102 protein-coding genes and 4 pseudogenes are annotated in these 112,839 nt (G+C 69.2%); 43 read left to right on the top strand and 63 right to left on the bottom strand.

Going from position 1 to position 112,839, the window contains the following annotated elements; all coding sequences use genetic code 11:
• The coding region (locus tag ACFWHU_RS32330) for a tetratricopeptide repeat protein (protein WP_387229262.1) at positions 1–1,184 on the top strand (1,184 nt) is incomplete at its 5' end.
• 349 nt (positions 1,185–1,533) lie between these two features.
• Here ACFWHU_RS32330 and ACFWHU_RS32325 read toward each other — a convergent pair.
• Positions 1,534–1,968 (bottom strand): hypothetical protein, encoded by a 435-nt coding sequence (locus ACFWHU_RS32325; RefSeq protein WP_387229261.1) that lies wholly within the window; start codon positions 1,966–1,968, stop codon positions 1,534–1,536.
• An 836-nt stretch (positions 1,969–2,804) separates the two neighbouring features.
• Between ACFWHU_RS32325 and ACFWHU_RS32320 the strand changes: the two genes are divergently transcribed.
• Positions 2,805–5,729, top strand: coding sequence for a tetratricopeptide repeat protein (locus ACFWHU_RS32320; protein ID WP_387229259.1), 2,925 nt, complete (start codon positions 2,805–2,807; stop codon positions 5,727–5,729).
• A gap of 870 nt (positions 5,730–6,599) precedes the next feature.
• Here ACFWHU_RS32320 and ACFWHU_RS32315 read toward each other — a convergent pair.
• The 23 genes from ACFWHU_RS32315 to ACFWHU_RS32205 all read right to left on the bottom strand — a co-directional run bounded on the left by ACFWHU_RS32315 (position 6,600) and on the right by ACFWHU_RS32205 (position 22,430).
• Entirely contained in the window at positions 6,600–7,628 is a 1,029-nt protein-coding gene (locus ACFWHU_RS32315) for a ParB/RepB/Spo0J family partition protein (RefSeq protein WP_387229257.1), read from the bottom strand.
• Positions 7,625–8,857, bottom strand: coding sequence for a ParA family protein (locus ACFWHU_RS32310; protein ID WP_387229255.1), 1,233 nt, complete (start codon positions 8,855–8,857; stop codon positions 7,625–7,627). The genes ACFWHU_RS32315 and ACFWHU_RS32310 overlap by 4 nt, the downstream gene beginning before the upstream one ends.
• Before the next feature lie 522 nt (positions 8,858–9,379).
• Positions 9,380–9,862, bottom strand: coding sequence for a DUF1643 domain-containing protein (locus tag ACFWHU_RS32305; protein WP_387229253.1), 483 nt, complete (start codon positions 9,860–9,862; stop codon positions 9,380–9,382).
• Complete coding sequence (locus ACFWHU_RS32300) at positions 9,859–10,593, bottom strand: hypothetical protein (RefSeq protein ID WP_387229251.1); 735 nt, start codon at positions 10,591–10,593, stop codon at positions 9,859–9,861. Before ACFWHU_RS32300 ends, ACFWHU_RS32305 begins: the two co-directional genes overlap by 4 nt.
• Positions 10,594–10,675: 82 nt before the next feature.
• A complete protein-coding gene (gene dnaN, locus ACFWHU_RS32295) occupies positions 10,676–11,791 on the bottom strand; it encodes a DNA polymerase III subunit beta (protein ID WP_387229249.1) in 1,116 nt (371 codons plus the stop codon).
• Positions 11,792–11,956: 165 nt separating this feature from the next.
• Entirely contained in the window at positions 11,957–12,370 is a 414-nt protein-coding gene (locus ACFWHU_RS32290) for a hypothetical protein (RefSeq protein WP_387229247.1), read from the bottom strand.
• 105 nt (positions 12,371–12,475) lie between these two features.
• On the bottom strand, positions 12,476–12,961 hold the full coding sequence (locus tag ACFWHU_RS32285; protein ID WP_387229245.1) for a hypothetical protein: 486 nt from the start codon (positions 12,959–12,961) through the stop codon (positions 12,476–12,478).
• 5 nt (positions 12,962–12,966) lie between these two features.
• A complete protein-coding gene (locus tag ACFWHU_RS32280) occupies positions 12,967–13,335 on the bottom strand; it encodes a hypothetical protein (RefSeq protein ID WP_387229242.1) in 369 nt (122 codons plus the stop codon).
• Between the two features lie 153 nt (positions 13,336–13,488).
• Complete coding sequence (locus ACFWHU_RS32275; protein WP_387229240.1) at positions 13,489–13,701, bottom strand: hypothetical protein; 213 nt, start codon at positions 13,699–13,701, stop codon at positions 13,489–13,491.
• The gene (locus ACFWHU_RS32270) at positions 13,698–14,141 is read right to left on the bottom strand and encodes a hypothetical protein (RefSeq protein WP_387229237.1); all 444 of its coding nucleotides are present in this window, start codon (positions 14,139–14,141) and stop codon (positions 13,698–13,700) included. The genes ACFWHU_RS32275 and ACFWHU_RS32270 overlap by 4 nt, the downstream gene beginning before the upstream one ends.
• On the bottom strand, positions 14,138–14,824 hold the full coding sequence (locus tag ACFWHU_RS32265) for a GGDEF domain-containing protein (protein ID WP_387229235.1): 687 nt from the start codon (positions 14,822–14,824) through the stop codon (positions 14,138–14,140). The genes ACFWHU_RS32270 and ACFWHU_RS32265 overlap by 4 nt, the downstream gene beginning before the upstream one ends.
• 86 nt (positions 14,825–14,910) lie before the next feature.
• The gene (locus ACFWHU_RS32260) at positions 14,911–15,396 is read right to left on the bottom strand and encodes a hypothetical protein (RefSeq protein WP_387229233.1); all 486 of its coding nucleotides are present in this window, start codon (positions 15,394–15,396) and stop codon (positions 14,911–14,913) included.
• A 105-nt stretch (positions 15,397–15,501) separates the two neighbouring features.
• A complete protein-coding gene (locus tag ACFWHU_RS32255) occupies positions 15,502–15,672 on the bottom strand; it encodes a hypothetical protein (protein WP_387229230.1) in 171 nt (56 codons plus the stop codon).
• An 89-nt stretch (positions 15,673–15,761) separates the two neighbouring features.
• A complete protein-coding gene (locus ACFWHU_RS32250) occupies positions 15,762–16,598 on the bottom strand; it encodes a hypothetical protein (protein ID WP_387229227.1) in 837 nt (278 codons plus the stop codon).
• A gap of 98 nt (positions 16,599–16,696) precedes the next feature.
• Positions 16,697–16,972, bottom strand: coding sequence for a hypothetical protein (locus ACFWHU_RS32245; protein WP_387229225.1), 276 nt, complete (start codon positions 16,970–16,972; stop codon positions 16,697–16,699).
• Complete coding sequence (locus tag ACFWHU_RS32240) at positions 16,969–17,964, bottom strand: AAA family ATPase (RefSeq protein ID WP_387229222.1); 996 nt, start codon at positions 17,962–17,964, stop codon at positions 16,969–16,971. Before ACFWHU_RS32240 ends, ACFWHU_RS32245 begins: the two co-directional genes overlap by 4 nt.
• Complete coding sequence (locus ACFWHU_RS32235; protein WP_387229220.1) at positions 17,961–18,293, bottom strand: hypothetical protein; 333 nt, start codon at positions 18,291–18,293, stop codon at positions 17,961–17,963. The genes ACFWHU_RS32240 and ACFWHU_RS32235 overlap by 4 nt, the downstream gene beginning before the upstream one ends.
• Positions 18,294–18,307: 14 nt before the next feature.
• The gene (locus tag ACFWHU_RS32230; protein ID WP_387229218.1) at positions 18,308–18,814 is read right to left on the bottom strand and encodes a hypothetical protein; all 507 of its coding nucleotides are present in this window, start codon (positions 18,812–18,814) and stop codon (positions 18,308–18,310) included.
• A gap of 147 nt (positions 18,815–18,961) precedes the next feature.
• Complete coding sequence (locus ACFWHU_RS32225; protein ID WP_387229216.1) at positions 18,962–19,402, bottom strand: ATPase; 441 nt, start codon at positions 19,400–19,402, stop codon at positions 18,962–18,964.
• Between the two features lie 93 nt (positions 19,403–19,495).
• Entirely contained in the window at positions 19,496–20,371 is an 876-nt protein-coding gene (locus ACFWHU_RS32220) for a DUF6919 domain-containing protein (RefSeq protein WP_387229213.1), read from the bottom strand.
• Positions 20,372–20,446: 75 nt separating this feature from the next.
• Positions 20,447–20,749 carry an RRQRL motif-containing zinc-binding protein gene (locus ACFWHU_RS32215; protein WP_387229311.1) on the bottom strand — a complete coding sequence of 101 codons (303 nt, stop codon included), beginning with the start codon at positions 20,747–20,749 and terminating at the stop codon, positions 20,447–20,449.
• 366 nt (positions 20,750–21,115) lie between these two features.
• Positions 21,116–21,553 (bottom strand): NUDIX domain-containing protein, encoded by a 438-nt coding sequence (locus tag ACFWHU_RS32210; protein ID WP_387229211.1) that lies wholly within the window; start codon positions 21,551–21,553, stop codon positions 21,116–21,118.
• A gap of 106 nt (positions 21,554–21,659) precedes the next feature.
• The gene (locus tag ACFWHU_RS32205; RefSeq protein WP_387229208.1) at positions 21,660–22,430 is read right to left on the bottom strand and encodes a hypothetical protein; all 771 of its coding nucleotides are present in this window, start codon (positions 22,428–22,430) and stop codon (positions 21,660–21,662) included.
• 44 nt (positions 22,431–22,474) lie between these two features.
• On the opposite strand from ACFWHU_RS32205, the gene ACFWHU_RS32200 reads away from it, so the two are divergent.
• Positions 22,475–22,747: a hypothetical protein gene (locus ACFWHU_RS32200; RefSeq protein ID WP_387229205.1), complete on the top strand. Its 273-nt coding sequence runs from the start codon at positions 22,475–22,477 to the stop codon at positions 22,745–22,747.
• Between the two features lie 27 nt (positions 22,748–22,774).
• On the opposite strand, the gene ACFWHU_RS32195 is transcribed toward ACFWHU_RS32200, so the two are convergent.
• The 9 genes from ACFWHU_RS32195 to ACFWHU_RS32155 all read right to left on the bottom strand — a co-directional run bounded on the left by ACFWHU_RS32195 (position 22,775) and on the right by ACFWHU_RS32155 (position 32,335).
• Positions 22,775–23,311 carry a hypothetical protein gene (locus tag ACFWHU_RS32195; protein ID WP_387229202.1) on the bottom strand — a complete coding sequence of 179 codons (537 nt, stop codon included), beginning with the start codon at positions 23,309–23,311 and terminating at the stop codon, positions 22,775–22,777.
• Positions 23,312–23,397: 86 nt separating this feature from the next.
• Positions 23,398–23,658 (bottom strand): hypothetical protein, encoded by a 261-nt coding sequence (locus ACFWHU_RS32190; protein ID WP_387229199.1) that lies wholly within the window; start codon positions 23,656–23,658, stop codon positions 23,398–23,400.
• Positions 23,637–25,910 (bottom strand): winged helix-turn-helix domain-containing protein, encoded by a 2,274-nt coding sequence (locus tag ACFWHU_RS32185; protein ID WP_387229197.1) that lies wholly within the window; start codon positions 25,908–25,910, stop codon positions 23,637–23,639. Before ACFWHU_RS32185 ends, ACFWHU_RS32190 begins: the two co-directional genes overlap by 22 nt.
• A gap of 115 nt (positions 25,911–26,025) precedes the next feature.
• Positions 26,026–26,499, bottom strand: a complete 474-nt coding sequence (locus ACFWHU_RS32180; RefSeq protein WP_387229195.1) for a conjugal transfer protein TraB — start codon at positions 26,497–26,499, stop codon at positions 26,026–26,028.
• Between the two features lie 12 nt (positions 26,500–26,511).
• A complete protein-coding gene (locus ACFWHU_RS32175) occupies positions 26,512–29,070 on the bottom strand; it encodes a hypothetical protein (RefSeq protein WP_387229193.1) in 2,559 nt (852 codons plus the stop codon).
• Between the two features lie 123 nt (positions 29,071–29,193).
• Positions 29,194–29,397, bottom strand: coding sequence for a hypothetical protein (locus tag ACFWHU_RS32170; protein WP_387229191.1), 204 nt, complete (start codon positions 29,395–29,397; stop codon positions 29,194–29,196).
• The gene (locus ACFWHU_RS32165) at positions 29,394–29,942 is read right to left on the bottom strand and encodes a hypothetical protein (RefSeq protein ID WP_387229189.1); all 549 of its coding nucleotides are present in this window, start codon (positions 29,940–29,942) and stop codon (positions 29,394–29,396) included. The genes ACFWHU_RS32170 and ACFWHU_RS32165 overlap by 4 nt, the downstream gene beginning before the upstream one ends.
• 137 nt (positions 29,943–30,079) lie before the next feature.
• Positions 30,080–31,849, bottom strand: a complete 1,770-nt coding sequence (locus ACFWHU_RS32160) for a DUF2637 domain-containing protein (RefSeq protein WP_387229187.1) — start codon at positions 31,847–31,849, stop codon at positions 30,080–30,082.
• A 267-nt stretch (positions 31,850–32,116) separates the two neighbouring features.
• A complete protein-coding gene (locus ACFWHU_RS32155) occupies positions 32,117–32,335 on the bottom strand; it encodes a DUF5999 family protein (RefSeq protein WP_387229185.1) in 219 nt (72 codons plus the stop codon).
• Here ACFWHU_RS32155 and ACFWHU_RS32150 point away from each other — a divergent pair.
• Positions 32,324–33,049, top strand: coding sequence for a nucleotidyltransferase domain-containing protein (locus ACFWHU_RS32150; protein WP_387229183.1), 726 nt, complete (start codon positions 32,324–32,326; stop codon positions 33,047–33,049). The genes ACFWHU_RS32155 and ACFWHU_RS32150 overlap by 12 nt on opposite strands.
• A 47-nt stretch (positions 33,050–33,096) precedes the next feature.
• On the opposite strand, the gene ACFWHU_RS32145 is transcribed toward ACFWHU_RS32150, so the two are convergent.
• The 8 genes from ACFWHU_RS32145 to ACFWHU_RS32110 all read right to left on the bottom strand — a co-directional run bounded on the left by ACFWHU_RS32145 (position 33,097) and on the right by ACFWHU_RS32110 (position 40,014).
• Positions 33,097–35,556, bottom strand: coding sequence for a tyrosine-type recombinase/integrase (locus tag ACFWHU_RS32145; RefSeq protein WP_387229181.1), 2,460 nt, complete (start codon positions 35,554–35,556; stop codon positions 33,097–33,099).
• Positions 35,549–36,751: a tyrosine-type recombinase/integrase gene (locus ACFWHU_RS32140; protein WP_387229178.1), complete on the bottom strand. Its 1,203-nt coding sequence runs from the start codon at positions 36,749–36,751 to the stop codon at positions 35,549–35,551. Before ACFWHU_RS32140 ends, ACFWHU_RS32145 begins: the two co-directional genes overlap by 8 nt.
• Complete coding sequence (locus ACFWHU_RS32135; RefSeq protein ID WP_387229176.1) at positions 36,748–36,963, bottom strand: DUF5999 family protein; 216 nt, start codon at positions 36,961–36,963, stop codon at positions 36,748–36,750. Before ACFWHU_RS32135 ends, ACFWHU_RS32140 begins: the two co-directional genes overlap by 4 nt.
• Positions 36,964–37,071: 108 nt before the next feature.
• Positions 37,072–37,371, bottom strand: coding sequence for a WhiB family transcriptional regulator (locus ACFWHU_RS32130; protein ID WP_387229174.1), 300 nt, complete (start codon positions 37,369–37,371; stop codon positions 37,072–37,074).
• Between the two features lie 166 nt (positions 37,372–37,537).
• Positions 37,538–37,720: a hypothetical protein gene (locus tag ACFWHU_RS32125; RefSeq protein WP_387229172.1), complete on the bottom strand. Its 183-nt coding sequence runs from the start codon at positions 37,718–37,720 to the stop codon at positions 37,538–37,540.
• A gap of 504 nt (positions 37,721–38,224) precedes the next feature.
• Positions 38,225–38,581, bottom strand: a complete 357-nt coding sequence (locus ACFWHU_RS32120) for a hypothetical protein (protein ID WP_387229171.1) — start codon at positions 38,579–38,581, stop codon at positions 38,225–38,227.
• A 149-nt stretch (positions 38,582–38,730) separates the two neighbouring features.
• Entirely contained in the window at positions 38,731–39,096 is a 366-nt protein-coding gene (locus ACFWHU_RS32115; RefSeq protein ID WP_387229169.1) for a hypothetical protein, read from the bottom strand.
• 117 nt (positions 39,097–39,213) lie between these two features.
• Complete coding sequence (locus ACFWHU_RS32110; protein ID WP_387229167.1) at positions 39,214–40,014, bottom strand: hypothetical protein; 801 nt, start codon at positions 40,012–40,014, stop codon at positions 39,214–39,216.
• Between the two features lie 391 nt (positions 40,015–40,405).
• Here ACFWHU_RS32110 and ACFWHU_RS32105 point away from each other — a divergent pair, with 391 nt between their 5' ends.
• The 4 genes from ACFWHU_RS32105 (at position 40,406) to ACFWHU_RS32090 (ending at position 43,901) form a co-directional block, all read left to right on the top strand.
• On the top strand, positions 40,406–41,194 hold the full coding sequence (locus tag ACFWHU_RS32105; RefSeq protein ID WP_387229165.1) for a GntR family transcriptional regulator: 789 nt from the start codon (positions 40,406–40,408) through the stop codon (positions 41,192–41,194).
• A gap of 123 nt (positions 41,195–41,317) precedes the next feature.
• On the top strand, positions 41,318–42,754 hold the full coding sequence (locus ACFWHU_RS32100; RefSeq protein WP_387229163.1) for a helix-turn-helix domain-containing protein: 1,437 nt from the start codon (positions 41,318–41,320) through the stop codon (positions 42,752–42,754).
• A complete protein-coding gene (locus ACFWHU_RS32095) occupies positions 42,754–43,434 on the top strand; it encodes a RibD family protein (protein ID WP_387229161.1) in 681 nt (226 codons plus the stop codon). Before ACFWHU_RS32100 ends, ACFWHU_RS32095 begins: the two co-directional genes overlap by 1 nt.
• Positions 43,434–43,901 (top strand): deaminase, encoded by a 468-nt coding sequence (locus tag ACFWHU_RS32090; RefSeq protein ID WP_387229159.1) that lies wholly within the window; start codon positions 43,434–43,436, stop codon positions 43,899–43,901. Before ACFWHU_RS32095 ends, ACFWHU_RS32090 begins: the two co-directional genes overlap by 1 nt.
• Before the next feature lie 153 nt (positions 43,902–44,054).
• Here ACFWHU_RS32090 and ACFWHU_RS32085 read toward each other — a convergent pair whose 3' ends face one another.
• A complete protein-coding gene (locus tag ACFWHU_RS32085; protein ID WP_387229156.1) occupies positions 44,055–44,705 on the bottom strand; it encodes a hypothetical protein in 651 nt (216 codons plus the stop codon).
• 1,233 nt (positions 44,706–45,938) lie between these two features.
• Here ACFWHU_RS32085 and ACFWHU_RS32080 point away from each other — a divergent pair.
• Together ACFWHU_RS32080 and ACFWHU_RS32075 are read left to right on the top strand one after the other, a co-directional pair.
• Positions 45,939–47,663, top strand: coding sequence for a hypothetical protein (locus ACFWHU_RS32080; RefSeq protein ID WP_387229154.1), 1,725 nt, complete (start codon positions 45,939–45,941; stop codon positions 47,661–47,663).
• 265 nt (positions 47,664–47,928) lie between these two features.
• Entirely contained in the window at positions 47,929–48,684 is a 756-nt protein-coding gene (locus ACFWHU_RS32075; protein ID WP_387229152.1) for a DUF5131 family protein, read from the top strand.
• Here the strand turns inward: ACFWHU_RS32075 and ACFWHU_RS32070 are convergent.
• From ACFWHU_RS32070 to ACFWHU_RS32040, 7 genes are all read right to left on the bottom strand, one after another.
• A complete protein-coding gene (locus ACFWHU_RS32070) occupies positions 48,671–49,774 on the bottom strand; it encodes a three-Cys-motif partner protein TcmP (RefSeq protein WP_387229150.1) in 1,104 nt (367 codons plus the stop codon). The genes ACFWHU_RS32075 and ACFWHU_RS32070 overlap by 14 nt on opposite strands.
• Positions 49,775–50,077: 303 nt before the next feature.
• A complete protein-coding gene (locus tag ACFWHU_RS32065; protein ID WP_387229147.1) occupies positions 50,078–50,746 on the bottom strand; it encodes a hypothetical protein in 669 nt (222 codons plus the stop codon).
• A gap of 263 nt (positions 50,747–51,009) precedes the next feature.
• Positions 51,010–51,207, bottom strand: a complete 198-nt coding sequence (locus ACFWHU_RS32060) for a hypothetical protein (RefSeq protein ID WP_387229145.1) — start codon at positions 51,205–51,207, stop codon at positions 51,010–51,012.
• Positions 51,208–51,752: 545 nt separating this feature from the next.
• The gene (locus ACFWHU_RS32055; RefSeq protein ID WP_387229143.1) at positions 51,753–52,979 is read right to left on the bottom strand and encodes a hypothetical protein; all 1,227 of its coding nucleotides are present in this window, start codon (positions 52,977–52,979) and stop codon (positions 51,753–51,755) included.
• A gap of 446 nt (positions 52,980–53,425) precedes the next feature.
• Positions 53,426–54,598: a hypothetical protein gene (locus ACFWHU_RS32050; protein WP_387229141.1), complete on the bottom strand. Its 1,173-nt coding sequence runs from the start codon at positions 54,596–54,598 to the stop codon at positions 53,426–53,428.
• Positions 54,599–54,884: 286 nt separating this feature from the next.
• Complete coding sequence (locus tag ACFWHU_RS32045; protein ID WP_387229138.1) at positions 54,885–55,280, bottom strand: DUF6415 family natural product biosynthesis protein; 396 nt, start codon at positions 55,278–55,280, stop codon at positions 54,885–54,887.
• Entirely contained in the window at positions 55,277–55,717 is a 441-nt protein-coding gene (locus tag ACFWHU_RS32040; protein WP_387229137.1) for a hypothetical protein, read from the bottom strand. The genes ACFWHU_RS32045 and ACFWHU_RS32040 overlap by 4 nt, the downstream gene beginning before the upstream one ends.
• A gap of 199 nt (positions 55,718–55,916) precedes the next feature.
• Here ACFWHU_RS32040 and ACFWHU_RS32035 point away from each other — a divergent pair, with 199 nt between their 5' ends.
• From ACFWHU_RS32035 to ACFWHU_RS32015, 5 genes are all read left to right on the top strand, one after another.
• Entirely contained in the window at positions 55,917–57,194 is a 1,278-nt protein-coding gene (locus ACFWHU_RS32035; protein WP_387229135.1) for a hypothetical protein, read from the top strand.
• Between the two features lie 11 nt (positions 57,195–57,205).
• On the top strand, positions 57,206–57,784 hold the full coding sequence (locus ACFWHU_RS32030; RefSeq protein ID WP_387229133.1) for a GNAT family N-acetyltransferase: 579 nt from the start codon (positions 57,206–57,208) through the stop codon (positions 57,782–57,784).
• A 602-nt stretch (positions 57,785–58,386) separates the two neighbouring features.
• A complete protein-coding gene (locus ACFWHU_RS32025; RefSeq protein ID WP_387229131.1) occupies positions 58,387–58,548 on the top strand; it encodes a hypothetical protein in 162 nt (53 codons plus the stop codon).
• Between the two features lie 837 nt (positions 58,549–59,385).
• Entirely contained in the window at positions 59,386–59,898 is a 513-nt protein-coding gene (locus ACFWHU_RS32020) for an Ig-like domain-containing protein (protein WP_385799982.1), read from the top strand.
• Positions 59,899–59,995: 97 nt separating this feature from the next.
• Positions 59,996–60,232 (top strand): hypothetical protein, encoded by a 237-nt coding sequence (locus tag ACFWHU_RS32015; RefSeq protein WP_387229129.1) that lies wholly within the window; start codon positions 59,996–59,998, stop codon positions 60,230–60,232.
• A gap of 329 nt (positions 60,233–60,561) precedes the next feature.
• On the opposite strand, the gene ACFWHU_RS32010 is transcribed toward ACFWHU_RS32015, so the two are convergent.
• From ACFWHU_RS32010 to ACFWHU_RS31985, 6 genes are all read right to left on the bottom strand, one after another.
• The gene (locus tag ACFWHU_RS32010) at positions 60,562–60,960 is read right to left on the bottom strand and encodes a DUF6221 family protein (RefSeq protein WP_387229127.1); all 399 of its coding nucleotides are present in this window, start codon (positions 60,958–60,960) and stop codon (positions 60,562–60,564) included.
• A gap of 663 nt (positions 60,961–61,623) precedes the next feature.
• Positions 61,624–62,367 carry an IPT/TIG domain-containing protein gene (locus ACFWHU_RS32005; RefSeq protein ID WP_387229125.1) on the bottom strand — a complete coding sequence of 248 codons (744 nt, stop codon included), beginning with the start codon at positions 62,365–62,367 and terminating at the stop codon, positions 61,624–61,626.
• 120 nt (positions 62,368–62,487) lie between these two features.
• Positions 62,488–63,039: a hypothetical protein gene (locus tag ACFWHU_RS32000; protein WP_387229123.1), complete on the bottom strand. Its 552-nt coding sequence runs from the start codon at positions 63,037–63,039 to the stop codon at positions 62,488–62,490.
• Between the two features lie 709 nt (positions 63,040–63,748).
• Positions 63,749–64,153, bottom strand: coding sequence for a DUF6009 family protein (locus tag ACFWHU_RS31995; protein WP_387229120.1), 405 nt, complete (start codon positions 64,151–64,153; stop codon positions 63,749–63,751).
• Positions 64,150–65,670, bottom strand: coding sequence for a phage/plasmid primase, P4 family (locus ACFWHU_RS31990; protein ID WP_387229117.1), 1,521 nt, complete (start codon positions 65,668–65,670; stop codon positions 64,150–64,152). Before ACFWHU_RS31990 ends, ACFWHU_RS31995 begins: the two co-directional genes overlap by 4 nt.
• Positions 65,667–66,788: a bifunctional DNA primase/polymerase gene (locus ACFWHU_RS31985; protein WP_387229115.1), complete on the bottom strand. Its 1,122-nt coding sequence runs from the start codon at positions 66,786–66,788 to the stop codon at positions 65,667–65,669. Before ACFWHU_RS31985 ends, ACFWHU_RS31990 begins: the two co-directional genes overlap by 4 nt.
• 1,874 nt (positions 66,789–68,662) lie before the next feature.
• Between ACFWHU_RS31985 and ACFWHU_RS31980 the strand changes: the two genes are divergently transcribed.
• Positions 68,663–69,166, top strand: a complete 504-nt coding sequence (locus tag ACFWHU_RS31980; RefSeq protein ID WP_387229113.1) for an ATP-binding protein — start codon at positions 68,663–68,665, stop codon at positions 69,164–69,166.
• A gap of 575 nt (positions 69,167–69,741) precedes the next feature.
• On the opposite strand, the gene ACFWHU_RS31975 is transcribed toward ACFWHU_RS31980, so the two are convergent.
• The gene (locus tag ACFWHU_RS31975; RefSeq protein ID WP_387229110.1) at positions 69,742–70,326 is read right to left on the bottom strand and encodes an IPT/TIG domain-containing protein; all 585 of its coding nucleotides are present in this window, start codon (positions 70,324–70,326) and stop codon (positions 69,742–69,744) included.
• A 1,446-nt stretch (positions 70,327–71,772) separates the two neighbouring features.
• Here ACFWHU_RS31975 and ACFWHU_RS31970 point away from each other — a divergent pair.
• The 8 genes from ACFWHU_RS31970 to ACFWHU_RS31935 all read left to right on the top strand — a co-directional run bounded on the left by ACFWHU_RS31970 (position 71,773) and on the right by ACFWHU_RS31935 (position 87,061).
• Positions 71,773–71,982, top strand: a complete 210-nt coding sequence (locus ACFWHU_RS31970; RefSeq protein WP_387229108.1) for a DUF5988 family protein — start codon at positions 71,773–71,775, stop codon at positions 71,980–71,982.
• A 130-nt stretch (positions 71,983–72,112) separates the two neighbouring features.
• A complete protein-coding gene (locus ACFWHU_RS31965) occupies positions 72,113–73,447 on the top strand; it encodes a beta-ketoacyl synthase N-terminal-like domain-containing protein (RefSeq protein WP_387229105.1) in 1,335 nt (444 codons plus the stop codon).
• A gap of 141 nt (positions 73,448–73,588) precedes the next feature.
• Positions 73,589–79,951 (top strand): SDR family NAD(P)-dependent oxidoreductase, encoded by a 6,363-nt coding sequence (locus ACFWHU_RS31960; RefSeq protein WP_387229103.1) that lies wholly within the window; start codon positions 73,589–73,591, stop codon positions 79,949–79,951.
• 1,071 nt (positions 79,952–81,022) lie between these two features.
• Positions 81,023–81,520 carry a hypothetical protein gene (locus ACFWHU_RS31955; RefSeq protein ID WP_387229101.1) on the top strand — a complete coding sequence of 166 codons (498 nt, stop codon included), beginning with the start codon at positions 81,023–81,025 and terminating at the stop codon, positions 81,518–81,520.
• A 214-nt stretch (positions 81,521–81,734) separates the two neighbouring features.
• On the top strand, positions 81,735–84,032 hold the full coding sequence (tap, locus tag ACFWHU_RS31950; RefSeq protein ID WP_387229099.1) for a telomere-associated protein Tap: 2,298 nt from the start codon (positions 81,735–81,737) through the stop codon (positions 84,030–84,032).
• Positions 84,033–84,035: 3 nt separating this feature from the next.
• The gene (gene tpg / locus ACFWHU_RS31945) at positions 84,036–84,593 is read left to right on the top strand and encodes a telomere-protecting terminal protein Tpg (protein WP_387229097.1); all 558 of its coding nucleotides are present in this window, start codon (positions 84,036–84,038) and stop codon (positions 84,591–84,593) included.
• Positions 84,594–85,021: 428 nt separating this feature from the next.
• Entirely contained in the window at positions 85,022–86,185 is a 1,164-nt protein-coding gene (locus ACFWHU_RS31940; RefSeq protein WP_387229095.1) for an RCC1 domain-containing protein, read from the top strand.
• 513 nt (positions 86,186–86,698) lie between these two features.
• A complete protein-coding gene (locus tag ACFWHU_RS31935) occupies positions 86,699–87,061 on the top strand; it encodes a hypothetical protein (protein ID WP_387229093.1) in 363 nt (120 codons plus the stop codon).
• A gap of 68 nt (positions 87,062–87,129) precedes the next feature.
• Here ACFWHU_RS31935 and ACFWHU_RS31930 read toward each other — a convergent pair whose 3' ends face one another.
• Positions 87,130–87,519, bottom strand: a complete 390-nt coding sequence (locus ACFWHU_RS31930; protein WP_387229091.1) for an ArsR/SmtB family transcription factor — start codon at positions 87,517–87,519, stop codon at positions 87,130–87,132.
• 95 nt (positions 87,520–87,614) lie between these two features.
• Here ACFWHU_RS31930 and ACFWHU_RS31925 point away from each other — a divergent pair, with 95 nt between their 5' ends.
• The 7 genes and pseudogenes from ACFWHU_RS31925 to ACFWHU_RS31895 all read left to right on the top strand — a co-directional run bounded on the left by ACFWHU_RS31925 (position 87,615) and on the right by ACFWHU_RS31895 (position 93,850).
• A complete protein-coding gene (locus ACFWHU_RS31925; protein ID WP_387229089.1) occupies positions 87,615–89,606 on the top strand; it encodes a heavy metal translocating P-type ATPase in 1,992 nt (663 codons plus the stop codon).
• A pseudogene (locus ACFWHU_RS31920) lies at positions 89,603–90,005 on the top strand ((2Fe-2S) ferredoxin domain-containing protein). The gene ACFWHU_RS31925 and the pseudogene ACFWHU_RS31920 overlap by 4 nt, the downstream one beginning before the upstream one ends.
• A gap of 1,143 nt (positions 90,006–91,148) precedes the next feature.
• Positions 91,149–91,370 carry a hypothetical protein gene (locus ACFWHU_RS31915; RefSeq protein ID WP_387229087.1) on the top strand — a complete coding sequence of 74 codons (222 nt, stop codon included), beginning with the start codon at positions 91,149–91,151 and terminating at the stop codon, positions 91,368–91,370.
• Positions 91,367–92,341: a helix-turn-helix domain-containing protein gene (locus tag ACFWHU_RS31910; RefSeq protein ID WP_387229085.1), complete on the top strand. Its 975-nt coding sequence runs from the start codon at positions 91,367–91,369 to the stop codon at positions 92,339–92,341. Before ACFWHU_RS31915 ends, ACFWHU_RS31910 begins: the two co-directional genes overlap by 4 nt.
• Complete coding sequence (locus ACFWHU_RS31905) at positions 92,338–93,138, top strand: hypothetical protein (protein WP_387229083.1); 801 nt, start codon at positions 92,338–92,340, stop codon at positions 93,136–93,138. Before ACFWHU_RS31910 ends, ACFWHU_RS31905 begins: the two co-directional genes overlap by 4 nt.
• Positions 93,139–93,222: 84 nt before the next feature.
• Positions 93,223–93,303: pseudogene (locus tag ACFWHU_RS31900) on the top strand (XRE family transcriptional regulator); the annotation flags it as partial.
• 19 nt (positions 93,304–93,322) lie between these two features.
• Entirely contained in the window at positions 93,323–93,850 is a 528-nt protein-coding gene (locus tag ACFWHU_RS31895) for a hypothetical protein (RefSeq protein ID WP_387229319.1), read from the top strand.
• Positions 93,851–94,732: 882 nt separating this feature from the next.
• Here the strand turns inward: ACFWHU_RS31895 and ACFWHU_RS31890 are convergent.
• Positions 94,733–95,422, bottom strand: coding sequence for an AbiV family abortive infection protein (locus tag ACFWHU_RS31890; protein WP_387229081.1), 690 nt, complete (start codon positions 95,420–95,422; stop codon positions 94,733–94,735).
• A 20-nt stretch (positions 95,423–95,442) separates the two neighbouring features.
• On the opposite strand from ACFWHU_RS31890, the gene tpg (ACFWHU_RS31885) reads away from it, so the two are divergent.
• From tpg (ACFWHU_RS31885) to ACFWHU_RS31870, 4 genes are all read left to right on the top strand, one after another.
• On the top strand, positions 95,443–95,844 hold the full coding sequence (gene tpg, locus ACFWHU_RS31885) for a telomere-protecting terminal protein Tpg (RefSeq protein ID WP_387229309.1): 402 nt from the start codon (positions 95,443–95,445) through the stop codon (positions 95,842–95,844).
• A 410-nt stretch (positions 95,845–96,254) separates the two neighbouring features.
• The gene (locus ACFWHU_RS31880; RefSeq protein ID WP_387229078.1) at positions 96,255–98,336 is read left to right on the top strand and encodes a pentapeptide repeat-containing protein; all 2,082 of its coding nucleotides are present in this window, start codon (positions 96,255–96,257) and stop codon (positions 98,334–98,336) included.
• A 217-nt stretch (positions 98,337–98,553) separates the two neighbouring features.
• Complete coding sequence (locus tag ACFWHU_RS31875) at positions 98,554–98,784, top strand: hypothetical protein (RefSeq protein WP_387229076.1); 231 nt, start codon at positions 98,554–98,556, stop codon at positions 98,782–98,784.
• Positions 98,774–99,031 carry a hypothetical protein gene (locus ACFWHU_RS31870; protein WP_387229074.1) on the top strand — a complete coding sequence of 86 codons (258 nt, stop codon included), beginning with the start codon at positions 98,774–98,776 and terminating at the stop codon, positions 99,029–99,031. Before ACFWHU_RS31875 ends, ACFWHU_RS31870 begins: the two co-directional genes overlap by 11 nt.
• 51 nt (positions 99,032–99,082) lie before the next feature.
• Here ACFWHU_RS31870 and ACFWHU_RS31865 read toward each other — a convergent pair whose 3' ends face one another.
• The 4 genes from ACFWHU_RS31865 to ACFWHU_RS31850 all read right to left on the bottom strand — a co-directional run bounded on the left by ACFWHU_RS31865 (position 99,083) and on the right by ACFWHU_RS31850 (position 102,920).
• Complete coding sequence (locus ACFWHU_RS31865; protein ID WP_387229307.1) at positions 99,083–99,280, bottom strand: hypothetical protein; 198 nt, start codon at positions 99,278–99,280, stop codon at positions 99,083–99,085.
• Positions 99,281–99,837: 557 nt separating this feature from the next.
• Positions 99,838–100,224, bottom strand: coding sequence for a DUF6009 family protein (locus ACFWHU_RS31860; protein WP_387229072.1), 387 nt, complete (start codon positions 100,222–100,224; stop codon positions 99,838–99,840).
• A gap of 123 nt (positions 100,225–100,347) precedes the next feature.
• Complete coding sequence (locus ACFWHU_RS31855; protein ID WP_387229070.1) at positions 100,348–101,907, bottom strand: phage/plasmid primase, P4 family; 1,560 nt, start codon at positions 101,905–101,907, stop codon at positions 100,348–100,350.
• Positions 101,904–102,920: a bifunctional DNA primase/polymerase gene (locus tag ACFWHU_RS31850; RefSeq protein WP_387229305.1), complete on the bottom strand. Its 1,017-nt coding sequence runs from the start codon at positions 102,918–102,920 to the stop codon at positions 101,904–101,906. The genes ACFWHU_RS31855 and ACFWHU_RS31850 overlap by 4 nt, the downstream gene beginning before the upstream one ends.
• Before the next feature lie 2,143 nt (positions 102,921–105,063).
• Here ACFWHU_RS31850 and ACFWHU_RS31845 point away from each other — a divergent pair.
• On the top strand, positions 105,064–105,939 hold the full coding sequence (locus tag ACFWHU_RS31845; RefSeq protein ID WP_387229067.1) for an endonuclease/exonuclease/phosphatase family protein: 876 nt from the start codon (positions 105,064–105,066) through the stop codon (positions 105,937–105,939).
• A 247-nt stretch (positions 105,940–106,186) separates the two neighbouring features.
• Positions 106,187–106,570, top strand: a pseudogene (locus ACFWHU_RS31840) (hypothetical protein); the annotation flags it as partial.
• A gap of 503 nt (positions 106,571–107,073) precedes the next feature.
• On the opposite strand, the pseudogene ACFWHU_RS31835 reads toward ACFWHU_RS31840, so the two are convergent.
• Positions 107,074–107,649 (bottom strand): annotated as a pseudogene (locus tag ACFWHU_RS31835) (helicase); the annotation flags it as partial.
• A 31-nt stretch (positions 107,650–107,680) separates the two neighbouring features.
• Between ACFWHU_RS31835 and ACFWHU_RS31830 the strand changes: the two are divergent.
• From ACFWHU_RS31830 to ACFWHU_RS31805, 6 genes are all read left to right on the top strand, one after another.
• Positions 107,681–108,388, top strand: coding sequence for a DnaB-like helicase C-terminal domain-containing protein (locus ACFWHU_RS31830; protein ID WP_387229303.1), 708 nt, complete (start codon positions 107,681–107,683; stop codon positions 108,386–108,388).
• A 128-nt stretch (positions 108,389–108,516) separates the two neighbouring features.
• Positions 108,517–108,963, top strand: a complete 447-nt coding sequence (locus tag ACFWHU_RS31825) for a hypothetical protein (protein ID WP_387229064.1) — start codon at positions 108,517–108,519, stop codon at positions 108,961–108,963.
• Positions 108,964–109,591: 628 nt separating this feature from the next.
• On the top strand, positions 109,592–110,245 hold the full coding sequence (locus ACFWHU_RS31820) for a GIY-YIG nuclease family protein (RefSeq protein ID WP_387229062.1): 654 nt from the start codon (positions 109,592–109,594) through the stop codon (positions 110,243–110,245).
• A gap of 356 nt (positions 110,246–110,601) precedes the next feature.
• Positions 110,602–111,006 (top strand): hypothetical protein, encoded by a 405-nt coding sequence (locus ACFWHU_RS31815; protein ID WP_387229060.1) that lies wholly within the window; start codon positions 110,602–110,604, stop codon positions 111,004–111,006.
• 648 nt (positions 111,007–111,654) lie between these two features.
• Positions 111,655–111,912: a hypothetical protein gene (locus ACFWHU_RS31810; RefSeq protein WP_387229058.1), complete on the top strand. Its 258-nt coding sequence runs from the start codon at positions 111,655–111,657 to the stop codon at positions 111,910–111,912.
• Between the two features lie 490 nt (positions 111,913–112,402).
• Positions 112,403–112,681 (top strand): hypothetical protein, encoded by a 279-nt coding sequence (locus ACFWHU_RS31805; RefSeq protein ID WP_387229056.1) that lies wholly within the window; start codon positions 112,403–112,405, stop codon positions 112,679–112,681.
• Positions 112,682–112,839: the final 158 nt, after the last annotated feature.

Genomic DNA, 112,839 nt, shown 5'->3' with positions numbered 1-112,839 from the left:
GCGCCGTCGAACTCAACCCCCAAGCCGCGTGGGCCATCGCAGGCCGCGGCCAGGCCTACCGGGTCATGGGGCGCTACGACGACGCCCTCACCGACCACAACCGCGCCGTCGAACTCAACCCCCAAGCCGCGTGGGCCATCGCAGGCCGCGGCCAGGCCTACCGGGTCATGGGGCGCTACGACGACGCCCTCACCGACTTCAACCACGCAATCAACCTCAACCCCACCTACACGTGGGCCATCGCCAACCGCGGCCATACCTACCAGCTCATGGGGCGCCACAACGAAGCCCTCACTGACCTCAACCACGCAATCGACCTCAACCCCCAAGCCAACTGGGCCATCATTATCCGCGGCCATACCTACCAGCTCATGGGGCGCTACGACGACTCACTCACCGACCTCAACCACGCCATCCAACTCAACCCCACCGACGCGTGGGCCATCGCCAACCGCGGCCATACCTACCAGCTCATGGGGCGCCACAACGAAGCCCTCACCGACTTCAACCACGCAATCGACCTCAACCCCCAAGCCGACTGGGGCATCGCAGGCCGCGGCCAGGCCTACCGGTCTCTTGGCCGCTACGACGACGCCCTCACCGACCACAACCACGCCATCCAACTCAACCCCACCTACGCGTGGGCCATCGCAGGCCGCGGCCATACCTACCAGCTCATGGGCCGCTACGACGACTCACTCACCGACTTCAACCACGCCATCCAACTCAACCCCACCGACGCGTGGGCCATCGCAGGCCGCGGCCATACCTACCAGCTCATGGGGCGCCACAACGAAGCCCTCACCGACCTCAACCACGCCATCGAAATCGATCCGCTGAATGGTTGGGCCCTCTACGAGAGAGCCGTATCCCAACGCTGTTCAGGAAGCGGCGACGGCGACAGCGACCTGGCGAGGGCTGTCGAACTCTTTACAGAAGATGCCGAGAAGGCTGATGGTCACGGTGCGACTGGCCGGGGGAATCTCGTCGTTGCCTTCTGCGCCATGACCCGCTGGGCTGATGCAGAGCACGCTCTTTCCGTGTTCCTGGAGTCCCTACCTTCACGCAGCAACATTCTTGATGTGATCACTGATCTTGACCAGTTGCAGCTGATGACAGCTTCGGACCGCGAGCCAGTACACCGCTTTCGGGAGCGGCTTCAGCAAGCATCTAGCGGGACATGAGCTGTGAACTCCCGTCAACAGCGTGGCGTGCTGCGGTGACTTACGCACGGACCTCCGGCCACCCCATGCCGCGACTTGTCCCAGACGGCATGTACGGGATGCGGGGCGATGCAGCCGCCACCACAGCGGACCTTGCACACGCCGCCTTCGCTGCCTGGCATATCGAGCGCACCGACATCCAGAAGTGCCCCAACTGCCGGCCGCAGGCCTGCCGAGCGAACTCCGAGAACGGCATTCGGTGTGACTGTTGGAGATCGTAAGCGGAGGCGGTCTGTGAGGACGGCGCCGGTATTCCGGCCCGGCCACCAGGAAGCGCCGGACGCGCCGCTCATGCGGGAGGGTCCGTGCTTTACCGGGCAGCCCGGTCGCGGGCCCGCTCGGCGCGCAGCCGTTCGGGGTATCGGTCGCTCCGGGAGCTCGTGACGTCGCGCTCCAGGCGGACGAAGCGGCTCTCTGCACTGGACCGTGAGGCCAGGCCGAGAGCGCCGGCGATCTGTCTCCAGGAGGCCCCGCGGACGCGGGCGGCCCTGGTGAGGTCGCGCTCCAGAGCGTCGAGAGTAGCCCGGGCCTCATCGAGCTGGGTCAGCGCGGCAAGGGCGTCCTCTGCCGACGCGTCAGGCAGCTCCCGGTTCTCGTGCACGCTGTGGCCGTCGGTGGCGGCGCACACGGCGTGCATCACGCGGACCGGGTCCAGGGAGCGGCTCCCGTCGCCGTACCGCTCCAGCAGCAGGGCCTCGGCGGCCAGGAGCATCTGCCCCCGGCCAGGATCGTTCGTCGTCGCCATAGCGGGCACAATGCCACCTCCGACGTACCGTCCGCGAATCGCGGACGGTGCGGAATTCGGCGCAGGTGCAGGATCAACTGGGCGGCGGGGGCAGGGCCTGACTGGCCAAGCCCTACGTCACCGCAATCGCACGGTCGATCACCTCGCCCACCGTGCGCAGCGCCGCTGCTCAAGTTGCGACGGTCAGCCCTCACTATGAACTCTCGTTGCGGGCCCGGCGCTGCCCGCTGGTGCGGCTGCTCGCGCTCCTGCGGCTGCGGGCCGGCCTGGTCGCCTGGTCGCCTGGTCGGGGGCGCCGTGTCACAGGGACCGGTCTGATAGCCGTCGCTACCCGACCACTGGCCGCCGCGTTATCGGAAGAGTCCTGACGTGTGTGACTCCGAACTCCCGCCCGCGAGGCGACTTACGTATGTGGCGAATCGGTCCCGCCCTCCCTCTTGGTGAAGCTGGCCTTCGGTGTCGTCGCCGGGGCCGGTGCCCCACTCCCCCATGTAGCGACGCTGCTACCGGGCGGCCGGCGGCGGCCACTGTGGGGCCGCTCGCTGCTGTGCTCAGCGTGGTCCCGGAACGAAGACTCCCTCGATATGACTGATTCCTGGCACCGCCCTTCGTTCACACGGCAGGCTTGTACGCAGGGGGGGTGAGCTGTGGTGGCGCAGCGAGGTGTGGGGCGGTCGCGTGGCGAGTTGATCCGTGCGCGGGCACGTGAGGGGTTCGTCGGACGGCATGTGCAGCGTTCGGCATTCGCGGAGAATCTGGCGCGATCTCCGGAGTCAGATGACGTGGACTTTTTGTTCCATGTACGAGGTGTGGGAGGGGTAGGGAAGTCGTCGCTGGTGCGTCACTGGCAGGGCACGGCCCAGGCGCGCGGGGCGCTGACGGCGATTGTCGACGAGGTTGAGGTACGGGGCGTAGTCGAGGCGATGGAGGCCATCGCGGCGCAACTGGGACGACGGGGCGGCGAGTTGAAGGCGTTCGCCGGGGCCGTGGAGCGGTATCGCAATGAGCGGGATGCCCGGCGAGCCGCGCCTGCGCAGGCTGATGATTCGGAAGAATCGGAGGACGGTTCCGGCGAGGCGTCGACGGCGAGCCGTGTGATCGCTCAGGCCGCGCTCGGTGGAGCGGCTCTGCTGCCGGGGGTGAGTGTCCTTGCGGGGATGGCAAGCCCCGAGATCGCGGCCCAGGGGCTGGACCGGCTACGTACCGGGTTCCGGGAGCGGGGTCGGCGCGATCCTCTTTCGGAGGAGCCGGTCAAAGCCCTCAGTACCGTGTTTGTCCAGGAACTGGCGGGCCTGGCCGAGGAGCACACATGGCTGGTGCTGTTCTTCGACACCTGGGAGCAGACAGGCCGTTACCTCGACACGTGGATACGGGATCTGCTCCTGGACGCCTGCGGACCGATGCCAGCCAATGTGCTGGTGGTGCTAGCCGGGCAGAACGAGCTCGGCGAGCGCGAATGGGCCGAACTGCGGGGACAGATCACGGACGTGCCGCTGGATGTGTTCACTGAGCAGGAAGCCCGCGCGCTGCTCGCCGCTCGCGGTGTCAGCGGCGACGAATCCAAGATTCAGGAGATCCTTCACCTGTCGATGGGGCTGCCGCTGCTCGTGGACACCCTCGCCCACATCGACCCGGGATCTTCCGACGACCCGACGGATGCCGGACACTCGGTCGACGTGGCCGTGGCCCGGTTCGTCCGCTGGATTCCTGACCCCGACGAACAAGCAACGGTCCTGTCATGTGCCCTGCCGGTCCAGCTCAACGAGGACATATTCCACGTCGTCGTCCCTGACACAGCGGCCGGACGCTACGGATGGCTGTGCCAGCAGCCCTTCGTAACCGGCCACGGCACCCACCGCCAGTACCACGACGTCGTGCGCACCAGCATGCTCCGCTACCTGCAGACTCGTTCCCCGCTCGTGTGGGCCGAACGTCATACCCAGCTCGCCGACGCCTACGCGGCCTGGCGTGCCACGACAGAGGAGAACCTCAAGGGGCGGAAAAGGTGGGCCGATCTCGACTGGCGTACCCACCGCGGCAGCGAGACCTACCACCGCCTGTGCGCAGACCCAAGACGTCACCTCACGTCCGCGCTGGAAGACACGGTGCACGCTGCCAGCGAGGACCTGAGTGTCCTTCGACGCTGGATCGACATCCTCGCCCGGGTCGGCCGCGACACCGGCCATCCCCTTCTCACTCAGTGGAGTGAACGCCTCACCAGTGCCGTTGCCGGCGCCCAGCCCTTTCTCGATACATTGCTGGTTCTGCTGACCGCACCGGACCTCACCGCGAGGGTCCGCGCCCAAGCGCACACCCATCGGGGATGGCACCTCCACCTCGCCGACCGGGACAGCGAAGCCATCACCGCGTACGGGCAAGCCCTCAACGCTGATCCTGATTTCACCCTGGCCTTTATCAGACGCGGGATAACTCACAGGTCGCTCGGGCGCTTCGACGAAGCTCTCGCCGATTCCAACCGTGCCATCGAAATCAGCCCGGACGCAGGGGCCGTCGCCAACCGCGGGGAGACGTGCCGGCTGATGGGCCGGTACGACGAAGCCCTCGCCGACTTCAACCGCGCTATCGAACTAGTCCCCAACTACCGCTGGGCCTTGACCAGCCGCAGCCAGACGTACCGGGCGATGGGCCGATACGACGACGCACTCACCGACCTCAACCGCGCCGCCGAACTCGATCCGACCGCTGCGTGGATCAGCGTGGGCCGCGGCCAGACGTACCGGCTGATGGGCCGATACGACGACGCACTCACCGACTTCAACCGCGCTATCGAACTCGATCCGACCGCTGCGTGGATCATCGCGGGCCGCGGCCGGATCTACCAGCTGATGGGCCGATACGACGACGCACTCACCGACCTCAACCGCGCCATCGAACTCGATCCGACCGCTACGTGGATCATCGCGGGCCGCGGCGGAACCTACCGGAGGATGGGCCGATACGACGACGCACTCACCGACCTCAACCACATCATCGAACTCGATCCCCAGGCCGACTGGGCCATCGCCAACTGCGGGGAGACGTACCGGCTGATGGGCCGATACGACGACGCACTCACCGACTTCAACCGCGCCATCGAACTCAACCCTCTGAGTGGTTGGGCCATCGCAAGCCGCGGGGAGACGTACCGGGCGATGGGCCGATACGACGACGCACTCACCGACCTCAACCGCGCCATCGAACTCGATCCGACCGCTGCGTGGATCAGCGTGGGCCGCGGCCGGATCTACCAGCTGATAGGCCGATACGACGACGCACTCACCGACCTCAACCGCGCCATCGAACTCAACCCTGAATACGCGTGGGCCATCACCGGCCGCGGCCAGACCTACCGACTCATGGGCCGGTACAACGACGCACTCACCGACCTCAACCACATCATCGAACTCAACCCTCTGAGTGGTTGGGCCTTCTACGAGAGAGCTCTGACCCATCGCTGTTCAGGACGCAGCAACGGTGGCAGCGACTTGGCACGGGCTGTCGAGCTTTTTACAGAAGACGCCGAGGAAGCTGACAGCCAGGGTGCGAACGGTCGGGGGAATCTGGTTGTTGCGTACTGCGCCATGACCCACTGGGCTGATGCAGAGCGCGCTCTTACCGTGTTCCTGGAGCCCATGCCTCCACACAGCAACATTCTTGAGTTGATCACTGATCTCGATCAGTTGCTGCTGACGACATCTTCGGGCTGCGAGCCGGTGCTTCGCTACCGGGAGCGGCTTCTGCAAGCACTGGATGGCGTTTGAGCTGTGAACTCCTGTCAGCTGTCCGTCGTTTCACGGCCGGAGACCACAAGCGGTTGCTTGGGATGTCTTGGAGCAGTTCGATGAGCGCTACTCCCCTTCGGCGAGAATCAGTGCGCTGGCTTTTCAGAGTCGACGCGGCGTAGTCACGGGGTCTTCGGCAGTCCCCCCGTCAAGCGAGAGCGAGTGGGTGCTGGCCCTTTGGCTGTGGACCAGCACCTCCGCCACTGGCGATGCGCCCCGCTCTTCCCTTTGTTCGGCGTCCACCTTCTGCCGGACCAGGTCGGCAACTTGGCCGCCGTCGTGCCACGGCATCTTGATGACCCGCTTCTGCGCGGGGCGGACTGGGCCATGCCGAATCGTTTGGATGCCTTCTTCTGGGATCCGTAGAACTTGACGAGGGTTAAAGCCCCTGGGCTAGTTCGAGGGCTCCGGTTCTCCCGCGTCGATCGCTTACGGTCCGGGCTCCGCCACAGAAGCGACCGGGGTTCTCGTCAATCGGCTCGTTGGACCGCACAGCAGACACCGAATACGCACCCGATGCTGGCAGTGAGGCCGGCCGGGTGGGTATCCGCGGGAGGGACGCTGTACTTGGCGAGCTGTAGCGGCATCATCGCGTCGATGGGCGCCGCCGAGCTTGCCGTCGGGGACTCGGGCGTCTGTCGCCGCCCGGTCATTCCGAGGGCGCCCATTATTACGCCGTAATGATCCGGGTCGCTGGCGTCGACTGCCTTGGTGGACCGCCTCGGCTCATTACGGCGTAATAATCCGCTGGGGGAGAGGGGTTGGCCCCCGGGGGCCCGCGCTGTAATCGGGCGCCTGGGTCGGAGGACTGGAGCCGCTGACCCGGGGGCGGGGGAGTGGGAGGGGAACCTATGCCCACTCGGGGTCTGCCGCGATGAGTTGTCGCAGAATCTGCCGGTTCTCCACCGTCATGTGCTCAGCCATCATGTCCTTCACCACGGCCGGGTCGTTCCAGGTTTCGGCGGTGATGGTGACAGGCTCAGCGGGTCGTTCAGGCGCCGACTCCCCAGGACTCGGCCGGGACTCCGAGGTCTGTGCAGCCGGTGGCGCGTTCGTGGTTCGCTGGTCGTCAGACGGCTTCGCGGTCTGCTGGTTGGGCACTGCTGGAGACGCGCGCTTCTTCTTCGCTGCCCTGTCCACAGTGCGTCGCTTCTTCGCTTCTTCCTCTTCGGTTTGTTCCTCCTTCAGCCTTTTCAGGTGCTCGTTCTGCTCCTCGGGCTTCTTGTTACCAACCCGCCTAAGTAGCTCGGCTGACTCCTTCCCTGATACCAGCGCTTCCTTGAGTTCTGGAGTCAAGCCGAGGAGGGCGAGGCGTTGGGCCACCCATCCCTGCGATCGGTGGAGACGAGCGGCGAGAGCCGCCTGGGTGCCATGCTTTTTGAGGAGTTGCTTGAGAACCTCGGCCTCGTCGAGGTGGTCGAGATCGTTGCGGTGGATGTTCGCGACCAGTGCGGATTCGAGGACTTCGTCCGAGTCCGCGCCGAGGTCGTCATCGAGCATCACCTTGACTTCTTCTATGCCAGCTTCTCGCGCGGCGGCGAGACGGGAGTTGCCGTCGATGGCGACGTACTTGGTGCCCTTTTCCAGGTCTCCTTCCTTGCCGGGATGGGCTTCGAGGTACGAGAAGCGGCTCATGATGCTGATCGCGGTTTTCTGCCCGTGATCGCGCATGCTGCCGGCGAGGTCGGCGAGGTCGCCGAGTGAGGACCTCGGGTTGGCCGGGTTGAGGCTGATGAGGTTGACGGGCAGTTTGACGGGCGGCGGCGCTCCCTCAGTGGGGGCAGCCGCTGCCGCGTTGATCGCTGCCCGGCGGGGGCTGATGTTCTGCGCTCTGGCGAACGACGAACCACTGCCAAGAGCGGATGCTTTGTTGCTCATGCGATCTCCCGTGCCAGTGCGCGCATGCCGACGGCTTGGTCGCAACGTGGCGAGTAGGCCAGGAGGGGGCGCTTCACGCGCACGGCCTCCTTCTGTTCCTTCAGATCACCGATGACGCCGATGACTCGCGGATTCTGTATGGCCATCCAGTTCGAGAGGGACGAGGTGGCGATGTATCCCCGGCGGGCGTCGTAGTGGTTGACGATGATGCCGAGGTAGTCGAGTTCGAGATTCATGTCGTCGCGCAGGTCCTGGATCTGCGAGGTGAGGAGGTCGTAGGCGTCTGCGGAGCTGTCCTCGGCTTGGACGATGATGAGGGCTCCGGAGTTGCCGGTGACCTCGTCTGGGCGGCGGCGGCCGTAGTAGGCGGCGGCGTCCATGCTGAGTCCGAGGCTGGGTGGGCAGTCGACGATGATGACGTCGTAGTCGGCTTCGATGGGTGCGAGGGCACGTTCGAGGGCGGCTTCCCGGGCGCGGACTCCGGAGAGTTTGACGTCGAGGAGGAAGGCGTCCGTACAGGCCGGCAGGAGGTCGAGACGGTCGCCGAAGCGTTCGTCCTCGATGTGCACGATGAGGTCGCGCAGTTTGCCTTTCGCCTCACCTGCCATGTGCTTGGTGAGGCTGTCGCCGTCGATGGCGAGAGGTAGGTGCCCGAGTTGTTGCGTGAGGTGGCACTGGGGGTCGAAGTCCACGAGCAGGACCCTGAGGCCTAGTCCGGGAAGGTCCTGGAGTTCCGGTTCTGCGTGGTCGTCCTCGAGTAGAGCGGCGTAGTACTTGGACACACGGACGGCATGGAGTTGATCAGGGTTCTCAGCGAAGGCTTCTCCGACGCCGGCAGCGGTGGCGGTCTTCCCCACGCCTCCCTTCTGGTTGCAGACGATCAGGCGTCGAACGGTGTGCGGCCGGACGGTGCCGGGGGCGGGGTTTCGCTCAAGCCACACCAGAACCGACTGGGAGAGGCCTTGAACGATGGAGACGCCGCGAGCGACGCAGTCGGCACGGAACGCCTCCCATTGACCGTTGGGGAGGAAGGTAGCGAAGGACTTGGCTCCGGCCGTGTCGACTTGATCCAGGTTGGAGCCGAGTCCACGCCAGTCTGTGATGCCTGCTTCGACCGCGTGCTGGATATCGATGCCGTGCTGGGCGGTTCGCACCTTGAGGGCTTGCTGCAATCCGGATGGCAGCTTGGAGACGACCTTTTCTCGGTCGCCAGCTGTGGGCGATGTCATGGCAGGCACATTACTAACTCTGCCGACCGACGCACGCTTTGACACGTTAGTTTTTTGCGACGGTGTTGGAGAGGGCCATCCGCACGCCGAACCTCAGAGCGCCTGTACGCCGCTCTGAGGTCCTGAATCCTCGTTCGACATCGCGCCATACCGGAGAGTCCGAGGCGGGGCTTCTAGGGTGCGTTTCTGTGCGTCGCTTTTCATGTAGTTCAGCACTTAAGGTCAGTATCGCCGTAGTTGATGACGCCTAGGTTTGCCAGCTGTCAGCCTGTCGCTACGACACTGCCGCCGTGGCGCGTGGAGAAGCGGCTCGGATCGGCCAGTGGTGCGGCAGGCACTGCCGGGCCACGCTGGGCGGGGCGAGGCGTGGAACATTGACTTCACCGACCACGCGGGTGCCCAAGTGGACGCACCACATCCCGGTGTTCTGCGACTGACAGACCGATCTGCGGCAGAACGCAAAAGAGCCCCGCATCTCCCTGGCTCAGGGAGGTGCGGGGCTCTTGGATTCTCGGACGCCGGTCAGGGCGCGGCCCAGGGGGTGGGCGTGAGGCTGGCGTGGAGGTACAGCGGGTGCTTGGGCTGGCCAGCTTTCGTGACGGCGAGTGCGGTGAGACGCTCCATGCCGGGCAGGGCCAGGACCTCGGTGATATGGGCTGTGGCAGCGGACGCACCCCAGGCGCCTACCAGGGGTGCGTTCGTCTCTTGTGCTGCCGATGCCGCGGCGCTGAGGTGCTCGTCGTTGTCCGGGCCGACCGGGTCGGGCGCGAGCCAGAGGTCGGCGCGTTGTGTGGCGCGCCAGGCGTAGAGGTTGACGACGGTGAGGCTTCCGCAGTCCCAGGCGCGGGCGAAGGTGATGCAGCGCCGGATCGTCGGGTCGTCCTGGGTGCCGTCGGCGGTGCTCGGGTTGAGCATGACGAACACGGCGGTCGGGCCGGGGCCCCAGGTGCGGGTGAGGCGGTACCGGTATCGGCCGCAGTCGGATATCAGCGCGGTGCGGATCATTGGGAGGTCTCCCGCTCGGGGACCTTCTCTGCGCTCTCGCGGGCTTGCCTCTGGCCGATCTCGTGGTTCCGGTCCTGGAGTTGCTCCAGGGCGATGGAGTCGGTGGCGAGCGTGACCAGCAGTCCCCGGAGGTGCTGTTCGCCGGCAAGGAAGCCGCCGTGGAAACGGCACAGGTCGTTCGCCTCCATGCAGGCGGCGCAGTCCTCCCAGTCGGTGCTGTTGTAGGGGGCGGTCTCCGGGCCGTTGTCGCCGCGTTGGCCGGGTTCGGCCGGAACCTGGGTGAGGTCGTCGGTCTGGAACAGGTCCATGCGCCATGTCGGCGGCAACCCGGTCAGATGATCGGCGAGGGCAGCGGCGACGGACGGGTAGTTGTCGAACAGCGACGCCCACAAGCGCTGCGCGATATCGGCCGGCGTGCCGTCGGGAGTGACGGCGTCAGCCCCGCGGGTGTAGGAGCGGATGCGCTCGCGGCGCTCTTCCCAGCCGGAGGTGTCGATCCCGAGCGAGCCGGCTTCTTTCAGCGCCTCGTCCTCGGTGATGCCGATGTACTCCGGCCGGAGGTAGCTGTCGGCCAGCTCCTCGGCTTCGGCGGAACTGTGCCGGTCCAGCTCGGCCAGTGCCCGGTCCGCGAGGGACGCGAGCAGTTGGTAGCGGAAGTCCGCGTTGCCGTAGGCGGTCGACAGCAGTTGCCGGCGGATCCGTAGCAGGGCGGGGGAGGGGGAGGTGGGCATCGGTGCCTCCTGGTCGCTGGTGAAGGGCTGGAGCGGGGCGCCGCGCCCTCCGGTCGGGGGACGCGGCACGAGGGGCAGGGGGTCAGTTGGTGAGCCGGATCGGCATGAGCAGGTAGCGCAGTGCGCGGTCGTTGGTGCCGGCACCGCGTAGGACGGCGGGCTTGGTGGGGGAGGTGAACTGGAACTGGAACTGCTCGGTGCCGAGGGCGGTGAGGCCGTCCAGGAGGAAGGTGGGGTTGAACGCCACGGTCAGTTCGTCGCCGTCGAGGCTGGTGTCGACGTTGTCGAGGGCCTGGGCGTCGTCGCTGGTCCCGGCCTCCAGGCGGAGGCTGTTGTCGGCGAAGTGCAGCCGGAGCGGGGAGTCCTTGGTGGCGACCAGGGAGACGCGTTTGACGGCGGCCGTCAGTGCGGCGGTGTCCACCGTGGCGGTGTACGCGAACGCGGTGGGGAAGAGCTTGGTGTAGTCGGGGAATTCACCGCCCATGGCGCGGATGGTGGTGGCGCTGTGGTCGCCGGAGAGGCTGAGGATGCCGTGCCCGCCGGGCAGGGACAGGTCGACCGCCGGGTCGTCGGCGGCGGCCTTCGCCGCGTCGAGCAGGGGCTTGGCGGGGATCAGTGCGCTGTCGAGGGGCAGGTCGGGGGAGAGGTCTTTGACCTCCAGGGTGCGGACGGCGAACCGGTAGCGGTCGGTTGAGGACAGCGTCAGCGTGCGGGCGCCGCTGTCGATGACCAGGGAGATGCCGGTCAGGACGGGCACGGAGTCGTCCCGGCTGACGGCGGTGGCGACCTGCGTGACCGCTTCGGCGAATGCACCACCGGACAGCGTGCCGGACGGGTCGCCGGGCTCGGGAAGTGCCGGGTACTCCTCCAGCGGCAGCATGGGCAGGGTGAAGCGGGCGGACCCGGCGTTGAGGATGAGACGGGGCCCTTCGACGGTGAGCTGCACGTCGCCCCTCACGACACCGGCGATGTCGGCAAGAAGGCGTCCCGAGACCAGGGCACGGCCGGGTTCGCTGACGACCGCCGGGACCGCGGCGTCGGCCGACACCTCGTAGTCGAAGCCACTCACCCGCAACTGGTCGGTGCCGGCGGTGAGAAGGAGACCAGCAAGCACGGGCGCCGGGGGCCGGACGGGGAGGCTGCGGGCGGCGTAGCTGACGGCGGCGGCCAGGTCCGGGTGGTCGATGCGGAGTTTCACGGTGTGTCCTCGTCTGCCGGCGTGCGGCGTCGATGGCGTCGCGGTGGTGGGCGGGTGGCAGCCGGGGCGGCCGGGCTCGTGGCCGGCGGCCGCCCCGGGCCGAACAGGGATGTAGCGGCCCGCCCCTGAGTGGGGCGGGCCGCTACATGGAGAAGGCTCGGTGGTTCAGGTGGTGGGCTTCATGCGGAGCTCGCCCAATGCGATGCCGACCGAGGCGCAGGAGCCGGAGCAGAACGTGCGGGGCGGGACGGTGGAGCCCTGGACATGGACGCGGACCCAGCCGAGGCGCTGGACGGTACGCCCGGCGCATTCCTGCCCGCACCCCTCGGTCGGGCACTCGCCCGGCGGGAGAATCGGGCGCCCGGGCTGCGATCCGGTGCCGCCGTGCGCGTACTGGCCGCCGTGCCACTGCTTCTGCTTCTCGCTGCGGCCGATGACCGGCCTGCTCTTGCGCTGGTGCTCCCGCACCGCGGCGAGGCAGCCGCACTCTTCGGTCGCCTTGATCTTGCGGTAGGTGTGCTGCCGGTATCCGCGCATCGAGCCGTGCTCGATTCCAGCTTCCTGTCCGATGACGCTCACTGCGTCCTGCCTTCCGTATTGATGGTGGGTGGGTGCTGCTCGTGGTGCCGCTGGTCACGAAGTGCGCTCGTTCTCGCGCACGCGGGGCCGGCGCGACAGCGGGTGTCAGGTCTCGCCGGCGGCTTGGCGCTGCTCAAACTGGGCGATCAGATCGCTCAGTTCCCCCGGGTCGGCGGCGACGCCCACCCAGGTGCCGGTCTCCGTCCACACCGGCACGTCGCCGCCGGAGTCCGGGTCGTGCCAGCAGATGTACGGCCCGTACCGCTCCATGACGGCGGTGCCAACGGTCGCTGGGGTGCCTATGAGCGGGGCGCTCGCGAGGACTTCGACGGCGGTGACGACCAGCCACAACGGCTCGTCAGACCTGCGGGGCAGCCGCAGGTGGCCGGTGACGCGCAAATGGTCACCAGGGACCAGGTCGTGGAGTACGGCGTGTGCCATGACCGGGTCAGTGACGCTGCACGGCAGGATCATCTCGTCAGCCATCTCGTCCGTGGGGGAGACGGTGAGGCGGAAGCGGGCCGCGGCCCCGTGCGGGCCGGGCACTGTCTCTTCGTCGAGGTAGCCGTCCAGGACTATCGAATCGGTCATGGTGCTCACCTCCGGCCGGTGGTGTCGGGGCGGGCCCAGCACCACTGGTCCAGCTCGTAGGCGTTCAGGGCGTACAGCGGGATCGTGTGCCGCTGCCCGTGCTCGTCCTCCACGCCAAGCTGGTCGATGTCCCGCCGGATGATGAGAAGAAGTCCGGGGGCGGGGTCGGTGATCTCGGGGCGCAGGGCCCATGCCTGGCCGGGCTCGGCAAGCAGGAACGGGTCGCCCGCCAGGACGCCTTCGCAGACGAGCTGGTACGCGACAGATTCCGGGAGCAGGTCCTGGACCATGAGGTCGCGGACCAGGCTGTTGATGAACTGGGCGGCGTGCTCGGGGCCTATGAGGCGGTCCAGGGGGACTACGGAGGGCTGCATGGTGAAGGGCTCCTTGAACATGCGAAAGTGAGGGAGCCCCCGGGGGTGTCCGGCTGGCGACATGGCCAGTGACGGAGCGGACCGCCCCGGGGCGTTGCCGTGCCCGGAGCCGCCCCGGTCGTACAGGGGCGATGTCACCGGGCGCGGGGAAGGTCAGGCGTGGTCGCCGGCCCCGTTGCGGCTCTTGGGCTGGACGTCGGAGGCGAACCTGCCGAGGCGGGCCTCGGTCGCGTTTCGGGTGATCCAGTCCTCCGCGCACGCCTTGTGTACGGGCTCGCTGTGGTGGGAGCGCATCGGCGTGGGACCGCCGGGAGACGGAACGCAGCCCGTCTCGAACAGCGGCGCCTTGACGCGCTTGCGGGTCAAGGCCGCAGGTGGGGCAACTGCTGAAGGACCCGGGCGACCAGGTCCTCGGTGGGCTTCCACGGTCCGAGCTGACCGCGTGCGGGGATCGGCAGGGCGAGCTCTTGGACGTCCTCGAGGACCAGGTGCCACGCACCGTGCTGCGCCCAGGGTGTGCAGGGCGGGGAGTCGTCCGGGTCCTGGTGGCAGTCGGTGAGCCGGGCGACACCGAGCACGGCGCCGGTGACCAGTTCGCGGCCGCGGATCGTGCGGGCGACCAGCGGCAGTCGCAGCGCGGGCCGGTCGATGCTCTGGCCCGCGTGCAACAGGACCCAGGACCGCCAGGACCAGTGCTGCGGACGATTCTCGATCGTCTTGGCCCCGGCCGTGATGGCAGTGGTCCACGGCTGTTTGATGGTGATGCTGCGGATCCAGTCGCCGCCCTTGAGTTCGGCGGCGCTCACGCGGCGCGCGCCGGGGTGTGCGTGCCTCGGCGGCCGGCGCGGCGGCCGTTGACCGTCTTCGCGTAGGCGTCGGCCCGCGTCGCGAAGTACGGGAACGTCGCCTCGCCCTCCTTGACCTTGTACATCGCTTTGTCCGCGCCGCGCAGGATCCGGCCCATGGTCTCGCCGGACAGGTCCGCTGCGCGGGCGATGCCGATCGAGACGTCCAGGCGCAGTGCCTGTCCCTCGTACTGGAGCGGCTGCTGCAGCTCCTCGCGCAGCGCTGTGATCTCCGCGAGGGCGGTCGACGGCGGGAACACGGCGCAGACGGCGAATTCGTCGCCGCCCAGCCGGGCCACGAGCGCCGTACGGCTGGAGCTCCAGCGGGCGAGGCGGTGGCCCATGGTCTGGATGACGGCGTCGCCCGCGGCGTGCCCGTAGGTGTCGTTGACGCCCTTGAAGTCGACCCCGTCCAGCATCAGGACATGCAGGGCGTCCCGGCGGCGGGTTCGCAGGACCCGCTCGCCGTACGCGATGAACTCCGGTCGGAGCGGCAAGCCGGAGAGCTGGTCCTTGCGGGCTTCGGCCAGGCGCCGGTGGAGCGTCAGGGCGTGGACGGTCCAGCCGGTGAGCGGAACCGCGAGGGTCGTGATGAGGAGCGCGCGCTGCCCGGAGCGGGCCTGTAAGCGCAGGGCGGAGTCCATACTGGTGTCTCCCTCTCGTCTCGTACGGGATTGGGTGACCCGGGGCAGCCGTCGTCGGCCGCCAAGCAGCGCGGCTGTCCCGGGGATTACTTGTGCGTCTGGGCGAGCAGGTCGATGACGCTGTCGCACTCGCCGCTTCCCGGCTCGTGCGTGACGTGGCCGCCGGTGGGGCGCAGGCCGGTGAGGATCTTCAGCAGGTCGTCCTCGTTCTCCAGCTCGTACGGGACGTAGCCGCGGCCGCAGGAGCAGGGCACGATCAGCGTGAGAACGTCGCGGTCTTCGTCGGTCTCCCGGCCGTGCGTGTGGTGCAGCCACAGCCCGCCGTGCAGCCACGCGACTGCGGACGAACCCAACCGCAGGTTCTTCACCGCAGGGTGGCCGGTCCAGTCGTCCTGGTCCAGGGCCCGGTCCAGGGTGTCGGCGTACTGGGTGTAGAGGTGGTGGCCCGCCGCGAGCTCGGCGGCATCGCGCTGTTCGGCCTCGTCGGCGGTGTCGATTTCGCCGACGATCGCGAACAGGCGGGCCAGCGGTGAACCGTCAGCTGCGGCGACGGGTTCCAGGGTCTCGGTCACAGATTCCTCCGTGGTGTGCCGGGGGGCGGGCCTGTCTGCCCGGTCCTCCGCGCTGCCCCAACCACTCGCGCGGCGAGGGTTGGGGCAGCACAGGGGGCCGTCAGATCAGGCGTGCCGGTCGTTGCCGAACCGGTCCGTCATCAGCCGCAGGAGCGCGTCGAGTTGTCCTGCGAAGGTGGCGCGCTCGCCCGGCAGCATCTCGCCGACGATCTCCTGGTCCCCATTGAGGACCGCAAACAGGGCGGCGGTCTCCCCGAAGGCATTGATCGGTGACATGAAATGGGTCTTCTCTGGTTGGCGTACGGCGGAACACCGCGACCGCCCCGGCCTCCGTCGTACGGGAGCCGGGGCGGCACGGAGAACCGTCAGGCCAGGGCCAGGGCCAGGGCCGGGGCGGGGGCGGGGGCGGGGGCGGGGGTGTCGAGCCCGGCACCGAGCAGTAGCGCCCGCACCGACTGCTCGTACTCGCCGTTGCGGATGCGGTCGAACATGAGCTGACCGGCGACCAGGCAGCGGGCGCGCAGCTGGATCATCGCGACGGCGTGCGGGGCGGCGCCGGCGGCGGTGGCGGCGGTGGCGGCCTGGGCGGCGGCGGCCCCGGCGAGCTCGTTGGCCGCCTGGAGCGCGGCCTCGCGCCGGGAGTACTGTGCCCGGCAGAATGCCCAGCCGGTCAGTGCCCGGGTGCGGTCCACCCGCTTCTCCCACGTCGTGTACGTGCGGCGGGTGCCCTCGGGGTCGGCGGCCCACTCGGTGGCCCACTGCCGGGCGAGGTCGGGCAGTTGGGCGATCGCGGCCAGGGTCTGCGCGCCGCGGTGCCCGAACGCCTTCCAGGCGTCGGTCTCTTCGACGACGCGGATCTGGTGGGACATCAGCCAGTACGGGGAGTAGTGGCCGCGCCAGTTGCCGGTCTCACCGAGCGGCTCCACGATCCACAGCCGGATGGGCCAGCCGTCCTCGATGCGCTCCAGGATCTCGCCGGGCCGCGTGTACATGTGGAAGTACGAGAACGGCTTGTCGGTGTACCACTTCTGGCCCGGGCTGGGGTGGTCGACGACCTGGCCGATGTGGTCTGCGAGGTTGACCGTCGGGACGGTCTCGCCGTGCTCGCGGGCGTACCGGGCGAGGTAGTTGTCGGTGGGCGGGACGGTGCCGTCGGGCCGTGTCGCGATGTAGTGGACAACCGGCCGGGTGCTGCGTGCCATGCGTTCCTCCACGAGGGGTGTCAGCGGCTGGGGCCGCTCGTAACTGGACGGTGATGTCGAGCTGGGCGGGAGCAGGTGCGGTCCGGGAGCGGCGGGGCTCACCGGCCGTCTTCGGTCTGGTGCTGCTGGTCGGCGACGACCAGGAGCTCTGCGACGAGGTCCGGCGCGGACAGGGCGATGCGCAGGATGGAGACGAAGCCGTCGCGCTCGATGGGGTTGAGCCGGTCCCAAACGGCGTGTGCGTCGCCGTGGACGCCGACGGCCTTGAGGTAGTCGGCTTCGGTGGTTGCGGTGTGCTGGGCGCCGCACCGGCCGCAACTGAAGACGGCCTGGTCCCAGCCGCACGACGCGTCGGTGTTGGGTGTTCCGGTCATGCGCGGACCGCGTCCATGACCTGTGCTTCGAGGTCGGCGCGCTCTTCGGGGTCGTCGACCTCGTCGTCGTCCTGGTCGTGGTCGGCGGCCTCCTGGTCGATGTCGTCGACGCTGCCGTGGACGGTGCAGACGATGTCCGGGTCGCTGTCCATGGCGCCGGTCAGGGCGCGATGCAGGTCGGTGACCGAGTAGACCGGCGCCCACGCCGGGTCGGCGCAGTCGTCGTCGAAGGGGCAGGGCAGGCGTACGTCGAAGCCGAAGTCGCCCTCGCCGTCGACATCGTCACGGAAGGCGAGGGTGAGGTACTGCTGTCCGAGACGGACCTGCGCGACCCGGTCCCGGCCGGTCACCAGGTTCGAGCCGGGCCTCCACTGCCACAGCGGCAGAATCTCGGGGCCGAAGAACCTACGCGGCAGCAGCAGATCGCCCAAGCCTGTGTTGCCGTCGCGACCGAGGTCGGCCTCGCGTACCGCGGACAGGCGGCGAAGTAACGGCTCCAGCCGGTAGAGGCTGTCGGAGAAGACGATCTCGGGGAAGCCTTCGGCCTTGAGGGCCCGGTGCGAGTTGACCATGTCCTTGCGCTGCTGGATGACCACGTCCTCCGGCACCGTGCGGTTGGCCGGCCTCGGTCCCTGCCGCTCGATGCAGACGCTGCCGGGCGTAGCGACCATGACCGCGATGGGGAGCATGCCGTGCCGCTTGGCGGCGGCGACCAGCGGCTCCCTGGCGGACCTGGTGACGTTGGTCGCGTCGATGACCGTGAACAGACGCCGACGCATCCGCGCCTCCAGGAGCAGGTGCAGAGCGGCAACCGCGTCACCGGTCGCTTCCTGGTCGCCCCCGTCGTCGCTGACCGCCTCGCGCAGCGCGTCCAGGGACAGCACCTGGGAGGCGGGCCAGGTGGCCGCGATCGTGGACTTCCCAGCGCCGGAGGGGCCGATGAGGACCACCAGGCTGTGCTCGGGCATCTCGGGGTAGATCAGCGCGGTCATGCGGAATCTCCTTGCGGGTGAAGGGCGCAGGCAGCCCAGATGAGGCGCTGCCCGGCGTCGTCGTTGATCAGCGCGGCGGCTTCGTGCAGCGGGCACGAGGCGTCGCCGTCGCGGTCGGGCTCGATGTGCTCGGCCCGTCGCGCGGCAGTGGTGAGCAGCTGCGCGAGCATGCTGATCAGACCGCCGGGCGGGTCGGCTTCGTCGCACAGCTCGCGGAGGACCCCGGCGAGCTCCTCCTGGTCGATGTCGTCGGCGGTGAGGTCGTCCTGGATCTGCTGGAGAGCGAGCTGGGCGATCCCGGCGGAGGCACGTACGCGCTCCAGACGCATACGGGACCGGCTGTTCACCGTGCGGTGGCCCTGGTGGTGGCGACCAGCGCGGCCACGGCTTCCCAGCCCTCGTGCCACGCCTGGTCGAGCGCGTAGGCGCCGTTCATGCCGTGGTCCGCCAGGCGGTAGAGCTTGCTCTTGCCGGTCTTCGTCGCGAGGGTCTCCAGGACCCCGCCGGGGACGCGGCGGTCAGCGATGTAGTGGGTGATGCCCGAGACGGCGAGCGCGGCCGCGGCGGCGCCGGGGTGCAGCCGGATCCCGAGGACACGCGCGCCGATCCCGACGACGGCGGCCTGCGTGGCGGTGTAGGTCAGGCAGTGCCATGCGCACGCCTTGATCCCGTCAGCGGTGCCGTGCGCGACAGGCTCCTCATCGGCGTTGCCAGTGGGCGTGTAGACGGGCTTGGCGTCGGTCGCGCCCTTGACGCGGGCGCAGTGGTCGTTCTGGACCCAGTGGTCGCCGATGTTGGAGGCGGCGCGGCCCAAACCGAGGACGGCGGCGAAGATGGCGGGACGATGCATGCTGGAGTTCTCCTGATCTCACACGTGGGTGATGGGGATGCCGGGGGCGGCCGGCCTCATGTGCCGATGCTGCGGCCGCCCCTGGACATGTCGTCGGCCCCGGCCATCTGGCCGGGGCCGCACTGTGATGTGTGTCAGATGTCTTCGTCAGCGGTCGACGACGGGGCGGTGCAGATCGCGGTGGATGACACTGCTGCTGACGCCGTGCTCGCGCAGCGCGGCAGCGAGTTCGAGAGCGACGCTGCCCGCGCGATGTCTGCCTCCGGCGCATCCCGTGGCGACCGTGACCGGGTGCCGGTGGGCGCTGGGGCCGGACCGGTAGGCGAGAACGGCGCCGGTGAGCATCGCGACCAGGTCGGTGATGCCCGGGGTGTTGCGCACGGCCGTACGAACCGCGTCATCGAGCGCGGTGAGCTGGCGCAGTGCCGGGTCGACGTGCGGGTCTCGGAAGTGCCGGCGAAGGTCGACCACCAGGTCGACGGGCAGCGGACCGCCGTTGCCGTCGAGGAGCGGGCCGTGCAGGTAGCCGAAGGAGACGATCTGCACGGCCGTACGGGTCGGTTGTACCGGGGTGTGGTCGTTGGCCATCGCTGGTGGGGGCCTTTCGTCGTGTGTGTGGGGACGGCGGGTCGTCGTCGGGGCGTTTCGTGGAGGCCGCCGGGGACGGACCGCGGCCGCGCATCAGCCCCCGTCCGTGCTGTGTCTCCAGCCGTGCCCGTTCGCGCACTTGAAGGTGTGGTTGGACAGCAGTTGGTAGTCGCCGCGGTCGTCCCAGGCGTGCGTGCCCTCCACCGGGGGCTGACCGCACCGCCAGCACGCTTCCTGGCGCGCCAGTTCGTACGACGCCAGTGAGCGGGGCTCCGTCGACCGCGACACCCGCGGCGGCACCGAACGCGCCGGCTTCGGGGCCAGGCACGCGGCCACATGACTCACCGGGGCCGGTCGCGACGGGAGAGCGGTACTGCCGCCGTACGCGCCGTCATTCCCGGCCGTGAGCGAGCCGAGGACGTGCCACAGGCGCTCGCCGCCGGCCCCGTATTCCGGCGCGATGACCGCGAGGCTGACGGCGGTGTAGAGGTCGGCGAACGCGGCCGGGCTGATGTGCGGCCACTGGACGTGCATGTCGCGGTAGCCGAGGTGGTGGCCGAACCGGGTGATCGGCTCACCGGCGCAGGTGGTGACGACAACCGGGTCCTCGTAACACCCGAGCACAGGGTCGTTCGTCACGGTGATGAGCCCGGCCTCGTCGGCCACGTCCAGGAGCCGCTCGTACAAGCCGCAGTCGCTGATGTATCCCTCCACCGCGGCGCGCTGCTCCCACCACTGGCCGTCGACACCGGGCCCGGCCTGGCCGGGCTGCGAGGCGACCGTGACGAATCCGCCGCGGTTCAGGGCGGCGAGCGTGGGGACCAGGTGGGCCGTCTCCTCATCGGGGCCGTAACGCGGGGCGTATCCGGGCCAGGACCGAATCGTGCCCTCCAGCCACAGGGCCATCGGCTCCCCGAGGCCGGCGACGCTCTGCGGCGCCCGCCACCGTCGCCGGTCGCGCAGGCTCATCCATGGCAGTTTCAACGGGTCCTCCAAAGGGGTTGGGCAGCGGCGTATAACGCCGCGCGAGGTGGTGACATGCGGTCAGGCAGCCAGCCGGTGCGCGGCCGACGACGGGGGAGTGGTGTAAGTGGTCGGGTCCGCCGGGGTTCCGTCGTGGCACTCCAGGCAGGTGCCGATCTTCTTGAGCGGCAGGCAGAACTCGTACCGCCGACCGCATTTGGGGTTGGGGCACGTCTGGCGTGCGGCCATCGCGCGGTCCAGCGCCCATTCCTGGGCGAGCGTCGGCGTTCGCTTCGGCTTCGCCAGATCGACGCTGCGCAGGAAGGCGCGGGTGGGGTGGGTGCACGACCATTGCGGCGTGTAGGAGCACGCCTTGCAGCGCAGGATCGCAACCGGGCCGTGGCCGCCGGCTCAGGTTGCTGTCCCGCAGTTGCCGCCGGGTGACCAGGCCGTCGGGGACGGTGCCGCGGTCGTACTCCGGCAGGCCCCCGGCGCCGCGCGGCACCCGCGCTACCGGCTCGCGGCGGCGTCTCTTCCGTATGCGGGGCATCACCGGCTCCAAGCGGAAGGGAGCCGGACGGGACGATGGGGGTAGCGGGGCCCGGGACGGACAGGGCGCGGGCGGCCGATCCGGCGGCGCGGTCGGGGAATGAGCACGAGCAGTCCTCCATGCGATGATCACGGGCAACAGCAGTGCCCCACCGATGAACAGCCCGGTGGGGCACAGCTGTACGGGGCCGGAGGGGCGGGTCAGGCCTTGTCGCGCCCCGCTTGGGCGTCGGAGAGGATCCGGGCGTGGTCGAACGCGAGGTCCGGGAGCGCGTCCAGGGGCCACCAGCGGGCGTCGGCGGCGTCGTCCCCGGCAGCAAGCGGGACGGGCGTTGGCAGGGTGGCCGTGTAGGCGATGGTGACGACCCGGCCGCGGGGGTCGCGGCCCGGTGCGTGGTAGGGGCCGACCTGCCGGAGGTCAGCGGTGGAGACCGAGATGCCGGTCTCTTCCTCCAGCTCACGCGCCGCGGCTTTCAGAATCTCTTCGCCGACGTTCACGTATCCACCCGGCAAAGCCCAGCAGCCCGCGAACGGGTCCCAGCCCCGCTCGATCAGCAGGACGTGCCCGGCAGCGAACAAGACGACGTCGGCGGTGAGGTGGATCGTCTCGTCAACGATGTCGGTGTCGGTGTCGGTCATGGTGATCCCTTTTCGGTCGGTGGCATGGGAGTAGGCCGGTCGGCCTGTCCGGTCCTCGCCCTGCCCGTGTTCGGGTGGGGCCAGGACCAGGCGGGGCGACCGGAGGTCAGTTCCGGAAGGGGCAGCAGGTGTGCGGACGGTCGTCGGCGGGCGCGGCCGGGACCGGGTGGACGTGGATCGCGGGCTGGACGGTGACCTTCGCCGGGCGCCCGGCGGCGACGCGGTGGCGCAGGGTCAGGCCGCGCATCGCGAACGCGGAGAGGAACGTCCAGGCGAGGAGGGTGAGTCCGGTGGCGACGGGGCGGCCGGTGTCCGGGGTGGCCGTCCAGACCATGAACACGGTGGCCGCGCCGTGGGTGGTCCACATCGCCCGGACGCCGTTGTTCCGCGAGAGGTAGCCGAGGACCAGGCCGACGATGCCGGTGAGCAGCCACAGCGTGTAGACGGTGGAGTCGCTGATCGGCAGGCCGCTCGAGTGGGCCGCGAGGTACGAGCGGACCGGCTGGTCGATGACGGCGAACACCCCGTCGGAGGTGTCGGCGCCCATCTGCACCGTGGGTGCGGCGTTGAGCAGTTGGTGCAGCGCGTCCAGGAGAGCGGCGCCGGCGGCCTTCGCCAGGAGCACGGTGAAGGAGAGACCGGCGACCGCGAGAACGGTCTTGATCCAGTCGGCCATGTGGCGCCAGCCGTCGTCGGGCGCGCTGAGGACGTCCTCCCACATGGTGTGCAGGAGCCCGTCCTCTTCCCAAGCGGTGTCCCACCAGGCGCGCAGCGCGGCGAACCGCGGCTCCTTCGGCTCCGTCGGCTTCTGCGGGAGGGGCGCGGGCAGGTGGGCGGGTTCCTGGCGGGTGGGGCCGGGGGTGTTGTCGGACTGCACGAAGCAACTCCTTGTTGTTGATGAGGTGTTCACGGAGCGTGCGGATGGGTCAGGCTGTGAGCGACGGCCTGAGGGAAGAAGAGGGGGCGGCTGCGATGGGGTGGTTCACCCGCGATGAGCCGGAGGCGATCGTCTTCGACGAGGTCATCGACACCGACGGGACGATCTGGCCCGCGTTCACCGACGACGACGGCGTGCTGTGGATCGACGTGGAAGAGGACGTCGAAGTCGTCGTGAACCGGGCGATCGTGGATGGGCAGGTCCGGGATGCCGAGGTCGACGACCACGGACGGATCTGGATCGACTACGACGACTGAACCCGCACCGCAGGCCATGCGGTGCGGTCAGATGCCGCGGGCGTCGGCCAGGATCGCGGCCTGCTCCAGCATGCGCAGCGGCGTACGGCCGGTGCCGAAGGCGTCGTTGAACGCGGGCACGGACTCCACCTCGCCGAACTGGCGGCGGATGGTCTCCGTGAGGACGTCCAGGGCGCCCGCTTCGAGGGCGGTGTTACCGGCCGCTTCGGTGTGGAGCGCGCCGAACAGGCAGACGGCGCCCTGCTCGTCACGCATGGTCCTGGTGCACCATCCGTCCCGGCTGATCCGCAGGTACGCGCGGTGGAGCAGGGCCGCCACCGGGGTGGTGTACGGGTCGGGCGCCGGCGGGGCGTCGGGGGTGATGGGGGTGGTGAGGACGTCGGCCAGGTCGACCGGGTCGGTGGGGATGTGGGCGCTGTTCACGTCGTACGCGAGGGCGGCGTCGGCCAGGCGCACGGTCATGGCCGCGTCGGCCAGGGCGAGCCGGGTTTCGAGGTCGGCGGTGGTGCCGGTCGTGGGTGTGGTCGGTGTGGTGCGGCCCTGGGTGGTGGTGGGTGCGGTCATGAGCGCGGGCTCCTGGTGAGCGCTGTGCCCTCCGCGCCGTGGTGGCGGGGAGGGCACAGCGAGGGGCGGGGGTTACTGGCGGCCGGTCAGCCGAGGGAGGCCAGCCAGCCGGCGATGGACTCGATGCCGCTGGTGATGCCGGGCGCGATTCCGGTGGAGGCCAGGGAGAATCCGAACAGGGCGGTGACGAGGCCGGGCACGATCCGCTGGTAGCCGGTGTGAACAAGGAAACCGACGATGACGCCGGTGAGCAGGACGAGAGAGACCGACAGAACCACGAGCAACTCCTTCACGGTGGGATGGAACGGGTGGGCGGGTGTGACGGTCAGCTGTCGCTGCGCTGCCACACGCCGCGCTTGACCGTCTTGGCAAGGCCCTTGGCCTTGAGCTGCGAGCAGGCGTTGCTGACGCTGGAGGGCTCGAAGGCGGGCAGGGCCTCGCGCAGCTGCTTGAGGGCCATGGGACCGTCGGTGAGCAGTTCGAGGATCTGGTCCTGGAGGCCGGGCTCTTCCCCGATGTCGGGACCGCTGTTGCCGAACGGGATCCCGAAGGGCGACTGCGGCGGGGCGGGTGCCTCACCGCTGTCGCCGTCCGTGGCGGCCGGCGGGGCGGCCATCGGCTGGCTGCCGGGAGCGTCGGAGAACGCCTGGGCGAGGGTGTCGCAGTCGGCGTACGGGTTGGTGTGCCTGACCCCGTAGATCGCGGCCCCGGCCTGCGCGGCCTGGGCCTCGCCGTCGGTGAGGCCGTTCGCCGGTTCGTCGCCGTACAGAGCGATGAGGTCGGGGTAGACGCCGTCGACCTTCTCCGCGAAGAACGTGCGCATGAACTTGGCCCGGCCGTCGAGGAACATGTACGCCATGCCCGCGGTGGACTCGCCGTCTTCGTCGTCCTTGCCGGAGAACAGGGCTTCGATCTGCCCGTTCTCGTAGATCCGGGCGGGGATGTTCTCCATCTGGAAGCCGGCCGGGGCGATGCCGTCCAGGCCCATCTCCCTGGTGGAGGAGGAGGCGGTGCGCATGAGGAACAGCGCGCCGACCTTGCCCTGCTGGCGGATCGCGTCGTCGTCGCCCAGGTCTTTGAGGTGCAGGGACTGGACGGCGAGCCGGATGCCGATGCCGACTTTGCGGCCGGTCTTCTGGATGTCGGCGATCATGTACGCGGCTGCTTTGCGCATCGCTTCGTCCGGGTGGGACAGCAGCCGGTTGATCTCGTCGAGCGTGATGTTGATGAGCGGCCACGGCCTGCCGAGCGCGAAGTCGCCGCGCCCCATCTCGTTGGACAGACGCTCGCGGTATTTCATGACCGCGTGCGCGGCCGTGAGCATCAGGAGCGTCTCCACGGGGCCCTTGGCGAACCAGTCGACCCGGCCCTCCGCCTCGGGCAACGACATGCCGCCCTGGACGTCGCCGACCCAGGACACGACGCCGGAGCGCTTCTCCGCGGCGAGGATCAGGTTCTGCAGCACGCTCTTGCCCGCGCCGGTGACGCCGGCGGTGATACCGCGCAGCGCGCCCTGCCCGGGGTCCCACAGCCGCATCCGGGCGGGTTTGCCGTCGTGGCAGATCCCGATGGTGATACGGCCCTTGGCGTCCATCGTCAGGTCGTCGACGGTGGCCTTGCGGACCTTCATCAGCGGGTTCGTCTTGTAGACGGAGACGACACCCTGGCGGATGCCGTCCGTTTCGATGACGAGGCGCGACGGGTCGTCGATGCCGAACGCGGAGCAGATCGCGGTGTGCGGCAGGCGGATCTCCTTCCCCGGAGGGGAGGCGACCAGGAGCACGATCCGGTGCGGCTCGGACCGGTGGTCGATCAGGTCGACACCCGGTGCGGCGCCGCCCGTTGCGGAGACCGCCGTCTCCCACAGGCCTCGCAGCCCTTCGGCGGCGCGCTCGGTGTCCTCGGTGGTGGGGCGGGCGATCAGCCGCATCCGGCCGGGCCCGGACCCGGGCACGGGGCGGATCTTCACGGTGCCGACGGGGAAGTCGAACGCGGCAGCCAGCTGGACCTCGTTGAACGTCGGGACGGGCCTTCCGGCCTGGGCGACGACGACGGCCTCGAAGTCGGGCCGGTCGGCCCGGAACGGGGCGATGGACACCAGGCGGGTGCCGTCGCCGGTGGCCTGCGCCCACTTCGCGGCGAGGAACTGCTCGTACGACAGCGGCTCCGAGCCGTCCTGGTACTCGGTGAGCTGAAGGACCAGACCGGCGCTGCGGGTGAGCGGCGCCATCCATCCCATCAACCCGGCCCACGCGGCCGGGGTGACGACCTCCCACCAGTTGAAGCCCGGCGTCACCAGGCTCGTGATGTAGGTGCCGGCGGCCGTCAGGAACGGGATCGCCCGCTGCGCCCGGGTCAGAACGGCCATGCCCTGGTCGGGGTCCTTCGTCTTGGCGTACAGCCAGGCGAAGGTGCCCGCCGCGAGACCGGCGCTGCCCGCGTAGGAGAAGAACCCGTCGTCGAGCTGCGGGCCGATGGCCATCCCGGCGGCGGCGAGGGCGTAGGAGGTGCGTTCGGCCAGGACGCGCCGGTGGATGACGTGGCCGGGGACGTGCTTGGTGGTGTCGGCGGCCGGCGCCGCCTGGTCGATGGTGCTCAACACAGCCTCCTTCAGGGGCGAGAAGCGTGGGCGGGGTAGCGGCTGGGGCCGCACCCCGGTGTACGGGTGCGGCCCCAGCCGATGATCGGAACGGGTTCGGAACGGGTTGGGTGGGTCAGCGGCGGCGTCCGGTGCGCTGGTAGAAGCCGGGCTTGGCCTGCTGGACGCCGGAGCCGTTCACCGCCTCGTACACGCCCCGGTACTCCTGGTCGTGCGCGGAGTTGAAGCCGCGGGCGTCGGATTCGACGGTGTCGGCGGTATCCGTCATCTCGCCGGAGGCTTCCGCGACCCTCGTGAGGGCGGCGGAGGCGTCCAGGATCATCGCGGTGAACTGCGGCTCGACTTCGGCCGCGTCGCACATCTCCGACAGGCGCGCGGCCTTGGCGGCGTTGCGGCCCATGTGCGCCCGGAGCAGGTGCATGCCCTCTTTGAGGATGAGAGCGGCCGACGCGAGAGCGGCGGTCCGGAAGGACAGGGCAAGGAAGCCGTTGTCGCTGCTGGCGCCGCTGCCCATGCCCGGGATCGCGGGGAGGTTGTCGCTGCTCGAGCCAGCGTCCCCGCCGGGGATGGCGGGCAAGTTGTCGCTCATGGGACCCCCTTCTCAGTTCTCGTTGTGGATGCGAGCGGACGGGACCAGGAGACCGGCGTCCTCGGTGGCCTGCTGGACGGGCCGGTAGGCGTCGAACATCGCGTTCTCCGCCATCTCGCAGAGTTCCGCCGCCTCCAGCGACCTGGTGGACATCTCGTCGGCCTTGCGGGCCAGGAGCTCCATCGACTCCGCCAGGCGCGCCATCGCGGCGCCGGTCAGGCGTCCGAGGATGTTGTGCTTCGCGCGCAGGTCGGCGGCGAGTTCGTCGAGCTTGTGCCGGATCTGCCGCGCCTTCACGGAGAGCTTCCGGCACGTCTCGTGCGCCTTGAACGAGTCCTGGGTGAGCTCCTCCAGGACGTCGAGCGTGTCGTCGAGCGTGATCTCGGTGGCGTGCTCCGAGGACATCCCCGACACACCGCCGCTGGCGTACGCCGCCACCGCGTTTCGCGCGTCTCCCATGCTGTTTCCCTTCGTGCTCGTACGGGCGGCGGGCACACCCGCGCCGGACTTCGGAGGGACGGGCGGTGTGGAGCCGGCCCGTTCGACCGTGATCTGACCAGCCGGATCGGACACCGCCGTCGCGGCGCCCATCGCCTCGAACGGCGACAGGCGCGGATCGCCGGTGCCCGGCACCGTGCCCCCACCCGGCGCACCGGTTGCCGGAGCCCCGGCGGGTGCCCTGTTCGGCGCGACCGGAGCGGGCGGCCCGGCGGGTGCCGGGGGCGGGGCGGTGGGCCTGGGCGGCATCGGCCTCGCGGGCGCCCCGGCCGGGACCGGAGGGACCCGCTTCCGGGCGCGTTTGCGGGCCCGTGCCTTCGCCCTGGACCAGGCGCTGGTGCGCACCGGCGCCTTCGCGGCCGGGCCCGTGGGGCCGGTCGCGGCGGGGCCGGACGGCTTGGTCCCCGGTGCCGTGGGCTTGGGCTTGGTCTTCGGGCCGGTCTTCTTCTTCGGCTTCTTGACCTTCGCCTTCGTCATGACCGGCGGCGACAGCTTCTTCCGGCGGCGCTTGAGCCGCTTCTCAGCGGTCTCGTGCACCGCGTCGCCCAGCGTGGTGCGCCCGCGCGCGGCGGACTTCATCGCCCCGAGGACCTTGCGGTCGTACTCGCGCTGGAAGCGCCGGCACTTGCGGCAGCGGCAGCCGTACTTGTCCGTCGCCGCGAACGTGCCGTGGGCGATGCCCGGGGTGAGCGTGATCTTCTTTCCCTTGCGGGACTTGCCCCCCGGTGCCTTGGGCACCGCGCCCGCTGTCCCGCTCCCACCCTTGCCTGAACGGGACTTGTCCTTCTTCCCGCTCTTGCCCGGACCGGTGCCGCCGGGCGTGGTGGGGCCGGAACCGGCACTGTTCGGACTCTTCTTGGGCTTCGGGCCCGTGCCGGGCGTGGTGGTACCGGGCTTCTTGCGCAGGATCCCGGCCGGGCCGGTCGTCCCGCGCGGGGACTTCTTCGGCCCTCCGCTCCCCGGGCCCTTGCCGGTCCCGGTGCCCTTGGAGCCGGACGTCCCGGCGCCGGTGCCCGTGTCCTTGCCGGGGCTCTTGCTGCCGGGGCCGGTCTTGCCGGTGCCCGCACCGCCGGCCGGTCCGCGCTTTTTCAAGGGCCCGCCGGACGATCCGCCGGAACCGGTGCCGCCGGGCACGCGTTTGCGGTTCGTACCCGGACCACCCGACCCGGAGGAGCCGGCCCCGCCGCCGGGGGAGCGCTTCCTCGCGCCGCCACCGCCGTTGTTGCCCGGGCCCTTCCCTCCGCCCGATCCTCCGGAGCCACCGGAGGCGCCGGGGTCGCGGTTCTTCTTCAGGCTCGGGCCGCCGCCCTGCGAGCTGCGTTTCAGCGGGGTGATGCCGGAGCTGTTCTTGCCGGGCGAGGGGGAGCGGCGGCCGCCGCCCGAACCGGAGCCCGAACCGCCGCCGCGATTGCCGCGGGAGCCGCCGCCGGCGCCACTGGGCGACCTGGTCGTCGACCCGCCGCGCCCCCGGCCTCCCGAGCCGCTGAAAAGCCCGCCACCGCCGCGTCCGGACCTGCCCGGACCATTTCCTGACAAGCCGCCAGAGGACCGCTGGAGCGACTTGCGGGCCCATTCATGGCCGGGCTGCACCTGCTTCTTCGAGCCGCCCCCGGAAGGGCCTGACTTGCCGGTGCTCGCGGTCTTCGCGACCGCTTCACGCTGCTCCCGGCTGGCCCGGTTCGCCGCCGCGGCGGAATGGATCCCGCGCATGGCCGCCACCGAGACCGCGAGGACCGCGGCGAGCGACAGTGCCCCCAGGCGCGGCGCGCCCGGCTGCGCGGCAGCGGACCGGAAGGCCGCCGGGACCGCCTGAGCGGGAGCCGCGGGGGGCGCGGAACCGGCCGGGAACGGGGCCCCGAGTCCGGGGTCGGGCAGGGCCGCGATCGCGTCCAAAGGGGCGGTCCGGATCGCGGGTGCAAACGCTTCGGGAGGGTCCGCAGAGGCGTCGGCGGGGGTGGCGAACGGCACGGTGGCCGGGGCCGGATCGGGCGTCTCCGGGGGAGGTTCGGCGGGGGCGGTGAAGCCCACGCGGGGGAAGTGGATCAAGTTGGTGGGGCCGTCGTCGTCGGCCATGACGTCTCCCTCTCGGAGTTGACAGACGGTCACCACATAGGGCACCCTCGCGCGCGCACGACACGCGCGCGCCTTGGGGTGCTCCAGGCGGTGAGGAGGAGGCGGTGAAGAAGAAGAACTTCGTCACCCTCCGTTGTTCTTGTAGAAGTCGTGCAGCGTGGCGGTGAGCGCGCGCCACAGGTCCGGCTTGCCGTCACGCTGCGCCTGGCGGGCCAGGGTCCGGCACGCGTCGTACCAGACCCCGGCCCGCTCCTGATCGCTCGTGGCCTCCGCGATCCGCGCGTTCCAGTGCTTCGCGCGGTTTTGCGTCTGCCGAGGCGTCGTCAACGCGCTTCTCCCCTCGGGAAGTAGTCGTTGATCGTGCGGTTCGGGGCCTGCTCACCGCCGGCCGTCATCGGCCACTCGTTGAACGGGCTGCCCGCGTCCAGGTACTCCGCGGGGCGGGCCTGCGGAACACCCGGCGCGCCCGCCTGCGGGTCGTGCAGTGCGTGCACGCTGTTGGTCAGCGAGTTCGCGACTGCCGCACCGGTGGCGGCCCGCCGGCCCTGCTTGCGCTCCAGCTTCTTGGCCTCCGCCTTGGCCCTGCGCGCGGGGAGCTCCAGGACCTCGTTGACGTACTTCGCGTACAGGGCCTCAGCCGCGCTCGCGGCCTCCTCCGACGCCTTCTGCATGGCCTTGACCTGCCGCGACACCTTCCAGGCGCGCAGCTTCTTGGCCATCCAGCGGTCACCCTGGATCGGGGTCTGCTCCAGGCGCCGGCGCACGATGTCGGCGATCTGCCCGTACTGCTGGGCGTCCTTGACGTGCTGATCGCGAACGGTTGCGGTGAAGGCCCGCAGGCCCTCGTCCGTGAACAGTGAGTTGATATCCATGAGCTGCGGTTTCTCCTTCTCGGGGCGGGGCGATCTGGCAGGGTCGGGGGTGGCGTTTCGGCGCCTTCACCGCGTCCCCGAGGCGCTGACTTCGTCTCGGGGGCCGGTGGAACCGTCGAAACAGCTCTTTGTGCAGGTCACGACTCCAGGCGGTAGCCGTCGGCGATCAGCACGACGGCCTCCTGGCGGTACTTCGAGGCGGTGTCCGTGGACGACACCTCGCACTTGCGCTGGACGTCGGCGATCGTGATCCGCTCGCACAGCTCGTGGTGGATGTCTTCGTGCGCCAGACCGTCGGGCACGAGGCCGGCCGCGAGCGCCATGCGGGCGACCTTGCGGATCGCCCGCTCGCGGGAGCTGAGCTTCGCGGTGTCCTCGATTTCGACCGCGCGCCGCTCGATTTCGGCAGCGGCCAGCCGCGTTTCGGCTGCGACCCGGTCCGCTTCGGCCGCGTCCTTCTTGGCGCGCGCGATGTCGGCGAGAGCCACATCCTGGAGGCGGTCCTCCTCCGCCCTGCGGCGGTTGGTTTCGGCAGTGGCGCGGCGCGTTTCGGCAGCGTCCTTCTCCGTTTCGGCAGCGACCCGATCCGCTTCGGCAGCACGCTGCCGGGCTTCGGCGATCTCCGCCGTCTCGACGGCCTGTGCCTCCGCCGCGGCGACCCGGTCGGCCTCCGCAGCGTCCTTCCGCTTCTGCGCCGCCTGCCGCTCCAACTCGGCTTTTCGGAGGTCCGCTTCGGCCGCCGTCTCGCGCTCCTGGGCTTCCTTGCGCCCGGCCTCGGCCTCACGGGCGCGGGCTTCGGCGACCAGGGCCGTCTCCAGCGCCTTCTCCTCCAGCTCGGCCGCCCGCTCAGCCGCGCCGACCTGCGCACGGGCGTGAGCGCGGGCCTGACCGGTCTGGCCGTCGACCTCCGCGCGCACCGCCTCGACGCTGCCCTTGGCGCGCAGGCGTTCGGCTTCGGACTTCGCCTGGGCGACCTCGCTGCGGGTTTCCGCGTCCAGGCGCCGACGCTCCGCGTCCTCGGCACGCTCCTGAGCTGCCTGGTCCTGCTCAGCGGGCATGGCCAGGGCCTCTTCGACGGTGTAGCCGTAGGGGGCCATCTTCGTCGGCAGCAGCTCGTCTTCGGTGGGGCCATTGTCGGTGCCCTTGTACTTACGCTTGAGCCACTGCTCGTAGGCGAGGAGTTGCTGGTCGCGGCGGGTCATCTCCGGGTAGGAGGTAACTCCCCACAGCCGCATCCGGCGGAAGATCCGTGCCGTCGCCACGGGAGCGAGCACCCACCGGAGCCACGGGATCGACTCACGTTCGTCCTGCTCAGGGCGGACGATGCGGTCGATCGCGGTGCGGCCCAGCTCCACCACCATGATGAACAGGACCGGCACGACGCCGTGGGCGCCGGCGGCAACGTAGTCCAGCAGCTCCCATCCCCGGCCCTTCGGGGCGCCGGACGCGGCGTTGAGGACGACCGTCGCGCCGGTCAGCAGCCACACGGGGTAGCGAATCCAGCTGATGGGGCGCTTGAGCCAGGCCATCAGCAGGTCGACCGCGATCATCACCATGATGCCGACGTCGACGCCGACCGCGAACAGCTGGCCCTTGCCCAGGCTCGCGAAGCGGAGCTCCTCGAACGCGAAGACCGCGACATGCTCGAAGGACAGGTACAGGCCGATACCCGCGAGCACGAGCGCGGCAGCCACGATCGTCCCGATGGCGCCCTTCTGAGTACCGGTCAACTTCGGCTTGGAGGACTTGGCTCCGGTTCCGTTTACCGGCTCCGAAGCGAATTCCGGCGAGGGCGAAACGGGGCGGGGTGTCCGCGAAACCGGCGCGGCTGATCCCGAAACGGTGGTTGGCGGGCGCGAAACGGGGGTGTCGGGTGCCGCTGTCTGCGGCACTTCGGTGATCGTCACAGGGGCCTCCGGAATGAGTGATTCAGGGCGGGGTCGAAACGGCGGGGGCCGCTCCCGAAACGCGGCAGGGCGTTCCCGAAACGACGGTCCCGATGGGCAGTTGCTTGCGAGACAGGCACCGGCTTACCCGGTCCCGGCACACGAAAAGACCGGCGGCCCGGAGGGCGGGCGGGCGGTCTCGCGAAGCACTGCGGGGCGGGACCGAAACCGGGAACGGCTCCCGCCGGGCGGGACTGAGCGGGCAACTAGCAGACGGAGTGCGGTGGTTCAGGCGGCGACGGGCGGCCGGTGCGGGGCGACGATCCGGCCGTCGGGGAGCAGCTCGCCGGTGTCCTCGAAGAGCAGGACCGCGTTGCACAGCAGGCTCCTTCTCTGCACTTCACTCGATCGAAGTTCGCTGGGGACCTGAACGACGGGAGAGCGTCCTGCTTGGCCCCTGGCATGCGTTTCTCGCGGATGGCACGATGAAGGCCCATGGATGATCAAGGAACTCTGACTGCTCAGGCTCTGCGTTTGGTCACGACCCGTTTCCCGGATGCCCTGGGGGCCGTTCTGGGGGGATCGGTTGCTCAGGGCCGTGCCACTGAGACCAGCGACTTGGACGTGGCCGTCCTCGTGCCGGACTCGGATTTCAGCCGCCGTGAGGTAGTCCGCCACGAGGGCCGCCTGGCTGAGCTGTTCCTGAACACCGTTGCGGACATACCAGAATTCTTCGAGTGGGACAGAGCCCGCCGCCGCGGCACGGTCCTGTTCATCTATGACCAGGGCCTGCCGTTGATGGACCCGCACGGCGATCTCTCCCGTGTGCGCGAACAGGCCCGAGCGGCACTCGCGGCCGGGCCGCCGCCGCTCACGCCGGCGGAATCGGAACGAGGCCGCTACGGCCTGACCTGCTTCATGGACGACCTGGTCGACACTCCGCCCGCGAACCGGCATGAACAGCTCTCCCTCGCCGACTTCACCCTGCGCGAGGCGGCACATCTGCTCACCGCCCACCACTGCGCCTGGACGGGCATCGGCAAGTGGTTGCCTCGCAGACTGCTGAGCGCCGACCCGATCCGGGGAAAGGCGCTGCTGGACGGCCATCAAGCCTTGGCGGAACAGGCCGATCCCGCTCCACTGGCGACTGCGGTTGAGGGGGTACTCGACCTGCTCGGCGGACCGCTGAGGGAGGGATACGCACTTCGCTGGCGTGCCTGACCTGCCTTTCCCTTCTCTGTGCTCGCTCGATCGACCTTCGTTGTGGATCACTGGGTCTCCTCGGGACGGGGGCGTGGGATGCCGAGGTCGGTAGTGGGTCTCCTGGTGAGGCGGGCGGCTTCGGCCTGTTTGGCGCGGAGGAAGGTCAGGGTCGAGTCGATGCCTTCGACCTCGCCGAGCCAGTGCTCTTCCTGGGCTCGCTTGCGGCGCAGGAGGAGGTCCTGCTCGATCTCCGCGAGGCGGGGCAGCATCTTGGGGTTGACCTGGAGCATTGGGCAGCGGATGCAGGCGTGTTCGTGGTTGCAGGGGGTGCCGTAGGGGCGGGCGCAGTTGCCGAGTTCGACCTTGCGCTTGTCGAAGTGCTCCTCGAAGTCGGCCCACTCCTCGGGCGTGACCTCGGGGTATTCGATCTCTGGTCGGAGCGATCGGCGGTGGTTCAGGAACCGCTGGTAGTTGGTGACGATGTCCTCGGCGAAGACCGCGACGTAGCCCTGAAGGGTCTGGAGGTTCAGGTGGCCGAGCAGGGCGGCGCCGATGTGGATGGGCAGGCCGCCGTTGACGATCTCGGTGGCGAAGAGCCGTCGGAAGTCGTGCGGCGTGAAGGTCATGTCGGCGAAGGCCCGGTGGGTCTCGGCGAGTGCCTCGCAGCTGCGGGCGAACATGTGGATGAACGTGGTCGGGGAGATCACTGATCGCTGCGTGCCGTTCTGCCGTTGCATGAGGAACGGCATGGGCTCTGACCAGGTCTTCTCGTGCGGGTCGTAGCGGTTGAGCAGGCGGACCGGCCGGCCGTCGGGGGTGAGGCGGCGGATGATCTGGGCGATGGCGTGGAACAGGTCCGCGGACATCGGGATGACGCGCTCGCGCTCGCTCTTGGACGGGGCGATGACGAGCAGGGCGATGACCTCGTTGTTCGGGCGCCGATACTGGCGGATGCTCAGGTGGGTGAGCTCGCAGAGCTCTTCGACGCGGATGCCGCTGTGTCGCAGGATCTCCAGGCCGGCCCACTCCCAGAACGCGGTGTCCTCGGTGAGCGTGACGTTGAGGACCTGTCCGTCCTCGTCGGTGACGCGGACCGGTGGTTCGTCCTGGCTCCTGGCCCAGGTGCGATCGCGGTCGCTGTCCGTGCGCCGGTAGGAGTGCCCGTCGTGCTCGAAGATCTCTCCGAGCTCGACCGCGCGGGCCTTCTTGAGCAGGCCCGTCAGGTGCTCGTAGCGGCCTTCGACGTGCGCGACCAGTGTGGGCAGCAGCGGCTGGCGGACCCGGATGCGGTCGGACATCCGCTGGTGGATCTCCCGCTTGCGCTTGGCGAACCCCTTGAGCTCCTTCGGCCGGATCGGGCAGGGCACGACCCACTGAGCCCACTGCTCGGGCTCGTCGATAGCCCAGCTGTGCAGGTCGAGATAGAGGGCGCGGACGGCCAGGAGGATGCCGGAGTCGTCCGCGCGGGTGCGGCGCTCGTCGCGGTCCCACCGCTTGATGGCCTCGCGCCACTGGTCATAGACCTCGGGGCTCAGCGCCAGATCCTGCTGCCCCGGGTTGATCTTCTCGATCTTGGCCCAGAACGTCTTCGCGAGCTGGCGGGCCAGGGCCGTGATGGTGGTGTAGTCGGTTCCGGCCCGGCGCCGGGTCAGGTAATCGATCAGCAGCTGGCGAACGCCCTGGTGCTGGATGGGGTAGCGGTCGACGAGCTGGGTGACGGTGAGCTGGCCGCGATAGACGTAGGCCCGCAAGGTCGGCGGGGTGCCGGGCGGGAAGTGGCCCATCTCGTGCAGCACCTGCCAGGTGCCCAGGCCCGCGAAACGCGTCGCCCCCGCCTTGCTGCCGTGAGTCACCCCGAGCCGCTTGGACTCCATGCCGAAGTGCAACAAGGCCGACGGAGTCAGATCCTCCAGCGCGATGCCCTGCGTGGTCAGGGCGGCTGTCAGGTCGAACTTCACCCGGACCCGGTGCATGTGGTGGACGTCGAAGGCGTCGGCCGCGGCGAAGAACTTCTCCAGCAACGGATCTGGCTGGAGTTCACGGAATCTCTGCGGGTAGTCCAGGAACTTGTTCGCGCGGAAGCCGGAGATCGACGGCCGGATGACGCGCAGGCAGAACGCCAGCTTGATCCCGGCGATCAGATCCGCGCTGTCAACGCGGTCGCCTTCGCGCGCCAGGACGCGTACCGACTCGGCGCCTTGGTCGTCGAAGCCGCTGGCCTGCCACCGTTCCTGCCAGGTGTCGCCGGGCATCTCCTCCAGGACGGAGAAGACCCGCCGGACGGCAGTCCGCCGGCGCCCCGGGTTCGGCTGGCCCTTGGTGGCCCGTTCGACGATGCGCAGGATCTCGGAGGCCGGGGCCCGGGACAGGTCCCCGAAGGGGCCCGGCGGTGTGCTGGGCAGCGGTGCCGGTGCCGCCTTGAGCTCCGCGCCGGCGAAGCGTGTGACGGGAGCGGGGATGAACGGCTCGTCGCCGTTGTAGTCGATGCGGCGGTTGCGGGCGGTGAAGGTCTGGGTGTCAGCCACCGAACACCGCCTTGAAGTCGTCCGGGTCGTAGCCGGGGGCGATGGCGGGCTGGAGGCGGGGGCGCTGGTAGTGGGCCTGGAGAGCGTCGAAGAGGTCCTCGACGCGGGCGTGCAGGTAGCGGCCGGTGGTGGCCAGGTCGGCGTGCCGGAGGATGGCCCTGACCTCGACCAGGGTCAGGTTCGGGTCGTTCGCCATCCGCTCGGCTGCCGTGTGTCGCAGGTCGTGAAGGCTCCAGTTCGTGCCCAGCCGGTCGTTGGCCCGCTGGATGACGCGCCGCATCGCCCAGTAGGTGAGCGGCTTGTCCGGACCGCGGCGGGTGCGGAAGACCGGCTCACGCGGAGCGGGCATGCCCATCGCGTCGAGGTAAGCGGCCAGCACCACCAGGGCCTGCGGGCTCGCCGGGATCGGCTCGCGCAGCTTCGTGCCCTTGGAGACGACGTAGACGATCTGGGCCGGCCAGTCGACGTCGGCCGGGGTGACTCCGAGCAGCTCGGCGGCGCGGGCGCCGCTGGAGACGTAGAGCAGCACCGCAGCGCGGTCCCGGTCGTGGTTCATGGCAGCGAAGAACTCGTCCCACATCGCGTCCGGGATGGCCCGGGGCTCGGTGGCCGGGACGCGCTGACGCAGGCGGGAGCGGCGGAAAGCCGGCACGGCCTCTGCCGGGTTGCGGTGAGCCAGCGCCCGGCGCCGTGCCTCCGAGACCGGCACCGGATTCATCAACGGGCCCTGGCTCAGGTCGCGGTGGAAGTCGTAGAAGCTGGCGATCACGGTCAGTGCGTGGTTGATCGTCGCGGGGGCGTAGCCGGCCTGGAGGTACCGCTTGCCGGTGCGCGGGTTGACCGAGCCGGGCTGCGGTGCCTCGGGCCGGGTGCGGCGGCGCTGCGGATTCGGTGCCGTACGAAGCCATCCCACTATCACTGCCACCTCCCCTTCCGTTGCCTTGTCCCAGGTCACGTTCAAAAGCCACAGGAACCGGAACCACCGCAGCAGGTCGTTGGCGTAACTGCGGCTGGTTGCTGGGCTGTTGTCGTTCAGAGCGAGGTCCCGCAGGTAGGGCGTCACCGACTCGACCGGGCTTCCAGCAGGGTCGAGTACGGCGTACGCCGGGTGCTGGGTCTCCAGCTGAACGACCGAGCCGACGCGGGGCAGGACAGCCCGCCCCTCCATCAGCTGGTTGCGCAGGTGCGACGTCACACAGAACTCCTTGGGCAGTCGGACATCGCAGTGCCCAACGACCTCAAGAAGGTGCAGTTAACACACCAGCCCTGCTCCGGGTGAGCGGCCACGACGTGCGCGGCCTCCGCGTCGGGGCCGTCGGCGGTCGGGCACGTCGGGGTGTGTGTACACAGCGAATCCGTCAGCGTGACGTCGCTGATCGCGGGAGAGGGGGTGGTGGTCGCGGTCATGCGGGCCTCATCTCTATGGGGTGTTCGGGTCCGGGCTGTCCAACTCCCCTCAACCCCGCCCGTACGGCACGCATCAGTACGGGCGGGGGAGGCAACCGGCAGTACGGGTCAGGCCGCCGCTCGGGCGCGCCGACGGGCGGCGCGGCGCTTCATCCGGCTGCGATCGTCATCGTCCGTGCCGCCCCACACACCGTGCTCACCGCGCTCCAGGGCGCCCTGGAGGCAGCTCGCCTTCAGCGGGCAGGTGGCGCAAATGGCCTTGGCTTCTGCGACCTGCGCGGTCGCCAAGGCGTGAGCGAAGAACAGCTCGGGATCCGCCCCCGCGCAGGCCGGCCGGGGCTGCCTGGCGGGCGCGGTGGTGGAGACGGGCCCGTAGGCGGAAGTGCGTACGATAGACAGGCGATTCATCAGGGCCTCCCAGAAGGTCCGGTGAAGGAAACGGCCCCAGGGATGCACCCCTGGGGCTGTTTGCGTGTCGACGGCGGCCGTGCGAACGGCCGGAGCGGGGTGAGCTCCCGGCGCTCTCCGCCGGCCCCGCCCGGAAAGGCGCGGGGACGACGGGCAATGTCGGAGATCAGCGCTGCTTGGACTGGCGGGCCTGGTAGGCGTCCTGGAGCCGGACGAAGCGCTCGTGAATCGGCGCCCCCGCCCTGCACTCCCGGCCGTCCTGGCAGTCCGCGCAGCCCCTGGTGTGCTCGCCGGACGCCTTGAACGCCTTCATGTAGCGGACGTACAAGTCGTCCTTCGTCGCGCTCACCGGCGGTTGAACCGGTCGAGAATTACGCGGACGTCGCGGCGCCGTACCGGCGGCGGTGTCGGGCTGGGGAGCGGGCTTCGGCTCACTCATCGGAGTAGCTCCGGTCGTGGTGGTGGATGTCGTGGACGCGGTGCCCGGCTTGGTACGCCGCTGCGGCAGCCATGGCGGCGGCCGCCAGAAGTACCCGAGTTGCGGGATGGTGCAGTCCGCGAGCAAGGGCCGCCCGCGCCGCGTGGTGCTGTGCGGCGCGGGCGGCCCGTATGAGAGACGGAATGTCGGGCACGGTCACCTGGTGGTCAGCAGTACGCGCAGGAGACGTCCCCGTCGGCGTTGAGGCAGCCGCAGCCCGGGCACTTCCACGTGGCCAGCGCCCGCAGCAGGAGACGGAGTGTCATGTCGCCCCTCCTCAGTGCGGGTGCGGGCAGCGGGTGAGGTAGTCGTCCACATCGCGCTGGCACATCCAGCACTGCCAGCGAAGGACGACCATCCTTGCGATACGGAGGTTCACCGGGTGGCTCCCGCCCCGGCGCAGCGCGCCGCGTCGATCCTGGCGTGCATCTCCTTGAGCGTGCGCGGTGCGCGCCGCTCGGCGGGGATGTGGGCGCCGGCCTCAGTGACCAGGCGCCGCAGGTAGCTGCCAAGGCGCTGGTCGGCGGAGAGCGAGACCTCTTCGCGGAGATGCTTGCCGGGGTCCCGCTTCGGCAGCGGCGGCTGGTCCGGAGCGGGCTCCGGGTCGGCCGCCGCGACCAGACGGTTGTCCGTCTCGTCCCGCTCGGGACCGCGCTGGTTGTCTCGCTCTTCCTCGTCTTCGATCCATCCGGCCTTCGGTTGTGCCGCAGGCCGTGAAAGAGTGGTGATCACAGGACCTCCTTGGGGTGCCTGTATCGCGCCGTCCAGGTCTTGCCACCTGGGCGGCGCACCTGTTGGTGGTGCAGGGCTTCCTGTCAGCCCTCCGCCGACGCCGGACCCGAAGAGCCGGCGACGACGGAGTACACAGGAAGAGAGACGGATCAGGCCGCGACGGCCATCGGCTCGACCGGCTCGACATCGGCGAAGAAGACGACGATGCGGGGCATCGGGACCGGCGGCAGGTCCCGTACGGCGGGCAGGCCCATGCCGGACGGGACTTCACGGCGGTGATGCTCGACCTGCTCGCGCTGCTGGACCGCCCGGTCGGCGAGTTCCCGGAGGACCACCCACGCCTGGTCCGGGGCGGGAAGAACGTCCAGTTCAGCTGCGGCGAGCCAGACTTCCTGAGTGACGTCGTCCGTATCGGCGAGTGGATCACCGGCCCCGGCGGCGTCCAGGCGCGCCGCGACGCGAGCGGCGAGCCGTGCGGAGTGGCGGGTGTAGAGGTCGGCCAGCGTGCTGCGCATAAGAAGGGGTCCTTCCGAGAGGGCGGCGAGTGGACTGCGCGTACGAGCAGCCACGGCCGCCGCCGCCCCGGTGTCGGGGCGGCGGCGGCCGTGGTCGTTCGTTGTGGGTGCTGGGGGTCAGGCGGTGATACGGATCGGCTTGATCGGAAGCTCGGGGCCGCGGAGCCCGGACACGGCACCCGCCACGATGAAGCGGCACGTGTTGTTGGTGTCTTCGACAGCCGTACCTGACCGCTTGGCCAGCGCGCTCCGCTTCACCTTGGTCTCGGCCTGCTTGCCCCACTCGGCCGCCCGGCTCGTCACCGCCTGCGCCGCGTAGATACGGTCGAACCGCGCCCGTTCCCGGGCGATGGCCGCGCGGATCTGCTGGCGGCGGGGCTCGTGGCGGGTCAGGCTCGTGTAGATGTCCGCCAGGTGCCGACCTTCGGCGCAGCGGATGCGGCCGGAGCAGGCGGGGCACGCCTTGACGTGACTCCGGTACGTCGTACGGGCCGTCTCCGGGCCGGGCGAAACCGGCACGATCTGCATAACGGCCGGGACCAGTGCGACCTTCGGCTTGCGCAGCACGTTCGTCGCGCGCCGGGACGACGTCTCCTTGATGGCATCGGCCAGCAGATGCCGCCACTCCGCGATCGTCAGATCGATCGTCACCCGGCGGTTGCTGCCGCCGCATCGGCGCGCTTCGCCGGTGCCAGCCCGGCCGGTGTGGTGCGGGACCAACTTCGGTGTGAGGCCGTCGTGCCCGGTGATGGGGCACCAGGTCTCGCAGTCCGGGCAGACCAGGCTCTCTGTGCCGGGCAGCAGGTCGATCAAGTTGGGGAGCACCATCGAGACCACGATCGCGGGGCGGTGGCTGACTCGCTTCGTACGGGTCCGGGCCTTGCGCTTCGTGGCCATGGGCATCGTGGACGTGGTCATCAAGATCTCCTTGCGCCGGAGGCGAACGGGGGAGTGCGTCGCGGTGCTCTCTCCGCCCACCAGGTCGCACGGGTAAGCCCGGCGTCCTCGAGGACGGACAGCGCATCTGCGCTGCGACGTGCACGCAGATCAGTCGAGAAACCCGGGGGATTTGGTGGTGCTATCGACCCCGGCCACCCGTGAAGGCGGACGACTTCCTGCGGTAGTGCGAGTGCGTAGCCCGTGCTCGACTGAGCATTAGAGCTATCGCTATCGCCTAGTAGAGACCATGCGGCAATGCGGAGTCAATAGCGATAGCTCTAATCGCGTTGATCGGTTGTGCTGAGCCATCGCTGACTGATAGAGCTAGCCCTAGGATCAAGACTGAGCAGCACTTCGAAAGGTGGCTCCGATGCCCGTCTCGTACCGCGACATCGCCGCTGACCTGCGGCAGCAGATCAGCGAGGGGCGGTACATGCCTGGCAACAAGCTGCCGATGCTCACCGAACTCCAGACGACATACGGCGCTGGCTACCAGACGGTGCGCAGCGCCATCGCCCTTCTGGAACAAGAGGGCCTCGTAGTCGCGGTCCGCCGCAGAGGCACGATCGTCCGCGAGCGTCCAGAGAAGAAGCGCGTCACCCGGTCGCGTCAGGTCTTCCGGGACGAGATCGGCTACTACTTCGACCCGACCGCACAGCCTTGGGTGGCTCTGAAGCCGCCCGCAGTCCGCTGGGACATCGTCCCAGTCGACCTCGCGGCCATGATGGGTCTCGGCACCGGATCCGAGGTCCTCATTCGCGACCGCGTGATGGGCGATCCCGAGACCAGAAAACCCAAGCAGCTGGCCACCAGCTACCTGCCGGCCGACGTCGCTCGAGGAACTCGACTCGCCGAAGCCGACACCGGCCCCGGCGGCATCTACGACCGCTTGGAGGAAATGGGCCACCGGCCTCTGCACTGGAGAGAGGGCGTCTCGGCTCGCATGCCCTCCCCCGAAGAGGCTCAGGCACTCAACCTGCCCGCCGATGTCGGCGTTCCCCTCTTGCGCGTCGTACGCGTGGCGGCCTCTCCTAGCGGAGAGGTCCTCGAACTCAACGACACTCGGATGAGCGCCGAAGAGTTCGAGATCGGATACAGCATCCGCCGGCACTCCAGCGCGCGACTCTCGGATGTGGACGACGACGAAGACGAGCACTGAGCACCACCTCCCTGACCGATCTCAACTACGTGCAGTTCGGTTCTAGGCCCAGGGAAGCGGCAAGTTCCAGATCTGACATGTGGCCGGGCGAACTGGCCACATCAGCCACAGGATTGGGGCGGGATGGCACAGAAACCAAGGGAGCTGACGCCTTGGGTGTCGCCGCTGCACAACTGGGGCTTCGAACTGCGCGAGCTGCGGAATCTGCGCCGACTTAGCCTTCGCTCGCTGGCCAAGCGAGCCATGGTCGACCACTCCCACCTGGGACGATTCGAACGTGCCGAGCGCATGGCCACCCGTGACCAGGCAGCCTTGCTTGATGGCGCGTTGGACGCGAACGGCATGCTGTTCCGGCTGTGGGAGCGCATCGGTGACGAGCATGGCCATGTGGCCAATCCGTCGGTTCATGTGGCCAAGTCATCGATGGATCTAGCTCTGGGGCTATCGGACCAGGCAACGTCGGACGGTGAGGGGCTCTCTGTCCCGTGTCGTCTACGTGATGGGTCGGTGGTTTGGGTGGCTCTGAATCGGCGTGCGCTGCTGCGCAGTGGAGTGGGGATCGGGGCGGCGACCGCCATCGGTCTTGCTTCGCCGGCTGCTGCGGACTCAGGTGCCGTGTCGGGCCTGGTGCGTAAGGCTCGGGCCGCGTCGACATACGGATCGACGCCGGTGGAGCACCTGCGCCGTACCCGCCGCCTGCTGATCGACAACGACAACCTGCTCGGGCCCCGGCATGCGGTCAGCGCGACACGCGACCACATCCAGGTGATCCAGGAGTTGCGGCGAGACGCGAAGGGCGTCGACCGGCGCGACTTGATGGAGCTCCAAACGCAGTACGGCGAGTTCCTGTCCTGGCTCTACCAGGACCTCGGCGACCCGAAGGCCGCGTCGTACTGGCTGGACCGGGCGATGCAGTGGTCGCAAACGGTCGGGGACCAGGATCTGACCACGTACGTGATGGCTCGCAAGGCGCAGTTGGCTGGCGATGTCGCGGACCTGGTCGACGTGGTCGACCTCGCGGAGGCTGCCCAGGGCATGGCGCGGCCGCGTTCTCGGCTCGCCGCCGTGGCCCGCACGTACGAGGCGTTCGGGCACGCGCTGCGCGGCGACGCTGATGAAAGCGAGCGCGCGATCGACGATGTGCGCAATGCCCTTGATGGCGTTGCCTCCGACCCGACCCCGTGGGGCGTGTGGCTGAACTCGTCGTACGTGGAGGTCCACCGCGCTCAGGGTCTGGAGGCTCTCGGCAAGCACGACCAGGCTGCGGACGGGTACGCCGCGGCGATCCGGATGATGCCGGACGGCTACCACCGCGACCGCGGCGTCTACATGGCGCGGCAGGCCGTGTCCATGGCCGGCGCCCGTGCCCCGGAGCAGGCCGCCGCGATCGGGATGTACGCGCTGACCGTGGCGGAGGACACCGGCTCCGGCCGGATCACGAACGAGCTCGCCCGGCTCGACAAGGCCCTGATTCCCTGGCAGCGCCTCGCGGAGGTCGGCGAGTTCCGCGCCGCTTTCGACGCCACCCTCGTCCACGAGACCGAAACGGACCCGATCTGATGACCGCCCGCCCGTACGTCGTGCTGTCCGCTGCTATGTCGGTCGACGGATACCTCGACGACACCAGCCCTGAGCGGCTGCGCCTGTCCAACGCTCCCGATTTCGACCGTGTTGACCAGGTCCGTGCGCAGTCCGACGCCATCCTGATCGGCGCGAACACCATGCGCCGCGACAACCCCCGTCTGCTGGTAAACAGCGCCGAACGGCGTGCGCAGCGCGTCGCCGACGGCAAGCCGGAGTACCCGCTCAAGGTCACGGTTACTCGGTCCGGGGACCTGTCCGCCGACCTGAAGTTTTGGCACCACGGCGGTCAGAAGCTGGTGCTCACCGAGGACAACGCGGTGGAGAAAGTGCGCGCCACCTTGGGCGACTTGGCCGACATCGTAAGCGTCGGACCGGAGTTCGACTGGCGCCTGGCCCTCGAGGAGCTCGGGCGGCGCGGCGTCGGCCAGCTCATGGTGGAAGGGGGCGGCACGATCCACACCCAGCTCATGGCCGCAGACCTCGCCGACGAAGTCCATCTCGCCATCGCCCCCCTGCTCGTGGGCCAACCCGAGGCGGCACGCTTCCTCGGTGCCGACGACTACCCGGGCGGTTCGACCGCCCGGATGAAGGTGCTGGAGGTCCGCGCGATCGACGACGTCGTGTTCGTGCGCTACGCCCCGAAGGGACGCGCCTGATGTACACGCCCGACCGAGCCCAGGACCTGCGCTGGATGCAGCGTGCGATCGACCTCTCCGCACTGTGCCCTCCGGCTGTGGGCGCTTACTCGGTTGGCGCGATCATCGTGGGCGAGGACGGCACCGAGCTGGCGTCAGGTCACTCCCGAGCCACTGGCTCGCGTGACCACGCGGAAGAGGTCGCCCTCGCTCAGCTCGCACCCGATGACCCGCGGCTCGCAGGGGCGACGATCTACAGCACGCTGGAGCCCTGCTCCCAGCGCAGCGCCTCCCGTACGCCCTGCGCCCAGCGGATCCTCGCCGCCAGTATCCCGCGTGTCGTCATCGCCTGGCGCGAGCCGTCGTTGTTCGTCGACAACTGCATTGGCTACGAGCTGCTGTTGGAGTCCGGGGTCGTCGTGGCAGAGCTCTCAGAGCTCGCCGACGCCGCCCGAGCCGTCAACTCGCATCTCGGGAGGCTGGCATGACGTCCCGCGCCGCCATCCGCTCACCGCCCGTCCAGCGGGACGCAGCGGTGGAAAGTTGACCGTCTGACGGCATATGCGGTGGCCCGAAATGAAAAGCATTCCAAAGCACCTGCCTTTTGTGATGGGTTTGGTGTGAGCTCAAAAGGCAGCTTGTCAGCGGGGAGGTGCGGCGAACGGATGAGTCAGATGACCAGGGGCTGCGCTCTCTTCCCGGCTAACTTCCGCGCTGCTCGGGTTGAGTGCCTTGAGGGCTGCCGTGAGCGTCAGGGTGCCGCGCTTCCACCTCTTCGGCGCGATGAGCTTCAGCTTCGGCGTGCCTTCTGGATTGAGGACCTGGCTCTGACAATCAATTACCGGAATGAGCCCAAGACTGTGGGCGTACAGAAGTACAGGTTTCTGGGCGACGACCGAGCGCAGTTCGAGACGAGCGACCGGCCCGAAGCGATAGACGCGGCTGCCGGCTCTCTTCTGCTTACCCACAACGACGAGACCGTCGATCGTCTCGGCCAGGCGGTCCCAGGCGTACGGCTGGTCATCGGGGAAGACACTTCGGTAGTGGAGGACTTCGACGCCGACCGGGAGTTCGTCGGTGATCTGCGCGAGCCAGCTTTCCCACTTCGGGCTGCTCATGGTCATGGGCCCAGCGCTGACGTAGATACGCACCGGATCACCGACAGCCCGGCCGGCGGCGATCCGTTCCATCGCTGCGGCGAAGCGGCGCTGCTGCGCCGGCTTGGCAAAGGTCTCCACGTCCAGGGGATCAGTTGGCGTCGCGTGCATGGGGATCATGATGCCGGTCTCCATAACCGTGGTCTCACGAAGGGTCAGAAGCTGGCGGCGCGTCAGGGGGCCCTCAGGGAGGGGCGACACGGTTGGTGCCGGGGTGTCGTTACACACCGTGAGGGGGGTACTGTGTCTGTGAATACGATCACCGTAGACATGGCTAAGCCCCGCGAGGCTGCACTCCGGGGCACGGCCGCAGACCTTACAGAGAATGGTCTCGACATGAATCAGGGTACCCGTACCGCTCGCCAGACACACAAGGCACCCACTGCCGTAGCAGCGATGACATGCTCGTCGCTCCGGCCGGCCGGTGCCTTTTCTGATCTTCCGCAGCGGTCCGGCCGCGGATACGTCTCGCTCCTCGTGGAGGTCGCGACGACGTGATCCTTGAGGGCGGCGCCTGCAGTGCAGGTCTTCTAGCCGCCTGGGGCCGAGCCCGCGGTGTTAGCAGCACCTCGGCTCAGCGCCCCATCTGATCTCCGGCCTAGGACCTGCCAGGGCCCTTCCGGAGGAGTTGTTCGACCCGATGCCAGTCGGCTTCGAACAGGTCAATCTCTTGGTTCTCCACAGAACCGAAGCCCGATGAGGGGCTTCGTTGTGCCCAGCGGCGTGGCCCCTAGAACACGAGGCCATCTTGCCGTATCCGTCTGCCTTTTTCCAGCCCACTTCTGCCCGTTTTCACCTCATTCGCGCAGCACGAAAGCAGTGCCAGCCGAGGATCACAGGACCGAATAAAGTCTTCTCGCCCACTTCGCGAGGTTCGTTCCTGGCACTCGATGCCGCGCCCGGCCCCTCCGCCTGCGCGACCGCCCACGTACGACGGCGCGTCAATAACGCCGGGACCGCAACTGCCTCCGCCGGCCTCCCCCCTCTGCGGGCGGAGCGCCCCGAGCGAACTTGCGGGGCTAACCCCTCGGTGGCCGATGGTGCCGCCATGACTACCTCCGGCATCACGACCCACTACTCCGGCACCCCGTACACGGCGGCCCCAACCCCTGTTCCCGTCCCGTCAGAAGGGACGGGAACCAAGATCGTTGTTCACCGTGCGGGAGCACCGGGATGTATCGGGGCTGGGCGGTCTCTGTCCACAGGCAGTCCGTTGCAGGGTCGGCGGATGGATGAGGAATCGCGTGGTCTGCCTGCTCCGGACGGGGGTGTCCGCTTTGGCGTGTACACCGGCCCGATGGCGACACGGGTGGCGTTGAGATGTTCTGCCCTTGCGGTGTCCGCCGCTCCTGTTGGGGCGGTGGGCCGATGAGTGGCGTGGCGGCTGGTGCCGCGGTCCTGTCGGCTGATGGTGCGCCGGTCCGTCGTCAGCGGGTGAAGGTTCCGATGCGGCTGGTGACGTCGTCCGCGTATCCGGATGTCGCGTTGTCGGTGTACGTGAAGGTGAAGGCGCTCGGTGCGCGCCCGGAGGGGTGCGAGGCGAAGGCCGGGACGGTCGCGTCGTATCTGGGGGTGTCGAAGGCGTCGGTGGAGCGTGGTCTGAAGGCGTTGTCGCGGCCGGCGCCGGGCGACGGTGTTGTCGAGCTGATGACGTACCGCCGGACGATGCCGGGGGGCCGTGGTACGTCGGCGGTGCGCTGTACCCGGCCGATGGGCCGTACGGAGGCGTTCGTGTGGCTGCCGGTCGCAGCTGCGGAGGACCTGACGCCTCGGCAGCTGCGCGCGTTCGCCGTGATGACGTTCTCGGAGCGGATGGGTATCGCGCTGACGGAGCACGAACTGGCGGGGCATCTGCTGCACTACTCCGGTAAAAAGGTCGGCCAGCCGATCACGGCGGCGGCGGCCGGAGTAGTCGTCGACGAGGTGGAGGCGGCGAAGTGGGTGACGGTGCAGCGGCGCGCTGGTGCGCAGGGCCGTCACCGGTTCCTTTTGCATGACATCGCCCCAACAGCAGCCGGATCCGGCGTGACGCCGGTCGTGGACACCGTGCCGGAGCCGGTTCAGGACTGTCACCAGGAGCCTGTGGACAAGACAATGGCGGCTTCGGTGAGTTCGCTGGTTGGTGAGGGATCGGGTCCGCTGGTTGGTGAGGGATCCCTCGCGAATAGGGAAGTACCTATGACTGACTCACCTGATGACGAGAGCGCGATTTCCTCACCCGCCGTAGGCGAGGTACCGGTAGTAGAGGCTGTGGAAAACCCGGCTGGCACGACTGCTCGCACGGACGCTCCGGGTCGTCTCGCGCTGCGCGCGGATGACAACAGCCAGCCCTCCCTCGCGAAGCCGAAAGACGAAAAGCGCAGCAACAGCGGGGGGTCGGCGCGGTCGGCGTATACCGGACCGCAGTTGACGATCACGCCGGACATCTACACGGTGCTGGAGCCGGTGCACTGGCTGCTGAAGCGGGTGAACAGCCCGTTCGTGGAACGGAAGATCGCCCGGGAGGTCGGACGGCAGCTGAAGGCCGGCATGACCCGCGAGCGGCTCTACCAGCGGCTGACCGCCCGGTTCGCCGGGGTGATGGCCTCGGAGATCCGTGACCCGGGCAGGTGGCTGCTCGGAGTGGCGCTGCCGCGCTGGGGCTGCGGGCACCTGGCCTGCGAGGCCGGCGTGATGTGGCCAAGCGGCCGCCGCTGCGATGGGTGCGCCGAAATCGTCGCCCGCCGCGCGGCCGCCCGGCGCCGTACTGAGCGTCTGGAGCAGGGCTTGTGCCCCGACCACGGCACCCAGCCCGACCCGACCGGGGCCTGCACCGACTGCGAGCTCCAGGAGGCGATCGACACCGGCCCGACCATGCTGGAACGACGGGCACCGGAGGGCCCGCCACGAGGCTCCTGCGGCGAGTGCGGCTGCCGGATCTTCCTGACCGGCCCGGCGGTCCAGGACGGGCTGTGCAAGCCCTGCCGTATCGAACAGGGTGGCCGCACCGTTGCGGCCACCCCCGCCGTGGCGCAGCCGCAACGTACCGGTGACTGGTCGCAGCACCTGTCGCAGCTCGCCGCTCAGCCGCTGGGCGAGGACATCGCCTCGTGAAGGCCGGCGAGAGGGGGTGCGCTCGGTCCGCCGACCGCGGGTGCCGCTGGCGTCACGATACGTACCGAACCGGGCCCTGACAGTGCCAGCATCACCCGCTAAATTTTCAAACGGAGGTTCGAATCATGGGGTTACGAAGCACGACCGAATGCATGCGGATCCAGGCAACTGGCCCCCGGTGTCCCGGTGCAGGCGGCATCGTTAGGCAGCACACCGCGACCGCCCTGGGCGGCGCAGCCGCGTGCGTGAGTGCAGGAGGAAACCGGTGAGCGATCGCAGCGCCATCGAATGGACCGAGGCGACCTGGAACCCGACCACCGGCTGCGACCGTGTCTCGTCCGGCTGCGACAACTGCTACGCGTTGACGCTGGCGAAGCGGCTGAAGGCGATGGGCTCCGCGAAGTACCAGAACGACGGAGACCCGCGGACATCCGGTCCCGGGTTCGGGCTGACGGTCCATCCGGACGCCCTGCGGATCCCGTACGGGTGGAAGGCGCCACGCACCGTCTTCGTGAACTCCATGAGCGACTTGTTCCACGCGCGCGTGCCGCTGGACTACGTCCGGCGGGTCTTCGACGTCATGGCCGACACCCCGCAGCACACCTACCAGGTCCTGACCAAGCGGGCGCGGCGGCTGCGGCAGGTCGCCAGCCGGCTCGACTGGCCGCCCAACGTGTGGATGGGCGTCTCGGTGGAGAGCGCCAAGGAACTGCCCCGCGTCGACGACCTGCGCCAGGTGCCGGCCGCCGTACGGTTCCTGTCGTGCGAACCGCTGATCGGACCGCTGCCCGGCCTTGATGTGACGGGCATTCACTGGGTGATCGCCGGAGGGGAGTCCGGTCCCCGCTTCCGGCCCGTTCAGGAACAGTGGGTCACTGGCATCCGCGACATCTGTGTGGACGCCGACGTCGCGTTCTTCTTCAAACAATGGGGCGGCCGGACCCCGAAAGCCGCAGGCCGGGATCTGCTTGGGCGCACCTGGGACGAGATGCCCGTACGTGCCCCGGTCACCGCAGTCTGATCACGCTGGTCTTGGTGAGACGGCCGGCCGGTATGACGAGCCGGCCGTCCTCGTCCAGGGCCTGTATCGCCTGGCGGGCATCGCGTACGCGCCACTGGGACGTCTCCAGCAGCAGCCACGTGCCTAACGTCTCCAGGCTCGCCGGACCCTGGAGAAGGCGCTGTTCCATGAGCGCCAGCAGTTCCGGGTCGACGGCTTCCTCCAGCTCGAAGATGGAGCCCTGGCCGACCGGGGCTGCGCTGCGGCAGCGGGGGTCCTTGAAGCTCATCCCGTCGCTCTTGTCGACGGTCCACATCGCTTCCTTCATCACCTCCACGCCCTTTTGGTGGCCGGTGCCGAAGACGAGGTACAACGGCTGGCCTGTCCGGGGGACCACCTTGAACTGGAGCCGGAAGCCGAACCCGGCGCGCTGAAGTCCCTCGCGGTAGATCTTCAGCCAGGCCCGCCACTTCTCGTCGCTGTCCTCGATGTCCGCAGCGTGTTCCCAGAACTGGCGACCCCCGAAGACGCTGTCGAGGACGTCCGGGTTGAGGTTCTCCCGACGGCTGAACCAGTTCGGGCCGAACGTGGTGATCACCTCGCTGGACGGGTTGCGGGCGATCCGGCGCATCAGGCTCATCGGCGTGTTGACGCTGCCCCAGCTGTCGAAGACCCCCAGGATCGGCCGGCCCCAGGCCCCGACCTCGGTCAGGATGCGTTCGCTGTCCCGGCCGGCCTCGCCCTGGCGGACCTCCACCCGCACCGGAAGCCGGTCCAGCGCGCCGAACTCGCGGCCAAGTTCGCCCAGCAGATACTCGTACCGGTCACGCTGCTTCTCGATGAACACCAACTGCACCCGGTCCCGCGTCAGGCCCATCCGCGCAACGGAGCCGTGCTCCAGCAGTCGGCGCAGAGTGAACACCGGAGAGCCTTCCTCATTGCCCTCGTAGCGGCCTGGACCCGCGAACGCGTCCAGGAGCGTGACCTTCGACCAACTGCGGCCGGTACGGCCGTTCGGCTGGAGCAGAATTGGCCACCACGCGTCGAAGTACCGCTTGTACAAACGGTGCTTCGCCTCCGTAGCCGGCTCCAGCGGCCACAGCACACCCATGCGTCTCCCCCTTCGCCCTGCCCACCCCACACAACTCTTCGTCACCATGATTGTTGTCTGCGTAACACCCAGGGCGCCAGAGGTCCTACACGCAATACCCATCGCCCGTCGGGTGCCGGGCCTCGCCGCCGCTCCCGGCTGCGAGGGGGCGGCGTAGGACCATGCGCTCGGTCGGCTTCCCCACACGCATGGCCCCGCCCCGCACCCGCTGAGCGGCCCCCTGCGCCCGCCCCGGGCCGGAGACGGTGCGGTGGGGGCTTGTGAGCTGTGAGCCGAGGCCTGCGGCAGGGCGTCGTAACCGGGTCAGGGGCGGCGGGCGAGGACGTCGTTGATGCGGGAGGCGTCGGCGACCCATGTCGCGGCGGCCGGCGCTATGAAGCCGAGTACGGTCTGGACGTCGTTCCGGCGGGCTTCGAGGGGCAGGTGCCAGATCCCCTCGTGGTGAGCGATGCGGTTGCGGAACTGGTGCAGCCGCTTGACCGGGTCTTCCACCGTGGTCAGGGCACGGTTGGGGGCGTGGGGGAAGGCGCCCGCGAGGTCGGGCCAGAGGTTGGTCTTGTACTGGCGGGCCAGCAGGAAGCGCCAGAAGCCGAAGCTCAGCTCCGCGATGATCTTCCCGCGCGGGGTGGTCGGGCCTCCCCGCGCAGCGCGTTCTTGGGCCTGGACGATGTCGCCGCGGGCCTTGCCGCTGAGGGGGACCTGCCTGTCGATGTACCACTCGGTGGTGCGGCCCCTGCGCTGCTGGCGGGCAACGAGACGGGCGTCCAGCGCGTTGCGCAGCATGATCTCCAGGTGCCCGAGCGGTTCGAAGAACGCCGCGGCGAGGTCGCTGTTCCACCGGTACAGCGCGAGCGCGGCAGTGGTGTCGCCGGCGCACGCGTTCAGGTAGGGGTTCAGCCGGTCGGGGCTGATCAGCTCGATGACGGCCTTGTCGTCGGGCGGCTTGATGATCTGAGGCGGCGTGCTGTGCATGGTGGGGTAATCGTAGGTACACTGGGCGGCGAAGACCCTGGAATCGTCCCTGGTAGCCCTCGAAAGTGGGCAGGCCATACCCCCAGGGTTCAGACCTCGACAAGGGCCGTCCGGAAGACCGGGCGGCCCTTGCGCTTTCGAATCCCGGCCGGGACAGCTCCGTGTGCTACTCGGAGTCGAGACGCGCGTCGATGACGATGGGCGGGATCGGCTTGCCCTCCGCCGATCGTCCCACGCGCGAGGTCAGGCGCCGGGCCAGCGGCTCATGCCTCGCCTGCCGCGATCCGTTGGGCGCGCGTCCGTAACACTGTCAGCCGCTCCGGGTCCTGTGCCGGCCACTCGTGACCGCCCTGAACACGCCGCAGCCACAGGACACCGTCGCGTACGTCCGTGACGACAGCGCGGGTCCGGCCTTCCATGACCTCGTCACCGACCCACGGCCGCCCCTCCTCTACGGTCATCTCCTGACCTCCACTTCGACCCATACGCGCTTGCGCCCGGACCAGGATCAGGCCCCGGCCCGCCGACGGCTCCGGGATGCAGCTACGGCAACCGCCCGACCACGTAGACACGGTCCGCTGCGAGGCAGTCAACGATGACACCTGATGGCGCGGACAGAATAGCCACGAGGCTTGCCGAACCGTGTTCGCGACCAGTGTGCGCCGTGGCGAACACCTCTCCGGCACGCTCGGGCCGGGCGAAGGGCGGCGGCCCGCCTCTCTCGGTGACCGTGGCCTTGTCCGCGTCGTGCGCGGCACGCCGACGCGCAGGCCCCGGAGGAGACGGAAAAGACCCGCATCGAAGGATGCGGGTCTTCTCCGTACGACCCGGCCGACAGCGGGGGCAGTCGGGAGGGCACGCCTTCCGGTAACGAGGGGCCTCGTGAGAGGTTACGGGCCGACGGCCACGAGCGGCGGGACCTCTGACATGCCGACGGTTGCCACAGCCGATGTCGTCGGCACGGGAGCGTGCGACGGCTGCTGGGCGGTCCCGCAGGCCGCCGGCTTCACCCGGAGGCGCCGACCGCCGGCTGCTCGTCTTCGTCATTGCGCCCGGAGGGGGACTCTGTCGTACTGCTGGGGGCCGCTTCGTCGGAGGGGAAGGAGCGGTCGTCCAGGGTGATGGTGACCGGCTCGCCCCGTGGCGTGAGGCCGGTCAGGCTCGCTGCGATCCGTTCGTACAGGGTCGTGGCCAGCTCCTGGTCGCCGTCGCCGTTGCGGGCGGTGTGCCCGACGGCGTGCAGGCTGATCAGCAGGGCGATCAGGGAGCGCCCGGACAGGGCGGCCCGGACACGCTCGCCCCCTTCGCCGGCGACCTGTGGCGGCACCCGGAAGTGCGGGTGCCGACCGGCCTCGGCGGTGATGAACTCCCAGACGTCGCGGTGGCAGAGCAGGTCGACGGAGGAGACACGGGCGGCCTGCTTCAGAAGCTCGCTGTGCTCCTCGCTCACCGCGGCGGGCTCATCGTCTGAGTGCGGGCGCAGCTGCTCCAGCCCGGCGGCGGTCTCCAGACGTGCCGCGTGCAGTTCCTCACGCAGTTCCCCAACCACTTCGCGCAGGTGGGTCCGTACGTCGTCCTGCACGGCGGCGGCACTGTCGTTCTGGCCTTCCTTCAGCTCCGCCAGGAGCGCGAACAGCGGGGCGAGTTCCTCGGACAGGACCTCACGCACCGCTTGCTGGATCAGGTCCACCGGCAGCCCCGCCACGCCCGGCGGCTGATCGCTGTCCTCGCCGTCGCGCTGCGCCGGGATCTGGACGCCAAAGGGCTGCGCCGAAGGGTCGTCGTGTTCCGGGGCCGCGGTCACCGGGGCCGGCTGGGGCGCCGCGCCGGGGGACAGGAACGTCCCTGAGTTCGGCGTGCTGTTGGCGGTTGGCTCGTAGGAGGAGAGGTGGGCCTCCGTGCTTGTGTACGGGGAGGGCGGGGTGATGGTTTCGAGTGCCGCTCGTACGTCGCGCATCTCGGTCCGCAGTTCGGTGACGGCCTGGCGGACTTCCGTGTTGAGCATGTCCCCGCCGGCGGACAGCCGGTCCCGCGCTTCGCGCAGGTTGGTGCGCATCCGGCCGAGTTCGTCGACCACGGTCCGGGTCGTCTCCTGCTGGGACGCCTGCCCGCTTGCCTCCAGCTTGTCGACGCTCGTGCTGAGTGCCTGGCGCAGCTCGTTGCCGGTGTTCGTGACGGCGGTGTGCAGCATCCCCAGCGTGGTGGCGAAGTCCGTGTCGGTGCCCCGAGCCATCTGACCCCCTCATAATCGCTACATGTAGTCGTACGTATCCGCTGCGTATGGTTCCGGAGCGGGTGTCGCTCCCGCAGGGGAATCGAGTCAACTCGCCCCGGAACAACGCCATCTGGCCATATGAGTACTCAAAACCGCCGATCAAGCCCTTGGACGCATCGCGTCCACCGAGGCGGTCGAGTGGCAGCCGCTCGCGAGACGGCCCTTACGGAACGCCCCGGAGCGCCGCCGCGCAGCTGGGGTACGGCGTGAATCGCAGGTCTGCGGAACGAACGAAGGAGGGTGGCGCTTCCTCGTGGATGCGCCACCCCATGGGCGCCGCGGTGGAACGCGGTGATGCCCGGTCCCTGTCAAGGACGGGCAGGCATCTTCGGGGTCTTGCGTTGCGACGAGATCTGGAACCCACCCCATTCCCTCGGGGCCGACGCCCCCGTTCAAGACCGATGTCAGGGCTGGGCGGGAGTGGTGAGGGCCGCTGAGCTCCGTGCTTTGGGCAGGGTGATGCCCTGTTCCTGTGCGGCCGGTCCCGGGCGGAGGGTCCAGGGCACCGGGCCGGTGCTGGTCAGCCATCCGTTCGACACCAGGCGTTGCACGACGAAGCCGCGTCCCTGGCAGTTCTGTTCCCAGCCGAGGCCCTTGCACAGTTGCCTGAATGAAGGGCCGTGCCCGTGTCCGGCGCGGAAGAACACGGTGAATCTGGCGGCCTGCGGGCCGCGATCCGGGTGCGCGTCCTTCCACCGGGCGTAGGCGGCCTTGGTGTTCTTGGAGAAGAACGGGGGCTGGAAGGGAAACATGAACGCCTCCGCAACCCGCTCCGGGGGCAGTGCGCACAGGGCGCAGTACTCAACACTCTCCACGTGCCGGCCCAGCGCGGGTGTGGCCGCGTTCTTCCACTGCGCCCATGCGTCCGCGCTGAACTCGAATCGAGGGCTCCCGACGGCCTTGGGCCGGACCGTCGTGGGCTCTGCCGCTTTCTCCTCGTCGGTCGGCGGGCGCATCCCCGACAGGTGGCGTACCTGCGGGGCCAGGCGGCACCGGTCACCGGAGAGTTCGGTGAGGAAGCCCTTGTCCAGAAGACTCGGCAGAGCGGCCCGGCAGGCTTCGGGAAGGCAGGACGGGATCCGGCCGAGGAGCCTGGAGGTGCTGTGAGCGGCGAGGAACAGGCCGGCCAGCCGTGCTGCGGGCGGGAGCTTCTTGACCGGCTTGGCGGAAAGGGTTCGCGTGGTCCATCCGGACACCCGCGAGCGCGTGTTCTTCCCGAAGGGCAGGGCATGGTCCTCCGTCTCGCGCGCCAGGTCGGGGATGGTGATGGGGACCGGCGGCGCGGCAGGGTCGCCGTCGAAGATCGCGTCTTCCATCTGCCAGCCCAGACTCCGAAGGGCATCAACGGCTTCCCGCGGGTCACCCAACCGCAGGGCGGATAGGTCCGCTCCGGTGAGGTTGCCGACGCCGCCGCGTGCAGCCCTGATGGCCGCCACGACGGCCAGAAGCTGCGGGTCGGGACCGGGAAGCGGCAGCGAGGCCACGTAGCTCAGCAGCGTGCGAGCCGCTTCGCCTTGCTGGGTGGTCAGCAAGAAGGGCAGCGGCTGGGCCTTGCCGGCCGGGGCGGAGGTTGACACGACATCCCCAACGCACCACGCGAATCGGAGTTACTGCCCGAGCCCCGTCTGGAGCACCGAGCACACCCCGAGTCGTAGAGGTCACCGAGCGGAGTCGGCCGCCACCCACCGCCAGCCGCCCTCACAGGGCCAGGGAGGGCCGCCCGGAGGGGCGATCAGACCTGTTGGACCCAACAGGTCTGACGCTGGGTGAGCAGGGCATAGAGAGGCCCCCGGTCGCTCAGTACAGAGCGGCCGGGGGCCTCGTCGTCGCCCGGGCCCACGGGGGAAGGCTCCGGGAGACGGCTCAGGGAGAGCACACCACCTCGTCGGTCAGCCGGTCGAGCCTCGCGTACAGGGCGCGTACCAGCCGGGCGCGGCCCTGGACGCACCGCACGGTGCCCTCCAGCGGTATGGCCAGGCGCCGGTCGGCCTCATCAAGGACGACGTCGGCGAGTGCCCCACGGCCGCTGGACTTCGGCAGCTTCTCGGCGAGTCGCCGGACATCGCCGGCGACCGCGCGGGCGTGGCCGGTCAGCTGCAGGGCGATCTGCTCGTAGTCGCGGGGCTGGAGCGTGTCACCGGGATCCGTCCATGCGAGCACCGCAGTGACGAGGCACTCGTACGGTTCGCGGTCGAGAGGGAGCTCCCCCTCGATCAGGCCCTGCGGGTCGTGGAGGACGGTGAGCCGGGAAGAGGTCATGGCGACTGCCTTCTCGTGTCCGGCGTCAGCCGGTTCAGATGGTGGATGAGCCGGTCGGTGCGTACGAGCCGCAGTGGCGTGGTGTCGTGCGGCGGGCTGATCCAGTACGCCGCCGGACTGCCCGGCTCGGTCGTTGGCACCATCAGGTAGTCGCCGGTGGACAGCACGCGCACGCCCCGAAGCCCGGCGGCCGCGCGCCCCGATCCGGAGGGCACGAGCACATACAGGACGTCGCTGAGCTGATCGGCGATCACCGGATGGCCGTTGCGCGGATCCAGGCACATCGCGGTCAGGACGTCCAGGCCGCGCGATATCGGTGTGATGGCCACCGCGTCCCACGCCTGGCCGCACGTCGCCCAGCGGGTGCGGTCGGCGCCGTTGGTCCACAGAGCACGTCGCTGGTCACTGGGCTCGGCGAGCCGGTGCCACGTCGCCATGACGGCCTCCCTGGTCAGGTGTCGCGTCACCGTCCACGCAAGCAGCCGCGCGGCGGCAGGTGCAACGCGAGAGAGATGCAAGAGCGATGCAAGAAGGCTCCTCGCCCGGATGAACCGGGCCCAAGACCAGGGCGGAGTACGGGCGGAGGGCGGTACGGTCACCGCACCCCGTCCGCCACGGATGCAGCCCGGAGCCGGTATGACCGACCGCCGTTTACCCAACGCCCCGCTGCGAGCCGTGCGCGAGAGCGAGTTCCAGATGTCCCGCCAGGAGTTCGCCGCGCTCATCGTCGCGACCGGTCAGGAGATCGGCGAGGCGGTCGGCTGCACCTCACGTCTGGTGGCGGCCTGGGAGGACGGCGAGGTCACGCTTCCCCGCCCGGTCTACCGGCGCATTCTCACCTCGCTGACCGGACGCCCGCCGCACGCCCTCGGCTTCCGGACTGCCACGCTGCCCTCCCGTGGACAAGCGCCGAAGGACCGTCGCACCGTCCTGGCCGGCGGCGCGGCCGTCACCCTGTCGCTGCTGCCCGTCCGGGCCGTCACCGGCAAGGTGCCCGGGCGCATCGGGGCGGCGGACGTACGAGCCGTCGACCGGGCCGTCATCACGCTCTACGCGCACGACCACGACCACGGGTCCGCCGCACTGCGCCAGGATGCCGCCCGCGCCCTGAACACCGCCTACCAGTGGTTCCACGACGGTGAGTACACCGACAGGACCGGCAAACGGCTGCGGGCCGCGACCGGCTATCTGTCCATCGCCGCAGGGTGGCTGTCGTACGACTCCGGCCGTGTCTCCGACGCCCGCTCGCTCTACGGCGAGGCCCTGGCCGCCGCCCGGATCGCCGACGATCCGGGCCTGGAAGGCCACGCGTTCGGATGCCTCAGTCTCCTGGCCAAGGCGTCCGGCCGCCCTCGTGAGGCGATCGCCGCCGCGCAGGGCGCCCAGCGCGCGGTCCGTACGTACGGCTCGCCCCGGATGCTCAGCCTGTTCGCGATGCGCGAGGCCGGCGGCTGGGCACTGCTCGGCGACCGCGCCGCCGCCGACCAGTCGATCGTCCGTGCCCACCACCTCTACGCCCAAGGCCCACGGGAAGGCGCCGATCCGGCCTGGCTGGAGTTCTTCACTCCCGGTGAACTCGCCGGACTCGAAGCCCTCGCCCGCGCCGATCTCGACCAGCACGACCGCGCCGCCGCCGGCGCCGAACAAGCCGTTCTCCTGCACGGTGAGGCGTTCGCCCGCAACCGCGCCCTGTACGAGGCGGACGTCGCGATCCAACATGCAGTCAGGGAGCGGCCGGAGCCCGAAGCAGCCGCCGAAGCCGCCGGACGCGTCCTCGCGTACCTCCCCGAAGTACGCTCCGACCGGCTGCTGCAGCAGCTGCACAACGTCGAGAGCGCACTCCAGCGGCACACCGCCGTCCCCGCGGTCTCCGACTGGCTGGAGAAGTACCGCGCCACCACCGGCGTCAGCTGAGGAGGAAGACGGTGACCAACACCCGCACCGACGTGGTGATCCGCACCTACGGACCCGGCGAGGTCCCGCCCCTGATGGACGTCGTCGCCGACATCTGGGCCGACGCCCACCCCGAACTGGTCGACACCCCCGGCGCCGAGACCGCCGGCCTGTCCGTCCCCGCACTCCACCAACAGATCACCGGCCACCTCAAGAAGACAGGCTTCACCCTGGTCGTCGCATACGCGGACGGCACACCCGTCGGATTCGGCTACGCCTTCCCCTGCTCCGCCGCCTACTGGTTCGGCCCCGGCCTCATCGACCAGGTCCCCGAAGGCGCCCGCACCGAACGGCTGATGGGCCTGTGCGAACTCGCGGTCCGGCCACCCTGGCAGTCCCGCGGCATCGGCTCCCGCCTCCACGCCACCCTCCTCACGGCCATCGCCCCACGCTGGTCCTCGCTGCTCGCGCTCCCCTCCAACCAGCGCGGCCAAGACCTCTACGCCCGCCTCGGCTACCAATACGCCGGCCCGTACCGGAACACCGCCGACGGACCCGAATTCGACCTGCTGCTCCTGCGGATCACCCCGGACGGCGCGCCCCCGCCATGACGGGCCGGTCCTCTCGGCACTGGCCCAATTGGGGGACGTCGACGTGGACCAGGCGGCGGCCGTCACTTCCGTACGAAGGCCACTCGGTCCGGGGCGAGTTCTTCCGCAGACACCCTCGTAGGGAAGTAGTCGGCGCCCGCCACCCCGCTGATCGCGATGCTGACCTGGGAGTTCACGTACTCCGGGGGCGTGGACCGATGCGACCTGAGGCGCGACCAGGAGCGCGACCTGAGGCGCGACTTGAGAGACGACCTGAGGCGCGACCTGCGCGGTATCAGCCGTTCACTCAGTGAACGCCCCGCCGCCAGGGTGTAAAGCCACCCGTACACCGGCCTGTCACACCGCCTGTCCTGCTCTCCGTCCCGACCTGCACAATCGCCCTTCCGTCTCTGAGACCACCCGCTCCCTTCGTCCCTTGAGAGTGGGTGGTCTCGGAGACGGAAGAGGTGAAGGTCGGGACGGAGAGCAGGACAGGGGTCGAGGGCTGGGCTGAGGGTTCGGCGGAGGGAAGGAGGGTTCGGCCAGACAGCGGTGCGGCCTTGGCGTGATCATGTGCGTTGCCGAGACGCTGTTGATCATGCCCAGGCCGCGAGGCGAATCTGATGCACGAGGCTGTCAGCGCCCGCATCGTCGCCGGCGCGAACAAGTCGGCCGGCACCGACGCCGTACGCAGCGTCCGCAACGAGGAGTTCATGGACAACAGATGCAGTCCGGTCAACAGCCGGGTCGGCACGCTAGGCCGATCGGGTGACATGGCAACCTAGCCCTTATGGCATATGTCGGGATCCTGCGTTACTGGACGTATTCCAACCAATGGGCAGCCCGCACCGCTGGGGAAGCGTGGTGCCATGTGGGGCTGTTGTCCTCCACACGTGGGGAGGGTGCAGGTCCGCCGGTCTCACGATGGGCACCTCAACGGGGGTTGGATCGCCAGTCGGTGCTGCTTACGCGGCGCCGACTGGTCTGCTGTGCGCCGGCCGGTCGGGGATCCAGGGCGTGCGCAGGGCCCGCCGTGGCGCGCAGCCATTTCACGGAAGAGGGCGGTGTCTGCCGGTTCTTCCTCTGTGCACGTCTACGAGGGAACTCCTTTGACCTGGCGTCACGGTTCTGCCGTCAGTCCTTCTACGCCGCGCCCCCGCCCTCAACGGTGCCGACCCGCCCCAGGCCCGACTGCCGGTGGCAGGTGGTCACACCGACCGATCTGCTCAAAGGACGGGGAGTTCACCGATCACGGAGTTCACCTCGGGCGGCACGAGCAATCCCGTCGCCTTCACCTATGTCGCCGCGCCCACCCTGACCGCGCTGGGTGCCCAGCGGCGGTGATCGTGGCCGCGGTGGGCGGCACCGGCCCTGGGCTGACCTACACATGGGTCGCCGCGCCCGGCATCTGACACGCCGACGACCGGGAAGGAGCCGCCACACAGCACGTACGGTCCTGTGGGCCACTCTTCCGCCCGGTCGCCGACGACCGTTTCGGGCTGCTGATCCAGTCAGGCTATCTCGGGCGCCGCCTCCCCGGACGGCGAAAGAGATCGCCATAGCGTGAAGCTCCACGGCGCCCGCGCCCCGCGGGCCCGGCGACAGAACAAGGAGCCGAACCGGTGAACATCACACCACGCAGAGGGAGACTCGTCGTCGCCACAGCCCTGGCCGCCGTGCTGGGGCTGGCCTCGCCGGCCTGGGCCGTACCGTCGAGCACCACGGTGACGGCCACTCCGCAGTCCGCCCAGGTGGGCGCCTCGGTGCTGCTGGCGGCCACGGTCGACTGTCCCGCCGACCCCACCGGCGGACTCGGCGTGACGTTCTTCGACGGCAGCACCGAGCTCGACACCGTGCTCGTCAACGCCAACGGCCAGGCGAGCTACAACACCACGTTCACCACCGTCGGCTCGCACACCATCACCGCCGCCTACAACGGCACCTCGGAGTGCGACGCCTCCAACAGCACCACGACCGTCCAGGTGACGTCCGCCCCGACGCCGCCCGGTCCGAACCCCGGCTTCTGTCTGCTCGCCTGCGGCGGACTGATCAACTTCTCCACCGGTGACATCAACAACACCGTCAACATCAACAAGAACAAGTACGGGAACCAGCACAACGGACGTCCCCACTAGGGTCTGAGCGGGGTTCGGATCACTGGGCTGAGCATTCCCGCTCCGAGAGGGTGTCGGCTGCGGCAGACCGGATGCGTGACGCGTGGTGCCCTGACCGATGCAGAGTGGTGTCGATCGAGCCGCACTGCCGCTGAGGGTGTCCGGGCCGATTCCCGACCTGCGCCGCTACTTCAACGCGCACGAGGACGATCAGCCCCGGCGGACCAACCCAGAACTTCCACGCCGACCGTTCCGTCCTGAGTCCGCCAACCTCGCGCTGCACGATGCGGGATTCACCGCCGAAGAGAAGTACTGCGGCTTCACCCGGCCGCGAGCCGGTTCAGTTGCACGGTGACGCGGTCGGGTTCAATCTCCCACGATCGGGGGCAACTTGCGCCTCACCGACCCCGCAGGCGTGTGCGGACCGGCAAAGTTCGATGCCGCGCGCTGGGTGACACAACCCGCCTGGCGATCACCGGCCCGGGCGCCTTGGCCGGCCTGACTGAGGCGACCAGGTCCGCAGACCCTTCACCGAGCCGACGTTTGCTCGATGTGTGCGTGACGGTCGAACTGCTGATTGAGATTCGGCATCGGGCCATCAGCCCGCACGTGTTCTCGGTATCGGGGCTCCAGCCCAGACCTACAGCGCCGATACCCGTCGGCTCGCCGAGCCCGGGCCGGTCTCTAACGGGTGAATCGAGGCAGCCACTTGACCTGGTATCCGAGACGGTCAGCGTGTTCCGCGGCCATCTGCCGGACGACGAACCCGAGCCCGACGGCGCGCCCGGACGGGAAGTCGCGTGCCGGGCTGTCGGTGTCCATGTCGGCTACTTTCGCGTACTCGTCGAGGAGGACCCGGCTCCTCTCCAGGCGGCGGAGCGTGCGGGCCGGGTCCTGGCGGGCGATGTGCTGGTCGTAGCGGATGGTCGGCACACTGAACGCGACGCCGCCCGTGCGGTCGTGTACTTCGCCCGGCAGCCCGGACGGACATCGCCAGAAGTCTCCGCCCGCGCCTTTCGCGATCTCTGATTCCTCATCGAGGCCTGCCATCACAAAAGCTACCAACTTGGCGTTTTCACTCATGCGGGAACCGCTCCTTTATCGTCACGGGCCGGGGTGATGCCGCCCCGTCAGATGGCAGGTGGAACGACTTGGCTGTAGCCAGCGCCGGGCATGTGCCGCCGGGGGTCGTGACGTTGGCCGGCCCGGCGATCCCGGGGCGGGCCTGGACGGTGAGCCGACTGTCCGAGATGAGGGTGAACGTGGTGGGAGCCGAGCCGAGGATCCCGGCGGCGGCGCCGGTGCGGTCAGACTGACGGTGTTGCAGTCCGGATCCCGTTGCTGGTGCCTCCGGGGCGGTGACGGTGACCTGGACTTCCCGCCCCCGGTGGGGGAGACAACCTTGCTCCGCGTACTGGAGTTGACGGTGCACGAGGGCGCGGCCGCGGCGCCGAACCCCACACCGGCCAGATTCGAGCCGGTGAGCGTGACCGTGGTGCCAGGCGCCGTCGGGCCCGAGGTCGGGAGAAGGAGCTGACCGTGGGCACGACAGCGGCCGACGACCGCTCGGGGGAGGCGGAAGGCTGGTGCGCGGAGTTGTTCAACGGCGTGATCCCTAGGAAGGAAGAGCTAACCCCGGCCGAACGGAAGAGCCAAACCCGGGGCTCGTCTGCGAGCGCCGCACCCTGAGAGCCCGCCCAGGTGCGAGGGGGAGCGTCACCCGGGCGGGCGGTCTGCGGGGATGGGTCAGATACCGGGACCGGCGATGTAGGTGAAGCCGCCGACCTCGGTGGCAGAGCCGCCGCTCGTGGTGACGACGACATCCACGGCACCGAGGGCTCCCGGCGGGGAGACCGCTGAGACGGTGGTGTCGTTGATCACCACGAACGGAGCCGGGACGCCGCCGAAGGTGACCGACTGCGTGGTGGTGAGACTGGTGCCGGGGATGGTCACGGCGGTTCCGCCGGACACCGGACCGGAGTCGGGAGTCGGGGCGTCAATGGTGGGGCCGTCGACGTAGGTGTAGGACAGGCCGTTGTTGGTGCCGCCTGCGGTGGTGACGCTGACGCCGACCGATCCGGCCGCCAGGCCGGTGGGCACGGTGACGGACAGCTGGCTGTCGCTGACCACGGACGGGGTCGCGGAGAGGGTACCGAAGGTCACCGCGGTGGCGGTGGACAGGCCGGTGCCGTTGATGGTGACGGTGTTCCCGCCCGCGGTGACGCCGGAGACGGGGCTCAGGCCGGCCTTGAACGGCGCTCCGATGTAGAAGTACGCCAGCGGGTTGCTGGTCCCGCCGGGGGTGGTCACGGTCACGTTGACCGTACCGCTCCCGGAGGGGGCGTTGACCGTGACCGAGGTGGCCGTGTTGGCCGTGATGGTGGCCAGCTTGGAACCGAAACGGACCGCCGTGGCACCGCTCAGGCCGGTGCCGGTGATGGTGACGACGGTCCCGCCACCGGTGGATCCCTGGTTGGGGGAGATAGGCATTTGACTGCCTCCTTCATGAAGACATAGCGAATGGGAGGGGAGAACCGGCGCCGCACAGGCGGCCGTTCTCCGTGAGCGCGTGGTTCGCGCGAAGGCCCGGCCGGGTTGTCTGCGGGGCTGTCAGCCCGCGCAGGCAGGAACACTTCCCGAGGGGGCGTAGTTGTCCGGCGTGTTGCGGCTGCCATTGCTGGCCGGCAGGTTCACCGCGCCGGAGTTCCTGTGGACGCCGCAGCCGGAGCTGGTGGCGGTATTGCCGGTGATGGTGCTGGCCGTCAGCGACACAGCTCCGTTGTCGGTGTGGGTGCCGCGGCCGGCGACGGCGGTGTTGCCGGTAACCCTGCTGGACGTCAGTGACAGCGCACCGCGCCGGTTCGGGATACCGCCGTCGTGGTACGGGGCCACGGCGCTGCCGCCGCGGATGGTGACCGAGACCAGGTTGAGCCGGCCCTGGGTCCCCGGAACATTCGCGTTGCCGTCGACTTCCAGTGCGCTGCCAAGGGCACTGGTGAGCGCGTGCGTGCAGAACGGGGCCGGTGCCAACGTGCCGCCGCCGGCCGCGTTCGCCACGTTGATGGCCGTCGCGGAACTCTCGTTGCACAACACGGGGATCTCGGCGTGCGCGGTGTCCGGGACCGCGACCAGCCCCGCGGCCAGGGCGGCGACGACGAGCACGGACCGGGGAGCAGGGACAATTGGCATGATGCCTCTCACGGCGTTGCGTGAGCCGCCGTACCCGCCCGCGCCCAGGAACGGCGCTGACGGACCGATTCACATCATCTGCTGGGGGAGTCCGGCGCAGGGCACCACGGCCTTGCCGTGACCGGGCCCCGGGACCGGGGCAACGGGCAGGCCGACTGTTACTCCCCCGGAGAAGATGGGCGGCCCACCGGTTGAGCAACCAGTAGTCCACCGGGCTGAATGCGCCAGCAAGAGCCCTGACGCGAAGTCACCTGGATGGCAGAGCGCGCGCGATGAGCCGGGGCACGTCGCCTACCACCCCCCGCTCCCCCTCCTCAGCGCATTTCACCGCCTCACCGCCACGGCGGCGCTGCCGACTGTCGAGGGTTGCTCACGGCTACCGGCCAGACGCCGCGGCACAGCGACCGAAGCGACGCAGCGAGGTTCAGTCGCTTCCCCTCCCGTGAACCGAGAGGCACAGAACGGAAGTTGCACGACAGACAGCGACCGAAGCGACTGAAGGCCCCCATCTATGACACACACCTGCGCGCAGGTTTTCGTCATAGTTCGAGGTTCGTCGCTTGCGTCGCTCTCCTCCCCGCGATCACCGCTCTGGCCTGCGGTCCTGTCGCCCCCGGGGGGGGCAGCGACTGAGTCACTGCCCCCGGGGGTGGGCTTCGGTCGCTGCACCCGAGGGCCGCGGTCAGGCTTTGGGAAGGGTCATACCGAGTTCACGCATGGCTTCGGACGGGGGCCCGCCCTCGGAGCGCTGCGTTTTGTAACCCTTGGCGCAGGGGGCGAGGGTGCGGGGGTCGACGGCTTCGGACGGGGCGGCGGAGGCGTAGAGGCCGTCGGGCTGCCCGTCACGGTCGTGGGGCAGAAGCCAGAAGACGCGGCGCAGGAAGGTGCCGGAGGCACGTGAGGAGCGGGCCGTGGGGCCGAGGACGGCATAGCCGACCATGCGGCCGTGACGGTGGTAGGCAGGCTTTCCGGAGCGGCTGGGGAGCCGGTCGAGGCTCTGGCGGACATACTCCAGTTCGTCGGTGTCCTCGAGCCAGACAAGGTCGCTCTCGTGAGCGAGTTGACCGGGCTCGATGAAGGAGCTCATGCGTTTTCTCCCAATTCAGGGTTCAGCCCGATACCGGGGTAGAACTTGCGCTGGTTCGACAGGATCATGTTCTTGGGTGTGGCGATGCCGACGGTCTCACGCACCCGTGCGGCGAACGCCCGTGAGGAGACCGGATTGGCGCCCTCGAGCTGGCACCAGTTCCGGTAGCTGCCGTAGAGCTGGGCCTGTTCCGCGCGCATGGCGGGGTCCACCGTGCAGCACTCGCCCAGGAACCGGCCCATGTGGTCCTCGGTCTCCGCGTACGCGTCGGTGGCGGTGCGTACGCGCGCGGGGCCCGTCAGGTCGCGGGGGCCGTTGAGATAGCGGCGGGCGCCGGTGACGAGCCAGTGCAGGATGCCGGGTCCTTCCTCCGTGACCAGGACGTCGGCGAGGTTGTCGACCTTTCGGTCGTCCGCGACGATCCGCTCGAACGGGATCAGTCTCATCCGGCGCCAGAACGCGTAGCCACCCGTGCCGACCTCGGGGCGGTGGTTGCCGAGCAGCCACAGTTTGTGGGTGGGGGTGAAACTGAAGAAGTCCTGCCGCATCCTGCGGGCCTTGATCCGGTCCCCACCGGTCAGCAGCTTGACACGGGACTCGTCGAAGCGGTCGCCTGGCTTGAGCTCGGAGCAGACGATGATGCGTCGGCCATGAAGCTCGGCAAGGTCCGTGGGGTGGCCTTCGAACGGCCGCGCCATCAGAAAACCGGGCGGGGCGGCATCCGCGTAGTCACCCAGGAGTTTGACCATGACGTCCAGAAGAACGCTCTTGCCGTTCTTCCCCTGCCCGTACAGGAACGGCATGATCTGCGCGCCGACATCCCCTGTGATCGAGTAGCCCAGCATTTCGTGCAGGAAGTCGATCATCTGACGGCCGTCGGCGTCGTCGCCGAACGTGTCGGCGAGGAACTGATGCCAGCGCGGTGTTCTTATCTGCCGCGCCTCGACGCTCGTGGCGCGCGAGTGGTGATGCCTCTCCGGATCCGGCGCGGCGACCAGACCGGTATTGAGGTCGACCACCCCGCCCGGTGTGCACAGCACGTAGGGATCCCCGTCCAGCAGTGAAGAGCTGAGAACCATCCCCGGTGCGGCCTTGGCCTGTCTGAGCATGGCCTGCATCCCGGACGTCGACAGAGCCCGTCGCCGGTACCGTCGCAGATCCGACCCGACGTGCCGGCCGTGCGGGTCGGTCTCCGCCAGTCTCTCGGCCAGCTCACCGGCCGCCCACAGCACGGTGTCGTCCTCATCGATCTCCCACCGGTAGCCCGACCACCGGTACCAGCCCAGGCCCGGCACATGCCTGAAGTCCCGCCCGTACAGGGCGACGAACAACTTGGCGTTGCCCCGGTCGCTGAGGCTGTCGGGCACCAGACCGTGCTCAGTTACCCGCGTGAGCGCCGACACGTCCTTCCTGAGGGTCTGCGCCGGGACGACGGTGGCCGGGAAACCGCGCAGAATCCTCTGCGCGACTTCCTGAGGGTCGAACAGCCCTTCGTCGTGGCGCGGTCCGTGATTCACCCTCGGTCTCCCAGCCTGAGGGGACGGCGGCTGCCCGCGTCCATACCGGACTGGACGATTCGCCGTGCGTCGCGTTCCTGCCCCGGGCGCACGTGAACCGCTGCTGCTACGAGGGCCGTTTCCGCTTCCGTCGCCACAAGATGTCCCGCGGCGACCAGGCCGCCCACGGTGTAGGCGGCTCGGTTGAGCTTGTCGTTGAAGCCTGCCCCCTCTGCCACGGCGGCGCAGTCGAGGACCGGGGCCAGGACGGTGGTCAGAGTCGCTTGCGCGAGGCGGGAGCCACCACCTGCGGCCAGGACAGCCTCCCGGGCACGCTGCGGCACACGCGGGGCACCGTCCCGAGGAGCGGGTGGCGCTGGACGGTGACCGGTCCGGGCGAGTTCCACGGCGATCCAGTACGGCAGCGGCGCCGGGCGGCGTACCGGCCCAAGGGCCCGGTAGGTCCCGGCGGTTGTCCTCGTCCCGGGCGCGATGATGTAGCCGCCGTGGGCGCGCACATCCACTTGCCAGGCCAGTGCCCGGCCCGGACTTGAGCCCGATGAGCACCGCCACGCGTGCCCCGGACCTGCGGCGTACCAGATGTGCAGCCCTCCGGACGGAGTGCGCACCCGCAAGGTCGAGCTGTCCCGGGCTGGGTCTTCCGCGCCCCGCAGCGCCGCCAGGAGCGCGAGGCTGTGAAATCCGTGCTCGAGTCCTTGCAGTGACACCGACGGAGGAATCGGAATGCCGGGCAGCAGCCGGTCCCGCTCGGGCAGCGGCGTCTCGTGGGCATCGACATCGATCACGACCAGACCAGCCGGCCCGCACGCGATGCCTACCCCGAAACCAGGCTGCTCCGCCCACCACCTCCGGATACGGCCGGCATCGACGGTCGCGGCGTGGAAGCCGTGACACCAGCGGCCGCCCCGGATGCACGGGCACTCGCGGTGGCTGTGGCCCGGGCGCCGGCAGTCGCGGCAATTGGCCGGGGGCGTCTTGCGAAGCGGGGCGAGCGGATGCACCGGCCAGCCCTGCCGAGCGCACCACAGGGCGATCGGCAGAGTGACCGGCGGCGGTGCCGGTTGAGACGCTGCGGTCCGGCCTGACTTGCTGTCATAAATGTGCAGCTCAGGAACCATGCGCAACTCCTTTCAGCGACTGAAGCGACTCAAATTCCATATTTAGTCGGGATGGGCCGAGGCGCCCAGAAAACGCACAGGAGCCACCGACCGTCCGTTGACCTGGCGCACCGGAAGACGGTGGCGAGAATTCGAAAATTCGGACATCGCTGGCGAGATCTCGTCAGGTATGAAGACGTCGCGCGGCACCCTGGCGCTTCGTTTCAGCTCCATGACTAAGCCCCTCGCCGGGATGCGACTTCAATTGCTTCGGTGAGGCTGCACTACTTCATAACTGGGCGTCAAACGATCACGCCAATGCGGCGATCGGAGTCACCCGGTCGGTTGTTCAACAGGCCTGCTCACAGTGCACGGTGAGGCTGCTCGACCTCGCTCGTGGACCGGTGGTTCGCGGCTTGATGATGACCTCACCCTGTGTGAAGGTGCCATCCTCAACCGAATCGGATGGTGCCGGTACCGACGCCCTCTCGGGTGCGGTTATCCGGCGATGTAATTCCTCACATGGTCGCGCCGAACAGGTTACCGAAAAGACGGACCCCGCTGCTGGTCATGAAAGAAAATCAGAAGCGCTTCACCGGGACGTGAACTATGCGGAACCGTTTCTTTCCGTCTCCGCGACCGTGCGCACGCTAGGTTTACTCCGTATCGGGCACCTGATGACGGGCCTCCCATCCGGAGGAGACGTAAACCTATTGCTACAACTGCGCCATACGGGTGACGGCCTGTCATTTCCATTGCCGTCATATGCGGTGCGGGAAGATAGTTATCGCTATCCAAACCGGTGGGCCGCCCACCCTCTCCGGGGGAGCGGCCGCTCATGTATCTCGTAGCTACCCAGGTGTGAACGAGGCCTGGAGAGCCACCGGGTGGGGACTGCCGCGATGGGCACCCCTGTGGGAGGGGTTTGGATCCGCCAGTCGGCGCCGGTACGGTGCCGACTGGCGCGGCGGCCCATGTGACCTCTTTTGGGGGCACCATGCGAGCTTCCCATCCATGGCGATCCGCTGTCGTTGTCTCTGTCCCGGCTCTGAGGCCGGCGAAGATTCCGACGGCCGCCATCCGGCCCCGGACTCCCGTGCTCTGCGGTGAGATCGTTCCGGCTGACGCGGCGATAACACCGTTCGGCGGGGATATCCTGCCGCTCTCGGTCCGCCCGCTCGTGGGCGGCCACGGCACGGAGCGGTCGGCACCCGGAGCCCGCCTCTCCTGGCACCGGAGCACCGGCCGGATGCCGCCCTTGCCCGGCCCTCCGTCTCGCTCGTTGCTGCAGTCCTGGCGGTCAACAGGCCCGGTCCGGCTTCACCTTGGGGCGGGAACCCCGTGACGGTCAACAGCGCCGGCCCCAGCGACGTCACTGCGGTGCGACCGGCATCCGGTTCGGCGACTGCCGCACCGGATGCCGATTCCGCCGGGACGGCCGTGTCTTCGGCCGGCACCCACACTGTCTCTGCGACCGTGACCGTTGTCCGCGGACCTGGCGGTCAGTCGCCGCCTCCCGGTGGGCGGGCCGCTCATCTCACGCCCGAGCGCCGCGGCCGGTGGCAACACGATCGGCGTCGACGGTGCCGTTCCGACGTGCGTCACCGGAAATCGCGGCCGGAACGGGCCCCGGGCCGAGCCCGCCGCCGCGGTGGTACCGCGGGCGATTCGCCTCACCGCCTCGTACGCCGGCCCACCGTGCCGCGACGGCCGGCAAACACTCCGCTTCGTACCCGCCACCGCACCAACCGCCCTGCTCCCGGCAGGGTGTCCCCGGCATGCGAGCACATCGGTGTACCGGAAAAGCCGCGGCCGGCGGCTTGTGCCACACCCCTCCGGGAGCGCAAACCCGCCTCCCCGTCACCTGAGCACAGCTCAGGACGAGAGGAAGAGCCATGCTGCCGACTACCTCACGCTCGGGGGTGCAGATCGTACTGTCCCCCCGAGAGATCGAACAGTGGCCGAAAACAGCGTCGGCCAGGGCTCTGGCCTACGGCTGGCCCACGAGACAACCGGCCTCGTTCCGCGTGCCGACCCTGACGCGAGCGGTGCCCGTCTGCCGCCATCTCGCCCGGCTGTGGATGGATTCCGAGGACATTACGGACGAGAGTGCCCGCGGCGCGGCCTTACTCGTGATCTCGGAGCTGATGACCAATGCCATCGTCCACACGAGCAGCATCTCGATCACCAGTCGCCTGCGGAAGGCCGCTGACTGGCTCCTCGTGGAAGTCCAGGACGAAGGCGGAGCAGCGTCCGCTCCGCCTCCACATGACGCCGACTACGCCAACGAACACGGCCGCGGACTGGTGCTGATCGCGCAGTCGGTCCAGGCCATGGGGACCCGGCTGGAGTCCAACGGCGGCCGCACATTCTGGGCGCGGATCTCACTGACCGGGTGAAATCCTTCCGGACGCCGGTCCGCGACCGAGCCGTCCATTTCGCCGACAGAGGCGCCAGGAGGACAAGCCGGGCCCCCGGCGGCCCGCGCGCACGGGCCGCCGGGGGCCATGGCTCCGTCTCTGGCCAGCACCGGGCCCTGGACGTATCGGTGGGTGGACCAGCTGCTCGTCCGGGGCGCCGTCTCTCCCACCGCCGGGGAAGCCGCGGGGGACATTCCTCCGCCGGGCGATCGACCGCTTGCGCATCGAACGTGCCCGAAGAGGCGGCTCACACTGATCTCTCGCCGTTCGACCGGGGCAGCCCGGCTCGATGGACGAGGCGGGCAGGCGTCGCGGATCGCGGATCTCAACTCGACAGCGTCAGGCCGGCCGGTCCGAAGCGGTTGGACGCCGCGCACGCTCCACAACAGGCGGTCCGCCGTCACGTCTTCGGTGCCTCTGCCGCGAGCGGGCCGGTCTTCCCGAAGCGCCCCTGATTCCAGCAGGCGCCGGTCTGCGGAAGGAATCCGCAGACCGGCGCTGTTCAGCCCTGGCCAGTCGGCGTGCGATGTGGCGGCGGGCGAAGGTGTCGCGGGTCAGACGTAGGTGTAACCGCCCGGGACGGTGGCGGAGCCGTACGCGGTCGTGACCACGACGGGGACGTTGCCCGTGGCGGCACCGGTCGGGGTGATCCCGATCAGCAGGGTCCCGGTCGGGTCGGCGCCCACCACGGTGGCCGCAACTCCGTTGACGGTGACGGTGCCACCGGTCAGGTTGGTGCCGGTGATCACGAACGGGGTGCCGCCGATGACGGAGCCCGAGGCCGGGTTGATGCTGGCGGCGGTGGGAGGCGTAGGCGTGGGCGTGCCCAGGTAGGTGTAGGACACAGAGTTGCTTGTGCCGCTGCTGTTGGTCACCGTGACCGGCACGACGCCTGCGGCGTGCGCCGGTACCACCACCGTGACAGTCAGTCCCAGCAGGTCCTGCGAGACGATGGTGCCCGGGGTGGCGCCGAACATGACGCTGGTGGCTCCGCTGAGGCCGAGCCCAAGGAGCTGGATCGTGTTGCCGCCCGCGGCCGGTCCGGCGCTGGGCAGGGCCGCGAGGAGCAGCGGGCCGAAGGGGAACGGCAGTGGGGCGGCCGACCGGGACTGGTCGGACGAGACGACGGATGTGGACATGACGGGTCCTCCTGCGACAGTGAATGCGTACGACGGACCGTTTGCGGTCCGTGCGGGGAGTGGCCGAGACCGACGGCGGGTCTCCCTCATCCCCGCCGTGGGGCCGGGGAAGTGAGGGAGAGAAACGGCTCTCTCGGCTCCTGGGAAGCCGACAGGGCAGTGGTTGCGGTGGAGGGTCCCTCGGCCAAGGGGCTCGACGGAGACCAGTGGCCGAGGGCATCAGCCGCGACGCGAGGACCACCGGCCGGCCTCAGGCGAGGCGGGCCGCTGTACCGAACGGCGTCGGCAGCGCCCACCAGTTGGTGGCTCTCCCGGGAAGCCGCTGCAGCGGCGGCTCAACTCGCCGGGCCCTGCCAGGAGGGAGGGTCCAAACGGGTGGGCCGACTACCGAGCTCCCCGGAGAGGGATGGGCGACCCACCGGCTGAACGACTCCAGTAATGCCAATGAACGAACCGGCATCAACCCCTGTGCCGATCAGTCACCCGGTTGGCCCAGTGCGCCATCCGCCCGCGACGGCGCCGGGCGGTCAGTGCCGCGGTTTTGTCGCCGGCGGAAACCCGGCGGCGTTCGGCCCTCCGCGGAAGGTTCTTTCTGCCGTGTCGACACCCTCGCGAGGTGGTGCGGTTCCGCCGACACGATCTGCCGCAGATCATCGCACCGTGACCAGTCATCACATGACATTCTATTTGGTGCACGGCAATTTCTTCGAGGCATCTTGATCACAATCGACTCGAAGCAGATGCGCACGCAGAGAGGCGATCCGGGGAGTTCCAGGGCAAATCAGGACAGGGATTTCCCTCATTCGGCGAATTGGGCCATATGGGTGAACTGTTAACAGTTTCATTGCGGGAAGGCTCCTCTCCATGGGACAACCGATTTGAATCCAAACCGGTGGGCTGCCCTCCTCTCCGGGGGAGCGGCAACCGATGATCCGTCGAAGAGCTGACCAGTCCCTTGTGGGCAGCATCGAGATCGTTCGTCGCAATGACGCCCCTCGGTCGGGAAGAGGCGGCTCGCATTACCTCGTTCTAGGGGCACCATGCGAGCTTCCCGTACTGTCACTCCCCCGCCGGGGGGCCTTTCTTCTCTCGGACCGGCCATGACACTGCCGGCCGTCCGCTCCTGGTTCCCCGCGTCGCACCCCGAAAACATGCTGGTCAACGCAGTCAGCAGGGCATACGCAGTGCACTGTTACATCGTGGCGTTCGTATCGCCCCGCACGAGGATTCGACCGCCAATACCGGTGCCGCCACCGGGCCGGGTACGGCGTCACAGACGCTGACGGCTCCCACGATGGGTTTTATGGACCAGTTGCGCGGTTTCGTGGCGCTCACTGTTCTGTGGTGGCGGAGTTTCCGATTCCGACCGGGAAACCGTGACCGAAAGTTGTCGAACCGGCGCTCCTGCTGATCTACCGGTGCCGATTCTCTTGACTGGAGAGTTCTATGCCGCATCCGATTCGCGTCATGCTCAGCGGGGGGCCGGACGGCTCTCCGCCGACCTGGGTAGTGGATTCACTGGAAAGTGAACCGCGAGTGAGAGTTCTCCGGGGCAACGGTTACGAGCATTTCGAGTTTTCGAATAGCCATGCCGAATTCGATGGTGAACTTCTGCCGGTCTACCGCTGGTCCTACCGCACCTACATTGCCGAATAGAACCGGCTCGAATCTGCCCGACTGCGGTGCGGGCTCTCTTCCTCCGCATCTCATGGTGCTTACACATGGGTGCGATCGATTGATCCGGAGGGATCAAAATGATGACTTTTCCGTTGCGCGCAGGTGCATCGTGAGCGGGTCGGCCGCCCCCTCGGGCGGCGGCCGGCAAGCCCGGGACGTCGTGGTCACCGGTCTCGGGTTCTGCCTTCCCGGTGACGGGCGGCCCGTCTTCACCGCGGACGATGTGTGGGACGTCGCCTCCAAAGGCGCCAGCCGCCTTCTGCAGGACGATGCCTACTACGGCTCCGTACACCTGACGGACGCGATGTTCAACGAACGCCTCCCCGACATCCCCCCCTTCTTCTCCCGCCACTACACCGCGGCACACAGGTTCGGCCTGGTGTCCATGGCGGAGGCATGCTCGGACGCCCAACTGGATCTTTTCTCGGGCGAATTGACCGACGCGGCGATCCTGGCCGGGCGCGGTGGCGTGGACGCGAACATCGACAGCTATCTCGCCGTGCTGCAGGCCGACCCCGAAACCCTGTCCGTGCCGGAGGCGCTGGAGCTGTTCGTCGCGGCGGAACAGGCCGTCACTCCCTCCGACGTCGCCCTGGTCCAGGGGTCGCTGGCCCGCTCGAAAGGCCCCAACTTCACCGTGTCGTGCGGCTGTGCGTCATCCGCAGTGCAGATCGGCAACGCCCGGCGGATGATCGCCGGAGGCGAGGTCGACATCGCCGTCGTGACCGGCGTCGACGTCTTCAGCGTCAAACTGATCCGTAACATCCAGCGCCTGCTGCGGGGCGCGCAGAAGACGTACGACACCATCCGGTCGGACGACATGCCCGAACTCCTGCCGTCCTTCGACTCCCTCATGCGCCCGTACGACCGGCGTGCCGACTGCATCAACCACGGCGAGGGTTCAGTGACCGTCATCATGGAGAGCCGGGAGCACGCGTCCCGGCGCGGCGCATATCTGTACGGTCAGGTGCTCGCCCAGGCCACGACCCGGGACGGGCTGGCCAACCCCCTGGCGTCCGAGGAGACGGGCAGCGAACTGGTGACTGCTGTCCGCCGGTGCCTCGGGGACCGGTGGGAGATCGGCCAGGTGCCCTACGTCCACGGCGGCAGCGACGGCAACGTGGTGGTTACCGCCTTCGAGGCGAACGCCATCAAGGAACTGTACGGATCCGCCGCGCAGGACCTGCTGATGACCTCTCAGGAAGGCTGCTTCGGACACAACGGGGCGCCTGCGGGATGCCTGGGTGTGGCTCTGACTCTGCTCATGATGGAGCGCAGTGAGGTATGCCCTACCGCGAACTGCGAGCAGCCCGCGGACAACCTCACCTTCGACCCCGTTCCCGGCGTACTCACCCGGCCACTCGACTTCGACTACGCGCTGAGTTTCAACTACCAGGTCGGCGGGGTGAAGAGCGCGATCCTCCTGGGAAGCCCCGACGCCTGACGCCCGCCGCCCAGTAGTCCTCAGCTGCCCTGGGTGCCGGCCGGCCGGTCCCGCCGGCATGGCACCCGCGATGCCGGATGAACGCCGACGCAGCCGCATGCTCCCGCCCGTCTGAGTAGTGAACTGACAAGGAGAACTCCCGTGGGCCGAAACAGGCATTCCCTCGACAAGGCGGCGGATTCTCTCGCCGTGATCGGCATGGGCTGCCGTCTTCCCGGCGACATCGACTCCCCGGAGGCCCTGTGGCGGCTGCTGGCTGAGGGGAGGGAGGCGGTCGGGAATCTGCCGCCGGGACGCGAGGCACTCTGGGCACACGACGGCGCTGAACCGCCTCCCGGCGCACGCACACCGCCTCAGCGGGGCGGGTACCTGACCGATGTTTCCGGTTTCGACGCGGACTTCTTCGGGGTCTCCGGCCGCGAGGCGGACGTGCTCGATCCCCAGCACAGGCTGCTGCTGGAGGTGGTCTGGGAGGCGTTGGAGCATGCCGGGGTGCCGCCGCATCAGCTGGCAGGCTCGCCGACGGGGGTCTTCGCCGGTCTCAGTTACAACGACTACATGGACCGGCTCGCCGGGCAGCCCCAGGAGCTGGAGGGCTCCATCCTGACGAACGGGCACTGCGTCGCCGCAGGCCGTATCTCCTACCTCCTGGACCTGCACGGCCCCAGCGTGGCACTCGACACGGCCTGCTCGTCCTCGCTCGTCGCGTTTCACCTGGCCTGCCAGGCACTGCTCCAGAACGAATGCGATCTCGCCGTCGCCGCCGGCGTCACGCTCATGCTCCGCGCCAGAACCACCGAATCCTTCGCCCGGATGGGGATGCTGTCACCGACAGGGCGCTGCCACACCTTCGACGCCGCCGCCGACGGCTTTGTCCGCGGTGAAGGCTGCGGCGCCGTCGTCATCAAACGCCTGGCCGATGCCGTACGGGACGGCGATCGCGTACTCGCCGTGGTCCGCGGCTCCGCGGTGAACCAGGACGGCCGGTCCGACGGCCTGGCCGCTCCCTCTCCCGCCGCCCAGCGGGACCTGTTCGAGAAGGCCCTCACGCACGCCGGGACCGACCCTCGGGACATGGGGCTGATCGAGGCTCACGGAACGGGAACCCCGGTCGGCGACCCGGTCGAATTCGCCAGCCTGGCGCAGGTATACGGCACCGGCCACGGCCGGTGTGCTCTGGGATCGGTGAAGACCAACCTCGGCCATCTGGAGCCCGCCGCCGGAATCACCGGACTGATCAAAACCGTACTTTGCCTCCAGCACGGCCTCATCCCCCCCAACGTGAACTTCACCCGCTGGAATCCGGCCATCGCCGCAGCCAAGACCCGCTTCTTCGTGCCCACCGAGTTGACCCCGTGGCCCGTACAGGCGGCGACACGACTGGCCGCAGTCTCCTCCTTCGGATTCTCCGGTACCAACGCACACGTCATCCTGGAACAACCGCCGCTGGACGACCGCGCAGCCCTGCCACTCCCCCGAAAGACCCCGCCGGGCGCACCCGAGGTGGTCCTGGTGCCCGCCGGATCCCCGGCCGTGCTGCCGGCCGCGGCGCTGCGCCTGGCCGACTGGCTTGAGGGCGACGGCGCGAAGGTGCCTCTGCGCGACATCGCACACACCCAGGCCCTGCGGCGCAGCCCAGGGCGGGGACGTCTCGGAGTCGTGGCCCGCTCCACGCACGAGGTGGTCAGCGCGCTGAAGTCGTTCGCAACGGGCCAGGCACACCCTGCCGTGGTGTCGGGGCCAGCGAGCGTCACCGTCTCCCGGCAGCCCGTGTGGGTGTTCTCCGGACAGGGCTCGCAGTGGCCGGGCATGGGACGCGGACTGCTACGGCAGGAGCCGGCCTTCGCGGCGGCCCTGGCCGAAGCCGATTACCTCATCTCCGCCGAGGCCGCGTTCTCCGTGCTGGACGTGCTACGAGCCGGCGAACCGGTGACGGAATGCTCCCAAGTACAGCCGGTGCTGTTCGCCCTGCAGATCGCACTGGCCGCTACCTGGCGTGCCCACGGTGTCGAACCGGCCGGTGTCATCGGCCACTCCATGGGAGAGGCCGCGGCCGCTGTCGTCGCCGGGGCGCTGACGCTGGAAGACGGCGTCAAGGTGATCTGCCGGCGCTCCGCGCTCCTCACCCGGATCGCGGGAGCCGGCGCCATGGCGACCGTAGGGCTGGACCAGGCCGCGGTGAAAGCCGAACTCGCCGCGAACGACGCCGAGTCCGTCTCCGTGGCGGTCCTGGCCGCGCCGGACTCCACCGTCGTGGCCGGCGACACCGCTCAAGTGGAACGGCTCGTCGCCGCCTGGCAGGCCCGCGGCATCCCGACGCTGCCCATCGCGGTGGACGTCGCCTCCCACAGCCCACAAGTGGATCCGCTACTGCCCGAACTCCTCGCCGTCCTGTCCGACTTGACGCCACAGCGCCCCAGGATCCCCTTCTACTCCACCGCGCTGAAGGACCCGCACGAGGTGCCGGCCTTCGACGCCGCCTACTGGTGCGCCAACCTGCGCAACCCTGTCCGCTTCTCCTCCGCGGTGGCCGCGGCCGCCGCGGACCGGAACCTGGTGTACGTCGAGGTCTCCCCACACCCCGTGGTCACCCGCACCATCACCCAGAACCTGAGCGACCTGGACGGCGAACCGGTCGTGCTGCCCACGCTGCGCCGAGACGAAGACGAGTCCACCATGTTCCGCACCCAGCTCGCAGCCCTGCACTGCGCGGGTGTGAACGTCGACTGGTCACCGCTGTACACCGGTGCCGACCTCGCGAACGTCCCCACCATCACCTTCGACCGCAAACGCCACTGGGTGGATGTTGCCCGCCCGGCCGGCCCGGGGAAGCAGAACACCGCGCGCTCGGCCACCGCACTGCCGGGCAGCCACACCGAGGTACCTGGCGAACAAGTCCGTCACTGCTGGCAGGGAGACGCCGGAACCACGGCGATGCCCTGGCTGACCGACCATCGGGTCCACGGCACCCCGGTACTCCCCGGCGCCGCCTACTACGCTCTCGCCCTGACCACCGCCTGCGAGGTGTTCGACGCCTCCCCGGCTGAGGTGGAGGTCACCGAAGTCTCGTTCCAGGAGATGCTGCGCCTGACCGAGCACACCGCTCTCAGCACGAACGTCACCATGATCGCCCCGGATCACGCCACCTGTGAGATCTTCGGACGCGGTGACGACGGGCAGTGGGTCACGTACGCCTCCGCCGTGCTGCGCCGCCTCTCCCTACCCGCGCGCACCCGCGCGTCGTCCATCACCAACTTGGCCCGGAGACACGGCGTCACCCTCGATCCCACGACTCTCTACGCAGGTCTTCGTTCCCGGGGACTCGAACACGGTCCGGCGTTCACCGGAATCACCGACCTGCACACCTCCCGCGGTCGCGACAGTTTCTGGGCCCGTGTGAAGGTCCCCCCGCCCGCGCTGACCGGGGATCAGTCCCTGCGCGTTCACCCCGTCCTGGTCGACCTCTGCCTGCAACTCCTCGTAGCAGGCCCCGTCGAGGCAGCCGGCCAAGGGCGTCAGGGACTGATCCTTCCCGTCCGGATGCGGGCGGTACGGGTCCTGGGCGATCCTGCGACCGCCGTGTACTGCCACGCACGGATCGTCGAAACGACAGCCGAGAGCGTCGTGGGGCACGCCCGCCTCCTGGACGAGTCGGGCACACCGGTGATGACTGTCGACGGCGTGAGGTTCGCACTCCGAAGCCCGCGCCAGGACGACAGCACCGACCAGTGGTTCCTTGAGGCGGGCTGGCACCCGGCCCCTCGCCCACAGGATTCCGGACTCCCCCCGGGAGACTGGCTCGTCATCGGGGAGGGCGACGGAGACGCTGGGACACTGGCCGGCATCCTGCAGGAGGCCGGGGCGAGAACCGAAGTGTGGGACCCGCCCCTGGGAGATGAGCAGCTCGGGCCGTTCGGCGACCTCGTCGGCGAACGCCTGGCGGCCGTCCCGTCGCCCGCGCGCGCCGTGGTGATGCTGTGCGGGACCTCTCCCGCCACCGCAGCCGACCCCACCGCAGACGCCCAGCGGCGCGCCCGGCGAATCCTCGGTATCGCCCAGGCGGTCGCCCGCAGTGGCGGATACCCCCGCCTGTACGCAGTCACCCGGAACGCGCGTGCCGTAGCGGACGGCGAGAGAGCGGAGCTGGGACAGAGCGCCCTGCGCGGCGTGATCCGCGTCCTGGCATTCGAGCACCCGCGGATGCGTGCCACCCTGGTGGACACCGAGCACCGGCACCCGGACCTACGGAACCTGGCCGAGGAACTGCTCGCCGACGGCCAAGAGGACGAAGTCGCCCTCCGCGGTACCACCCGGTACATCGCACGCCTCGATCACGCCCCGCTGGAGGTCTCCGAACAGACCACGGCCGCCACCCGCACCCTGCGCTACGGCGAGGACGGATTCAGCCTCCGGACCGGCCGGCTCGGAGACCTCGACAGTCTGGAACTCGCCGCGACCGGACGCCGGACACCAGGACCGGGAGAAGTGGAACTGCGCGTACAGGCTGCGGGCCTCAACTTCCGCGACGTACTCACGGCCATGGGCCTCCTGCCCGGTGAGCACGACATCCGGTACCGGATCGGCTTCGAGTGCGCGGGCGTGGTCACTGGAGTCGGACCTGGCGTCAAGCATCTTCGCACCGGCGACCCGGTGCTCGCCGTCCACCTCGAGGGCGGCGCCTTCGCCTCGTTCGTCACCGTGCCCGCGGCCGCGGTCGCCCTCATCCCGGCCGGGCTCGATCCCGCCACCGCGGCGGGATTGCCCACGGCCTTCCTCACCGCCTGGTACGCCTTGCGCCACATCGGCCGGCTCAGCGCTGGGGAAAGAGTCCTGATCCACTCGGCCAGCGGCGGCACCGGGCTGGCCGCGATCGCCGTCGCACGACTGCTCGGTGCCGAAGTGCTGGCAACCGCGGGCAGCGAAGAGAAGCGACGCTACCTGCGAGACAGCGGGGTCAGCCGGGTGATGGACTCCCGGTCGCTGGACTTCACCGAGCAGACCCGCGACGCCACTCGGGGCGAAGGCGTCGACGTCGTCCTCAACTCGCTCTCCGGTGCCGCGATCCGCGCGGGGCTGGAGACGCTTCGGCCCTTCGGCCGCTTCGTCGAACTGGGCGTCCGCGACATCCTGTCCGACGCCCCTGTCGGATTGGCCCCCTTCCGGCACAACATCACCATGAGCACCGTTGATCTCATCGAGCTCCAGCGGACCCGGCCCGACATGTTCGCGACCGTACTCCGTGAGGTCCTCACCGAGTTCATCGAAGGCCGTCTGAAGCCGCTGCCCTGCACCACGTATCCGCTCTCCGAAGCCACCGACGCCTTCCGCCTGATGGCCCGCGCGGGCCACATCGGCAAGCTGGTTCTCACCCTCCCGCACCAGGGCGAGACCACTGCGGTCCTTCCCCACAGACCGCCTGTCGTCCACGCCGACGGCGCCTACATCGTCACTGGCGGCCTGCGCGGCCTCGGTCTGGCAACCGCGCACTGGCTGGCTGAACAGGGTGCGAGTCATATCGTCCTCAACGGACGCACTCCTCCATCCCCCGCCGCCGCGCACGCGCTCAAGGAGCTGTCCTCCGGCGGTACCCGGGTCACCGTCGTACTGGGCGACATCGCCGAGGTGGGCACCGCCGAGCGCCTTGTAGCAACCGCGACCGAAGATCAGACGCCGTTGCGAGGTGTCATGCACTGCGCCATGGTTCTTGAGGACGCCGCGATCACCAATATCGACGACTCCCAGCTGACGCACGTGTGGGACCCCAAGGTCACCGGAGCGTGGAGGCTGCACAGCGCCACAGCGGCGCACACACTGGACTGGTTCGTCGTCTTCTCCTCGATGGCCTCGTTGCTGGGCAACCCCGGGCAGGGCGTGTACGCAGCCGCCAACTCCTGGCTCGACGCCTTCGCCGCCTGGCGGAGCCGCGAAGGCATGCCCACGCTCGCCGTCAACTGGGGACCGTGGGGCGAGACTGGTGTCGCGACCGACTTCAGCGCCCGGGGCTACGAAACGATCCCGACCGACAAGGGGCTGCGCGCGCTCCATTCACTCCTCGCACACGGACGCGTCCAGACCGGGGTGATTCCCGGCGAGCCGAGCACCTGGATTCCCCCCGCCGGCCAGCAGTCCTCCTTCTTCAGCCTCCTCACCCCAGGGAACGAACACGCCGCGGACTCACCAGCCCGTGACATCCACGCCCGTCTCACAAGCCTCACACCAGGCATCGCCCGGCGCACCGCTCTGGAGACCTACTTGGCCGATCACATTCGCGGGGTGCTCCGGCTGGGCAGCACCACCCTTGACCCGCAGACTCCCCTGAAGGCACTGGGTTTCGATTCACTGCTGTCCATGGAATTGCGGGGCCGCCTGGAATCCGACCTCGGGGTCGAGCTCGCCAGCAACTTTGTCTGGGAGCATCCGACGCTGTCGGCACTCGCCGCCGGCCTCGCCGGGCGCATGGGCCTGGAACTGCGGAGCGCCGGCCCCTCGATCTCAAGCGAGTGATGGTGGCAACGGATCTCAAGAGCTGGCGGGGGAGAAGACCAGATGGGACTGTCCATCAACGTACGTCGGCCAACCCGGTCGCAGCACCGTTCGGCGGCAACAGGGGGAGGCCGCGGATGAACGCGGGGGCGTCCGCTCCCCGGGGCCGTCTCTCCCCGGCGCTTCACCCGCAGCGGCAGGAACAATGAGCCGGAGCCGAGCCGCAACGCTGTCTCCACACCGGTATCAACCGCGTTGGCACGACGCGTCGGTGTTGTCCTGATCCTTCGCCCTGAGACGGCGCGGTTCTGGGAGTCGCGGTCCTCACGATGGCCTAAGCGAGCCCCTCTCCGCTACCAGCGACGTCGCTGGATCTGACGCCGAACGTGCAGGGGGCGCGCGGACCGCCCGCGCCCTGCACCCTCCCGTACTCCGCATCGCCGTCCGCCACGCCACGGACGGCCTTCAGGGCCTTTGCCCGTCTCGCCGCTACGGAAGTTTCGCTTTCCGGACCGCCTTCTCAGAAGAAAACATGAGTGCGAACGATCGTCCTATGACCCCGAAGGGCCTTTCCGGGATCTACTGTCTTGGTCCGGGACCCAGCAGAACGCCTGCACGGCAACCCGGTTCGGGGCGCCCGCGCTCTACTGCTCGGACGCCTGCGGCGCCCGCTACTGCAAGCCCCCGGATCGACATCACCGAGGACGCTGCCGGGACCGCGCTCGCCGCAGCCGACCTGGCGGGCCATGTCGCGCACCTCCAGGAAGCCGGCGCGCGCGGCGCCCGGTCGGCGGCACCGGCAGCGTCGACGACAGCCCACCGGGATATGCCCCGTCGCCATCCTCGCCAGCGCGCTGTCCCACCTCCGGCGCATCAGCGGCAAGTCGCACAAGACCCTCGCCCTCGACGCCCGCGTCGACTTCTCCTACATCTCCCGCATCCTCAGCGGCGAACGGATGCCCTCACGGAAGGTTCGCACGGCCCTGCCCTGCGGCGGAGATCCCGCCGCGCCCCCCGCGGGACGCCGCCCGGGCCGTCACACCCACCCGTCCAGGGCCCAACCACCTGCACCAAACAACCCGGAGCGTTTGGATGACCATGACCATCACCCCACCGCCACGGTCCCTCTGCCCACTGCCGTACCCGCTTCCCGGGACCGGGCCGGACATCACCCTGCCCGCCGAGTTCTGCGCCTTCCACGCCATCCACCAGCGCGCCTACCTCGCCTACGCCGACGCGCACACCCCCGCTGGCGGCGACGATCTCGTACGCGGTGTGTTCGGCCACCTCGCCGTCCACTGGTCCACCCTGCTGAGCAGCCCCAACCCCACCGCAACCGCCTGGAACCACGTCGCCGCCCACATTGCCCGCCGCACCCCGCGCCTGCCCCTGCGAACCGCGTCGCCGCTCCACTACCAGCTGACCGTCCTGCACCACCTGGCCAACCTGTCCGTCACCACCGCCGCCGACACCACCGGTTGCGACCACGCCACGGCACGGTGCCTACTGCGGGCATCCGGCAACAGCCTCTCCCTGCCGACCGCCGATGAACGCGGGACGGCCGACGGTTCGTTGAGCGGGAGGCCATGAATCAGGCAGCGAACGGAGCCGCCGGGGGGGCACAGCCATTTACGGCGCGCCGAGCGCAAACTCTGCCGCCCGTTTTCTTCTGCGATCTGTCCCTCGACCAGTTTGACGTCCATCAGCAGTCACCCACCTTCAGTGGCAACGTTCAACCTTCACTGCCGAGAGGTCACCCCGACGACGCGGCGCCGCTTGTGGTGGATCCGCCACAAGCTCCAAGATGTGCGATCAATGCGCGATTGAGTGTAGTAATCAGCGTGCGATTGAGTGCGCTAATCAATGCGCGATTGAGATAGGGTGTCTATTGGAGGTGGCCTCTGTGTCCACTGATGAACAAGCGCTGTTCAGCGCGGTCGACGCGCTGCTGGAGCAGGTCGCGCAGGACGATCTGCCGGACCCTGATGAGCGGAAGCGGCTGCGTGAGGCGGCCGGGCTGAGCCAGGCCCAGATCGCGACGGCGCTGTCCGCGCGCCGGGAGGCGGTGGGGAACTGGGAGACCGGTCGGACCGAGCCGCGGCCGCCGAAGCGCGCCGCCTACGCCCGGCTCCTGGAGGGCCTCGCCGCCCGGTTCCCCGCCCCGGCCACCGAGGCGCCGACCCCTGACGAAGACGAAGTGCCCGCAGTCCCGCAGGCGTTCACCGGCCCGGCCGCAGCTCCGGCCGCGCAGGATTCGGCATCGCCGGCACCGGCGCGGGCGCCTGCCGCGACCGCGTCGGTGCTGGTGCCTCCGGCGGCGAGCAGCACCAGGCCGACATCGTCGTCGCGGCGTCCAGGTGCGACGAAGGCGGCAAAGGCGACCGCGGTCGTCGGCCCGGCCGTGGTCGACCCGCGTTTCGAGAACGGTCCGCTCGCGGTCGTCGACGTCGATCAGGATGGGGTGGTGTCGGCGTACTGTGTCGGCGGCCTGGTCCTCGAAGTCCCCGCTAAGTCGGTCCCGGCGCTGGTGGAGTGGACGTTGAAGGAGGCCCGGCTCGGTCAGGCGCGGCTGCACCGCAACGGCCGCGACGCCGACCCGATCCTGGTGCTGACCCGGTCCGCGCTGGAGCGCTACGGCCTGCCCGTCGCGCTGTCGGAGGAGGAGCGGCGTGCTGGACGTCTCCCGGCCGGACACAAGGTCCTGGGGCAGCTGGAGCGTGCCGAATGGCAGCTCACCCAGCGGGGATTCGGACCATGGGCGCGGATCTTCCGTCCGGCCGAAGGGGCGAAGCGCAACTGCGTGCAGCTGTGCATCCCGGCATGGAACGCGCTGGACGTCCGCGAGTGGGACAACCGCGACACCCCGGTGCTGCCGACGATGGGCGCGGCGGATCTGGCCCGGTTCCTGGGTACGTACGCGTCGCGGGTGATGACGCCGCGCGGCACGACGGCCGTCACGGGGCTGGAGCTGATGACGGCGCTGCACCCGCCGACGATGGCCGTGAAGGACGAAGCGACGGGGGAGTGGCGCGGCGGCCCGGCGCCCGGTGCGCTGACGGCCGTGTATGAGCCGGTGGAGTGCGAGGTGCCCGACGGGCACCCGGTGTTGAAGGGCAGGTTCGCGCGTCACCACCAGCGGACTCCTGCCGAGATGCTGATGGAGGAGTCCTACGACTGGTGTCGGCCGCTGACGGACGCGGAATGCACCAGGCAGTTCGTCGTCGGAATCGACGTCAACATGGCGTTCGCCGCGGCCGCGAACCGGCTCACCGTCGGCCTGGGCGGACCCACGCACCTGAAGCGCCCGTTGTTCGACGCGAAACTCCCGGGGTCGTGGCTGGTCGATCTCTCCCACATTGCCCTGGACGAGCGGCTGCCGTCGCCGTTCACGGCGAGGGGTGAGCGCCCGGAGGGCGCGGCCTGGTACGCCACACCGACGCTCGCGTACGCGGTGGAGCTCGGCCACCAAGTGCAGCCGATCGAGGCGCACGTACGGTACGAGCACGGCGGATACCTGGACGCCTGGTACCAGCGGCTGCGCGACGCCTACATGGCCACGATGGCGGACCTGGGTGTGGTGTCCGGGATGGAGGAGGAGGCATTCCTTAAGGCCATGGCGCAGCACAAGAGCGTCGATCCGGAGATGGCGCTCGTTCTGAAGGCGATCAAGGCGACCGCGAAGGGCGGCATCGGCAAGCTCCGTGAACGGCCGCGCAGCACGGCGCTGTTCGAACCGTGGCCGGCGCTCGCCCGCGAGACGTGGCGCCCCGACATCCGGGCCGCTGTGTTGTCGACCAGCCGGATCAACATGCACCGCAAGATGAGGAAGGTCGCGGCGGCCGCCGACCTGTACCCCGTCGCGGTCGGCACCGACTGTGTCGTCTACCCGTCCGACGGACCCAGCCCGTTGGACTTCCTGCCGCAAACGCCGGAGGGTAAGCCGCTGCCGGGCGGGTTCCGGCTCGGGGTGTCGCCCGGGATGGTCAAGCATGAAGGCACCCAGAGCGTGCTGTGGGCTGAGGAACAGTACGAGAAGCACGGCCTGGTGAACATCGCCCGCATGATCAAGACCGGCGGCACCGCCGCCGACGACGGGGAGTAGACGATGGCCGACAACCTCGGGGAGAGCCTGGACCGCGCGGTCGAAGGGGCGTTCACCCGCCCGATCCCGAAGTCCGCGCAGGCGCAGATGAAGTACCTGGTGAAACAGCTCAAAGGCACCAGGGCGGTCGCGCTGGCGCTGGGGGTGTCGCAGCGCACGGTGGAGCGGTACGTCGTCGGGAAGCTCAAGCGGCCCCGCCGTGACCTCGCCACGCGCATAGAGCGCGAGGTCAAGAAGCGCTGGCAGCCGCAGATCCGTGCCAAGGCGAAGAAGAAGGCCGCCGCCACCGACGGCATCGTCGTCTCCACGAGGGCCCGCTTCGGATTCACCGCCGCACCCGGCACGACCGACGACGCCCGGGTCCGCCACATCACCCAGGCGCTCTCCCCGCGATGGGCGGAGCGCCTGTTCGAGGCCCGCGACGCCGGCGCCACCGAGCAGCAGCTCCTGAACATCGCCGCGCAGGGCCTCGGCCAGCACTACTTCCGCGACAACGGACGCCGCGCCCACGACCTGGACGTGGAGTTCACCGACGTCGAAGAGATCGAGATCGGGCTGTAGACCCGGCTCCAGCACAAACGCCTCGCCCCGGCATTGAAGCTGCCGGGGACGAGGCGTTCCGCATGGGACGACGGCTGGACCGTGACGCTCCGCCCCAGGGGGACTATCAGCCCGGTGAGCCTTCACCTGCGGGCCCCTCCGCTCGTTCCGGCGACTACCGAGAGGCGAAATCATCCGGCGCGCACGGCTCACCGGCACACCCACCAGGACAACGGCGCCGCGTTGGCCGCGTTGACGGCCCGGCCGAAAGCCTCCACGTGGCGTGCGACACGCCCGGGGCGTGCAATCACATCGGGTGAAGCACCCGCCATTTGGGTCAGTGAAGATCCATTCAAAACAGATACTCATGGCGATCAATCCTTCACTGTAAGTGATGGGCGGGTGGCTATGGCTGCCCTGCCCGCACCGCCCGATCGGTAAGGACCGACATGTACGCAACTTTCCGCGGCCGGAACCGCAGCTCCACCGTTCTCCTGGGGCTGCTGACGCTGCTGGCGATGCTCATGGCGTTGGCTCCGCCCTCCGCAACCGCCCAAGAAGGCCGGCTCAAGGGCTGGGGAGCCAACGACAACTACCAGCTGGGCGGCGTTGTCACCAGTGCCAAGTACCAGCCCGTGACCGTACCGGGGCTCACCGGCGGCAACATCACGAGCCTCGCGGCCGGCTACTACCACAGCCTCGCACTGCTCTCCAACGGGACCGTGGAGAGCTGGGGCCGCAACATCGAAGGCCAGCTCGGCATCGGCAGCGTCACCAACCAGGACCAGGCCTCCACCGTCACCGGGCTGCGCGGCGTGGTCGCTGTCGCGGCAGGCAACACCCACAGCCTGGCGCTGCTCGCCGACGGCACCGTCAAAGCCTGGGGAAGCAACGGAAGTGGCCAGCTCGGGGACAACACCGTCGCCCAGCGCAACACCCCGGTCACTGTCTCCGGCCTCACCAACGTCGAGGCCATCGCCGCCGGGGCGAGCCACAGCCTGGCCGTCCTCGCCGACGGCACCGTCAAGGCCTGGGGCACCAACGGCAACGGCCAGCTCGGCGACAACTCCCTCACCCAGCGCAACACCCCGGTCACCGTGACGGGTCTCGCCAATGTCCGCAGCGTCGCCGCCGGCAACGCCCACAGCCTCGCCCGCCTCGCCGACGGCACGGTCTGGGCCTGGGGCTACAACGCCCAGGGCCAGCTCGGCGACAACTCCCTCACCCAGCGCCTCACCGCTGTCAAGGCGGACAACATCAGCTCCGCCCGCGAGATCAGCGCCGGTGTCTACCACAGCGTCGCCCGCCTCGCCGACGGCACCGTCAAGACCTGGGGCTACAACGCCCAGGGCCAGCAGGGCGACGGCACCCTCACCAACCGCCCCGCCCCCATCACCCTTGACAGCGCCACCAACATCCGCGCCATCGCGGCCGGCGGCTACCACACCCTTGTCCTCGACCGCGACGGCAAGGTCAGCGCCGTGGGTTACAACAACAACGGCCAGATCGGCGACGGCACCACCGCCAACCGAACCGCTCTCACCACACCCGTCAACAGCCTCAGCAGCATCTCGCTGATCGCCGCGGGCGGAGAGTTCAGCCTCGCCGGATAACAGCACCGAACACCCGCACAACGCCGGGTCGACAGCCGGAACAACCCGACTGCCGACCCGGCCAGGATCTCAGCCGGCCGCTCTGCGAACAGAACTCCTCCGCACGAGCCGCTCCTGAAACCCTCCCCGGTTCGGTCCGCCGCTCTGCGGTGCGACGCCCGGGAACAACACACCAGCTCACGAGCGTGATGTGAAGCGGCTGCGCCACCGGTTCGTCGACGAGAGCCCCGTGCGGCGACGGCCTCGGACTGGCGGGCCGCGACGGACAGCTCATCGGGGCGGCGGCCGCCGACGACGCTCTCGTAGAACTGTCGGCCCCGCGCCAAGTTGCTGGTGAATACCGCGCTCAAGGTGGCCGACTGGGACGCGGCCATCATCGAGCCGCTTACCCGCGAGCCGACCCGCGGGCTGCTGACCGCCTGAACATCGCCGTTCGGGAGAGCGCCAAACCCGCTCGCCGACATCTCAGGCTCCGCCGACGACAAAGCCGAAATCCGCGCCATCACTGACGCAATGATCCGTCTCCTGGCCGGTGCACCGCTGCGCTCCGACCGGAAGCTGACCATCAGGTCCCTTGCCACCGAGGCCGACCTCCACCGCAACAAGCTCACCCACAAGCACACCGGCCTCAAGGACCTCTTCTACGCCTTGGTCGCGGCACAGCACAACCGCCCGGCCATCACCGAACAGCTGTACCAGGAGAAAGAAACGCTCCGCGCCGACCTGGCCTGGGTCGAAAAAGAGCGTGATCGCCTCAAGACGCAGATCAAGCAATTCGCCCAGGCTGTTCAGGTCCTGGAAGTCGAGAACCACCTGCTTCGGCGGAGCGCCGACGGACCGAGCACGATCCGCGTGTTCCCCGGCCCGCGGAACTGATCTCGCCCCCAGGCCTTGCGACATCGCTTCCCGCGACCTCGGCTCCGAGAAGGCGTGAACGTGACCGCCTACCGCCCGGCCGCTGGCGCTGCCGCTTCGGTGGCGGGGGCGTCGCGCAGGCCGAGCCGCAGGTGCTCAACGTGGAAGAGGGCCTGTTCCAAAAGCTCGGCAACGTGGTTGTCGTAGAGGGCGTAGACGATGGAGCGGCCCCGGCGTTCTCCGGTGACGAGTCCGAGGTTGCGCAGCAGGCGGAGCTGGTGGGAGCAGGCGGAGGCTTCCATGCCGACGGCCTCGGCGAGGTCGCCGACCGCGCAGGGGCCCTCCTGGAGGCGGGCCAGGATGTACAGCCGCGAAGGGGTGGCCAGGGCCTGGAGGGTGGCGGCGACGTCGTTGGCCCCCGCCGCGTCCAGGCGCTCGCGGGGGGTGGCTTGGTTCTTGTCGTCGGCTCCGTGACCCATACCGCCCATCCTACCCGTTACATCTGAAGATCTGTTCAGATGTTCCTGTACGGTGATTGTGTCGCCTTGCTTCCGCCCTGAAGGGTTGTTTTGTCATGCCTTCTGACCTGCTCCAGCGGCCCGAACGGGCCGCTCCGGCCGACCCGGGTACGGCGCCGAAGCGCCGTACCCGGGTGTTCGCCCTGGCCGAGGCCCGCTGGGCCGCCGCAGCGCTGGTGCTGTTCCTGATCGCGCTGCCGCTCCAGCTGACCGGCGCACCCGCCTGGGCGTGGGGTCCGCTGTATGCCGCCGCCTATGTCACCGGCGGGTGGGAGCCGGCCAGGGCGGGGCTGATGGCGCTGCGGGAGAAGACCCTGGATGTCGATCTGCTGATGATCGTGGCCGCGATCGGTGCGGCGTCGATCGGGCAGGTTATGGACGGCGCGCTGCTGATTGTCATCTTTGCGACCTCCGGCGCCCTGGAGGCGCTGGCCACCGCCCGCACCCAGGACGCGGTCCGCGGGCTGCTCGACCTGGCCCCCACCACCGCGACCCGGCTAGCCGACGACGGGAGCGAGGAGAGCGTCGCGACAGGGGACCTGGTGGTCGGCGACATGATCCTGGTGCGGCCCGGTGAGCGGGTCGGTGCGGACGGCCGGGTGCTGGAGGGGGCCAGTGAGGTCGACCAGGCCACCATCACCGGCGAGCCGCTGCCGGTCGCGAAGGAGGCGGGGGACGAGGTCTTCGCCGGGACGCTGAACGGCACCGGTGCCCTGCGGATCAAGGTCGAGCGGAACGCTTCGGACTCGGTGATCGCCCGGATCGTGGCGATGGTCGAGGAGGCTTCCGAGACCAAGGCGCCCACCCAGTTGTTCATCGAGAAGGTCGAACAGCGCTACAGCCTCGGCATGGTCTTCGCGACTCTCGCCGTCTTCCTGATCCCCCTCGCGTTCGGCGGGGACCTCACCGGCTCGCTGCTGCGGGCAATGACCTTCATGATCGTCGCCTCGCCGTGCGCGGTGGTCCTGGCGACGATGCCGCCGCTGCTCTCCGCGATCGCCAACGCCGGACGCCACGGCGTCCTGGTGAAGTCCGCCGTCGTCATGGAGCGTCTCGGGCAGGTCGACGCGGTCGCACTCGACAAGACCGGCAGCCTCACCGAGGGCACCCCCCGCGTCACCGACATCCGCCCCCTGGACGGCTCCGGCCTGGACGAGGACACCCTGCTGGCACTCGCGGCCGCCGCCGAGCACCCCAGCGAACACCCCCTGGCCCGCGCCGTCGTCGACGCCGCCCGCACCCGCGGTCTGACCATCGCCGACATGAGGGACTTCACCTCCACTCCCGGCGTGGGTGTCACGGCCGTCGTCGACGGCCACACGGTTGCGGTCGGCGCCCCCGCCCGCCTCATCGACGGCAACGACGACACCGCCTCGGTCCGTGCCGCCGAGGTCGCGGCCGAGCTGGAGGACGGCGGCCGTACGGCCGTCCTGGTCCTGCGCGACGGGGCCCCGGTCGGCGTGCTGGGCATCGCCGACCGGCTGCGTCCCGACGCCGCCGCGACCGTCGCCGCCCTGACCACCCTGACCGGCAGCACCCCGATGCTCGTGACGGGCGACAACCCCCGCGCCGCCACCCGCCTGGCCGCCGAAGTCGGCATCACCGGCGACGACGTCCACGCCGGCCTTCTGCCCCAGGACAAAGTCGAAGCCGTACGACGCCTGGAAGCCCAGGGCCGCAAGGTCCTCGTCATCGGCGACGGCGTCAACGACGCCCCCGCCCTGGCCGCCGCCCACACCGGCATCGCCATGGGCCGAGCCGGCTCCGACCTCGCCCTGGAGACCGCCGACGCCGTCATCGTCCGCGACGAACTCGCCGCCATCCCCACAGTCGTGAACCTGTCCCGCGCCGCCCGCCGCCTGGTGGTGCAGAACCTGGTCATCGCCGGAGTGTTCATCTCCGGCCTGGTCATCTGGGACCTGGTGGGCCACCTGCCGCTGCCGCTCGGTGTTCTCGGCCACGAGGGCTCGACCGTCATCGTCGGCCTCAACGGGCTGCGTCTGCTGCGCGACGCCGCCTGGAACCGCGCCGCACAGGACGTGCGGTGAGCCGCCGCACCAAGAAGGCCGCCCCCACACCGGGGGCGGCCCGGCCCACGGTCACCGTCTGCCGCGGCTGCTGCTGCGGCACCCCCGCAAAGGTGCCGCGCCTGGACCACGAAGCCCAGCTCACCGACCTGCGCACCCAGCTGTCAGGAGTCGCGATGGTGCGGCGGGCCGATTGCCTGGACGCGTGCGAGCGCGCCAACGTCATCGTCATCCAGCCCTCCGCCGAAGGCCGCAAGGCCGGCGGACGGCCCCTCTGGCTCGGGTCAACGACCAGGTGCTGCCGCCGACATCGCTGCCTGGGTGAAGAACGGCGGCCCCGGCCTCGCCGATCCGCCCGACATCCTCGACCTCTACACCTTCCAGCCCTCCCGACGCGTCCGCCACGAACTCGAAGAGTGACCAGCCGTTCGGCCACGGCCCGGACCCGCTCGCCCAGGCCGCCGCGCGATGTGGCCCCCGGGCCAATCCGGGAGCCACAGACTCTTGCGGGCCTGAGCGGCTACCGCTGAGTGGCGCCGCGGCAGCGGAGCAAGACGCGGCGCGCGCAAGCTCGTCAGCGGCTGATGCATGGCCCGCTCATCAAGGAAGCACCGTCCGCCCGCCGTGCCCCTCCCGGCGAACGAGCTCCAGCGCTCGGCCAACGCCAACCTCGGTCCAACATCGCGTACTTGTCAGAAGATCTCGTCCACGCGTGAGGCTCGGACGGCAACACGCTCGGACTTGACACAGAACGGTCGTACGAGACCCCGGCAACCGGTCGCACGTGCTCCGGCGCCCGTACCCACACCCGGTACTCCGACGCCTCCACGGTGCCGTTCTCACCGTTGCTGTAGACCGGTAGGCCCACCAAGTACCTTCAGCCGTCGGCCAGTTGGCGCCTGGACCAGATCCGGGCGGTGAGCTCCTGGCCGTCCGGGAGGAGGACGCGCACCAGGACCGGCACAGGTGTGGTCTGGGCACCAGGGGACGTCGTCATGACGACCACGGCAAGCGGACCGCTGCGGCTGGGCGTGTGCCGGACGCCGGGCGCCGGGAGCTGCGCCGCTTCATGCGGGCTGGCGGGTGGCGCGCAGGGAGGGCGGCGCGGCGCAGGAGACGTGTGTCAGTGGGCTGGGCTACGGTCGGCGTGTCCTTACGGACCGTGTCCCGCTCTCGCCTGGCCTCTTCGCCCGGCCAGGCGAGAGCGGTATCGCCCGCCCCCTTGTTTCGGCACGGGGCAGGCCCTTCCGGATGGAAGGCCGACACCAGAGGTGCCTGGGTTCCATTGACGTATTTCGGGCGTGGGATTGCAAGGAAAACCGGGAACTTCACGCTGATGACGCACGAACCGTGCTCGGTCGAACGCTCATCGCATACCTGGCGCCGGTTCCCCGCCGGGCGACGGGTCGTCATTGTTCCGTGAATGCATGATCACGTGGCGTAGCAACTGATCCTCACTGCATGCTGGTTGACCTCCCCGGCAGAGCGGCTTCGGCACCCGCTCTCCGGGGAACCCGACGGGCTCCGGATGGACCGTCGGGCCACAGGCCGACAGGAGGTCCCATGGACCGTAAGCAGATATTGATCATCGCGGCGACATTCACGGTGTTCGCCTGGAGCATCGTGATGGTCGCCATGGGGCAGGTAGCGGCGATCGCCGCCCTGGCCCCGGCACTCGCCCTGACGGTGCAGCAGATCGCTCGCGCCGTACGCCCGCTGACCGCGCCGGCCTCCGGGCACCGCGTGACGGCCGTCCCCGACCATAAGGAGGACGGCTCGCCGTGACCACGCCCTCCGACCCGTCGGCCGCGCCGGAAGAGCGCGAGCCGTCCATCTCCCCGGCCGCCGGCATGTCTGCACTGCCGTCCCTGTCGGCGGGTTCTTCCCGCCGGCGGGGGCGGCTAGGGCGGCCGCTCGGTCAGATCACACCCGACTGCGGCAGCGCGCACCGCGCCTGGCTGGAGCCGCTGCGGGAGACGTACCTCGCGTCCGGGATGACGATGAGTCAGCTCGGCAGCCTCATCCCGCTGTCCAAGTCGAAGGTCTCCGAGCTGATGAGCGGACGGATGTACCCGCGCTGGGAGATCCTCTACGCCTTCGCCGTCGTGCTCGGCCTCCCCGACGCACCCCTGTACCGGCTGTGGCGGCAGGCTGCGTTGGAAACCCAGAACAGGTCGCGCACCTGGGTCGAGGGGTCCTCCGCGGGTGTGAAGGTGGCCACCACCTCGGCATCGGCGCCGCCCATGGACCACGACGCGTTCCGTGACCTCACCGAGGACGGGTACCGCCTCTACACCAGCGTCTTCCTGCCCGACGAGCGCCGCGAACTCGTCATCACCGACACCTTCGACCAGCTGTGGCTGTGCTGGCCCCGAGCCCTTTCGAGCCCGGACGCCCGCCGCTTCGCGTGGAAGATCCTGCGCGCCACCGTCATGTCCCGCACACCCCATCTCGACGGACGCCCCGAGTTCTCGGACGCGGCCTTCGACACCGTCACCCTGCAGAGCCTCAGCGACGGCGACGCCATCATGAAGCAACTCAACGAGACACAAGCCCTGTTCAAAGCGATGGGCCGCCTGCCCGACAACCAGCTGGACGTCATGGTGCTGCGCCGGCTGTGCGGCATGAGCATCACGGCGGTCAGCGACATCCTCGGCGTCCCGCTCGCCACCGTCCGCTCCGACGAACGTCACGCCACCCGCTTCCTGGACCTCGCCCTGTGCCCGCCGTCCGACAACGAAGGGAATCCCACATGACTCACATCGAAGCCATCCTCGGCCGGGCGCTCCTGACCCGGAACCGCACCGTGCCCCGCGACATCGTCCCGCCCGCCCACGAGCAGCCTCCCCCCGCCCCGGCGGCCGCCACCGACGGCACCACCCCGGTCACCGAGGCGACCGAGGCCGCCGCCGACCTGCGGGCCCTGTGCGAGACCCTCGTCTCCCACACCTCGGCCGACGACGTCGACGACTTCGTCACCGAACAAGTCCCCGAACCCCGCAGCGCACTCGCGCTGGCCTGCGTACTCCAACTGACCGACACCGACGACGGAGCCCGCTTCTGGTGGCAGTACGCCGCCGGCGCCGGACAGCCCGCCGCCGCCTACTGCCTCTACCTCCACCACCTCGCCCTCGGCGAAGACGTCACCGCAGACTGGTGGCACCAGCAGACCGACGACGTGCAGCCCCCGCCCAGCCCCCACGTGCCCACCCGGGAACCCACCGTCCCCGACACGGCGGAATGGGCCCCGGGCTTCCACGGGGTCTCCAGCACCTCCACGACCACGATCCTGCGGATCCTGCGCCACCTGGCCAAGAACACCGTGCGCCCCCGCACCACCGCCGTCACCCGTCTCATGGACTACATCCCCACCGCCGTGACCGTCGGCTACCTCCGCGAACCCGACATGGACCTGCCCCTGCCCGGCCCCGACTTCGCCAGACGCGTCAAAGAGCTCATCGCCGCCGCGGCCAACCGGCCCGACGTCTCCGACACCCTCCCCGCCCGCCCGACACCCAGCGACCGAGGTCTCCGCGAAATCGCAAACCACTGAACAGCGCAAGACACGTACGCCTCGGCCCCAGCGTCTCAGCGCTGGGGCCGGTCGGCTGACATCAACGGCGCGGTGCCTTCCCCCGGCGCCAGCGACACCCAGCTCCAGGAGATCGCCGCCGAAGCCCTCAAGGACGTCTACTTCCAGGACGGCGTCCGCCGCGCCTGCCACCGTTCCGGCGCCGGTGGTCCCGGAGGAGTTCACCGGCCCCGCGCCCGTTCCCGCCCCGGCGGCCGAAGCGCCGACGCCCCCGGCCCCGGTTCGTGCCGTACGGCCGACGCCCGCCGCGAAGCCCGCCGCGTCGTCGCGGCGCCCGGGTGTGAAGAAGGCGACGGCGAAGAAGACTACGGCGGCCGCCGTCGACCCGCGCTCCGAGAACGGTCCGCTCGCGGTCGTTGACGCCGACGCCGACGGGCAGGTGTCGGCGTACTGCGTTGGCGGCCTGGTCCTAGACGTGCCCGCCAAGTCCATTCCGGCGCTGGTCGACTGGACGCTGACCGAGGCCCGCCTCGGTCAGGCCCGGCTGCACCGCAACGGCCGCGACGCCGACCCGATCCTCGCCCTCACAGAGGCCGCGCTGGAGCGCTACGGTCTGCCCGCCGCGCTGCCGGAGGAGGAGCGGCACGCGGGCCGATTCCCGTCCGGCCACAAGGTGGTCAAGCAGATCGACCGGGCCGGACTCCGGATGAGCCAGCGCGGTCTCGGCCCGTGAGCCCGCGTACCGCGATCCCGAAGGCTCGAAGCGGCGCTGCGTCCAGCTGTGCATCCTGCCCTGGAACGCGCTGGACGTCCGGGAGTGGGGCAGGAAGGACGACCCGGAGCTGCTGCCGACGATGCACCCTGTCGACCTCGCCCGCTACCTCGGTCTGTACGCGGAGCGGGTGATGACGCCGCGCGGGACGACTGCGACGACCGGCCTGGAGCTGATGGTCGCGCTGCGCCCGCCGACCCGCGCGCAGAAGGACGAGACCACCGGCGCGTTCGGGCGGGCGTTCAACGACGACGCCCTCACCGCCGTGTACTCCGTGGTGGAGTGCGAGGTCCCCGACGAACACCCGGTCCTCAAGGGCAAGTTCGCCCGGCACCACATGCGTACCCCGTCGGAGATGCTGATGGAGGAGCCCTACGACTGGTGCCGGCCGCTGACCGACGAGGAATGCGTGAACCAGTTCCTGGTCACGGTCGACATCAACATGTCGTTCGCCGCGGCCGCGAACGGGCTCACCGTCGGGCTGAACGAGCCGACCCACCTGACCGGCAACCCGACGTTCGATGCGGCGCTGCCCGGCTCGTGGCTGGTCGATCTCTCCCACGTCGACCTCTCCCGTACGGGTCAACGGCCGCACGGTCGACGGCTCCCGGCTCCCGGCTCCCGAGCCCGCTCCGGCAGATCGCCGCCGAGGGCCTGGCCCGGATGTACTTCCGCGCCAACAACACCCGCGCACACGGCCTGGACGTGGAGTTCACGTACGTGGAGCGGCTCGACATCGAGCTGTAGACCAGCCTGCACGAAACGCCTGGTCCCCGGCAGTGGAGCTGCCGGGAACATGGCGCTTTGCGTAACGGGAGAGACTGGCCTCCGAATCCTCCTCGGCTACCAGTTGTCCTGTTCACCCTCTGGGCCAGCCGATCCTGTGGCCGCGGCCCAGTCCTCAGGGTGTGCCACGGACAACAGCCGGAACTGCTGCTCATGGGTGCTGTCGTACGGTGTGGCGGCCGACTTCGTCCGGACATGATCGTTGATGAGGAGCATCTCGATCACGCGCGCGGCGGTCTGCAGGTCGGCTTCGGTCGTTCCGGCGGGAATGGCCGTGGGGGACAGGATGGTGTCGTTCTCGTCGCGGTCGACGTAGAACCCGCGCTGCTTTGCCAGGTTGGCGGTCTGGGCAGCGGCCTCTGCTTCCTGCTGTCGTGCCTTGTGGGCCTTCTCCCACTCCTCGTAGCTCGATCCCGTGGCGCGGACGGCGCTGTAGTCGCCCCAGAACTCGGCGAGGTCGTCACCGAAGACCACCGCCTCCAGGTACTTCTTGGTGTGGCTCCTCCCATGCTGAGTCAAGGCGTCCACCGTCCGGGGCTGATCAGCATCGGAGCTCCAGTCCACCTGGAAGACGTTGTAGATCCACAGGGCCTTCCCGAGCTCCTCCTGTGCCAGGACGGTCAGGGAGTACGCCCGCCCGTAGGACCCGGCGTTCAGCAGGGTGCGGGCGTCGGTGATCAGCGAGGAGGCGTTGTCCACCAACGCCTTCCAGAACTCACGTGCCTGCCCTGGGCTCATTTCGGTCATGAACCCAGTGTGCCGACTTCCTGAACTGGTCGGCAGCACTCGCACAAAACGCCTGGGCCGAGGCGGAGTGGCAACCGCAGGTCAGGGCCCAGGCCAGGCAGCACGCGGCCTCCTCGGGCGGGCTGGTCATCTCCTGCCGGGCGTACTTCGGCCTCGGTCCGGAGGGCACCTCGGACGCGGGCCGCGAACGGGACATCACCGTCGCCGTCACCCCCTCCCACCCGGCCGCCATCCTTGCCGCACAGGAGTCCGGAGCGACGGATGCGGAGCTGCATGAGTTGGTGGCGCAGGCCATCGCGGCCGCCTATTTCAGTCAAGGCGGTGGCGGTCGCGCGCGCCTGGAGGTGAAATTCGCGGACGTGGAGTGGCTGGACATAGCGTTTTCGGAGCACATAATTCAAGGCTTCTGGAGACGTGGATAAGCGTCCGCCGAAATGCAATCTGCGGCGGACTACTATGCGAAGGTTTCGGCCGGACCTCGTGCCGTGTCGCGCGGGACGCGCCGTACGGCGCGGCACTGGCTGTCAGGGAAGGCGACCTTGACGCGGTGCTGGACCGACGTCAGGAAGACCTGGCCAACGACGGCGGCCGCCGTCAAGCCGAACTCGCGGATTGGCAACTGCTGGTGCAGTTAGTCGCCGGGAGTGGCGGGCCGAAGGACTCAGACGCCGGCGCGGTCATCCAGGAGGAGCTGGCCGAAAACCGGCGCCGGAAGGAAGCCGAGCAGCTACGGCCAGCAGCAGCAAGTGAACTGAGGGCGCGGATTCTGCGGAGTCCTCGAACACATCGTCGCCAAGCAACCCGGAGGTGACATCTGATCGTCTTGCCCGGCATGACGACCCCGCCCGCATCTTCGCTTCCGGCCCCGGAATGGTCACACTGCAGTGAGGGGGTAACTGCTGCTGATCGTCTCGGCTGCCGAGGCATAGTGGTTCCGGGACATCTCCTGTGCCTGGCCCACCTCGCACCCGCCGACCGGGCTACTTACCTGACGACGCTGTCGCCGGGCGACGACATCGACCACCGCGGCACGACGTTCACCGAGTCCCTGTTGAACGAACTCCTCAACGCCCTCCGCGACCTGACTACTGGTCGGCCTCGCTTCGGTAAATCCCGCTTTGATAGTGCGACGTTCTCCAACGCCGCCCGCTTCCAAAACGCGACGTTCACCGACGTCGTCCAGTTCGGCAACGCAACATTCTCTGACTACGCCAACTTCGGAACCGCGACATTCTGCGCCCTCACCAGTTTCCGGAACGCGACATTCTCCGCTCAGACGAGATTCGCCGACGCGACATTCTCCGCCTTCGTAAACTTCGACGGCGTGAGGTTTACTGACCGCGTCACGTTCCACGGTGCGACATTCTCTTACGCCAGCTTCGTTGGCGCGAGTTTCTCCGCCAACGTGACATTCCTAAGCGCGAAATTCACCGACGTCTCACACTTCGACAACACGACGTTCTGCCAAAAAGTCTACTTCGGTAGGGCAAGGTTCACTGACGAAACATGGTTCGACAGTGCAACGTTCACCGGCGACGCTGACTTCGGAACTGCGACGTTCTTCGGCCGCGCCAGCTTCGACGACGCCAGGTTTGCCACCCAGGCTGAGTTCGATGACGCGACGTTCACTGAGCAAGCATGGTTCGGCGGCGCGACGTTCTCCGGCCACACAAGATTCGACGGTGCGTCGTTCTCCCACGCCTGCTTCGACGGCGCGGAGTTTTTCGGCCACGCCGGGTTTGAGGGCGCGATATTCTCCGTCTGCGCCAGCTTCTGCCACGCGGAGTTCTCCGGTGCGGGTCGATTGGGCCCATTGACGTGCCAAGGAGATCTGGATCTGTCAGCAGCAATATTCGCGGTGCCGGTGACCATCGAGGCGGCTGCGAAATTCGTGTGGTGTCTACGCACGCGATGGGAGTCGACGGCGACACTACGGCTTCGGTACGCCGCCGTGGATCTTTCCGACGCCGTGATCACGCAGCCAATCGCGGTTACCGCCCACGCCGCCCCCTTCCGCACCGCTGAAGGAGTTGAGACGGGACTGACCGGTGATGCCGGTGTACGGATCATGTCACTGCGCGGGGTCGACGCCGCGCACATGGTCCTAACCAACACCGACCTGGCCGAATGCCGGTTCTTCGGCGCGTTCCACCTCGACCAGCTCCGCCTCGAAGGCGAAACCCTTTTCGCCCGTACCCCGTCCAGGATAGATATACGGCGGGGAATTCCGTTGTGGTGGACTCACCGCTTAGCCTTGGCCGAGGAGCACCACTGGAGGGCCCTGCCTGAGCACCGCCCACGGCTTCGGGCCGGATGGACCGCAGCACCACCACAGTCAGGCCCTGCGGCACGCCTGCCAGGTCCCCCAGCGCTCGCCTCGCTCTACCGACAGCTCCGCAAAGCGTTCGAGGACAGCAAGGACGAACCTGGCGCCTCCGATTTCTATTACGCGGAAACGGAGATGCGGCGCTTGGACCGCCGACATCGGCGCAGCAGGGCCGAACGCGGCCTGCTCACCGGCTATTGGGCCCTGTCCGGCTACGGTCTGCGGGCCTCCCGCGCGTTGGCCTGGCTCGCCCTGGCCATGACCACCACCGTCATAACGCTGATGATGTGGGGCCTGCCCACCAACGATCCGAAACCCCGCACCATCGGCACCCTTCCTGAAGCTGGGCAGGTCCTCGCCCTCACGACCAACACCGCCGCCCCGGCCGTCACCGGCACCCTCGGCGGCCGTTTCACAGCCGAACGGGCCACGAAGGCCATACGGATCGCGGTCAACTCCGTCATCTTCCGATCCTCCGGCCAAAACCTCACCACTACCGGAGAGAACATTGAGATGGCTTCACGCTTCTTCGAACCCGTCCTCCTCGGCTTTGCCGCAGTCGCCATCCGCAACCGCGTCAAACGCTGAACCCCAGCGGCCGCCTCTGCGCGAAGGCTGGAAGCCGCAGCGATCAGCAGCCCGGCCGCCGCTAGCGAAGGGGCAGAGCTGTGGACGAAGTCGAGTCCGCGTACGGAATGTGACCACACTCCTGTTGCGGGGTCCCGGTTCGTCCGTACCGGGGTCCGGCGGCCCGGCCCGGCGCTACCGTGGTGGCATACGCCAGATGACAGCCCAGGAGTCCCGGATGAGCCAGCAGCCGGCCACCGCGCCCGAACGCCAGCCCCTCGATGAGCACGCCGCCGAATCGGTCCGGGCGTACGCGGCCGACCAGCGCGCGAAGGTCGACGTCCTTGCTTCGGTGCTGGAGGACATCGCCGCGAACGGCTATCCCTCGCCCGAGACCGGGGTGCCGTGGGAGACGGCCCGCGACGCGCATCTCGCCCGTCTTGCTGACGAGCAGCCTCGTGTCGCCTGAGCACGGGCCGCGCCGCTCGCGCGTCATCACGGTGGAGCCCGCGCTCACCCAGCTGTCCAAGCTCACCGCAGGCGAGACGCACCGCCTGGACCGCGCGATCGTCGCCATCAGCGTCAGCCCCGAGCTGGGCACTGAGGTGCCCGGCACCCTGCTGCGCGACTACTCGGACGAGATCGACGGCGTACGGGTCATCTACTTCGTCACCGCCCTGAAGACGATCACCGTGGTGGCGTACGTCGAAGCCTGATGCTCCAAGCACCGGGGGCTCCGGATCCTGTCCGGAGCCCCCACTTGCGCGTCAATCGGGCAGGGGCACCCGGATCACAGGATCGAAGGGGCGCTTGTTGAAACCGCTGCGCACGTTGCGGCACTTCGGCGCCTTGCACATGAAGAACTCGTCGACCTTCTTACGGCCGGTGTGGTTCCTGAACCACACCTTCTCGTTCTCTGTGAGGGGACGGTGCGATTCGTCGGAGTCGCAGGTGTAGCAGAACATGACATCGGATGGCACGACACCTCCTGAAACAGGCGGGATGAGCCGAACCCGGAGCATATGAGGGCGTGTTGGGTCTCCAACAGGGACCAACCGGCCGTCTCCCAGGTGGCGGGCTGCCGAAACACGTCAGCCAGAGAGCTGACATTCGAAGGCCGGCCCCCGGCGTCACTGTCTGCTGCACGTGCCGCAGACAGTGCTGCAAAGGCAAGCGGCGCCGTGCAGCGAACGGTGTTCGTCCGCTGCACGGCGCCGCCGTACGAGCTTCAACCGGTCGTGCCGGTCGCCCAGCGCTCGAGCTCGCCCGGGTCCTTCCGCAGCAGGGTGTCGCGGCGGGACTGCGCGGTCGCCCGGGAGACGCCGGTGGCCTTTGCCAGGGAACCGTATGAGCCGCTCTGTGCGGCGTGCTGACGCACCGTAGCGTCACAGAGGGCCTCCAGCCGCTCCAGCAGGGCGGTGGTGCCGCTCAGCGCCGCAGCGAGGCCGTCCGTGGGCGTGGTCCACCGGACCAGCCGCTTCGTCCAATTTCAGCGTCCGAACGTCCGTATGCCGTACGGGTGTCAGGCGCCGGTGGTTGTTATGGCTGCGGTGGCACCGCGCTGAGACCGGGGGGTTTTGTCGCCCACGCGGCCGGGCCGGATGGTACGGGGATCGACGGCCTCGCCGGGGGCGCCTTCGTGGTAAGGGCCGTCGGGGTCGGCGTCGCGGTCATGCGGGAGAAGGAAGAAGACGCGCCGCAATTGGAGGCCGCTGTCGGGGTCCGCTTCAGCGTGGGCGTCGAGTTCGGTGTAACCGACCATGCGGCCGTCGCGTTCGTAGCGGGGCTTGCCGCGGCGGCGGACGGTCTTGTCGAGGGCCTGGCGGACGTAGTCGAGGTCGTCGGGGCTCTCCAGCCACACCACGGCGTTCTCGTGGCGGAGGTCGCTCTCGTTCAGCAGCGAGCTCATGGCTGCGGCCCCTTTTTGTCGTGGGCGGCCAGGCGGCCGGGGTGAGGAGGGTGGGCACGGTTCCGGGTGAGGGAATCGTGTTCATGATAAGTCGTGGCGGCGGCGATACGGCGGCGGCGAGAGTCAGTCATGGTCGGCCTGGGACTCGTCGTCGGAAAGAAGTCCGAGGCCTGGGTAGTACTTCTTGCCGCTCGATTTCATCATGTCGGCCGGTGAGGCGAGCGACAGTTCCTGGCGTACGCGGGTGGCAAAGGCGCGGGCGGTGGCGGGGCGGATGCCTTCGCCGGCGCTGCACCAGCTGCTGTAGGTGGCGTAGAGCAGGCCCTGTTCGACGCGGAGGTCTGCGGGGGAGCGGTCGGGGCTGCCGGTGGTGCAGCATTCGGCGAGGAAGCGGCCGATGTGGTCTTCGGTGGTGGCGTAGGCCTCGGTGGCGGTGCGGACAGTGGCAGGTCCGGCTAGAGGGTCACGGGTATCGAGGTAGAGCTGGGCTCCTTCGATGAGCCACTGGAGGATGCCGGGGCCTTCGCTCTGGACGAGTTCCTTGGCCAGGTTGTCGATCTTGCGTGCGGCGGGAACGACGCGGTCGAAGGGGATGAGGCGGATCCGGCGCCAGAAGGCGTGGCCGCCGGTGCCGACTTCGGGGCGGTGGTTGCCGAGCAGCCAGAGTTTGTGAGTGGGGTTGAAGCTGAAGAAGTCCTGGCGCATGCGGCGGGCCATGATGCGGTCGCCGCCGGTGAGGAGTTTGACGCGGGATTCGTCGAACTTGTCGTTGGGCTTCAGTTCGGAACACACGACGATGCGGCGGCCGTGGAGTTCGGTGAGTTCGGTGGAGTGCTCGGAGAACTTGCCCTTCTCCATGAGGAAGCCGGGCGGGGCCGCCTGGGCGTAGTCGCCGAGGATCTGTGTCATGACGTCGAGCAGGACGGACTTGCCGTTGGCCCCGGTGCCGTAGAGGAAGGGCAGGACCTGGGCGCCGACGTCGCCGGTGACGGAGTAGCCGAGCAGCAGGTGAAGGAAGTGGATGGTCTCCTCGCCCTTGGCGTCGTCGCCGAAGGTGTCGTGGAGGAAGCGGTGCCAGCGCGGGGTGGGCATTGCTTCGGGGGCGACGCTGGTGGCCCGCGAGTGCATGTCGGCTTCCGGGTCGGGCTTGTGGAGCCGGCCGGTGTGGAGGTCGACGACGCCGGCCGGGGTGCACAGGGCGTAGGGGTCGCCGTCCAGGACGTCGGGGTCCAAGGCAAGCGCGGGTGAGGCTTTGGCCTGGGTGAGCATGGCTTTGATGCCGGGGGTCGACATGGACCGTCGGCGGTGCGCAGCCAGGTCGCGTTCGGTGAACTGTCCGGTGGGGTCGGTTGCGGGCATCTGTTCGGCGAGGTCTCCGGCGGCCCAGACGGCGGCCTTCTCGCCGCCGGTGCGCTTCCAGCGGTACTGGTCCCAGTGGTACCAGCCCAGGCCTTCTACGTGGCGGAACTGGTCTCCGAACATCACGCCGAACAGCTTGGCGTTGCCGCGGTCGGTCAGCAGCCCGGGAAGTCGGCCCGTCGACGCGGCGGCCCCGTGGACAAGGGAGGTTGGGGTGCTCTGCTGGGCGGGCAGGGTGGGCTGGGCTGCTGCTTGAACTTCCAGATCGAGCATCTGCTGGGCTGCGGCAGTGGCGTCGAAGCGTGGGCTGTCGGCGCTGCTCATGGGCGTCCTTCGAGGTGCAGCGGGCGGCTGGAGCCGGCGGACAGGGCAGAGGTGATGACGGCCAGGCTGTGTCGGTGGCGATGGGGGCGGGCGGCGTCGGCCGCTGCGGTCAGCAGATCGCGTGCCTGACTCTCTGTGAGGTGACCGCCCGCGATGAGACCGCCGGCGGTGTAGGACGCGCGGTTCAGCTTCTCGGTGAAGGCGGTTCCTTCGACTGCTGCCGCGCAGGCTTCGACTTGGGCGAGGAGCGGCTCCAGGAGCCGGTGGGCACGTTTCGTGGCCGGTCGGGTCGCCGCGCGGCGCGGGGACGGCAGAGGCTCAGGCTGGTCATCGGTCCGATGGCCGGTGCGCTGGAGCTCGGCGGCGAGCCAGGACGGCAGCAGGGCGGGAAAGCGTGCGGTCCCGACCGGTGTGTAAGTGCCGGCGGGTGTGCGGGTGGTGGGGGTCACGATGTATCCGCCCGTGGCACGGACATCAACTTGCCAGGCCAAGGCGACCTTGGGACTGGAGCCCACCGATGAGCGGTAGTGCGGGACTTGCTCGGGTGTGCGGTACCAGACGTGCAGCCCGCCGGAAGGTGTGCAGACGCGCAGGGTCGAACGGTCGTCCGCCGGGCTTTGCTGGCCACGGAGAGCGGCCAGCAGGGCAAGGGTGTCGAATCCTGAGGCCAGGCCTGCCAGGTTGACGCTCTCGTGGATGGGGATGCCGGGCAGGAGCCGGTTCCGGTCAGGCACTTGAGCGCTGTGCGTGTCGATGTCAAGAACGAGAAGGCCTGCCGGGCCGCAGGAGACGCCGACGCCGAATGCGGGTTTGTTTCCCCACCATGCGTCCAGAAGCGCAGTATTCGTGGTTGCTGCATGGAATCCGTGGCACCACCGGCCTGCGGGGACACATGGGCAATCCTGGGGCCGGTGGGGCTCGTTCCGGCACGATGGGCAGTTCGCGGCAGGGATCTTGCGGCCTGGGGCGAGCGGGTGGACGGGCCAGCCGTTCGAAGCACACCAGCGGGCGATGTCGTGGGGACTCGCAGTTCCCGCCAGCGGCGGATCGCTGGTCTCACCATGACGCGGCACGCTGATCGTCCTACCCGAGGGGCCAACAGCTTCGTTCAGTCCCTCACGGCAAAAGGCCTGCTCACAGCGTTGTAGTCGCCGGATGAGGGACTGAAGGGACTGAGTTTTCCAATACCGTCCGACCTTACATCAGCCGCCTGGGAGCGGTGGCAGCTCTTTCTCTTCTTCAGTCCCTTCAGTCCCTTTGCCACCTGGGGAGTTGGGGCTAGCCCCAAGGCTCGCTCCAGCCTGATCTGCTCGGACGACCGGGCGTGTCGCGGCCCGGCTCCGCGGTGGCGGCTCGGAGGGACTCAAGGGTTTCACACCAACTTGGTCTCCGTTCAGTCCCTGCGTAAAACAGCAGGTCAACACCAATATGCCGTACAGGCAGGGACTGAAGGGACTGAAAATCCCAGTTATGAACGGCTCAGGGTAGAAGGGCTTCAGTCCGTACGCGCGCATCCACACGCACCCGTGATCAACAGAACTAGAGATTTCAGTCCCTTGAGTCCCTTGAGTCCCTTGCCCTCGGCACCGGAAGCGGCTTGACCAGCTTCTTTCCAGCAGAGCCAGGTTAGGGACTCAAAGAGACCGACTCCTGGTGGGCAGGTCCAGACGCACGGGCCCGCCCAGGCCTGGCAAGCCCTTGGCGCGATCTGCGGGGCCATCCGTGGCATCCGTGCCCACAAGGTCGGGGCTTGGCTCCGAGCCGAAGCCGACACCGTTTTCGAAGGAGCAGCAGCTGGCCCCCCGGAGCCGCTGGGCCAGCGCAAAGACCGGCCTTGGGCGATGGTCGTCGTCGCGGTCCCCAACTGACCGGGCATGCCCGCGCCGTGGCCGCCGGCCGCTGGCGGCCACGCCAGCGCCCTGCCGAAGAACGACGGCCGCGGCGCCCTCGCCGAAGTCGTCCTCCGCGAAGCGGACGGACGCCTGTCCGTGCCGCTGCAGCGCACCGCCCGCTGTGCCCAGAAACGCGCCCGGCTCGTCCGGGGCCCTCCCCACGCGGCTGGACCGCCTTGCCGAAAACATTCCGGCTGCCACGTAGCCCCCAGGGCAACTCGCGCTATTTAGGGGTGGAGGAAAACGCAACGGCGGCTTGGTCAGCTCTTGCTCTGTGTGGGGGCTGGGTGTGCAGGCAATAAGCGCACCTGGACGCCGTGTCGACGCGTCCGAAGCTCCGCCGCCACGCCCCGTGCCCCCGGACCGGCCCGCGCCCGACCGCGCGCCCCGGACATGTCATCACCGGCTGGCCGGAAGCCGAAGCTGATCACCCAGCCGTCGCCCTCGGCAGTTTTGCGCGCCAGCGCGCAGGACCCCTTCCGCAGAGCGCTTATCACCATTGTTGGCCGTCTCGACCGCCAGATGACGGCGAGACAGTCATCGGTGTCGCAGATGACGGCCACTCCTGTAGGTATCCGCTTTCCTCTCAAACTTGGCAGCTACGGGGATGACTCCAGCTGCGGTCTGCCTTCCGGTCGCTCCCAACTCCTGACCATCCTGCGCCAGCGGCGTACCTGGGCACAGAGAATCCGCAGCACCGATGGCCCCAAGGCGCCGAACCACGTGTCCATCACCCCCCTGAGCTGTTCCACCGCCCCTACGGCAACACACTGAACGCCGCAGATCGGCGGGCCCAAGGCGGATTCAAGCTTTTCCGAAGGTCTCCCGACGACCGCTCCTTCACTGTGAAAACGGACCTCAACGACAGGCGAAGCCCTGCGGGTTGGTGATTCGAAGCGAAACGCCTCCAGGTTCGCGGTAGCCGCGATCAACGCTGCCGCGACCGTCCTGTGGTTCTCGAGTCTGCAGCAGCCCAGAAAACTCCTCTACCACACCCGGCGCTTGTGGGGCGCGCCCATGATGCGAGGTTCTGGCAAACCGGCGAACAGCCCTGACAACAGATCAGAAAGTCGTAAACACACAGAGAAGACGGCGCATCGCGACTGTGTTCCGAGCACGCCACTGTTGTCGCTGGGGAAGCGTCAATGACGACTCGGACGCACTCACGAACCCGCGAAGGAACGAGGACAGGACCGTTCAGACGGTCGCAGAGCTGCCTGTCGAGCAATTGGGCCGCACATCCGATGTCCGCATAGGAGAAGTGATGCAGAGATCAAATGTCAGCACGGCAAGACTCGCCGCGAAGGCGTGGTTGATCGCCATATTGGCGCTACTGGGGTCGATAGTGCCGGCGCAAGCCGAGCCCGCCGTCGAAGCGTCCGCAACCGTGATTCCGAACCGATTCATGACGTGGAACACCAACGGGCAGGACCTCGGTTCGACGGAAATGCTCGTGGAGCAGGTGAGGCGTTTTCGGCCGCAAGTAGTCGCGTTCCAGGAATCCTGTCTGAACGAGGTGCAGGAGGCCGTTGAGGAACTCAAGGAACTGGGCCTGGAGTATGGCTACCGAGTGGGACTGCATGCTTGGCTCCCCGGCTTTGGGTGCAACGCTCAGCGGGTGGGTACAGCAGTCATCTACGCCAAGGGCACCCTGGTGAAGGGGCACAACAGGAAGGGTTACAGCGTAGATGAGGGATGGCGGGAAGCGCGTGGCATCCAGTCGTTCCATACAAAAATCGATGGTCAGTGGGTTCGGGTATTCAACACTCACCTGAGTAGTCCGTGGCCGGAGTACGAGGAAATGAGGGAACAGCAGGTCGATGAACTAGTGGCTGCCACGCGACCGCACTCACGCGCGCTGGTTCTCGGTGACCTCAATACCCGGCCGTGGAGGACACAAGTTACGGGGCCGATCTGGCAGGCGGGGTTCCGGGATGTCGACCAGTTCTGCGGAGAGACCAAATCCGATCGGTGTAATCGGACAGTCGGTACGAAAGGCGATGCAAAGTTCGATTACATCCTTCACCGACGCGTAAACTCCCTCCACTGTCGGATTCATACGGTCAACACGGATCACCGGCTCGTGATCAGCGATGTCACCCTGGCCCAGGGCCCTCAGAGACCGTGCACTGTGACCTGATCTCTCGACATCGTTGAGGGTGAACCTCGGTAGAGCAGGGCTCCCAACGTCCCTGCTCTACCAGGGTTCACGTTCCCGGCTGCTATGGCTGGAACTACCGCATGTCCTTCGCCAGCCGCTTCTTCGCCCTCATCGACTACGGCCTCCGCGACCGGCATTCCTTCCGTCGGTCGCGAGCGCCTGAACCGGTTGGAGGTCGCGCCCGCCCTGAGAGGGTTGCACGGGCGGGGGCTGAACTGTTGGCTGGATGGTTGCTCCAGCAAGTCTGGAGGCTGCCGCGTACGCGCTGGGGCGGCCGGTGAGGGAGATGGGCGGCACTGCGCGCGGTGCGGGCACCACCGGGGTCGCGCACCCGATGTCGGTGAACGAGACGGTGATCGCGCTGCTGGGGCCGAAGCCGGACCTGGCCCTGCTCACGAAGGAGTTGCCGGAAGCGCAGGCTGCCGCCCGGGCCGCGGTGGAGGCTCCGGCGGGTGTGGGCACGATCGGCTCCTACGCGACCGAGGTGGTGCTGCCGTTCGCCGGGACGTGGACCACCCCGGGCCGGGCCGCGGTCCACGCGGACATCGTCCTGACCGCCCCGGAGGACGGGATACCGCTGCTGTTCATCGAGGTCGACAACTGCCACGAGAGTCCGCAGAAGATCGCCGCCAAGTTCCACGGCTACCAGCGGTTCTTCCGGCGCACGGTCAAGGACACCGACGGACACCAGCGGCCGATGTGGCGCACCCGCTGGTGGACACCGGAGCACCGGCCCGGCGACGAGCGCCCGCACCCGCCGGTCCTGCTGGTGTTCCACCGCATCGGCAAGCGCAACCCCGACCTCGTCATGCGCAAGGTCGCCGAACTCACCACCGGCATCTGGCAGGGCCGGGCGCACCGGGGCGGCCACCACACCTACGACGGGTGCATCCCGATCGTGGCCATCGGCCTGAACCTGCTGCGCGAGCACGGCCTGGACGGTCCCGCCTTCCACCGGATAGGCCGGCCCGTCTTCCAGTCCCTGAAGGACGCGATCGGCAACCCGCGCGGGGAAGCCGCCGCCGCCCGCGCCCCTGCGGCCGAAGCACGCGCCGACGCACAGAGGACAGCCGAGCGCGAGGCACGACGGCCGGTCTGCGCCGACTGCGGGGCCGCGTTCTTCGTGCTGCCGTCGCGGTTGAGGCGGAGCGCGCGGCCGATGTTCTGCACGATCTCGACCTGGGAGCCGCGGGTATCCGCGAAGCAGATCGCCTCGACTCCCCGTTCGCCGGTGATGTCGACGCCTTCCCCGAGCACGCGAACGCTGGCGAGGAAGGCGCGGTGCACCCGGCGCCCGGCGGCGTCGATGCCGTTGGCGAACTGGCGCAGGACCTCGCGGCGTTCGGATACGAGGTGGTCGCCGCACAGCCATGCCGACCACACCCGGTCCGGCGGGACGTGGCGGCTGGCCTCGAGTTCGTAGAACTCCGCGTCGACCGAGGACGCGGGGAGCTTGTCGGCGGCGGCCAGGTCGTCGTCCGAGGCGTCGTTGATGTACAGCTCCGCGGCCGTCTCCGGGAGCTTGTCCGCGAACGCGGCCGCTTCCTCGACTTTCTGGTGGAACGTCATGACCGTACGCAGGTTGTACGCGGCGGCGTGCTCCAGCAGGGCGGTCTGCAACAGGGCCAGGCGCCGGCCCCGTCGCGCCTCCTCTGCCTCCCCGTGGACCGGCGAGGGATCGCGGATCTCGTTCGCCGACCTTGACCAGGTCACGTCGGGGATGCAGCCGGGCAACGTGACCGTCGTGGGAGCCGCGAGCGGCGTGGGCAAGTCCACGTTCGCGCTCAACGCCGCGGTCGCCGCCGCCAAGACGGGCGCCCCGGTGATGTTCTCCTCGCTGGAGATGAGTTCCACCGAGCTGATGCAGAAGATCGCCGCCGCCGAGGGCGGGATCGCGCTGCACCACATGACGCACGAGGGCCTGCTCAGCGCGGAGGGCTGGGAGAAAGTCCGGCGCCTGGGCCCGGAGCTGTTCCGGGATCTGCCGCTGCGGGTCTACCGGCCCGACGGCGCCGTACTGGGTGACATCGCGTCGGCGGTGCGGGCCTGCGCCCGCGACGGAGGCCTCGCGCTCCTGGTGGTCGACTACCTCCAGCTCGTGGAGGTCGAGCAGTCCCGCAACGCCACCCGCGAGCAGGCCGTCGCAGCCGTCTCACGGGGCCTGAAGAACCTTTCCGTGGAGCTGAACTGCCACGTCATCGCCCTGTCCCAGCTCAATGACACCGGGCTCATGCGCGAGTCGCGGGCGATCAAGAACGACGCGTCCGTCGTGCTCAAGATCGAGCGCCCGGACGCCGACGACCCGTTCACGCCGCGCGCCGGGGAGGCCGATCTCGTGGTCGAGAAGAACAGGTTCGGCCCGACCGCGACGATCACGGTCGCCTTCCAGGGCCACTACAGCCGGTTCCTGGACATGAGCCAGACCTGAGCACACCGCCGGGAAGGCGCTCAGCGCGCCTCTGAGTGCCTTCCCGGACCGCGTGGGACTGCTCGGGCCGACACGGCGTCAGAACGGCGCTCAGGAAGGCGTACGGCGCCTCGACGGCAGGAGTGCGGATGGACGGCGGCCGATCGGCGTACGAGCAGACCTACCGAGAGCTGCTGGAGGTCGTGGCGCGGCTGGACATCCTGAGGCGGCACGACGGCGGCGGGGTCGAACCGCTGGCCAACTCTGCGATGTACGCGGCCAGCCACGCCGCGTGGAGCCTGTTGCGCACCTTGCGCCCAGGCGCGGTGGCACCGGTCTTCGCCGACAGGGGCGACAAGTACCTGGAACTGGCGCGGGAATGGTCGGCCGTCGGCGCTCCGCCGTGGGACGCCACGTATGCCCGGCGCCTGGCCGTGCGGGCGTGCCCGGCCTGTGACCAGCACGGGTGGGTCGAGGATGACGACGACGACAATCCGCTCCGCCGCTGCGCCCACCCGGACGTGCCCACGGCGCGGGCGGAGGACATGGCTGTCAAGTCGCGGGTTCCGGCGGGGGGAAGCCTCCTAGACCCGTGACGTGGCCCGTACGGCATTCTCCCGCGTTTTCGCCCCGCCCTGGTCTCCCTCGGCGGGGCGTCTCGTGTTCGGCGCTCAGATCGGCGTACAGCGCTTCGTGTTGGCGGGGGCGGGTTCTAGCACCCGGGCGGCGGGCGGCGGTTGAGGTGGCCTGTCGCGGGGTTGCGGGGCTTGGGTGGTGGGCTGCTAGGTGCTAGAGCGCTGGTCAGGGCGGTGCGCCTAGCAGCGGGGGCCGCTAGGTCTAGCACTCCCGCTAGCGGTCGCTCTGGATCTCTTTTCCGGGTCTCGCTCAGTCGGTCGGGTAGGGGTCTGTGCTTCTCAAATGACCCTCTGTGAGAAGTAGTCGGCGGCCCGGCGCCCCCTTGACCAGCTTGCTGACGTGCGGGTTTACCTCACCGCGGGCCGGTCCCAAGGCGCCCTATGAAGCGCCCTGTGCGGCGCCCTGTCGGGCGCCTTGTGCGGCGCCCTATGAGGCGCCTTGTGAAGCGCCCTCCCGGCCGGCGCCAGGCCGGTCGTCATCATCACGGCCGCGATCTGGTGAATCCGGGATCCCAACGCACGTGTGCGTGGCGGCCCCGATAGCTTCGTCAGCCGCGCCGGGGCCGTTCGGCGTGACGGAGGGGGTGCGGTGCACGGCAAGGAACCCGAACTTGAGGCGTGGGTCTACCTGGTGGGGTCGGTGGCGGCCCGGCCGGTCAAGATCGGTACGGCGGCGGACGTGGCCGCGCGCCTGCGTGACCTCCAGTGCGGGTCACCGGTCCGGCTCCACGTCATGTGGCAGACCCGTGGCGGACGCCGTCTTGAGCATGCTCTTCACCAGCGGTTCGCCGCGTACCGGAGCCACGGGGAGTGGTTCGACTTCGGCGAGGACCACCCCGTGGCCATCATCGCGACCGCTGCGGTCGATCTCGGCTGCCGCTCCTACCCGTCCACGGAACTGCCGGACTCCAGCGCGTTGCCCGCCGCGCCGCACGTTGCCGAGGCGAGCCGCTTGGCCGGCCTGATGCGCGATGCCTTCTCCCGCGCCGGTGACCCGCAGTCGATGAGCGTCGCCCAGCTCCTTGAGCACCTGTGCGCCGCGGACCCGGATACCTGGCGGCAGTGGGACCACCGGCCAGACCGGCTGGCGATGGCCGGCCGGACGATCGCGACCGTCTTCCGAGCCGCCCAGTTCGATCTGTCCAGCCTGCGCCTGCGGCTTCCGGGCCGTCCGACCGGCTACACGCTCGAACAGGTGGCCCGAGCCGCCCTCCGCTCGGGGGCTGGCGGCCCGGATCTGTGAGCGCCGCGCCGCAGGGTCGGCCGGTCGCCGGGCAGGTCGATTTGGGGGGCCACCGCGTGCCGCGCCCGCCCACGCGTGAGGGAGACCCGCCGCGCCGCAGACGCGTTCAGCTTCCCCAGGAGGGGATCGCGGGGAAGCTGAACGCGCGGGCCCATGCTCGCGCGCCCCGTACGGCCGGGCCTGCCGGGGCGCGCCGACGTGCGGCGCGTCCGGGTGCGGGCGGGTCCGTACGGCCGCACCCGTCCGTACGGGGGTGCCCGGCCGGGGTCGGCGGCCCGCCGGTCGAACATCTGGCGGAGCCAGAACACCCGTTGCTGGGCGCCGGTCGGGGGTCGCGCGCGTTTCGGTGTGCACGCGTGCACGTGCACACCGTGCACACGCGTGAGGGGCGGGCCGGTCACCGCCTGGCGGTCGCCGCGGTTCCGGTGCCCAGGGTCCGGCGCCGGGCGGCCGGCACCGCGACGGGCTCGTCGACCGAGGAGACCGCGACCGTGGTCGTTGGGAGGCGTTCGGCGGCGAGCTGCGCGCGCGGCGGCGACGTTGGCGACAACCCGGAGTTCTCGGACGGTCCGGTGCCCAGCGGGCGGCGGGTGATCATCCGCCCAGTCTGCGTGCCGCTCGGGATCGAGGTGTTCATCTTCTTCACCGCCGCCACCGGGCGCCCAGGGCGATCCCAAGGCGCGCGCGTGTCGCGCACGCGCGAGGCAGTGAACTTCTACGGTCCCGCGCACGAGACGGAACCGACGGCGAACGTCTCCTAGGTGCAGCGCGAGTTCGGATTGCCGGGCGGCGCCGGATGGACCTCTCCCGAGCCTGCCGGTAGAGGTGTTGGCGCGCCGGACGAGCTTGCCCACAGGGCCTGGCCTGCGGCAACGGGGGCCAGGTCCGGAAAGGGGGTCCCACCTGCGGCAGTGCCCGCGGTCCCCCGTCCGATCCCCTCGTCCACCACCCACCGGATCCCACGGTCCAGCCAACTCCCGGCCCTCGCCTCCGGAGCCGGAGATGGCGTCCGTGGCCGACCCGAAGGGCTACAGGTTCGGACACGCCTTCTTCATCTTCCGCTTGTCACGTTCTGTAGCGGCGAGGCGAGGCGGCGCGAGGCGAGGCGAGCCGGGAACCCCCTCCCTGCCAGGGCTGCGGCCGTCCGCTGGGGGCCGGGCAGGGGTTTTGCGCTCGCGCCGCCTCGCCTCGCCGCTACGGACAGTCAGGGCCGGTTCCGGAGCCAGGCCACTCGGAATGTCAGGTGCGCGGGGGATGGTGAGTGCCTGGTCGTAGAAAGGAGTTGCCGGGCTTGCCCCGCCGTGTCGCACGGTGCTGTCCGGCCCGCTCCCAGCGTGGCCAAGGAGTGAGGACACCTCTTCCGCAGTGATCCGCGCACCCGATGCGCCCGACCCGAAAGGACTTCGGTCATGTCGACCCCGACCGGTCCGCAGGATCCGCCCATACCCGCCGTGCCGCAGCCGCCGGCGCCCGTCCCGGCCCCGGTGGCGCCGTCGCTGATGCCCGTCGTGGTGCTGCTGGCGTTCGTGGTGCTGCTCCTGGCGGCCGGGGTGGTCGCGTACGTGGTCTACGTTCATCCCGATGCCCGGGAACCCATGGGGGCGGCCCTGGCCGTTGTGGGGATCCTGGCCCCGCTCATGTACGCGGCGCTCCTGCTTCGCCGGTGACCGGCCGGGCGGGTCCCGGCGGACGAGGTGTGGGGGTACTCACGTGAGTACCCCCACACACGGTCAGCCGCACGGTCGAGAGTCGCGTGAACGCGGTGCTTCGGGGTGCGCCGTGGTGGTGCCGACAGTGCGTTGCAAGATTTCGCGGGATCCCGCGTCACATTCCGCGGCTGCCACCCCATAACTAAGTCGCAAGTGACGACCCCCACGCGAGCGAGCTTACTCACTGCCTCTCAGGCCAGAGCCAGGGCTTGCGCCGCTTGGTCCTCGCCGGTCCATTCTGCTGCCCGGCACTCCAGGAGCCCCGGCCGTCAAGCCCTCGCGAATCCGTCCCTGACCCCCGTCTGACGAGGCGTGACACGGATTTTCGCGAGGAATGGAGACCAGCCGCCGGATCCAGGACTGTGTCCCCGGCCCGCCCCGAGACGCAAAGGGGCGAAGCACTCCACCTCGCGTACGGCCTTCGTACGCCCGACCTGAAGGAACCGCCATGTCTGCTCCGACCGTCCCGACCTACCAGCCCTCCCCCGTCTCCGAGCCGCTGCCGCCGGCGCCCGCCCCGGCGTCGACGGCCGTCGTGGTGATGGCTGTGTCGCTGGCCCTGGTGGTGGTCCTGGTGGTGTCGCTTGCATGCGGGAGCGTCGCCTACCTCACCTACCAGCACCCCGCGCTCGAAGCGCCCCTGACGATCGCGCTGACCGCTCTGATGGCGGTGGCCGCGGTGGTGGCCGCCGTGGCCGCCACCGTTGCCCTGCTGCGCCGCCCGTGACGCGGAACGGCCGGTACGGGGCGCACCCTGTACCGGCCCGAGTTCCGGACTCCCGTACTTCCGGAGTCTGTTACTCCGGAAGTCTGTTACTTCCGGATCCGGGAGCTTTCCGGGCGGTCTTGCGGGGGAGGACGGAGCGCAGCAGTTCGCTCTCGGTG

Source organism: Streptomyces sp. NPDC060366 (assembly GCF_042725135.1).
Classification (GTDB): Bacteria; Actinomycetota; Actinomycetes; order Streptomycetales; family Streptomycetaceae; genus Streptomyces.
This window is presented reverse-complemented; position numbering and strand designations above follow the sequence as displayed.

What these genes read in the sequence shown, in the direction of transcription:
- ACFWHU_RS32035 (WP_387229135.1), top strand. Translation starts at nt 55,917, where the DNA reads ATGACCGACCGCCGTTTACCCAACGCCCCGCTGCGAGCCGTGCGCGAG.
- ACFWHU_RS32315 (WP_387229257.1), bottom strand. Translation starts at nt 7,628, where the DNA reads ATGAGCAACAAAGCATCCGCTCTTGGCAGTGGTTCGTCGTTCGCCAGA.
- ACFWHU_RS32220 (WP_387229213.1), bottom strand. Translation starts at nt 20,371, where the DNA reads ATGAGCCTGCGCGACCGGCGACGGTGGCGGGCGCCGCAGAGCGTCGCC.
- ACFWHU_RS31880 (WP_387229078.1), top strand. Translation starts at nt 96,255, where the DNA reads ATGACGACCCCGCCCGCATCTTCGCTTCCGGCCCCGGAATGGTCACAC.
- ACFWHU_RS32210 (WP_387229211.1), bottom strand. Translation starts at nt 21,553, where the DNA reads ATGACCGACACCGACACCGACATCGTTGACGAGACGATCCACCTCACC.
- ACFWHU_RS32250 (WP_387229227.1), bottom strand. Translation starts at nt 16,598, where the DNA reads ATGGCACGCAGCACCCGGCCGGTTGTCCACTACATCGCGACACGGCCC.
- ACFWHU_RS31875 (WP_387229076.1), top strand. Translation starts at nt 98,554, where the DNA reads ATGAGCCAGCAGCCGGCCACCGCGCCCGAACGCCAGCCCCTCGATGAG.
- ACFWHU_RS32305 (WP_387229253.1), bottom strand. Translation starts at nt 9,862, where the DNA reads ATGATCCGCACCGCGCTGATATCCGACTGCGGCCGATACCGGTACCGC.
- ACFWHU_RS32055 (WP_387229143.1), bottom strand. Translation starts at nt 52,979, where the DNA reads ATGGCTCGGGGCACCGACACGGACTTCGCCACCACGCTGGGGATGCTG.
- ACFWHU_RS31805 (WP_387229056.1), top strand. Translation starts at nt 112,403, where the DNA reads ATGTCTGCTCCGACCGTCCCGACCTACCAGCCCTCCCCCGTCTCCGAG.
- ACFWHU_RS32230 (WP_387229218.1), bottom strand. Translation starts at nt 18,814, where the DNA reads ATGCATCGTCCCGCCATCTTCGCCGCCGTCCTCGGTTTGGGCCGCGCC.
- ACFWHU_RS31925 (WP_387229089.1), top strand. Translation starts at nt 87,615, where the DNA reads ATGCCTTCTGACCTGCTCCAGCGGCCCGAACGGGCCGCTCCGGCCGAC.
- ACFWHU_RS32070 (WP_387229150.1), bottom strand. Translation starts at nt 49,774, where the DNA reads ATGGGTGTGCTGTGGCCGCTGGAGCCGGCTACGGAGGCGAAGCACCGT.
- ACFWHU_RS32105 (WP_387229165.1), top strand. Translation starts at nt 40,406, where the DNA reads ATGCCCGTCTCGTACCGCGACATCGCCGCTGACCTGCGGCAGCAGATC.
- tap (WP_387229099.1), top strand. Translation starts at nt 81,735, where the DNA reads ATGTGCGATCAATGCGCGATTGAGTGTAGTAATCAGCGTGCGATTGAG.
- ACFWHU_RS32115 (WP_387229169.1), bottom strand. Translation starts at nt 39,096, where the DNA reads ATGCGCAGCACGCTGGCCGACCTCTACACCCGCCACTCCGCACGGCTC.
- ACFWHU_RS32100 (WP_387229163.1), top strand. Translation starts at nt 41,318, where the DNA reads ATGGCACAGAAACCAAGGGAGCTGACGCCTTGGGTGTCGCCGCTGCAC.
- ACFWHU_RS32175 (WP_387229193.1), bottom strand. Translation starts at nt 29,070, where the DNA reads ATGGCCGACGACGACGGCCCCACCAACTTGATCCACTTCCCCCGCGTG.
- ACFWHU_RS31980 (WP_387229113.1), top strand. Translation starts at nt 68,663, where the DNA reads ATGCTGCCGACTACCTCACGCTCGGGGGTGCAGATCGTACTGTCCCCC.
- ACFWHU_RS32095 (WP_387229161.1), top strand. Translation starts at nt 42,754, where the DNA reads ATGACCGCCCGCCCGTACGTCGTGCTGTCCGCTGCTATGTCGGTCGAC.
- ACFWHU_RS31935 (WP_387229093.1), top strand. Translation starts at nt 86,699, where the DNA reads ATGATCCGTCTCCTGGCCGGTGCACCGCTGCGCTCCGACCGGAAGCTG.
- ACFWHU_RS31930 (WP_387229091.1), bottom strand. Translation starts at nt 87,519, where the DNA reads ATGGGTCACGGAGCCGACGACAAGAACCAAGCCACCCCCCGCGAGCGC.
- ACFWHU_RS32285 (WP_387229245.1), bottom strand. Translation starts at nt 12,961, where the DNA reads ATGACCGATTCGATAGTCCTGGACGGCTACCTCGACGAAGAGACAGTG.
- ACFWHU_RS31860 (WP_387229072.1), bottom strand. Translation starts at nt 100,224, where the DNA reads ATGAGCTCGCTGCTGAACGAGAGCGACCTCCGCCACGAGAACGCCGTG.
- ACFWHU_RS32165 (WP_387229189.1), bottom strand. Translation starts at nt 29,942, where the DNA reads ATGGATATCAACTCACTGTTCACGGACGAGGGCCTGCGGGCCTTCACC.
- ACFWHU_RS31985 (WP_387229115.1), bottom strand. Translation starts at nt 66,788, where the DNA reads ATGGTTCCTGAGCTGCACATTTATGACAGCAAGTCAGGCCGGACCGCA.
- ACFWHU_RS32255 (WP_387229230.1), bottom strand. Translation starts at nt 15,672, where the DNA reads ATGTCACCGATCAATGCCTTCGGGGAGACCGCCGCCCTGTTTGCGGTC.
- ACFWHU_RS31810 (WP_387229058.1), top strand. Translation starts at nt 111,655, where the DNA reads ATGTCGACCCCGACCGGTCCGCAGGATCCGCCCATACCCGCCGTGCCG.
- ACFWHU_RS32135 (WP_387229176.1), bottom strand. Translation starts at nt 36,963, where the DNA reads ATGACCGCGACCACCACCCCCTCTCCCGCGATCAGCGACGTCACGCTG.
- ACFWHU_RS32310 (WP_387229255.1), bottom strand. Translation starts at nt 8,857, where the DNA reads ATGACATCGCCCACAGCTGGCGACCGAGAAAAGGTCGTCTCCAAGCTG.
- ACFWHU_RS32300 (WP_387229251.1), bottom strand. Translation starts at nt 10,593, where the DNA reads ATGCCCACCTCCCCCTCCCCCGCCCTGCTACGGATCCGCCGGCAACTG.
- ACFWHU_RS32010 (WP_387229127.1), bottom strand. Translation starts at nt 60,960, where the DNA reads ATGAGTGAAAACGCCAAGTTGGTAGCTTTTGTGATGGCAGGCCTCGAT.
- ACFWHU_RS31975 (WP_387229110.1), bottom strand. Translation starts at nt 70,326, where the DNA reads ATGTCCACATCCGTCGTCTCGTCCGACCAGTCCCGGTCGGCCGCCCCA.
- tpg (WP_387229097.1), top strand. Translation starts at nt 84,036, where the DNA reads ATGGCCGACAACCTCGGGGAGAGCCTGGACCGCGCGGTCGAAGGGGCG.
- ACFWHU_RS31845 (WP_387229067.1), top strand. Translation starts at nt 105,064, where the DNA reads ATGCAGAGATCAAATGTCAGCACGGCAAGACTCGCCGCGAAGGCGTGG.
- ACFWHU_RS32240 (WP_387229222.1), bottom strand. Translation starts at nt 17,964, where the DNA reads ATGACCGCGCTGATCTACCCCGAGATGCCCGAGCACAGCCTGGTGGTC.
- ACFWHU_RS31970 (WP_387229108.1), top strand. Translation starts at nt 71,773, where the DNA reads ATGCCGCATCCGATTCGCGTCATGCTCAGCGGGGGGCCGGACGGCTCT.
- ACFWHU_RS32110 (WP_387229167.1), bottom strand. Translation starts at nt 40,014, where the DNA reads ATGACCACGTCCACGATGCCCATGGCCACGAAGCGCAAGGCCCGGACC.
- ACFWHU_RS32040 (WP_387229137.1), bottom strand. Translation starts at nt 55,717, where the DNA reads ATGGCGACGTGGCACCGGCTCGCCGAGCCCAGTGACCAGCGACGTGCT.
- ACFWHU_RS32025 (WP_387229131.1), top strand. Translation starts at nt 58,387, where the DNA reads ATGCACGAGGCTGTCAGCGCCCGCATCGTCGCCGGCGCGAACAAGTCG.
- ACFWHU_RS32015 (WP_387229129.1), top strand. Translation starts at nt 59,996, where the DNA reads ATGCAGAGTGGTGTCGATCGAGCCGCACTGCCGCTGAGGGTGTCCGGG.
- ACFWHU_RS31865 (WP_387229307.1), bottom strand. Translation starts at nt 99,280, where the DNA reads ATGTTCTGCTACACCTGCGACTCCGACGAATCGCACCGTCCCCTCACA.
- ACFWHU_RS31995 (WP_387229120.1), bottom strand. Translation starts at nt 64,153, where the DNA reads ATGAGCTCCTTCATCGAGCCCGGTCAACTCGCTCACGAGAGCGACCTT.
- ACFWHU_RS31855 (WP_387229070.1), bottom strand. Translation starts at nt 101,907, where the DNA reads ATGAGCAGCGCCGACAGCCCACGCTTCGACGCCACTGCCGCAGCCCAG.
- ACFWHU_RS32065 (WP_387229147.1), bottom strand. Translation starts at nt 50,746, where the DNA reads ATGCACAGCACGCCGCCTCAGATCATCAAGCCGCCCGACGACAAGGCC.
- ACFWHU_RS32045 (WP_387229138.1), bottom strand. Translation starts at nt 55,280, where the DNA reads ATGACCTCTTCCCGGCTCACCGTCCTCCACGACCCGCAGGGCCTGATC.
- ACFWHU_RS32200 (WP_387229205.1), top strand. Translation starts at nt 22,475, where the DNA reads ATGGGTCAGGCTGTGAGCGACGGCCTGAGGGAAGAAGAGGGGGCGGCT.
- ACFWHU_RS32090 (WP_387229159.1), top strand. Translation starts at nt 43,434, where the DNA reads ATGTACACGCCCGACCGAGCCCAGGACCTGCGCTGGATGCAGCGTGCG.
- ACFWHU_RS32080 (WP_387229154.1), top strand. Translation starts at nt 45,939, where the DNA reads ATGAGTGGCGTGGCGGCTGGTGCCGCGGTCCTGTCGGCTGATGGTGCG.
- ACFWHU_RS32195 (WP_387229202.1), bottom strand. Translation starts at nt 23,311, where the DNA reads ATGACCGCACCCACCACCACCCAGGGCCGCACCACACCGACCACACCC.
- ACFWHU_RS31825 (WP_387229064.1), top strand. Translation starts at nt 108,517, where the DNA reads ATGGACGGCGGCCGATCGGCGTACGAGCAGACCTACCGAGAGCTGCTG.
- ACFWHU_RS32150 (WP_387229183.1), top strand. Translation starts at nt 32,324, where the DNA reads ATGGATGATCAAGGAACTCTGACTGCTCAGGCTCTGCGTTTGGTCACG.
- ACFWHU_RS32005 (WP_387229125.1), bottom strand. Translation starts at nt 62,367, where the DNA reads ATGCCTATCTCCCCCAACCAGGGATCCACCGGTGGCGGGACCGTCGTC.
- ACFWHU_RS31940 (WP_387229095.1), top strand. Translation starts at nt 85,022, where the DNA reads ATGTACGCAACTTTCCGCGGCCGGAACCGCAGCTCCACCGTTCTCCTG.
- ACFWHU_RS31890 (WP_387229081.1), bottom strand. Translation starts at nt 95,422, where the DNA reads ATGACCGAAATGAGCCCAGGGCAGGCACGTGAGTTCTGGAAGGCGTTG.
- ACFWHU_RS32085 (WP_387229156.1), bottom strand. Translation starts at nt 44,705, where the DNA reads ATGGAGACCGGCATCATGATCCCCATGCACGCGACGCCAACTGATCCC.
- ACFWHU_RS32235 (WP_387229220.1), bottom strand. Translation starts at nt 18,293, where the DNA reads ATGCGTCTGGAGCGCGTACGTGCCTCCGCCGGGATCGCCCAGCTCGCT.
- ACFWHU_RS31830 (WP_387229303.1), top strand. Translation starts at nt 107,681, where the DNA reads ATGCAGCCGGGCAACGTGACCGTCGTGGGAGCCGCGAGCGGCGTGGGC.
- ACFWHU_RS32265 (WP_387229235.1), bottom strand. Translation starts at nt 14,824, where the DNA reads ATGGACTCCGCCCTGCGCTTACAGGCCCGCTCCGGGCAGCGCGCGCTC.
- ACFWHU_RS32180 (WP_387229195.1), bottom strand. Translation starts at nt 26,499, where the DNA reads ATGAGCGACAACTTGCCCGCCATCCCCGGCGGGGACGCTGGCTCGAGC.
- ACFWHU_RS32225 (WP_387229216.1), bottom strand. Translation starts at nt 19,402, where the DNA reads ATGGCCAACGACCACACCCCGGTACAACCGACCCGTACGGCCGTGCAG.
- ACFWHU_RS32280 (WP_387229242.1), bottom strand. Translation starts at nt 13,335, where the DNA reads ATGCAGCCCTCCGTAGTCCCCCTGGACCGCCTCATAGGCCCCGAGCAC.
- ACFWHU_RS31955 (WP_387229101.1), top strand. Translation starts at nt 81,023, where the DNA reads ATGACCATGACCATCACCCCACCGCCACGGTCCCTCTGCCCACTGCCG.
- ACFWHU_RS32130 (WP_387229174.1), bottom strand. Translation starts at nt 37,371, where the DNA reads ATGAATCGCCTGTCTATCGTACGCACTTCCGCCTACGGGCCCGTCTCC.
- ACFWHU_RS32325 (WP_387229261.1), bottom strand. Translation starts at nt 1,968, where the DNA reads ATGGCGACGACGAACGATCCTGGCCGGGGGCAGATGCTCCTGGCCGCC.
- ACFWHU_RS31905 (WP_387229083.1), top strand. Translation starts at nt 92,338, where the DNA reads ATGACTCACATCGAAGCCATCCTCGGCCGGGCGCTCCTGACCCGGAAC.
- ACFWHU_RS32060 (WP_387229145.1), bottom strand. Translation starts at nt 51,207, where the DNA reads ATGACCGTAGAGGAGGGGCGGCCGTGGGTCGGTGACGAGGTCATGGAA.
- ACFWHU_RS31915 (WP_387229087.1), top strand. Translation starts at nt 91,149, where the DNA reads ATGGACCGTAAGCAGATATTGATCATCGCGGCGACATTCACGGTGTTC.
- ACFWHU_RS32245 (WP_387229225.1), bottom strand. Translation starts at nt 16,972, where the DNA reads ATGACCGGAACACCCAACACCGACGCGTCGTGCGGCTGGGACCAGGCC.